Annotated in this window: 103 protein-coding genes (1 of these 103 only partly in view); 56 read left to right on the top strand and 47 right to left on the bottom strand. The window is 62.8% G+C overall.

Annotated elements, in window-relative coordinates; translation table 11 throughout:
- Together ACQZ2L_RS19050 and olsB are read right to left on the bottom strand one after the other, a co-directional pair.
- The coding region (locus ACQZ2L_RS19050) for a lysophospholipid acyltransferase family protein (protein ID WP_430327375.1) at nucleotides 1–553 on the bottom strand (553 nt) is incomplete at its 3' end.
- Entirely contained in the window at nucleotides 553–1,308 is a 756-nt protein-coding gene (gene olsB / locus ACQZ2L_RS19045) for an L-ornithine N(alpha)-acyltransferase (protein WP_430327374.1), read from the bottom strand. The genes olsB and ACQZ2L_RS19050, both read right to left, overlap by 1 nt.
- 211 nt (nucleotides 1,309–1,519) lie before the next feature.
- On the opposite strand from olsB, the gene ACQZ2L_RS19040 reads away from it, so the two are divergent.
- The 5 genes from ACQZ2L_RS19040 to ACQZ2L_RS19020 all read left to right on the top strand — a co-directional run bounded on the left by ACQZ2L_RS19040 (nucleotide 1,520) and on the right by ACQZ2L_RS19020 (nucleotide 6,437).
- Entirely contained in the window at nucleotides 1,520–2,101 is a 582-nt protein-coding gene (locus ACQZ2L_RS19040) for a YceI family protein (protein WP_430327373.1), read from the top strand.
- Between the two features lies 1 nt (nucleotide 2,102).
- Complete coding sequence (locus tag ACQZ2L_RS19035; protein WP_430327372.1) at nucleotides 2,103–3,260, top strand: phospholipase D-like domain-containing protein; 1,158 nt, start codon at nucleotides 2,103–2,105, stop codon at nucleotides 3,258–3,260.
- Between the two features lie 80 nt (nucleotides 3,261–3,340).
- Nucleotides 3,341–3,919, top strand: a complete 579-nt coding sequence (locus ACQZ2L_RS19030; protein WP_150572068.1) for a DJ-1/PfpI family protein — start codon at nucleotides 3,341–3,343, stop codon at nucleotides 3,917–3,919.
- 151 nt (nucleotides 3,920–4,070) lie between these two features.
- Entirely contained in the window at nucleotides 4,071–5,012 is a 942-nt protein-coding gene (locus tag ACQZ2L_RS19025; RefSeq protein ID WP_314878061.1) for an AEC family transporter, read from the top strand.
- Between the two features lie 63 nt (nucleotides 5,013–5,075).
- The gene (locus ACQZ2L_RS19020) at nucleotides 5,076–6,437 is read left to right on the top strand and encodes an amino acid permease (protein ID WP_430327371.1); all 1,362 of its coding nucleotides are present in this window, start codon (nucleotides 5,076–5,078) and stop codon (nucleotides 6,435–6,437) included.
- A gap of 42 nt (nucleotides 6,438–6,479) precedes the next feature.
- On the opposite strand, the gene ACQZ2L_RS19015 is transcribed toward ACQZ2L_RS19020, so the two are convergent.
- From ACQZ2L_RS19015 to gatC, 5 genes are all read right to left on the bottom strand, one after another.
- Nucleotides 6,480–7,523, bottom strand: a complete 1,044-nt coding sequence (locus ACQZ2L_RS19015) for a calcium/sodium antiporter (RefSeq protein ID WP_430327383.1) — start codon at nucleotides 7,521–7,523, stop codon at nucleotides 6,480–6,482.
- Between the two features lie 60 nt (nucleotides 7,524–7,583).
- Nucleotides 7,584–7,955 (bottom strand): septal ring lytic transglycosylase RlpA family protein, encoded by a 372-nt coding sequence (locus ACQZ2L_RS19010; protein WP_101316814.1) that lies wholly within the window; start codon nucleotides 7,953–7,955, stop codon nucleotides 7,584–7,586.
- A 211-nt stretch (nucleotides 7,956–8,166) separates the two neighbouring features.
- Nucleotides 8,167–9,612, bottom strand: coding sequence for an Asp-tRNA(Asn)/Glu-tRNA(Gln) amidotransferase subunit GatB (gatB, locus tag ACQZ2L_RS19005; protein WP_103436164.1), 1,446 nt, complete (start codon nucleotides 9,610–9,612; stop codon nucleotides 8,167–8,169).
- Nucleotides 9,613–9,623: 11 nt separating this feature from the next.
- Nucleotides 9,624–11,075: an Asp-tRNA(Asn)/Glu-tRNA(Gln) amidotransferase subunit GatA gene (gene gatA / locus ACQZ2L_RS19000; protein WP_430327370.1), complete on the bottom strand. Its 1,452-nt coding sequence runs from the start codon at nucleotides 11,073–11,075 to the stop codon at nucleotides 9,624–9,626.
- 15 nt (nucleotides 11,076–11,090) lie between these two features.
- The gene (gene gatC / locus ACQZ2L_RS18995) at nucleotides 11,091–11,378 is read right to left on the bottom strand and encodes an Asp-tRNA(Asn)/Glu-tRNA(Gln) amidotransferase subunit GatC (protein WP_101316820.1); all 288 of its coding nucleotides are present in this window, start codon (nucleotides 11,376–11,378) and stop codon (nucleotides 11,091–11,093) included.
- 202 nt (nucleotides 11,379–11,580) lie between these two features.
- Here gatC and mreB point away from each other — a divergent pair, with 202 nt between their 5' ends.
- The 8 genes from mreB to tldD all read left to right on the top strand — a co-directional run bounded on the left by mreB (nucleotide 11,581) and on the right by tldD (nucleotide 22,691).
- Nucleotides 11,581–12,618, top strand: a complete 1,038-nt coding sequence (gene mreB / locus ACQZ2L_RS18990) for a rod shape-determining protein MreB (RefSeq protein WP_003255163.1) — start codon at nucleotides 11,581–11,583, stop codon at nucleotides 12,616–12,618.
- A 207-nt stretch (nucleotides 12,619–12,825) separates the two neighbouring features.
- Entirely contained in the window at nucleotides 12,826–13,848 is a 1,023-nt protein-coding gene (gene mreC, locus ACQZ2L_RS18985) for a rod shape-determining protein MreC (RefSeq protein ID WP_430327382.1), read from the top strand.
- A complete protein-coding gene (gene mreD, locus ACQZ2L_RS18980) occupies nucleotides 13,848–14,336 on the top strand; it encodes a rod shape-determining protein MreD (protein ID WP_430327369.1) in 489 nt (162 codons plus the stop codon). Before mreC ends, mreD begins: the two co-directional genes overlap by 1 nt.
- Before the next feature lie 34 nt (nucleotides 14,337–14,370).
- Entirely contained in the window at nucleotides 14,371–14,970 is a 600-nt protein-coding gene (locus tag ACQZ2L_RS18975) for a Maf family protein (protein WP_430327368.1), read from the top strand.
- A 66-nt stretch (nucleotides 14,971–15,036) separates the two neighbouring features.
- Nucleotides 15,037–16,494 (top strand): ribonuclease G, encoded by a 1,458-nt coding sequence (gene rng / locus ACQZ2L_RS18970; protein ID WP_101316828.1) that lies wholly within the window; start codon nucleotides 15,037–15,039, stop codon nucleotides 16,492–16,494.
- Between the two features lie 73 nt (nucleotides 16,495–16,567).
- Nucleotides 16,568–20,389 carry a YhdP family protein gene (locus tag ACQZ2L_RS18965; protein ID WP_430327367.1) on the top strand — a complete coding sequence of 1,274 codons (3,822 nt, stop codon included), beginning with the start codon at nucleotides 16,568–16,570 and terminating at the stop codon, nucleotides 20,387–20,389.
- A gap of 8 nt (nucleotides 20,390–20,397) precedes the next feature.
- Entirely contained in the window at nucleotides 20,398–21,249 is an 852-nt protein-coding gene (locus ACQZ2L_RS18960) for a carbon-nitrogen hydrolase family protein (RefSeq protein WP_430327366.1), read from the top strand.
- Between the two features lie 2 nt (nucleotides 21,250–21,251).
- On the top strand, nucleotides 21,252–22,691 hold the full coding sequence (tldD, locus tag ACQZ2L_RS18955) for a metalloprotease TldD (protein ID WP_101316834.1): 1,440 nt from the start codon (nucleotides 21,252–21,254) through the stop codon (nucleotides 22,689–22,691).
- A gap of 65 nt (nucleotides 22,692–22,756) precedes the next feature.
- Here the strand turns inward: tldD and yjgA are convergent, their stop codons facing one another.
- Nucleotides 22,757–23,278, bottom strand: coding sequence for a ribosome biogenesis factor YjgA (gene yjgA / locus ACQZ2L_RS18950; protein WP_101316835.1), 522 nt, complete (start codon nucleotides 23,276–23,278; stop codon nucleotides 22,757–22,759).
- Between the two features lie 108 nt (nucleotides 23,279–23,386).
- Here yjgA and pmbA point away from each other — a divergent pair, with 108 nt between their 5' ends.
- The 6 genes from pmbA to ACQZ2L_RS18920 all read left to right on the top strand — a co-directional run bounded on the left by pmbA (nucleotide 23,387) and on the right by ACQZ2L_RS18920 (nucleotide 28,629).
- A complete protein-coding gene (gene pmbA, locus ACQZ2L_RS18945) occupies nucleotides 23,387–24,733 on the top strand; it encodes a metalloprotease PmbA (RefSeq protein WP_430327365.1) in 1,347 nt (448 codons plus the stop codon).
- Between the two features lie 127 nt (nucleotides 24,734–24,860).
- Nucleotides 24,861–25,262, top strand: a complete 402-nt coding sequence (locus ACQZ2L_RS18940) for a FagA protein (RefSeq protein WP_178080747.1) — start codon at nucleotides 24,861–24,863, stop codon at nucleotides 25,260–25,262.
- Complete coding sequence (locus ACQZ2L_RS18935) at nucleotides 25,255–26,631, top strand: class II fumarate hydratase (protein ID WP_430327364.1); 1,377 nt, start codon at nucleotides 25,255–25,257, stop codon at nucleotides 26,629–26,631. Before ACQZ2L_RS18940 ends, ACQZ2L_RS18935 begins: the two co-directional genes overlap by 8 nt.
- An 18-nt stretch (nucleotides 26,632–26,649) precedes the next feature.
- Nucleotides 26,650–27,111: a DUF2753 family protein gene (locus tag ACQZ2L_RS18930; protein WP_430327363.1), complete on the top strand. Its 462-nt coding sequence runs from the start codon at nucleotides 26,650–26,652 to the stop codon at nucleotides 27,109–27,111.
- A 1-nt stretch (nucleotide 27,112) separates the two neighbouring features.
- A complete protein-coding gene (locus tag ACQZ2L_RS18925; protein ID WP_430327362.1) occupies nucleotides 27,113–27,724 on the top strand; it encodes a superoxide dismutase in 612 nt (203 codons plus the stop codon).
- A gap of 11 nt (nucleotides 27,725–27,735) precedes the next feature.
- Nucleotides 27,736–28,629 carry a ZIP family metal transporter gene (locus ACQZ2L_RS18920; protein ID WP_430327381.1) on the top strand — a complete coding sequence of 298 codons (894 nt, stop codon included), beginning with the start codon at nucleotides 27,736–27,738 and terminating at the stop codon, nucleotides 28,627–28,629.
- Nucleotides 28,630–28,681: 52 nt separating this feature from the next.
- On the opposite strand, the gene ACQZ2L_RS18915 is transcribed toward ACQZ2L_RS18920, so the two are convergent.
- From ACQZ2L_RS18915 to ACQZ2L_RS18870, 10 genes are all read right to left on the bottom strand, one after another.
- Entirely contained in the window at nucleotides 28,682–28,954 is a 273-nt protein-coding gene (locus tag ACQZ2L_RS18915; RefSeq protein ID WP_430327361.1) for an HPr family phosphocarrier protein, read from the bottom strand.
- A 20-nt stretch (nucleotides 28,955–28,974) separates the two neighbouring features.
- Nucleotides 28,975–29,829, bottom strand: a complete 855-nt coding sequence (gene rapZ, locus ACQZ2L_RS18910; protein ID WP_430327360.1) for an RNase adapter RapZ — start codon at nucleotides 29,827–29,829, stop codon at nucleotides 28,975–28,977.
- 2 nt (nucleotides 29,830–29,831) lie between these two features.
- On the bottom strand, nucleotides 29,832–30,299 hold the full coding sequence (gene ptsN / locus ACQZ2L_RS18905; protein WP_430327359.1) for a PTS IIA-like nitrogen regulatory protein PtsN: 468 nt from the start codon (nucleotides 30,297–30,299) through the stop codon (nucleotides 29,832–29,834).
- Nucleotides 30,300–30,311: 12 nt separating this feature from the next.
- Nucleotides 30,312–30,620, bottom strand: a complete 309-nt coding sequence (hpf, locus tag ACQZ2L_RS18900) for a ribosome hibernation-promoting factor, HPF/YfiA family (RefSeq protein ID WP_101316856.1) — start codon at nucleotides 30,618–30,620, stop codon at nucleotides 30,312–30,314.
- 78 nt (nucleotides 30,621–30,698) lie between these two features.
- The gene (locus tag ACQZ2L_RS18895; protein ID WP_430327358.1) at nucleotides 30,699–32,222 is read right to left on the bottom strand and encodes an RNA polymerase factor sigma-54; all 1,524 of its coding nucleotides are present in this window, start codon (nucleotides 32,220–32,222) and stop codon (nucleotides 30,699–30,701) included.
- A gap of 171 nt (nucleotides 32,223–32,393) precedes the next feature.
- Entirely contained in the window at nucleotides 32,394–33,119 is a 726-nt protein-coding gene (gene lptB / locus ACQZ2L_RS18890; RefSeq protein WP_314878041.1) for an LPS export ABC transporter ATP-binding protein, read from the bottom strand.
- Nucleotides 33,120–33,647, bottom strand: coding sequence for a lipopolysaccharide transport periplasmic protein LptA (gene lptA, locus ACQZ2L_RS18885; RefSeq protein WP_101316862.1), 528 nt, complete (start codon nucleotides 33,645–33,647; stop codon nucleotides 33,120–33,122).
- Complete coding sequence (gene lptC, locus ACQZ2L_RS18880; protein ID WP_430327357.1) at nucleotides 33,634–34,206, bottom strand: LPS export ABC transporter periplasmic protein LptC; 573 nt, start codon at nucleotides 34,204–34,206, stop codon at nucleotides 33,634–33,636. Before lptC ends, lptA begins: the two co-directional genes overlap by 14 nt.
- A gap of 8 nt (nucleotides 34,207–34,214) precedes the next feature.
- Entirely contained in the window at nucleotides 34,215–34,739 is a 525-nt protein-coding gene (locus ACQZ2L_RS18875; protein WP_430327356.1) for a KdsC family phosphatase, read from the bottom strand.
- A gap of 14 nt (nucleotides 34,740–34,753) precedes the next feature.
- Nucleotides 34,754–35,728 (bottom strand): KpsF/GutQ family sugar-phosphate isomerase, encoded by a 975-nt coding sequence (locus ACQZ2L_RS18870; RefSeq protein ID WP_430327355.1) that lies wholly within the window; start codon nucleotides 35,726–35,728, stop codon nucleotides 34,754–34,756.
- 243 nt (nucleotides 35,729–35,971) lie between these two features.
- Between ACQZ2L_RS18870 and ACQZ2L_RS18865 the strand changes: the two genes are divergently transcribed.
- From ACQZ2L_RS18865 to ACQZ2L_RS18805, 13 genes are all read left to right on the top strand, one after another.
- A complete protein-coding gene (locus ACQZ2L_RS18865) occupies nucleotides 35,972–36,781 on the top strand; it encodes an ATP-binding cassette domain-containing protein (protein WP_101316869.1) in 810 nt (269 codons plus the stop codon).
- Nucleotides 36,781–37,578 carry a lipid asymmetry maintenance ABC transporter permease subunit MlaE gene (gene mlaE, locus ACQZ2L_RS18860; protein ID WP_314878035.1) on the top strand — a complete coding sequence of 266 codons (798 nt, stop codon included), beginning with the start codon at nucleotides 36,781–36,783 and terminating at the stop codon, nucleotides 37,576–37,578. Before ACQZ2L_RS18865 ends, mlaE begins: the two co-directional genes overlap by 1 nt.
- On the top strand, nucleotides 37,578–38,063 hold the full coding sequence (mlaD, locus tag ACQZ2L_RS18855) for an outer membrane lipid asymmetry maintenance protein MlaD (protein ID WP_101316874.1): 486 nt from the start codon (nucleotides 37,578–37,580) through the stop codon (nucleotides 38,061–38,063). The genes mlaE and mlaD overlap by 1 nt, the downstream gene beginning before the upstream one ends.
- Nucleotides 38,064–38,072: 9 nt before the next feature.
- Nucleotides 38,073–38,726, top strand: coding sequence for an MlaC/ttg2D family ABC transporter substrate-binding protein (locus ACQZ2L_RS18850; RefSeq protein WP_430327354.1), 654 nt, complete (start codon nucleotides 38,073–38,075; stop codon nucleotides 38,724–38,726).
- Nucleotides 38,723–39,025: an STAS domain-containing protein gene (locus tag ACQZ2L_RS18845; RefSeq protein WP_430327353.1), complete on the top strand. Its 303-nt coding sequence runs from the start codon at nucleotides 38,723–38,725 to the stop codon at nucleotides 39,023–39,025. Before ACQZ2L_RS18850 ends, ACQZ2L_RS18845 begins: the two co-directional genes overlap by 4 nt.
- 118 nt (nucleotides 39,026–39,143) lie before the next feature.
- Entirely contained in the window at nucleotides 39,144–39,383 is a 240-nt protein-coding gene (locus ACQZ2L_RS18840; RefSeq protein ID WP_101316880.1) for a BolA family protein, read from the top strand.
- A 23-nt stretch (nucleotides 39,384–39,406) separates the two neighbouring features.
- On the top strand, nucleotides 39,407–40,672 hold the full coding sequence (gene murA, locus ACQZ2L_RS18835) for a UDP-N-acetylglucosamine 1-carboxyvinyltransferase (protein ID WP_430327352.1): 1,266 nt from the start codon (nucleotides 39,407–39,409) through the stop codon (nucleotides 40,670–40,672).
- An 89-nt stretch (nucleotides 40,673–40,761) separates the two neighbouring features.
- Nucleotides 40,762–41,397, top strand: coding sequence for an ATP phosphoribosyltransferase (gene hisG, locus ACQZ2L_RS18830; protein ID WP_101316884.1), 636 nt, complete (start codon nucleotides 40,762–40,764; stop codon nucleotides 41,395–41,397).
- Between the two features lie 126 nt (nucleotides 41,398–41,523).
- Nucleotides 41,524–42,849, top strand: coding sequence for a histidinol dehydrogenase (gene hisD, locus ACQZ2L_RS18825; protein WP_430327351.1), 1,326 nt, complete (start codon nucleotides 41,524–41,526; stop codon nucleotides 42,847–42,849).
- Between the two features lie 2 nt (nucleotides 42,850–42,851).
- A complete protein-coding gene (gene hisC, locus ACQZ2L_RS18820) occupies nucleotides 42,852–43,898 on the top strand; it encodes a histidinol-phosphate transaminase (RefSeq protein WP_430327350.1) in 1,047 nt (348 codons plus the stop codon).
- Nucleotides 43,899–44,169: 271 nt separating this feature from the next.
- Nucleotides 44,170–44,820 carry a FadR/GntR family transcriptional regulator gene (locus ACQZ2L_RS18815; protein ID WP_430327349.1) on the top strand — a complete coding sequence of 217 codons (651 nt, stop codon included), beginning with the start codon at nucleotides 44,170–44,172 and terminating at the stop codon, nucleotides 44,818–44,820.
- A 13-nt stretch (nucleotides 44,821–44,833) separates the two neighbouring features.
- Nucleotides 44,834–46,120: a CynX/NimT family MFS transporter gene (locus tag ACQZ2L_RS18810; RefSeq protein WP_430327348.1), complete on the top strand. Its 1,287-nt coding sequence runs from the start codon at nucleotides 44,834–44,836 to the stop codon at nucleotides 46,118–46,120.
- A 93-nt stretch (nucleotides 46,121–46,213) separates the two neighbouring features.
- On the top strand, nucleotides 46,214–46,684 hold the full coding sequence (locus ACQZ2L_RS18805) for a nuclear transport factor 2 family protein (RefSeq protein WP_430327347.1): 471 nt from the start codon (nucleotides 46,214–46,216) through the stop codon (nucleotides 46,682–46,684).
- A 6-nt stretch (nucleotides 46,685–46,690) separates the two neighbouring features.
- On the opposite strand, the gene ACQZ2L_RS18800 is transcribed toward ACQZ2L_RS18805, so the two are convergent.
- The gene (locus tag ACQZ2L_RS18800; protein ID WP_430327346.1) at nucleotides 46,691–47,557 is read right to left on the bottom strand and encodes a hypothetical protein; all 867 of its coding nucleotides are present in this window, start codon (nucleotides 47,555–47,557) and stop codon (nucleotides 46,691–46,693) included.
- Between the two features lie 56 nt (nucleotides 47,558–47,613).
- On the opposite strand from ACQZ2L_RS18800, the gene ACQZ2L_RS18795 reads away from it, so the two are divergent.
- Complete coding sequence (locus tag ACQZ2L_RS18795) at nucleotides 47,614–47,913, top strand: GIY-YIG nuclease family protein (protein WP_430327345.1); 300 nt, start codon at nucleotides 47,614–47,616, stop codon at nucleotides 47,911–47,913.
- Here ACQZ2L_RS18795 and yejK read toward each other — a convergent pair.
- The gene (gene yejK / locus ACQZ2L_RS18790; RefSeq protein ID WP_430327344.1) at nucleotides 47,894–48,901 is read right to left on the bottom strand and encodes a nucleoid-associated protein YejK; all 1,008 of its coding nucleotides are present in this window, start codon (nucleotides 48,899–48,901) and stop codon (nucleotides 47,894–47,896) included. The genes ACQZ2L_RS18795 and yejK overlap by 20 nt on opposite strands.
- Before the next feature lie 406 nt (nucleotides 48,902–49,307).
- Here yejK and ACQZ2L_RS18785 point away from each other — a divergent pair, with 406 nt between their 5' ends.
- Nucleotides 49,308–49,589, top strand: a complete 282-nt coding sequence (locus tag ACQZ2L_RS18785; RefSeq protein ID WP_029613585.1) for an HU family DNA-binding protein — start codon at nucleotides 49,308–49,310, stop codon at nucleotides 49,587–49,589.
- 48 nt (nucleotides 49,590–49,637) lie between these two features.
- Here ACQZ2L_RS18785 and rlmF read toward each other — a convergent pair whose 3' ends face one another.
- From rlmF to ACQZ2L_RS18760, 5 genes are all read right to left on the bottom strand, one after another.
- Entirely contained in the window at nucleotides 49,638–50,594 is a 957-nt protein-coding gene (rlmF, locus tag ACQZ2L_RS18780) for a 23S rRNA (adenine(1618)-N(6))-methyltransferase RlmF (protein WP_430327343.1), read from the bottom strand.
- 167 nt (nucleotides 50,595–50,761) lie between these two features.
- On the bottom strand, nucleotides 50,762–53,608 hold the full coding sequence (locus ACQZ2L_RS18775) for a valine--tRNA ligase (protein WP_430327342.1): 2,847 nt from the start codon (nucleotides 53,606–53,608) through the stop codon (nucleotides 50,762–50,764).
- 149 nt (nucleotides 53,609–53,757) lie between these two features.
- On the bottom strand, nucleotides 53,758–54,126 hold the full coding sequence (locus ACQZ2L_RS18770; protein ID WP_430327341.1) for a DNA polymerase III subunit chi: 369 nt from the start codon (nucleotides 54,124–54,126) through the stop codon (nucleotides 53,758–53,760).
- A 5-nt stretch (nucleotides 54,127–54,131) separates the two neighbouring features.
- Complete coding sequence (locus ACQZ2L_RS18765; protein WP_430327340.1) at nucleotides 54,132–54,560, bottom strand: DNA polymerase III subunit chi; 429 nt, start codon at nucleotides 54,558–54,560, stop codon at nucleotides 54,132–54,134.
- Nucleotides 54,561–54,607: 47 nt separating this feature from the next.
- Complete coding sequence (locus tag ACQZ2L_RS18760; RefSeq protein ID WP_430327339.1) at nucleotides 54,608–56,098, bottom strand: leucyl aminopeptidase; 1,491 nt, start codon at nucleotides 56,096–56,098, stop codon at nucleotides 54,608–54,610.
- Between the two features lie 299 nt (nucleotides 56,099–56,397).
- Here ACQZ2L_RS18760 and lptF point away from each other — a divergent pair, with 299 nt between their 5' ends.
- Nucleotides 56,398–57,519, top strand: a complete 1,122-nt coding sequence (gene lptF, locus ACQZ2L_RS18755; protein WP_430327338.1) for an LPS export ABC transporter permease LptF — start codon at nucleotides 56,398–56,400, stop codon at nucleotides 57,517–57,519.
- Nucleotides 57,506–58,567: an LPS export ABC transporter permease LptG gene (lptG, locus tag ACQZ2L_RS18750; RefSeq protein WP_101316912.1), complete on the top strand. Its 1,062-nt coding sequence runs from the start codon at nucleotides 57,506–57,508 to the stop codon at nucleotides 58,565–58,567. The genes lptF and lptG overlap by 14 nt, the downstream gene beginning before the upstream one ends.
- A 604-nt stretch (nucleotides 58,568–59,171) precedes the next feature.
- Here the strand turns inward: lptG and ACQZ2L_RS18745 are convergent.
- The 7 genes from ACQZ2L_RS18745 to ACQZ2L_RS18715 form a co-directional block, all read right to left on the bottom strand.
- Nucleotides 59,172–59,660, bottom strand: coding sequence for an RDD family protein (locus ACQZ2L_RS18745; protein ID WP_430327337.1), 489 nt, complete (start codon nucleotides 59,658–59,660; stop codon nucleotides 59,172–59,174).
- A 94-nt stretch (nucleotides 59,661–59,754) separates the two neighbouring features.
- A complete protein-coding gene (locus ACQZ2L_RS18740) occupies nucleotides 59,755–59,967 on the bottom strand; it encodes a cold-shock protein (protein WP_101316916.1) in 213 nt (70 codons plus the stop codon).
- Nucleotides 59,968–60,304: 337 nt separating this feature from the next.
- Entirely contained in the window at nucleotides 60,305–61,429 is a 1,125-nt protein-coding gene (gene gcvT, locus ACQZ2L_RS18735) for a glycine cleavage system aminomethyltransferase GcvT (RefSeq protein ID WP_430327336.1), read from the bottom strand.
- A gap of 26 nt (nucleotides 61,430–61,455) precedes the next feature.
- Nucleotides 61,456–62,832, bottom strand: coding sequence for an L-serine ammonia-lyase (locus tag ACQZ2L_RS18730; RefSeq protein ID WP_430327335.1), 1,377 nt, complete (start codon nucleotides 62,830–62,832; stop codon nucleotides 61,456–61,458).
- Between the two features lie 69 nt (nucleotides 62,833–62,901).
- Nucleotides 62,902–65,757, bottom strand: a complete 2,856-nt coding sequence (gene gcvP / locus ACQZ2L_RS18725; RefSeq protein WP_430327334.1) for an aminomethyl-transferring glycine dehydrogenase — start codon at nucleotides 65,755–65,757, stop codon at nucleotides 62,902–62,904.
- 9 nt (nucleotides 65,758–65,766) lie between these two features.
- Nucleotides 65,767–66,150, bottom strand: coding sequence for a glycine cleavage system protein GcvH (gene gcvH, locus ACQZ2L_RS18720; protein WP_430327333.1), 384 nt, complete (start codon nucleotides 66,148–66,150; stop codon nucleotides 65,767–65,769).
- Between the two features lie 558 nt (nucleotides 66,151–66,708).
- The gene (locus tag ACQZ2L_RS18715; RefSeq protein WP_430327332.1) at nucleotides 66,709–68,052 is read right to left on the bottom strand and encodes an OprD family porin; all 1,344 of its coding nucleotides are present in this window, start codon (nucleotides 68,050–68,052) and stop codon (nucleotides 66,709–66,711) included.
- Nucleotides 68,053–68,401: 349 nt separating this feature from the next.
- Between ACQZ2L_RS18715 and ACQZ2L_RS18710 the strand changes: the two genes are divergently transcribed.
- The 3 genes from ACQZ2L_RS18710 to ACQZ2L_RS18700 all read left to right on the top strand — a co-directional run bounded on the left by ACQZ2L_RS18710 (nucleotide 68,402) and on the right by ACQZ2L_RS18700 (nucleotide 74,175).
- The gene (locus tag ACQZ2L_RS18710; protein ID WP_430327331.1) at nucleotides 68,402–69,673 is read left to right on the top strand and encodes a TolC family protein; all 1,272 of its coding nucleotides are present in this window, start codon (nucleotides 68,402–68,404) and stop codon (nucleotides 69,671–69,673) included.
- A 68-nt stretch (nucleotides 69,674–69,741) separates the two neighbouring features.
- Complete coding sequence (locus tag ACQZ2L_RS18705) at nucleotides 69,742–71,001, top strand: efflux RND transporter periplasmic adaptor subunit (protein ID WP_430327330.1); 1,260 nt, start codon at nucleotides 69,742–69,744, stop codon at nucleotides 70,999–71,001.
- Nucleotides 71,002–71,025: 24 nt separating this feature from the next.
- A complete protein-coding gene (locus tag ACQZ2L_RS18700; RefSeq protein WP_430327329.1) occupies nucleotides 71,026–74,175 on the top strand; it encodes an efflux RND transporter permease subunit in 3,150 nt (1,049 codons plus the stop codon).
- Between the two features lie 198 nt (nucleotides 74,176–74,373).
- Here the strand turns inward: ACQZ2L_RS18700 and ACQZ2L_RS18695 are convergent, their stop codons facing one another.
- Nucleotides 74,374–74,583, bottom strand: a complete 210-nt coding sequence (locus tag ACQZ2L_RS18695) for a hypothetical protein (protein WP_430327328.1) — start codon at nucleotides 74,581–74,583, stop codon at nucleotides 74,374–74,376.
- Between the two features lie 328 nt (nucleotides 74,584–74,911).
- Between ACQZ2L_RS18695 and ACQZ2L_RS18690 the strand changes: the two genes are divergently transcribed.
- The 4 genes from ACQZ2L_RS18690 to ACQZ2L_RS18675 are packed head-to-tail and all read left to right on the top strand — an operon-like array spanning nucleotide 74,912 to nucleotide 76,499.
- Entirely contained in the window at nucleotides 74,912–75,793 is an 882-nt protein-coding gene (locus ACQZ2L_RS18690; RefSeq protein WP_181109068.1) for a manganese catalase family protein, read from the top strand.
- A 13-nt stretch (nucleotides 75,794–75,806) separates the two neighbouring features.
- Nucleotides 75,807–76,034: a hypothetical protein gene (locus tag ACQZ2L_RS18685; RefSeq protein ID WP_430327327.1), complete on the top strand. Its 228-nt coding sequence runs from the start codon at nucleotides 75,807–75,809 to the stop codon at nucleotides 76,032–76,034.
- A 54-nt stretch (nucleotides 76,035–76,088) separates the two neighbouring features.
- Nucleotides 76,089–76,325 carry a PLD nuclease N-terminal domain-containing protein gene (locus ACQZ2L_RS18680; protein ID WP_430327326.1) on the top strand — a complete coding sequence of 79 codons (237 nt, stop codon included), beginning with the start codon at nucleotides 76,089–76,091 and terminating at the stop codon, nucleotides 76,323–76,325.
- A 9-nt stretch (nucleotides 76,326–76,334) separates the two neighbouring features.
- A complete protein-coding gene (locus ACQZ2L_RS18675) occupies nucleotides 76,335–76,499 on the top strand; it encodes a hypothetical protein (RefSeq protein ID WP_430327325.1) in 165 nt (54 codons plus the stop codon).
- A gap of 55 nt (nucleotides 76,500–76,554) precedes the next feature.
- Here ACQZ2L_RS18675 and ACQZ2L_RS18670 read toward each other — a convergent pair whose 3' ends face one another.
- From ACQZ2L_RS18670 to arcD (ACQZ2L_RS18640), 7 genes are all read right to left on the bottom strand, one after another.
- Nucleotides 76,555–77,412 carry an SDR family oxidoreductase gene (locus tag ACQZ2L_RS18670; RefSeq protein ID WP_430327324.1) on the bottom strand — a complete coding sequence of 286 codons (858 nt, stop codon included), beginning with the start codon at nucleotides 77,410–77,412 and terminating at the stop codon, nucleotides 76,555–76,557.
- Between the two features lie 100 nt (nucleotides 77,413–77,512).
- Nucleotides 77,513–79,021, bottom strand: a complete 1,509-nt coding sequence (locus tag ACQZ2L_RS18665; RefSeq protein WP_430327323.1) for a sigma-54-dependent transcriptional regulator — start codon at nucleotides 79,019–79,021, stop codon at nucleotides 77,513–77,515.
- A gap of 109 nt (nucleotides 79,022–79,130) precedes the next feature.
- Nucleotides 79,131–79,499, bottom strand: coding sequence for a DUF5064 family protein (locus ACQZ2L_RS18660; protein WP_430327322.1), 369 nt, complete (start codon nucleotides 79,497–79,499; stop codon nucleotides 79,131–79,133).
- A 56-nt stretch (nucleotides 79,500–79,555) separates the two neighbouring features.
- Entirely contained in the window at nucleotides 79,556–80,485 is a 930-nt protein-coding gene (gene arcC, locus ACQZ2L_RS18655; RefSeq protein ID WP_430327321.1) for a carbamate kinase, read from the bottom strand.
- 87 nt (nucleotides 80,486–80,572) lie between these two features.
- Entirely contained in the window at nucleotides 80,573–81,583 is a 1,011-nt protein-coding gene (locus ACQZ2L_RS18650; protein ID WP_101316942.1) for an ornithine carbamoyltransferase, read from the bottom strand.
- Between the two features lie 70 nt (nucleotides 81,584–81,653).
- On the bottom strand, nucleotides 81,654–82,910 hold the full coding sequence (gene arcA / locus ACQZ2L_RS18645) for an arginine deiminase (protein ID WP_430327320.1): 1,257 nt from the start codon (nucleotides 82,908–82,910) through the stop codon (nucleotides 81,654–81,656).
- Between the two features lie 31 nt (nucleotides 82,911–82,941).
- Entirely contained in the window at nucleotides 82,942–84,369 is a 1,428-nt protein-coding gene (gene arcD / locus ACQZ2L_RS18640; RefSeq protein WP_430327319.1) for an arginine-ornithine antiporter, read from the bottom strand.
- A gap of 427 nt (nucleotides 84,370–84,796) precedes the next feature.
- Here arcD (ACQZ2L_RS18640) and arcD (ACQZ2L_RS18635) point away from each other — a divergent pair, with 427 nt between their 5' ends.
- On the top strand, nucleotides 84,797–86,224 hold the full coding sequence (gene arcD / locus ACQZ2L_RS18635; RefSeq protein ID WP_430327318.1) for an arginine-ornithine antiporter: 1,428 nt from the start codon (nucleotides 84,797–84,799) through the stop codon (nucleotides 86,222–86,224).
- A gap of 1 nt (nucleotide 86,225) precedes the next feature.
- Here arcD (ACQZ2L_RS18635) and ACQZ2L_RS18630 read toward each other — a convergent pair whose 3' ends face one another.
- The 6 genes from ACQZ2L_RS18630 to gap form a co-directional block, all read right to left on the bottom strand.
- Nucleotides 86,226–86,639, bottom strand: coding sequence for a YbaN family protein (locus ACQZ2L_RS18630; RefSeq protein ID WP_430327317.1), 414 nt, complete (start codon nucleotides 86,637–86,639; stop codon nucleotides 86,226–86,228).
- Between the two features lie 52 nt (nucleotides 86,640–86,691).
- Complete coding sequence (locus ACQZ2L_RS18625; RefSeq protein WP_430327316.1) at nucleotides 86,692–87,300, bottom strand: biliverdin-producing heme oxygenase; 609 nt, start codon at nucleotides 87,298–87,300, stop codon at nucleotides 86,692–86,694.
- Nucleotides 87,301–87,552: 252 nt separating this feature from the next.
- Nucleotides 87,553–90,135: a TonB-dependent receptor gene (locus tag ACQZ2L_RS18620; protein ID WP_430327315.1), complete on the bottom strand. Its 2,583-nt coding sequence runs from the start codon at nucleotides 90,133–90,135 to the stop codon at nucleotides 87,553–87,555.
- 138 nt (nucleotides 90,136–90,273) lie between these two features.
- Entirely contained in the window at nucleotides 90,274–91,236 is a 963-nt protein-coding gene (locus tag ACQZ2L_RS18615) for a FecR family protein (RefSeq protein WP_430327314.1), read from the bottom strand.
- Nucleotides 91,237–91,329: 93 nt separating this feature from the next.
- Nucleotides 91,330–91,842: an RNA polymerase sigma factor gene (locus tag ACQZ2L_RS18610; RefSeq protein WP_430327313.1), complete on the bottom strand. Its 513-nt coding sequence runs from the start codon at nucleotides 91,840–91,842 to the stop codon at nucleotides 91,330–91,332.
- 144 nt (nucleotides 91,843–91,986) lie between these two features.
- The gene (gene gap / locus ACQZ2L_RS18605) at nucleotides 91,987–92,988 is read right to left on the bottom strand and encodes a type I glyceraldehyde-3-phosphate dehydrogenase (protein WP_430327312.1); all 1,002 of its coding nucleotides are present in this window, start codon (nucleotides 92,986–92,988) and stop codon (nucleotides 91,987–91,989) included.
- A 281-nt stretch (nucleotides 92,989–93,269) separates the two neighbouring features.
- On the opposite strand from gap, the gene edd reads away from it, so the two are divergent.
- The 11 genes from edd (at nucleotide 93,270) to ACQZ2L_RS18550 (ending at nucleotide 106,540) form a co-directional block, all read left to right on the top strand.
- Nucleotides 93,270–95,096: a phosphogluconate dehydratase gene (gene edd / locus ACQZ2L_RS18600; protein ID WP_430327311.1), complete on the top strand. Its 1,827-nt coding sequence runs from the start codon at nucleotides 93,270–93,272 to the stop codon at nucleotides 95,094–95,096.
- Nucleotides 95,093–96,058 carry a glucokinase gene (locus tag ACQZ2L_RS18595; protein WP_430327310.1) on the top strand — a complete coding sequence of 322 codons (966 nt, stop codon included), beginning with the start codon at nucleotides 95,093–95,095 and terminating at the stop codon, nucleotides 96,056–96,058. Before edd ends, ACQZ2L_RS18595 begins: the two co-directional genes overlap by 4 nt.
- A 73-nt stretch (nucleotides 96,059–96,131) precedes the next feature.
- Nucleotides 96,132–96,857 (top strand): response regulator, encoded by a 726-nt coding sequence (locus tag ACQZ2L_RS18590; RefSeq protein WP_430327309.1) that lies wholly within the window; start codon nucleotides 96,132–96,134, stop codon nucleotides 96,855–96,857.
- The gene (locus tag ACQZ2L_RS18585; protein ID WP_430327308.1) at nucleotides 96,838–98,292 is read left to right on the top strand and encodes an ATP-binding protein; all 1,455 of its coding nucleotides are present in this window, start codon (nucleotides 96,838–96,840) and stop codon (nucleotides 98,290–98,292) included. The genes ACQZ2L_RS18590 and ACQZ2L_RS18585 overlap by 20 nt, the downstream gene beginning before the upstream one ends.
- 127 nt (nucleotides 98,293–98,419) lie before the next feature.
- Nucleotides 98,420–99,649 carry an AGE family epimerase/isomerase gene (locus ACQZ2L_RS18580; protein ID WP_430327307.1) on the top strand — a complete coding sequence of 410 codons (1,230 nt, stop codon included), beginning with the start codon at nucleotides 98,420–98,422 and terminating at the stop codon, nucleotides 99,647–99,649.
- Between the two features lie 116 nt (nucleotides 99,650–99,765).
- Entirely contained in the window at nucleotides 99,766–101,052 is a 1,287-nt protein-coding gene (locus tag ACQZ2L_RS18575) for an ABC transporter substrate-binding protein (protein ID WP_430327306.1), read from the top strand.
- 79 nt (nucleotides 101,053–101,131) lie between these two features.
- Nucleotides 101,132–102,040, top strand: coding sequence for a carbohydrate ABC transporter permease (locus tag ACQZ2L_RS18570; RefSeq protein ID WP_430327305.1), 909 nt, complete (start codon nucleotides 101,132–101,134; stop codon nucleotides 102,038–102,040).
- Nucleotides 102,033–102,878 carry a carbohydrate ABC transporter permease gene (locus tag ACQZ2L_RS18565; RefSeq protein WP_101316975.1) on the top strand — a complete coding sequence of 282 codons (846 nt, stop codon included), beginning with the start codon at nucleotides 102,033–102,035 and terminating at the stop codon, nucleotides 102,876–102,878. The genes ACQZ2L_RS18570 and ACQZ2L_RS18565 overlap by 8 nt, the downstream gene beginning before the upstream one ends.
- A gap of 3 nt (nucleotides 102,879–102,881) precedes the next feature.
- Nucleotides 102,882–104,036 carry an ABC transporter ATP-binding protein gene (locus ACQZ2L_RS18560; RefSeq protein WP_430327304.1) on the top strand — a complete coding sequence of 385 codons (1,155 nt, stop codon included), beginning with the start codon at nucleotides 102,882–102,884 and terminating at the stop codon, nucleotides 104,034–104,036.
- Nucleotides 104,037–104,073: 37 nt separating this feature from the next.
- A complete protein-coding gene (locus ACQZ2L_RS18555; RefSeq protein ID WP_430327303.1) occupies nucleotides 104,074–105,417 on the top strand; it encodes a carbohydrate porin in 1,344 nt (447 codons plus the stop codon).
- Between the two features lie 268 nt (nucleotides 105,418–105,685).
- Complete coding sequence (locus ACQZ2L_RS18550) at nucleotides 105,686–106,540, top strand: D-hexose-6-phosphate mutarotase (RefSeq protein ID WP_430327302.1); 855 nt, start codon at nucleotides 105,686–105,688, stop codon at nucleotides 106,538–106,540.
- Here ACQZ2L_RS18550 and hexR read toward each other — a convergent pair.
- Nucleotides 106,533–107,396 (bottom strand): DNA-binding transcriptional regulator HexR, encoded by an 864-nt coding sequence (gene hexR / locus ACQZ2L_RS18545; RefSeq protein ID WP_430327380.1) that lies wholly within the window; start codon nucleotides 107,394–107,396, stop codon nucleotides 106,533–106,535. The two genes, ACQZ2L_RS18550 and hexR, sit on opposite strands and share 8 nt — an antisense overlap.
- Nucleotides 107,397–107,607: 211 nt before the next feature.
- Between hexR and zwf the strand changes: the two genes are divergently transcribed.
- Nucleotides 107,608–108,435: the 5' portion of a glucose-6-phosphate dehydrogenase gene (gene zwf, locus ACQZ2L_RS18540; protein WP_430327301.1), read on the top strand. It continues 642 nt past the right edge of the window; only the first 828 of its 1,470 coding nucleotides appear in the window; the start codon lies at nucleotides 107,608–107,610; the stop codon falls past the right edge of the window.

Genomic DNA, 108,435 nt, shown 5'->3' with positions numbered 1-108,435 from the left:
GGGGGGGGGGTGGGGGGGGGGGGGGGGGGCGCGGGCGGCCCCCCCCCCCCCCCCCGGCCAGCAGGCGGCCGTGGAAGGTGCGCAGGCCGCGGCCATCGGTGGTGGTGCCTTCCGGGAAGATCAACAGCGGCAGGGCATCGCCCAGTTGCTGGCTGATCTGCTCACGCAGGCCTTGGGCGTCACCGCCACCGCGGCGGATGAACAGCGTCCCGGCCTGCTCGGCAAGCCAGCCGGCCAGTGGCCAGTTGCGGACTTCGGCCTTGGACAGAAACGAAAGTGGCGTGAGCATGCCAAGCAGCGGAATGTCGGTCCATGACACGTGATTGCCGACCCACAGCATCGGCCGCTGCGGCAGCTCGCCGAGCACCTCGACCTGAAACGGCAGCGCGGCGACCAGGCGCTGCATGTACCAGCGGCTCCAGCGCTGGCGCAGAGCCAGTGACACCGGCATACGCAGGCGCTGGCCCAGCGCGGTGACACTGGCCATGGCCATGCCGATTAGCAGTACCCACAGCAAACGCGCCAGGCGGGCGGCGACCCGCAGCTGCAGCATCACACGGCTGCCTTGAAGTGGCGGGCGTAGCGCGGGCAGAGGTCGTCGCGTTTGAGCAGGATGAATACGTCGGCGACCTGAAAATCTTCGTCCCAGCACGGTTCGCCACAGATCTTCGCGCCCAGGCGCATGTAGGCCTTGAGCAGCGGCGGCATTTCGGCGATCACGTTGTTCGGCAGGGCCAGCGTCGGCAGTGGTTTTTTCGGTTCGGCGCGCAGGTTTTCGGTGCACAGGTAGCGCTCACGCAGGCGCTGCATGATGGCGTGGGCCTGCACGCCGCCATCCTGCATGGGGATGCTCGCGCAGCCCATCAGGTAGCTGTAGCTGCCTTCGTTGAGCACCTCGGCCAGCTCGCCCCAGAGCACGGCGATGGTGCCGCCGTTGCGATAGGCCGGGTCGACGCAGGTGCGGCCCAGTTCGAGGATCGGCCCCTGCAATTGCAGCAGGCCGTGCAGGCTGAATTCTTCTTCGCTGTAGAACCGCCCGAGGCTGCTGGCGGCCTGGTGGTCGAGCAAGCGGGTGGTGGCAACCAGGCGACCCGTGCTCAGGTCACGCACGCCGATGTGGCGGCAGTGGATATCGAAATCGTCCATGTCCAGGCCCTGTTCGGCGCCCTTGAGCTTGGCTTTGAGTTCACCGCTGAACACCTTGAAACGCAGGGCCTGGGCCTCCTGCAGGGCCGCGGCGCCTAGCAGGCGTTCGGCTTGCAGACGGCGTTCAGTGCGGGTGTCGCCTGAGCGAGCGATCCGGGTCATTGCGAGTCTCCATTGGCACAACCATGTGCAGGGCTGCCGGTCGGCTTTGTTGTGCAAGGTCAGCCTAGGTAGGGGGGGTGTCACCTCGGTGAATCTTTGGTGATGCTTGCGTGACAGCCATCGCCGGCCGTACCTGAGGGCCGCGAGACTGCTGCTTGCTGCACCGAAGGCGGGCGGGTAATGTTCACGGCTTTGTTTCACGGAATTTCCCATGCCCATGCTTGCTCGATTGCTTCCCGCCCTGTTCCTGGCGTTGTGCCTGCCCGCTCATGCCAACTGGCACCTGGACGGTGAGTCTTCGCGCTTGTCGTTCGTCACCGGCAAAAACGGCGAAACCACCGAAGTTCACCGTTTTCTGGTGCTGCACGGTAGCGTCGACCGCAAAGGTGCAGCCGGCCTGCGGATCGAGATGGATTCGGTCAGCAGTGGTATCCCGCTGCGTGACGAGCGCATGCGCGATGGCCTGTTCGAGGTCGAGCAGTTCCCCGAAGCGAAGGTCAAGGCGCAGATCGACCTGCGCCCGATCGACAACCTGGCCAACGGCGCGCAGATCGAATTGCGCCTGCCGCTCACCGTCACCCTGCACGGCCACTCGCACAGCTACAACGCGCTGCTGATGGCGACCCGGCTAGACGAACGGCGCTTTCAGGTAGTGACACTGGAACCGTTGATCCTGCGCGCCGCTGACTACGGCCTGTTGCCCGGGCTCGAGAGCCTGCGCAAGTTCGCCAAGCTGAAGTCCATCAACCCCTCGGTACCGGTCAATGCGGTGCTGATCTTCAACGCCCGCTGATATGCCGGGGCCGGTCTTTCCCTGGCGCGAAGGCAACCAGTTCGAGCTGCTGATCGACGGCCCCGAGTTCTTCCCGCGGATGCTGCAGCTGATTGCCGAGGCCGAGCGCCAGGTCGATCTGGAGCTGTATCTGGTCGAGGCCGGCTCGTGTGCCGAGGCAGTGGTCACTGTGCTGGAGCAGGCCGCCCGGCGCGGCGTGCAGGTGCGCTGCCTGTTCGATGACTACGGCTCGCTGGCCTTCACTACGGCGCTGCGCCAGCGCTTGCTCGGCGCCGGTGTGCAGTTGAGCTGGTACAACCGCCTGCATTGGCGGCGCGGCGTGCGCAACCTGTACCGCGACCACCGCAAGATTCTCCTGGTCGACAGCCGCTGGGCGGTGGTCGGCGGCACGGGTGTCACCGATGAGTTCTGGCAGCCGCAGGCCGAGCGCAGCGAATGGCATGAGGTGATGGTGCAGATTCAGGGGCCTGTAGTCAGCGACTGGCAGCTGTTGTTCGATCGCCAATGGCATGCCAATGACCGCCGCACCGCCTGGCGCCCGCCAGCAGGATTCGGTCTGCCGCGCCTGCCCAAGGTGCCGGCGCAAGGGCAGGGCATGGGCCGGGTGGCCTACGCCGATGCCCGGCAGAACCGTGACATACTCCGTTCGCTGGTGCGGGCGCTGAACAGTGGTCAGCAGCGTATCTGGCTGGCAACGCCGTATTTCTTGCCAACCTGGAGCGTGCGCCGCTCGTTGCGCCGGGCCGCTTCGCGTGGCATCGACGTGCGCCTGTTGCTGACCGGGCCGCGTACCGACCACCCCTCGGTGCGCTATGCCGGGCACCGTTACTACCCGCGCTTGTTGCGCGCCGGCGTACGCATCTTTGAATACCAGCCGTGCTTCCTGCACCTGAAGATGGTCGTGGTCGATGACTGGGTCAGCGTTGGCTCGTGCAACTTCGATCACTGGAACCTGCGCTTCAACCTGGAGGCCAACATCGAAGCGCTCGACCCCAGCCTGACCGCAGCCGTCAGCGCCAGCTTCGAGCGCGACTTTGCCCTCAGCCAGGAGGTCGATCTTCATCACTGGAACGCGCGGCCGCTGTGGCGGCGGGTCAAGCAGCGCATCTGGGGCTGGATGGACCGCCTGGTGGCCAACCTGCTGGATCGGCGCAATTGAGATGAACGGCGCGTATCGGTAAGCGCCGAAGCGGTCTATCGTGCTCTGATTGATCCCAGGCTAGGCAAGGAGCAGTGGCGATGACAGGCAAGAAGATTCTCATGCTGGTGGGCGACTACGTCGAAGATTACGAAGCGATGGTGCCGTTTCAGGCGCTGAGCATGGTCGGCCACACCGTGCATGCAGTGTGCCCGGAGAAAATCGCCGGGCAGACGGTGCGTACCGCCATTCACGACTTCGAGGGCGAGCAGACCTACAGCGAAAAGCCCGGGCATAACTTTGCCCTCAACTTCGACTTCGTCCAGGCCCGCGCCGAAAGCTACGACGCCTTGCTGATCCCAGGCGGTCGCGCACCTGAGTACCTGCGCCTGAACGAGCAGGTGCTGGCGCTGGTGCGGGCGTTCGACGAGGCGCGCAAGCCGATCGCGGCGGTGTGCCATGGCGCCCAGTTGCTGGCAGCGGCAGGCGTGCTGCGTGGCCGCGAGTGCAGCGCATACCCTGCCTGCGCGCCGGAAGTGCGCCTGGCCGGGGGCACCTTCATCGACATCGCGGTAGATCAGGCCCACGTCGAGGGCAACCTGATTACCGCACCGGCATGGCCGGCGCATCCCGCCTGGCTGGCTGCATTCCTGAAAGTGCTGGGCACTCGAATTTCCTGAATTGGCCGCTGTTGTAGGGGGCAAGGCTGACAGTAAAAAGCGCCAGTTGTGTAGGAAATATCCTTTTAGCAGTGGCTATTGTCCGCAAAACCCGGCGCCTGGCGTATCATTAGCCCCCTAACGGCAACCCCAAAATCAGGACCGCTCGCGCATGCTCGCCCTTCTTATCCAGACGCTGAACATCACTGCACCGGTGTTCGCCATGCTGTTCATGGGCGTATTGCTCAAACGTTTGCACCTGATCGACGACAACTTCACCAAAGTTGCCTCGACGCTGGTGTTCAACGTGTGCATGCCTGCGCTGCTGTTCCTTGGCATCTACCATGCCGATCTGGATGCAGCGATCAAACCCGGGGTGCTGTTCTATTTCATCGCCATTACCCTGATTGGCTTCGCCTTGTCCTGGGGCCTGGCGATCTGGCGCGCGCCGCTGGCCGAGCGCGGCATATACACCCAGGGGGCTTTTCGCGGCAACAACGGCGTCATCGGCCTGGCCCTGGCGGCCAGCCTGTACGGTGATTACGGCATCTCGCTCGGCGCGGTGCTCGCTGGCCTGGTGATCCTCCTGTACAACTCGCTGTCGGCGGTGGTGCTGGCGGTGTACAGCCCGGACCTCAAGTCCGACCCCTGGAGCATCTGCAAAAGCATTTTCAGCAACCCGCTGATCATCAGCGTGCTGCTCGCCACACCCATGGCCTACGCCCAGGTGCCGCTGCCGAACTGGCTGCTGACCTCCGGCGACTATCTGGCGCAGATGACCCTGCCCCTGGCGCTGATCTGCATTGGCGGCACCTTGTCGCTGGCGGCGCTGCGCGACAGCGGCAAGCTGGCGGTGGATGTCAGCCTGGTGAAGATGGTCTGGTTGCCGCTGATCGGCACCCTCGGCGCCTGGCTGTGTGGTTTCCGCGGTGCCGAGCTGGGCATCCTGTTCCTGTACATCGGCAGCCCTACCGCTGCCGCCAGCTATGTGATGGCCCGCGCGGCCAATGCCAATCATCAATTGGCGGCGGCGATCATCGTCATCACTACCCTGATGGCAGCAATTACCACCAATATCGGCATCTTCATCTTGCAGTGGGGCGGCTGGATCTAGATCCTTGCTGCCTGAACAGAACAATAACAGCAACAACGCTGCCACCTGACCTAAGGACACTCCATGCAAGACCAGAACTCGCCCGAGCGGTTACAGCGCGGCCTGAAAAATCGTCATATCCAGCTGATCGCGCTGGGCGGGGCCATCGGCACCGGGCTGTTCCTGGGCATTGCCCAGACCATCCAGATGGCCGGCCCGTCGGTGTTGCTGGGTTATGCGATTGCCGGCCTGATGGCCTTCCTGATCATGCGCCAGCTTGGTGAGATGGTGGTGGAAGAGCCGGTTGCCGGCAGCTTCAGCCACTTCGCCCATAAATACTGGAGCGAGTTCGCCGGCTTCGTCTCGGGCTGGAACTACTGGGTGGTCTATGTGCTGGTCGGCATGGCCGAGCTGACTGCAGTCGGCATCTACGTGCAGTACTGGTGGCCGGACTTCCCGACCTGGGCCACGGCAGCGATCTTCTTTGTGGTGATCAACCTGATCAACCTCACCCAGGTCAAAGTCTACGGCGAGATGGAGTTCTGGTTCGCCCTGGTCAAGATCGTGGCGATTGTCAGCATGATTGGCTTTGGCGCCTGGTTGCTCACCAGCGGCCAGGGTGGCGCGGATGCCAGCGTTGCCAACCTGTGGCAATACGGCGGCTTCTTCCCCAATGGCGTCGGCGGGCTGATCATGGCCCTGGCGGTGATCATGTTCTCGTTCGGCGGCCTGGAGCTGGTCGGTATCACTGCCGCCGAAGCGGAAAACCCGCGGGTGAGCATTCCCAAGGCGACCAATCAGGTGGTGTACCGCATCCTGATCTTCTACATCGGTGCGCTGGCGATCCTGCTGTCGCTGTACCCGTGGCAAAAGGTGGTGCAGGGTGGCAGCCCGTTCGTGATGATCTTCCATGAACTGGACAGCAACCTGGTTGCGACCATCCTCAACGTGGTGGTGCTGACGGCGGCATTGTCGGTTTACAACAGCTGCGTCTATGCCAACAGCCGCATGTTGTTCGGCCTGGCCAGCCAGGGCGATGCACCGCGTCAGTTGCTCAAGGTCAGCCGTCGCGGTGTGCCATTGACCGCGCTGGGTGTGTCAGCTGCAGCCACCGGACTGTGCGTGGTGATCAACTACCTGATGCCAGGTGAGGCCTTTGGCCTGTTAATGGCGCTGGCGGTGTCGGCCCTAGTAATCAACTGGGCAAGCATCAGCATCACCCACTTGAAGTTCCGCAAGGCCAAGATCGCTGCCGGCGAAACGCCGTTCTACCGCAGCTGGGGTCACCCGATCACCAACTACCTGTGCCTGGCATTCATCGTGCTGATTCTGGTGGTGATGTACCTGACTCCGCCGATCCGCATTTCGGTAATGCTGATCCCGCTGTGGATTGCCGCACTGGGCGTTGCGTTCAAGCTCAAGAAGCAGCGCCAGGCCAAGCGCTGAGGTGTTTGCTGCGAGGCCTGCGCGGCTAGACGTGCGCAGACCTCAATGCTGGCGCCGCCACGCACGCACGGTGGTGTAGAGCAGGGTCAGGGCGAGCAGCGGCAGCACGTAGAACAGCATCAGCTTCTCCAGCTTGCCCGCCAACGGCATGCCAGTGGTGAAGGTGACCACATGCAGGCCGTAGGCCAGATACAGGCAAAGAAACACCAGCCCTTCGGCGCGGGTGACGCGGTAGCCGGAGTAAAATACCGGCAGGCTCAGGCACGCGACGCCGAGCATTACCGGCAAGTCAAAGGCCAGCGCATTCGGTGAGATCGACAGCGGGGCAGGGGTGACCAGCGCGGTCGCACCCAGCACTGCCAGCAAGTTGAACAGGTTGCTGCCAATCACCGTACCCACCGCCACTTCGCGCTCCCCGCGCAGCGCGGCAACCAGCGCAGCAGCAAGCTCCGGCAACGAGGTGCAGACAGCGACCACGGTCAGGCCAATGATCCGTTCCGACAGGCCCAGGTCAGTGGCGACTTCCACGGCTGCCTCCAGCAGCAGATGACCGCCAGCGCTGAGCAATACCAGGCCCAACGCGATCTGCCCCACAGCACCGCTCCAAAAGCGCAGGCGGCTGACCTCCAGGGCATTCGGTGCCGGATAAGTACGCCCGTAATGGCGGGACTGATGCCAGAGGATCAACAGATAGCCGAGCAGCCCAAGCAACAGCAGCGCACCTTCGAAGCGGCCCAGCTGGCCGTTGGCCGCGAGCAGATAGACCAAGGCGCTGGCGGCGACCATCAACGGGATGTCCAGGCGCACCAGTTGGCGCGACACGCGCAGCGGGATGATCAGCGCGGTGAGGCCGAGAATCACCAGCACATTGAAGATGTTGCTGCCGATCACGCTGCCGACAGCGACGTCAGGCGCGCCTTGATAGGCCGCTTGCAGGCTGACGGTCAATTGCGGTGCGGTACTGCCGAAGGCAACCAGGCTCAAACCGATGATCAGCGGCCGCACATGCAGGCGCGTGGCCAGGCGCAGGGCGGCGCGCACCAGCAGTTCGGCGCCGAGCACCAGCAGGACAAGGCCCACAGCCAGTTGCAGCAGGCTGAAGGTGGGTAGGGTGGCGAGGTCGAAAATGGTCGGGCTCCCGTTGGCTCAGTCGCTCAGACCTTGTACCCGCACGCGCGCGGTTCCGCTACGGATCATGCCGATTTTTTCTGCGGCCGCGCGGGACAGATCGATCAAACGGCCACGGCTGTGCGGTCCGCGGTCATTGATGCGCACCACGACACTGCGCTGGTTGGCCAGATTGGTGACCAGCACCCGGCTGCCAAAGGCGAGGCTGCGGTGGGCGGCGGTAAGGCCGTGCTGGTTGAATGGCTCGCCACTGGCGGTGCGTTTGCCATGGTGGCGCGAACCGTAATAGGACGCGGTGCCGGTCTTGTCGTAACCGCTAGGGTCGATATCGTGACTGGCGCAGCCGGCCAGCAGGGAGAAAAGCGCAAGTGCGCCAAGGGTATGCCGCATCGCTGGCGGTGCTCCTTTGAGGGGATGGGCTTCAGACAGGTATCGACTGCGCTGGGGCCGCGCTGCGGCCTTCGCGGCGGTCCGGCGTCCCGGCAAGCCCGCTCCCACAAGGATCGCGCAGAACCCTGTGGGAGCGGGCTTGCCGGGACGCCGGACCGCCGCGAAGGCCGCAGCGCGGCCCAGATGCTCAGTCGCACCTTGGCAATCGGGCCTAGCCTTCGAGCTTGGCCTTGAGCAGTTGGTTCACCTGCCCCGGGTTGGCCTTGCCTTTCGAGGCTTTCATCGCCTGGCCGACAAAGAAGCCGAACATCTTACCGCGCTTGGCTTCATCGGCGGCGCGGTACTGTTCGACCTGCTCGGCATTGGCTGCCAGCATTTCGTCGAGCATGGTCTCGATTGCACCGCTGTCGGTGACCTGCTTGAGGCCCTTGCTGTCGATGATGCTGTCAGCGTCGCCTTCGCCTGCGGCCATTGCTTCGAACACGGTCTTGGCAATCTTGCCGCTGATGGTGTTGTCCCGAATGCGCAGGAGCATGCCGCCCAGTTGCTCGGCGCTGACCGGCGCCTGGTCGATCTCGACACCGAGCTTGTTGAGCAGGCTGCCCAGCTCGACCATGACCCAGTTGGCGGCGAGCTTGGCATCGCCACCAATGCGCACCACGGCCTCGAAGTAGTCGGCCTGTTCGCGGCTGGCGGCCAGCACGTTGGCGTCGTAGGCCGACAGGCCGTACTGGCTCTGGAAGCGTTCGACCTTTTGCGGTGGCAGCTCTGGCAGGCTGGCGCGGATGCTCTCGAGCAGGCTGCTCTCGATCACCACCGGCAGCAGGTCAGGGTCGGGGAAGTAACGGTAGTCGTTGGCTTCCTCCTTGCTGCGCATGGAGCGGGTCTCGTCCTTGTTCGGGTCGTACAGGCGAGTTTCCTGGATGACCCGGCCGCCGTCTTCGATCAGCTCGATCTGGCGCTGGATTTCGCTGTTGATGGCGCGCTCGATGAAGCGGAACGAGTTGACGTTCTTGATCTCACAGCGAGTGCCGAACTCGACCTGGCCCTTCGGCCGGATCGACACGTTGCAGTCGCAGCGCAGCGAACCTTCGGCCATGTTGCCGTCGCAGATGCCCAGGTAACGCACCAGCGCGTGGATCGCCTTGACGTAGGCCACGGCTTCCTTGGCGCTGCGCATGTCCGGTTCGGAGACGATCTCCAGCAGCGGCGTGCCGGCACGGTTGAGGTCGATGCCGCTGGCGCCGTTGAAGTCTTCGTGCAGGCTTTTGCCGGCGTCTTCTTCAAGGTGCGCACGGGTGATGCCGACGCGCTTGATGGTGCCGTCTTCGAGGGCGATGTCGAGGTGGCCCTTGCCGACGATCGGCAGGTCCATCTGGCTGATCTGATAGCCCTTGGGCAGGTCAGGGTAGAAGTAGTTCTTGCGCGCGAAGACGTTGCGCGGGCCGATCTCGGCTTCGATGGCCAGGCCGAACATGCACGCCATGCGCACGGCTTCCTGGTTGAGCACCGGCAGTACGCCAGGCATGCCCAGGTCGATCAGGCTGGCCTGGGTGTTCGGCTCGGAGCCGAAGGTGGTAGCGCTGCCGGAGAAAATCTTCGACTGGGTGGCGAGCTGGGTATGAATCTCCAGCCCGATCACAACTTCCCATTGCATGTGTGAATTCCTCAGAAGCCGGTAGGGGCGCGGGTGTGCCAGTCGGTGACTTGCTGGTAACGGTGCGCGACGTTGAGCAGGCGGCCTTCCTGGAAGTACGGCGCCAGCAGTTGCACGCCGACGGGCAGGCCGTCAACGAAACCAGCCGGCATCGACAGGCCAGGCAGGCCGGCCAGGTTGGCGGTAATCGTGTAGACGTCTTCGAGGTAGGCGGCGACCGGGTCGTTGCTCTTGGCGCCAAGCTTCCAGGCCGGGTTGGGCGTGGTTGGGCCGAGAATCAGGTCGACGTCTTCGAAGGCTGCCATGAAGTCGTTCTTGATCAGGCGGCGGATCTTCTGCGCCTGCAGGTAGTAGGCGTCGTAGTAACCAGCCGACAGCGCGTAGGCGCCAACCATGATCCGGCGCTGTACTTCAACGCCGAAACCTTCACCGCGCGAGCGCTTGTAGAGGTCGGTCAGATCCTTCGGATCTTCGCAGCGATAGCCAAAGCGCACGCCATCAAAGCGCGACAGGTTGGACGAGGCTTCGGCCGGCGCGATCACGTAGTACGCCGGGATGGCGTGCTGCATGTTCGGCAGGCTGATCTGCTTGACCACCGCGCCGAGCTGCTCCAGCTCCTTGACGCTGGCATGCACCAGGTCGGCGATGCGCGAATCGAGGCCGGCACCGAAGTATTCCTTGGGCAAGCCAATGCGCAGGCCTTGCAGCGGCGCGTTGAGGTTGGCGCTGTAATCAGGCACTGGCTCGTCGATGCAGGTCGAGTCCTTGGCGTCGAAGCCGGCCATGCCTTGTAGGAGCAGGGCGCAGTCTTCGGCAGTGCGGGCCATCGGGCCGCCCTGATCGAGGCTCGATGCATAGGCGATCATGCCCCAGCGCGAAACGCGACCGTAGGTCGGCTTCAGGCCAGTCAGGTTGGTCAGCGCCGCCGGCTGGCGGATCGAGCCGCCGGTATCGGTGCCGGTTGCCACCGGCAGCAGGCGTGCCGCCACGGCTGCCGCCGAACCACCGGACGAACCGCCCGGCACGTGCTCGAGGTTCCACGGGTTCTTCACCGGGCCGTAGTGGCTGGATTCGTTGGCCGAACCCATGGCAAATTCGTCCATGTTGGTCTTGCCCAGGGTGACCATGCCGGCCTCGGCCAGCTTGCTGACCACGGTGGCGTCATACGGCGCGGTGAAGTTGTCGAGCATCTTCGAGCCGCAGCTTGTGCGCACGCCCTGGGTGCAGAACAGATCCTTGTGGGCGATCGGCGCACCCAGCAGGGGGCCGGTCTCGCCAGCGGCGCGACGGGCGTCGGCAGCGCGTGCCTGGTCCAGCGCGCGTTCTTCGGTGACGCTGATGAAGCTGTTCAGTTGCGGGTCGAGTTGCTTGATCCGGCCCAGCAGGCTCTGGGTCAGCTCTTCGGATGAAAACGACTTGTCGGCGAGTCCGCGGGCGATCTCGGCCAGGGTCAATTGATGCATGGCAGGTGCTTTCCCTTACTCGATGACTTTTGGAACCAGGTACAGACCGTTCTCGGTCGACGGGGCGATGGCTTGATAGGCGTCGCGCTGGTTGCTTTCGGTAACCTGGTCAGGGCGCAGACGTTGGCTGGCCTCCAGGGGGTGGGCGAGCGGTTCGATACCGCTGGTGTCGACTGCTTGCATCTGGTCGACCAACCCGAGGATGCTGTTCAAGGCATCGGTGATGCGCGGCAGTTCGCCTTCATTCAGCCCCAGTCGGGCCAGATGAGCGATCTTTTCCACGTCGGAGCGTTGCAGCGCCATGGGGAATCTCCAGAAAAACCAAACGGAATTAGTTCCGCGATGAGGAACATGCCGGCATTTTGGCGGTCATACAGCCGCGATCATCTGCAGGCTTGCTCGGAAAAACTGCCAATTTAACATATTGGCTCCTTGCCCAAAATCCCTGCCATTGTTAGAGTTTGCCGCACTTTTTTACCCACGCTTTCCCCAGGGTCACTTTCCCATGTTCAAGAAACTGCGTGGCATGTTTTCCAGCGATCTGTCTATCGACCTGGGTACTGCCAACACCCTTATTTACGTGCGTGAGCGCGGTATCGTCCTGAATGAGCCCTCGGTTGTTGCCATCCGTACCCACGGCAACCAGAAAAGCGTCGTCGCCGTCGGGACTGAAGCCAAACGTATGCTGGGCCGTACGCCCGGCAACATTGCAGCCATTCGTCCGATGAAAGACGGCGTCATCGCCGACTTCAGCGTTTGTGAAAAAATGTTGCAGTACTTCATCAACAAGGTTCACGAAAACAGCTTCCTGCAGCCCAGCCCGCGTGTGCTGATCTGCGTGCCGTGCAAATCGACCCAGGTCGAGCGCCGCGCCATCCGTGAGTCGGCGCTGGGCGCCGGTGCTCGTGAAGTGTTTCTGATCGAAGAGCCAATGGCTGCGGCCATCGGTGCCGGCCTGCCGGTCGAAGAAGCGCGTGGCTCGATGGTCGTCGATATCGGTGGTGGTACCACTGAAATCGCGCTGATCTCGCTCAACGGTGTGGTCTATGCCGAATCGGTACGGGTTGGCGGCGATCGCTTCGACGAAGCCATCGTTACCTACGTGCGCCGCAACTACGGCAGCTTGATCGGTGAATCCACCGCCGAGCGCATCAAGCAGGAAATCGGCACCGCCTACCCAGGTGGTGAAGTACGTGAAGTCGACGTACGTGGCCGTAACCTGGCCGAAGGCGTGCCGCGTGCCTTCACCCTGAACTCCAACGAAGTGCTCGAAGCGCTGCAGGAGTCTCTGGCGACCATCGTCCAGGCGGTCAAGAGCGCCCTTGAGCAGTCGCCGCCTGAACTGGCCTCGGACATCGCCGAGCGCGGTCTGGTCCTGACCGGTGGTGGCGCGCTGCTGCGCGACCTCGACAAGCTGCTGGCACAGGAAACCGGCCTGCCGGTGATCGTCGCCGAAGACCCGCTGACCTGCGTGGCTCGTGGTGGTGGTCGTGCGCTGGAAATGATGGACAAACACGCCATGGACCTGCTCTCGAGCGAGTGATTCACGGCGCTGTTCAACGTCCGGTAATGATCGCCTGGTTTACAGGTAGCACCCGCAGTGCTACCTGTATGCGCTGGGTTGGCGTCCGTGGGGCGCTGTTTCCGTCAATTCGCAGCAGGCCGGTGCTCCGCTTCATGCCCAGTCACCCCCTGAATCGTCGTCCACGAGGAACGGCCCATTAAACCGCTTTTCTCCAAGGGCCCTTCGCTGGGCGTTCGTCTGCTGGTACTGGTAGTGCTCTCGGTTGCCCTGATGGTGGTCGACTCGCGCTTCGCCCTGCTCAAGCCAGTGCGTAGTCAGATGGGCCTGGTGCTGATGGAGTCGTATTGGCTCACAGACCTCCCGCAGCGCGTATTCCAGGGTGTCGCCAGCCAGTTCGGCAGCCGCACAGAGCTGGCCGCCGAGAACGAAAAACTCAAGACCGAAGCCCTGCTGTTGCAGGGGCGCCTGCAGAAGCTGGCGGCCCTGACCGAGCAGAACGTGCGCCTGCGCGAGTTGCTCAACTCGTCGGCGCTGGTCAACGAGAAGGTTGAAGTGGCCGAGCTGATCGGCGTCGACCCCAACCCGTTCACCCACCGTATCCTGATCAACAAGGGCGAGCGCGACGGCGTCTTCCTCGGCCAGCCGGTGCTCGATGCCCGCGGCCTGATGGGCCAGGTGGTCGAGCTGATGCCTTACACCTCACGGGTACTGCTGCTCACCGACTCCACCCACAGCATTCCGGTGCAGGTCAACCGCAACGGCTTGCGCGCCATCGCCAGCGGTACCGGTAACCCGGAGCGGCTTGAGCTGCGCCATGTCGCCGACACTGCCGATGTCAAAGAGGGCGACTTGCTGGTGAGTTCGGGCATGGGCCAGCGCTTCCCGGCCGGTTACCCGGTGGCCACGGTCAACGAAGTGATCCACGACTCCGGTCAGCCGTTTGCGATCGTGCGTGCCATTCCTACTGCTGCCCTCAATCGCAGCCGCTACATGCTGCTGGTGTTCAGCGACCGCCGCACCCCGGAGCAGCGTGCTACCGAGGCGGCCATGGCCCAGGAAGAAGCTGATCGGCAGGGCACGGCGCAGCCGCCAGCCGCAGCTGCTACCGAGCAAGCCACACCTGCTGCCAGCGCGCCGGCAGGCACTGCGCCCGCCACCCCGGCTACTGCCCCTGCGGCAACCCCAGCGGCACCCGTCAATCCGGCCGCGACGCCTGCTGCGTCGCCCAGCCATCCGCGGAGGCAATGATGGCCAGTTCGCGCAGTAGAAACGGTTGGGTCATCTGGCTCAGTTTCGTCATCGGCCTGTTGCTCAGCGTTTCGCCGATGCCGCAGTTCATGGAAGTGTTCCGGCCGATGTGGCTGGCCCTGCTGGTGTCATTCTGGGTACTCAACGTACCGAACAAGGTCGGCATGACCACCGCCTTCGTGCTGGGCCTGGCAGAGGATGTGCTGTACGGCACCTTGCTGGGGCAGAACGCGCTGATACTGACGCTGATCGCTTTCCTGGTGCTGTCGTTGCAGCAGCGCCTGCGCATGTTCCCGCTGTGGCAGCAGAGCCTGGTTATCCTGGTGATCTTCGGCATCGCCCAGTTGATCCAGTTGTGGCTCAGTGCCCTGACCGGCAATCGCCTGCCGACTCTCGCGCTGGTGTGGTCGGCAGTCATCAGTGCGCTGCTCTGGCCTTGGATCAGCTTTGCCCTGCGCGACCTGCGCCGCCGCCTGCACATCAACTGACCGGCATTGCCGCGCCTGACAGGGATATGTCCACATGAAGCCACTCTATCTCGCCTCTGGCTCGCCGCGTCGACGTGAACTGTTGACCCAGATTGGCGTGCCGTTCACCACCGTCAGCGCACCCATCGATGAAATCCCGCTGGCCGAGGAAAACGCCCAGGCGTATGTCGAGCGCCTGGCTCGCGCCAAGGCAGCTGCCGGACTGGCCCATATCACGGGTGCTGGTGTGGTACTTGGCGCCGATACTGCGGTGGTGCTTGATGGGCGCATCCTCGGCAAGCCGGAAGGCCGCGAGCACGGCCTGGCCATGCTCGCTGAGCTGGCCGGGCGCGAGCATCAGGTACTTACTGCAGTTGCTCTGAATGATGGCCAGCAGGTCCGCAGCCTGTGCGTCGCCAGCACCGTACGTTTTCGCTCGATCAGCCCTGACGAGGCCAGCCGCTACTGGGCCAGCGGCGAGCCGCTGGACAAAGCCGGCGGCTATGCCATCCAGGGTTTGGCCGCGATTTTTGTCACCGCACTGAGCGGCAGCTATTCGGCCGTGGTCGGGCTGCCGCTCAGCGAAACCGCCGACTTGCTCGGCCAGTTCGGCATCCCCTGCTGGCAACTGCCAGCAGCTCAGGCAGAGGGTTGAACGCAGCGCTAGCCAGGGATCGGTCAGCGATCCATCATTACCCCAGACCTTTGATGAGAACCTGCCATGAGTGAAGAGATCCTGATCAACATCACGCCGATGGAATCGCGCGTGGCAGTGGTTGAAAACGGTGTTCTGCAGGAGGTGCATGTCGAACGCACCCTGCGCCGCGGCATCGTCGGCAATATCTACAAAGGCAAGGTGGTGCGGGTTCTGCCGGGCATGCAGGCGGCCTTCGTCGATATCGGTTTGGACCGCGCGGCGTTCATTCATGCCTCGGAGATTTCCCAGCGCGAAGGCTCGGCGGTCGAGACCATCACTGCGCTGGTGCATGAAGGCCAGTCACTGGTGGTGCAGGTCACCAAGGATCCGATCGGCACCAAGGGCGCGCGACTGACTACTCAGCTGTCGATTCCGTCGCGCTACCTGGTGTACATGCCGCGCAGCAGTCACGTCGGGATTTCGCTGAAGATCGAGGACGAAGCCGAACGCGAGCGCCTCAAGCAGGTGGTCAACAGCTGCATTGAGCAGGAAAACGTCAAGGACGCTGGCGGCTTCATCCTGCGTACCGCTGCCGAAGGCGCGCGCCAGGACGACATTCTCCAGGACATCCGCTACCTGCGCCGGCTGTGGGAGCAGATCGCCAGCCAGATCCAGACCTGCGGCGCACCCACGGTCATCTACGAAGACCTCGGCCTGGCCCTGCGGACCTTGCGTGACCTAGTCAACCACAAGATCGAGAAAATCCGCATCGACTCGCGGGAAACCTTCCAGAAGACCACGCAGTTCGTCGGTGAACTGATGCCGGAGATTGCCGACCGCCTCGAGCATTATCCAGGCGAGCGGCCGATCTTCGACCTGTATGGTGTCGAAGACGAAATCCAGCGTGCGCTCGAGCGCAAGGTGCCACTCAAGTCCGGTGGCTACCTTGTGGTCGATCCAGCCGAGGCGATGACCACCATCGACGTCAATACCGGCGCCTTCGTCGGCCATCGCAACCTCGAAGAAACCATCTTCAAGACCAACCTTGAGGCGGCCACGGCGATCGCCCGCCAGCTGCGCCTGCGCAACATCGGCGGGATCATCATCATCGACTTCATCGACATGGAAGATCAGGAGCACCAGCGCCAGGTGCTGCGTACCCTGGAGAAGCAGCTCGAGCGCGATCACGCCAAGACCAACATCATCGGCATCACGGAGCTGGGCCTGGTGCAGATGACCCGCAAGCGCACCCGCGAGAGCCTTGAGCAAGTGTTGTGCGAGCCGTGCGCGGGCTGCCAGGGGCGGGGCAAGCTGAAAACCGCCGAAACCATCTGCTACGAAATCTTCCGCGAGATCCTCAGGGAGGCGCGGGCTTATCAGGCCGAAGGCTACCGTGTACTGGCCAACCAGAAGGTGGTCGATCGGCTGCTCGATGAAGAGTCCGGCAACGTTGCCGAGCTGGAAGCTTTCATCGGCCGCACCATCCGCTTCCAGGTCGAAACCATGTATTCCCAGGAACAATACGATGTGGTGCTCCTCTGACGCGTCCTGAAAACCATCGCCGGTTGGCGAAAGTCGCGCTTGCAGCCATAGTTAAGGCACGTTTTGGAGGGCCATGGCCATGGAACGTCTGACCCGCGTTCTGAGCGCCTTGACCCGTTGGGGGCTGGGCTTGTGTGCCTTGCTGGCGGTGCTGGTGGCGCTGTATGTGAGCATCGGCCGGCAACTGGTGCCGCTGGTGGCAGAGTATCGCGCCGACGTCGAGAGCAAGGCTGAGCAGGCGCTCGGCATGCCGGTACATATCGGCGCACTGGAAGGCCGCTGGAGCGGCCTGGCACCGGTGTTGCGTGTGCGTGATCTGCAGCTGGGCGAGGGCGCCGATGCGCTGCGCCTGGATGACGTCAAGGCCGTGCCTGATCTGTGGGCCAGCCTCAAGGCTCGCGAAGTGCGCCTGGCGCGCATCCAGCTAGGCGGCCTGCAGTTGATTCTGCGCGAGGACGAGCAGGGCGCCTGGGCGCTGGAAGGCCTGCCCAAGCAAGACGACACCCCGCTCGACCCGGCGCAATTGCTGCAGCGCTTGCAGCAGCTGGGGCGGATCGACGTATTCGACAGCCAGGTCACACTGCACCCCTGGCAGCGCGATCCACTGACCCTCACTTACGTTAGCGCTGGCTTGCAGGCCGGCGCCTCGCGCCAGGCGCTGGATGCACGGGCTACCCTGCCCGATGGCCAGCCACTGGCGCTCAATCTGCGTAGCCGTGCCACGGCTGATAACTGGCGCGATGGCTCCCTGGACGGCTACCTGAGCCTGCCGCAAAGCGACTGGTCGCGCTGGCTGCCACCCAAGCTGCTTGGCCAGTGGCGCGCCGAAGCGCTGCGCGCGGGCGGCGAATTCTGGGTAGGTGTGCGCAAGGGCCAGTTGCAGTACGCGAGCGTGCGCCTCAACGCGCCGCACCTGCGCGGCGCCTACAGCAGCCGCAAGCCCGTGAGCCTGGATGACCTTGCCTTGTCCGCCTGGCTGCAGCGTGGCGAGGACGGTTACCAACTGGTGCTCGACTCGCTGGCGGCCAGCATCGGCAAGCAGCGTTGGGAAACCCACCTGCAAGCCCGACAGCACAGCGCGCCGACGCCCGCCGAAGAGTCCTGGCAGGTTCAAGCCGACACCCTCGACCTGACCCCTCTGACCCCCTTGATCAATGCCCTGGCGCCGTTGCCGGACAACCTCATGGCGGTGGTCGACGGGCTCAAGGTGACCGGTGCGCTGCATAATGTGACGCTGGATATCCGGCCCAAGGGCGAAGGTGATCAGCGCCTGCAGTTTGCCGCCAACCTGGACCGCATCGGCTTCAACGCCTACCACGGTGCGCCAGCGGCGGGCAACGTCAGCGGCAGCATCAGCGGCGACCTCGGTCATGGCGAACTGCGCCTGAATACCGATGCGTTCATGCTGCATCTGTACCCGATCTTCGCCAAACCCTGGCATTACCAGAAAGCCAATGCCTTGCTCACCTGGCGCCTGGACCAGGAGGGCTTCACCCTGATCGCACCGTACCTCAAGGTACTTGGCGAAGAAGGCAAGATCGCCGGCGACTTCCTCATTCGCCTGTTGTTCGAAGAAGGCCGCGAAGACTACATGGACCTGCGCGTCGGCCTGACCGAAGGCGATGGTCGCTACACCGCCAAATACCTGCCCGAAGTCCTTAGCCCGGCCCTTGATGAATGGCTGCGCAGTGCCATCGTCAAGGGCACGGTGGATGAAGGCTACTTCCAGTATCAGGGCTCGCTGAACCACGACGCCACCCCCGAAGCGCGCAGCATCAGCCTGTTCTTCAAGGTGCGTGACGCGGCGCTGGACTTCCAGCCCGGCTGGCCCCAGGTGCAACAGGTGGCCGGCGATGTGCTGATCGAAGACAGCGGCGTGCGCATCAAGGCCCGGCATGGCCTGTTGCTCGACACCAAGGTCAGCGATGTCACGGTGAACATCCCGCACGTCGACGCGGGCCAGGACAGCCATCTGTACCTGACCGGCAACTTCGCCGGCCCGCTCAGCGATGGCCTGAAGATCCTTCAGGAGGCGCCGATCGGCACTGCTGATATTTTCGCTGGCTGGGAAGGTGAAGGCCCGCTCAAGGGCAAGCTCAACCTCGATATCCCCATGGCACACGGCAAGCTACCCAAGGTCAAGGTGGACTTCAGCACCGCTGATGCGCGCCTCAAGGTCGCGCCGCCGGAGCTGCAACTGAGCAAGCTCAAGGGCGATTTCACCTTTGACCTGGACAAGGGCCTGAGCGGCAACAACATCAGCCTGCAGGCCTTTGGCAAACCGGTCACTGCGCAAATCGTCGCCGAGGGCCAGCCCGGTCAGATGCAGACCCGCATCGAGGCCTCCGGCCAGGTCGCGTTGAAGACCTTGACCGACTGGCTGCAGGTCAAGCAGGCCTTGCCTGCCAGTGGCGAGATTCCTTACCAGTTGCAGCTCAGCCTCGGCAGCCGGGACAATCGCCTGACCGTCGATTCTTCGCTTAAAGGCCTCAGCATCGACTTGCCGGCGCCTTTTGCCAAGGCTGCCCAGGAGACCCGTGACAGCCGCTTCAGCATGACCCTGCAAGGTAACGAGCGACGCTTCGATGCTCGTTATGGTGACAGCACACGCTTCGCCTACGCGGCGCCCGGCGACAAGCTTGACCAGGGCCGCGGCGAGCTGCTGCTGGGCGCGGGCGAGCCGCAACTGCCAGGTGGCAAGGGCCTGCGTGTGCGTGGCCGGCTCGACACGCTCGATCTGGAAACGTGGCAGCAGCAGGCACAGCGCCTGGCTGGTGATGACCCCGGTGGCAGCGCTCGGCAGACCCTGCAAAGCGTCGATCTGAGCATCGGCCAGATACAAGCTTTTGGCACCCAGCTGAACCAGGCCGTGGTCCGCCTGGCTCGTGTCGCCAGCGCCTGGGACCTGCGCCTGGACAGCCGCGAGGTGATCGGCAACGCCCGCATTCCGGATGCCAAAGCGCAGCCCATGGTGGTCAAGCTGCAGAGCCTGCGGCTGCCGCCGGCCGATCCAGCGCAAGCACAGGACGACAATGCCCCCGACCCGCTGGCCAGTTTCGACCCGCGCAAGGTGCCTGCACTGGACCTGAACATCGACAAGCTGTATCGCGGTGATGACCTGTTCGGTTCGGTAGCGCTGAAATTGCGACCGACCGCGCGCGGCGTGTCTTTCAATGGCGTCGACCTGCTGATCAAAGGCCTGCGCATCAATGGCAATGGTGCCTGGGAAGGTCTGCCGGGCAGCACTGCGAGCTGGTACAAGGGCCGCCTGGATGGCAAGAACCTGGCCGATGTGCTGCAGGGCTTTGGCTTTGCGCCAACGGTAACCAGCCGCGACTTCCATCTGGATGTCGATGGCCGCTGGCCTGGCTCGCCGGCCTGGATCGACACCAAGCGCTTCTCCGGCAGCCTCGATGCGTCGTTGCGCAGTGGTCAGTTCGTCGAGGTCGAGGGCGGCGCCCAGGCGTTGCGCGTGTTCGGCCTGCTCAACTTCAACTCGATCGGCCGGCGCCTGCGTCTGGACTTCTCCGACCTGTTCGAGAAGGGCCTCGGCTATGACCGGGTCAAAGGCCTGCTGGTCGCCAGTCAAGGCGTTTACGTGACCCGTGAGCCGATCACCGTCACCGGGCCGTCCAGCAACTTCGAGCTCGATGGCACCATGGACATGGTGCGTGATCGCATCGCTGCCAACCTTCAGGTCACCCTGCCGGTCACCAACAACCTGCCGTTGGCGGCGTTGATCGTCGGCGCGCCGGCGATTGGTGGTGCGCTGTTCCTGGTCGATCAACTGATCGGCGATCGGATTTCGCGCTTTGCCAGCGTGCACTATCGCGTCGAGGGCTCGTGGAAAGAGCCTAAGATCACCTTTGTGAAACCTTTCGAAAAGTCTCGCTAGGAGTGCCGATGAAAGCAGCGGTGATTCAGATGGTCAGCCAGGATGATGTGCTGGCCAACCTGCAGCGGGCCGGTGCATTGCTCGAGCAGGCCGCTGCCGCCGGTGCGCGGCTGGCGGTGCTGCCGGAAAACTTCGCCGCCATGGGCCGGCGCGATGCCGCTGCGATCGGCCTGGCCGAGGCGCGTGGCGACGGGCCGATCCTGCCATGGTTGAAACGCACCGCGCGCGCCCTCAAGTTATGGATAGTTGCCGGCACCTTGCCGTTGCCGCCGCTCGGCCAGCCGGACGCCAAGGCGCATGCCTGTTCGCTGCTGATCGACGAGCACGGTGAGGTGGTCGCACGCTACGACAAGCTGCACTTGTTCGATGTCGATGTGGCCGACAACCGCGGTCGTTACCGTGAATCGGATGACTATGCCCACGGCAGCCAGGTGGTGGTGGCCGACACGCCGCTGGGTAAGTTGGGCCTGTCGGTCTGCTATGACCTGCGCTTCCCTGAGCTGTACAGTGCACTGAGGGCAGCCGGCGCAGAACTGATCACGGCCCCTGCAGCATTTACTGCGGTGACCGGGGCGGCGCATTGGGAGGTACTGATTCGCGCCCGGGCCATCGAAACCCAATGCTATCTGTTGGCGGCGGCCCAGGGCGGAACCCACCCCGGCCCCCGCGAAACCCACGGTCAGGCGGCGATCGTCGACCCCTGGGGGCGGATCATCGCCCAGCAGGCACGCGGTGAAGCGGTGCTGCTGGCCGAGCGCGACATTGATCAACAAGCGTCCATCCGGGCGCGGATGCCGGTGATCACGCACCGGCGCTTTTTCTCGCAGGACGCCTTGCGGCCTGCGCACACCTCGGAGTGACTATGAGCCAGATGTTAACCACCGTCAGCGACCAGCTGCTTGCCCCGGGCGGACTGACCCTGGACAGCCTGCAGGCTGTACTGGGCGAGTTGGCCGGGCCCGGCATCGATGCTGCCGATCTGTACTTCCAGGGCCAGATTTCTGAAACCTGGGCGCTGGAAGACGGCATCGTCAAAGAAGGCAGCTTCAACCTCGACCAAGGCGTTGGCGTACGTGCCCTGTCTGGCGAGAAAACCGGTTTCGCCTACAGCAATGCGATCAATCTTGAGGCCCTGACCTCGGCCGCGCGCGCCGCTCGCTCTATCTCGCGTGCCGGCCAGAACGGCACCGTGCAGGCGTTTCGCAGCCAGGATGTGACTCAGCTGTACACCCCGAACAACCCGCTGGATGTGCTCAGCCGTGCCGACAAGGTCGAGCTGCTCAAGCGCGTCGATGTCGCCACGCGGGCGCTTGACCCGCGCATCCAGCAGGTCAGCGTGAGCATGGCCGGGGTCTGGGAGCGGATTCTGGTGGCTGCGGCAGATGGCAGCCTGGCTGCCGATGTGCGTCCGCTGGTGCGCTTCAATGTCAGTGTGATCGTCGAGAAGGACGGCCGCCGTGAACGTGGCGGGCAGGGCGGTGGTGGGCGTACCGACTATCGCTTCTTCACCGAGGAGCGGGTCATGGGTTATGCCCGGGAAGCCCTGCGCCAGGCGCTGGTCAACCTCGAAGCAAAGCCGGCGCCGGCTGGCACCCTGCCGGTAGTACTCGGTCCGGGCTGGTCCGGCGTGCTCCTGCACGAGGCGGTGGGCCATGGCCTGGAAGGCGATTTCAACCGCAAGGGCAGCTCTGCCTACAGCGGGCAGATCGGCCAGAAGGTTGCCTCCAGCCTGTGCACCATCGTCGATGACGGTACGCTGCAGGATCGTCGCGGCTCGCTCAGCGTCGACGACGAAGGCACGCCAACCGAGTGCACCACGCTGATCGAGAACGGCATTCTCAAAGGCTACATGCAGGACAAGCTCAACGCGCGCCTGATGGGCATGGCAGTGACCGGCAACGGCCGCCGCGAATCCTACGCGCACCTGCCGATGCCGCGCATGACCAACACCTACATGCGCGCAGGCGAGAGCGACCCTGAAGAGATCATCGCGTCGGTCAAGAAGGGCATCTACTGCGCCAATCTGGGCGGTGGCCAGGTCGATATCACCAGCGGCAAGTTCGTCTTCTCCACCAGTGAGGCGTACCTGATCGAAGACGGCAAGATCACCGCGCCGGTCAAGGGTGCGACGTTGATTGGCAATGGGCCGGAGGCGATGAGCCGGGTGTCGATGGTCGGTAACGACCTCGCGCTGGACAGCGGCGTCGGTACCTGTGGCAAGGATGGTCAGTCGGTACCGGTAGGCGTTGGCCAACCGACCCTGAAGCTGGATGCGATCACCGTCGGCGGTACCGGCGGATGATCGTAGTGCGCAGCGAGCGCGCCTCCACTGCGGTGGGGGCGGGCTTGCCGCGCACGGGGCATTACCTAGCGCAGGCCGCGCTGAGCTTCGTCAAGTTCGCGGATGTACTTGAACACCTTGCGCGCAGCTGCCGGCGGCTTGTCCCGGGCTTTTTCGTGCTGGGCATGGCGGATCAACGAGCGCAGTTGCTGACGGTCGGTTTCAGGGTACTCCTGAACAAACCGCTCAAGGTCCTCGTCGTTGCCGTCGACCAGCCGATCGCGCCAGCGCTCAAGGCCGTGAAAGCGTTCGTTGTACTGGCGGGTAGAGCTGTCGAGCTGCTCGATCACCGCAAGAATGGCGTCGGTGTCCTGGTCGCGCATCAGCTTGCCGACAAACGACATATGGCGTTTGCGGGCGATGTGCGCGGTGTGCTTGCTGGCATCGGCCAAGGCCTTGCGCAATGGGTCGGTCAAGGGCAGGCGCGCCAGGGTGTCAGGCTTGAGCGTGGTCAGGCGCTCGCCGAGTTCAACCAGTGCATGTAGCTCGCGCTTGATCTGGGTTTTGCTTTTTTCGCCATCGAAGGCGTCGTCGTATGAATCAACCATGGTGGCCGTCCGCTAGAAATCGCCGCCATGATAACCAGTCGGGGGCCAATTGTCCGGCCCGGTCGTAGAATGACCCTAGCCGTAAGCAGAATTTGAGTGGAGAAGACCATGAGTGCAGTCCAGAGCATAGGCCCGAAGGACCTGCCGGCCTTGCAGGAGCAAGTCGAGGCGATCGTTGCCGAAGCGCGCCGCCAGGGTGCCAGCGCCTGTGAGGTGGCGGTGTCGCTGGAGCAGGGCTTGTCGACCACGGTGCGTCAGCGCGAGGTCGAAACGGTCGAGTTCAACCGTGACCAGGGCTTTGGCATCACCCTCTATGTCGGCCAGCGCAAGGGCTCGGCGAGTACCTCGGCCAGCGGCCCGGAGGCCATTCGCGAAACCGTTGCTGCAGCCCTGGCGATTGCCAAGCACACTTCGGAAGACGAATGCGCCGGGCTGGCCGATGCCGCCTTGATGGCCCGCGATATCCCCGAGCTGGACCTGTACCACGACTGGGACATCAGCCCCGAACAGGCCATCGAACAGGCGTTGGCCTGTGAGGCGGCTGCGTTTGATGCCGATCCGCGCATCAAGAATGCCGACGGCACCACCCTCAACACCCACCAGGGCTGCCGTGTATATGGCAACAGCCACGGCTTTATCGGCGGCTACGCCTCGACCCGGCACAGCCTCAGCTGCGTGATGATTGCCGAAGCCGACGGGCAGATGCAGCGCGACTACTGGTATGACGTCAACCGCCAGGGCGAACTGCTGGCCGACCCGCGCAGCATCGGCCTGCGTGCAGCACAACGTGCTGCGAGCCGCCTGGGTGCGCGCCCGGTGCCGACCTGCGAAGTGCCGGTGCTGTTCTCTGCCGAGCTTGCCGGTGGCCTGTTCGGCAGCTTCCTTGGGGCGATCTCGGGCGGCAACCTGTACCGCAAGTCGTCGTTCCTCGAAGGCGCGCTGGGGCAGCGTCTGTTCCCCAGCTGGCTGACCCTCGATGAGCGCCCGCACCTGCCGCGGGCACTGGGTAGCGCAGGGTTCGACGGCGATGGCCTGGCCACCTACGCCAAGCCGTTCGTCGAAAACGGCGAGTTGATGTCGTACCTGCTCGGTACCTATTCCGGGCGCAAGCTGGGCTTGCCAAGCACCGCCAACTCGGGCGGCGTGCATAACCTGTTCGTCACCCATGGCGTCGAAGATCAAGCTGCGTTGATTCGGCGCATGGGCCGTGGCCTGTTGGTCACCGAGCTGATGGGGCATGGTCTGAACATGGTCACGGGTGATTACTCGCGTGGCGCAGCGGGCTACTGGGTCGAGAACGGCGAGATTCAGTTCGCTGTGCAGGAAGTGACCATTGCCGGCAATATGAAGGACATGTTCCAGCAGATTGTGGCGATTGGCAGCGATCTGGAAACCCGCAGCAATATCCACAGCGGCTCTGTGCTGATCGAGCGTATGACGGTCGCGGGCAGCTAAAACCCCCATTGTCTCAGCTGCACACTCCGGACCCGGCCATCGCGCCGGGTCTTTTGTTTTTGCGTGCGGGGTTGAAGTGATTCTATTTATCACTTAATAATGAATATCATTACACCATCCAGCAGTGATGATATTCATGAATACTGTCCTCCATGAGTTGCCCTACCTGGAAAACTGGCGCTGGCTGAGCCGGCGCATTCGCTGCGCGCTCGACCCTGACGAGCCGCGCTTGATCGAACATTACCTGGCCGAAGGTCGCTACCTGGTGTGCTGCACCGCGACCTCGCCATGGACCGTCGCCCTGACTTCCCTGCGCCTGCTGCTGGATACCGCCAGCGACCGCATGTTGCCCTGGCACTGGCGCGCGCAATGCCTGGACCAGGCCTGGCGGCCGCTGCTGGACCTGCGCAGCCTCGACCGCCTCGAGCAGAACCAGCGCTGGCAGCCCTATGCCATGCAGCTCGCCAATTGCGTGCTGCTGCCTTCGATTTCCCCCGACGAACTGTTGCAAGGAATTGACCATGAGTAATACCCGTATCGAGCGTGACAGCATGGGTGAGCTGCAGGTGCCGGCCCAGGCCCTGTATGGCGCCCAGACCCAGCGCGCGGTCGATAACTTCCCGATCAGCGGCCAGCGCATGCCGGTGCAGTTCATCCGTGCACTGTTGCTGGCCAAGGCGGCAGCGGCCAAGGCCAACGTCGAACTCGAGCAGATCTCCCCGGCGCAGGGCCAGGCCATCGTCCAGGCGGTCGAGCAGTTGCTGGCCGAGGATTTCATCCAGCACTTCCCGGTCGACGTTTATCAGACCGGTTCTGGTACCAGCTCGAACATGAACGCCAACGAGGTGATTGCCACCTTGGCCAGCCGCGTTCGGGGCGAGCCAGTCAACGCTAATGACCACGTCAACTGTGGCCAGAGCAGCAACGACATCATCCCCACTACCATTCATGTCAGCGCTGCGCTGGCCATGCACGAGCAGTTGCTGCCGGCGCTGCGCCACCTGGTCCAGGTGATCGATACCAAGGCCGTCGAGGTGCATCAATACGTCAAGACCGGCCGCACCCACTTGATGGACGCCATGCCGGTGCGCATGAGCCAGGTATTGGCTGGCTGGGCGGCACAGATCCGCGCTGCCTTGAGCCATCTTGAAGCGACCCTGCCGAGCCTGCAGGCGCTGGCCCAGGGCGGCACTGCGGTGGGTACCGGGATCAACGCTCACCCGCAGTTCGCCGCCGGTTTCGCCCGCCAGCTGAGCGGCCTGACCGCGATCGAATTCACCCCCGGTGACAACCTGTTCGCCCTGATCGGTTCGCAGGACACTGCCGTGGCACTGTCCGGCCAGCTGAAAACCACCGCCGTGGCCCTGACCAAGATTGCCAACGACCTGCGCTGGATGAACTCCGGCCCGCTGGCCGGCCTTGGCGAGATCGAACTGGAGGCGCTGCAGCCTGGCTCTTCGATCATGCCGGGCAAGGTCAACCCGGTGATTCCCGAGGCGACCGCCATGGTGGCTGCTCAGGTCATCGGCAACGACGCCACGATTGCCGTGGCCGGTCAGTCGGGCAACTTCGAACTCAACGTGATGCTGCCGGTAATCGCCCGCAACCTGCTGGAGAGCATCGAGCTGATGGCCAACGCCAGCCGTTTGCTGGCCGACAAGGCCATCGCCACGTTCAAGGTCAATGAAAGCAAGCTCAAGGAAGCCTTGGCGCGTAACCCGATTCTGGTCACCGCGCTGAACCCGATCATCGGCTACCTGAAGGCCGCCGAGATCGCCAAGACCGCCTACAAGCAAGGCCGGCCGATCATCGACGTGGCGTTGGAGCACACCGACCTCTCGCGTGACCAGCTCGAAGCCTTGCTTGACCCGGAAAAACTCACCGCTGGCGGTATCTGACCGTCCAGGAGGCACGTCATGCAGCACTGGAAACGCACCACCGACCTCGCCAACCGGCTGTTTGCCCAAGGCGACTGGGTCGAAGCACGGGAGCATTACCTGCAAGCGCTGGCCCTGGCCCAGGTGCTGCTCGAGCGCTGGCATGACGTTGACGAGGCGGTTGCCGCACTGGTCATCGCCCATCACAACCTGGCCGATCTGCACCTGCGCCTGAACCAACCCCACGAAAGCGCGGATTACCTCTGCGCTGCGCACCAGCGCCTGCTGCAGGCCAGCCACGAGCCACGCCTGCGGCAGCCGCTACGCGAGGCGGCACTGCGCCACAGCGCACGTACCTACACCGAGCTGCTCAATTTCATTGCCGAGTACGGCCAGTACCCGCGCACCGCGCGCTTGCTCAACCGCCAGGCTGGCGCGGCGAGCGAGTTGATTGCTGCGCCGGACGTTGCACCTCACTCACATAATTACGGAATCCACTGACATGCCGCATACCTTGCCTGCACTGCCGTACGCCTACGATGCGCTGGAGCCGCACATCGACGCCCAGACCATGGAAATCCATCACAGCAAGCATCACCAGACCTACATCAACAACCTCAACGCGGCCATCGAGGGCACCGAGTGGGCTGAGTGGCCGGTGGAAAAACTGGTTGGCGCGGTCAAGCAGTTGCCTGAAAAGCTGCAGGCCGCAGTGATCAACCAGGGTGGCGGGCATGCCAACCACACCTTGTTCTGGACTGTCATGGCGCCAAATGGCGGCGGCGTCCCGCAAGGCGAGGTGGCCAAGGCCATCGAGCAGCAACTAGGTGGCTTTGATGCCTTCAAGGACGCCTTCACCAAGGCTGCGCTGAGCCGCTTCGGCAGTGGCTGGGCCTGGCTCAGCGTGACCCCGACCAAGCAGCTGGTGGTCGAGAGCAGCGGTAACCAGGACAGCCCGTTGATGCACGGCAACACGCCGATCCTCGGCCTGGACGTGTGGGAGCACGCCTATTACCTGAAGTACCAGAACCGCCGGCCTGAATACATCGGCGCGTTTTACAACGTGGTCGATTGGGCCGAAGTGGAACGCCGCTATCAGCAAGCCTTGAAGTGAGCCTAGCCGGTATGCGCTCGCAGGTGATGTCTGTCAGCAGTGTGCGCTTGTTTCGGCTGGCGCTGGGGACTGTGCTGTTGCTGGTCGGGACTGCGCTGCTGGTTGCGCGCGGGATCGATTGGCTGGGCCTGGAGCCGCGCATGCTGCGGGCTCTGGAGGGTGGTGCACTGTGCGCTCTGGGTACTGCGCTGGGCGCGGTGCCGGTGTTGGTGATCCGTAATATGCCGGTGGCGGTGGCTGACACCTTGCTCGGTTTCGGCGCCGGGGTGATGTTGGCAGCGACTGCGTTCTCGCTGATCATGCCGGGTCTGGCCGCTGCACAGTCGATCGGTTTCAGCCCCTGGGGCGCCGGTGGGTTGATCAGTTTCGGTCTGCTGTTCGGTGCGCTTTGCCTGTTTCTGGTCGACCTCAAGGTCTCGGGTGCTTCACCCGAAGCCTTGGTCGGTAACGGCAATCAGCCGGTTATCGCGGCGCGGATCTGGCTGTTCGTGATTGCCATCATTGCCCATAACATCCCTGAAGGGATGGCCATTGGCGTATCGGCCGGTGGCGGCATGCCGGACGCCGACAGCCTGGCCATGGGCATCGCCCTGCAGGATGTGCCGGAAGGTCTGGTGATCGCATTGGTGCTGGCTGGGGCGGGGATGTCGCGCTTCAAGGCTTTCTTGATCGGCGCGGCCTCGGGCCTGGTCGAGCCGCTGGCAGCAGTGATCTGCGCGTGGCTGGTGAATGTTGCCGAACTGCTTCTACCGCTGGGCCTGGCTTGCGCGGCGGGGGCGATGTTGCTGGTGGTGACGCAGGAGATCATTCCGGAATCACGCAGCAACGGCAACTATCGCCTGGCAAGCCTGGGGCTGTGCGTGGGCTTCTGCCTGATGATGGTGATGGACACGGCCATGTCGTGACCGCTTGCGGGTCCAGCGCTGCGGCAGCGCTGGGCCTGGCAGCGGCGGGGCGTTATTCGCCTTCGTCGAAGTAGTTGTTGATCAAATCCATCACGGCCTGGAGTGCCTCGTCTTCCTGCTCGCCCTCGGTGAACAGGTGCACCTGGGTACCCTTGCCCGCTGCGAGCATCATCACCGCCATGATGCTTTTGCCATCGACCAGCTTGTCTGGCGCCCGGCCGACCCTCACCTGGCAAGGAAAGCGCCCTGCCACGCCGACGAACTTGGCGGCCGCTCGGGCGTGCAGGCCCAGCTTGTTGATGATGGTGATTTCGCGGGCGGGCATGTTCGGGTAAATCCTGTGGGCTAGAGGTCGCGGTGGCGGACCTGGACGTTTTTCAAGGATTGCTGCAGAACCTGGCCGAGGCGCTCGGTCAGGTACACCGAGCGATGGTGGCCGCCGGTGCAGCCGATGGCGATGGTGACATAGGCACGGTTGCTGGCGGCGAAGCGCGGCAGCCATTTGAGCAGATAGCTGGAGATGTCCTGGAACATCTCTTCGACATCCGGCTGTGCAGCCAGGTAATCGATGACCGGCTGATCAAGGCCCGAGTGTTCGCGGATTTCCGGCTTCCAGTATGGATTGGGCAGGCAGCGCACATCGAACACCAGGTCGGCGTCGACCGGCATGCCCCGCTTGAAGCCAAACGATTCCACCAGAAACGCTGTGCCCGGCTCGGGTTGGTTGAGCAGGCGCAACTTGATCGAATCGCGTAGCTGGTAGAGATTGAGGTTGGTGGTATCGATCTTCAGGTCGGCAAGGTCCGCAATCGGCCCGAGCATCTCGCTCTCGACCCGAATGGCTTCGGCCAGCGAGCGATTGGCGTTGGTCAGCGGGTGACGCCGGCGCGTTTCGGAGAAGCGCTTGAGCAGGGTGTCTTCGTCAGCGTCCAGGTACAGCACATCGCACTGGATGTGCCGCGCGCGGGCATCTTCGAGCAGCTCGGGGAAGCGCGACAGATGGCCTGGCAGGTTGCGCGCATCGATCGACACGGCAACCTTGGGCTGCATCAGCTCGGTATTGATCAACGCGTTTTCAGCCAGCTGCGGCAGCAACCCGGCGGGCAGGTTGTCTATGCAGTAGAAGCCGTTGTCTTCCAGCACGGCAAGTGCAGTGCTCTTGCCGGAGCCAGAGCGGCCGCTGACGATGATCAGGCGCATGCTCAGCTCCCGTTTTGCACGTCCAGGACGACCTTGTACAAGGCCTCGTTGTCGCTCGCAGCGCGCAGACGCTTACGCACGTCTTCGCGATCGAGCATGCTGGCAATCTGGCGCAACAGCTCAAGGTGCGCATCGGTGGCGGCTTCGGGCACCAGCAGGACGAACAGCAGGTCCACCGGGGCGCCATCGATGGCGTCGAAATCGATTGGGTGATCCAGGTGGAGCAGGGCGCTGACCGGATTGGCGCAGCCCTTGAGGCGGCAGTGCGGAATGGCGATGCCATTGCCGAACCCGGTGGAGCCCAGTTTTTCGCGGGCGATCAGCTTCTCGAAGACTTCCTGCTGGTCGAGCTCGCTGACTTCGCTGGCTACGACTTTGGCGATTTCTTCGAGGGCGCGTTTCTTACTGCTGACGCCCGGCACGTTCACCAGGGAACGGCCGGGGGTCAGGATGGTTTCAAGTCGGATCATGGATGAGGGGGATCAGCGAGCAGCTGCACCTTGCAGGAGACTTTGCTGTTTTTCCTTGTGTTTTTTCAGTTGGCGGTCGAGCTTGTCAGCCAAATTGTCGATGGCTGCATACATGTCTAGGTCTTCGGCATTGGCAACCACTTCGCCGCCCGGAATCTGCAGAGTCGCTTCGATCTTCTGCTGCAGTTTCTCGACTTTCATGATCACCGTGACGTTGGTGATCTTGTCAAAGTGCCCTGCGAGTCTCTTCAGCTTCTGCTCGACGTAGTCGCGCAGTGGTGGAGTTACTTCTACATGGTGTCCACTGATGTTGACTTGCATACAGCTTCTCCTTTGTTGCCCGTGCATAAAGAGGCAGGTCTTGCACCTGCCACAAAAACGCTGTGGCACATCCCGGGGCTACATCAGTCGCTTGCGTTCACTCGACGGTGCTATGCCGAGCGACTCGCGGTACTTGGCGACGGTGCGACGGGCTACCTGGATGCCTTGTGCCTCCAGTAAACCAGCGATCTTGCTGTCACTCAATGGCTTTTTCTGATTTTCCGCTGCAACCAGTTTCTTGATGATCGCGCGGATCGCCGTGGACGAGCATTCACCGCCTTCGGAGGTGCTGACGTGGCTCGAGAAAAAGTATTTCAACTCAAAGATGCCACGCGGGGTGTGCATGTACTTCTGGGTGGTGACGCGAGAAATGGTCGACTCGTGCATGCCCACTGCTTCGGCGATGTCATGCAGCACCAACGGTTTCATCGCCTCGTCGCCGTACTCGAGAAAATCGCGCTGGTGCTCGACGATCTGCGTGGCAACCTTCATCAAGGTCTCGTTGCGGCTCTGCAGGCTCTTGATGAACCAGCGAGCTTCCTGCAACTGATTGCGCATGAAGGTGTTGTCGGCGCTGGTATCGGCGCGGCGGACAAAGCCTGCATATTGCGGGTTGACCCGCAGGCGCGGCATGGCTTCCTGATTCAGCTCGACCAGCCAGCGGTCGGTGTCCTTGCGCACGATCACATCAGGCACCACGTACTCCGGCTCACTCGACTCGATCTGCGAGCCAGGCCGCGGATTGAGACTCTGCACCAGCTCGATGACCTGACGCAGCTCGTCTTCCTTGAGCTTCATGCGGCGCATCAGCTGGCTGTAGTCGCGGCTGCCGAGCATGTCGATGAAGTCGCTGACCAGGCGCTTGGCCTCGCTCAGCCATGGCGTATTGGCCGGTAACTGACGCAGTTGCAGCAGCAGGCACTCGCCCAGGTTGCGTGCAGCAACGCCGGCGGGTTCGAACTGTTGAATACGGTGCAGCACGGCCTCGACCTCATCGAGCTCGATGTCGAGCTCCGGGTCAAAGCCTGCGCAGATTTCTTCAAGGGTGTCTTCCAGATAGCCTTGCTGGTTGATGCTGTCGATCAGCGTCACCGCGATCAGGCGATCGGTATCGGACATTGGCGCCAGGTTCAGCTGCCACAGCAGGTGGCTTTGCAGGCTCTCGCCAGCAGAGGTGCGGGTGGTGAAGTCCCACTCGTCATCGTCGTTGCTGGGCAGGCTGCTGGCGCTGGTCTGGTAGACATCTTCCCAGGCGGTGTCGACCGGCAGTTCGTTGGGAATGCGCTCGTTCCAGTCGCCTTCTTCAAGGTTCTGACTGGCGGCGCTGCCTTCCTGCAGGCTGCCATCCTGAAAGCCACTGTCCTGGAAGCTGTTGTCCAGGCTTTCGGCGCTTGGCTTGCTTTCGGCACTGTCGGCCAGCAGGTCGCTGTTGTCGAAGTCTTCGCCGTCTTCCTGGCGTTCGAGCATCGGGTTGGATTCCAGCGCCTCCTGGATTTCCTGTTGAAGGTCCAGAGTCGAGAGCTGAAGCAGACGAATGGCCTGTTGCAACTGCGGGGTCATCGTCAGTTGCTGGCCCATTTTTAGGACGAGCGATGGTTTCATAGCTTGGGCTTAATACCTTGTCCGCCGGCGCATCTGCGCCATCCACTACACGAAGGGCGCCGCGGCGCCAATTTCAAGCAAGTTATATGCCTTAATTTGTAGCGTTTGCCTAGAGCACTGTATCACTTAAGCTGTTTTAGCTTGCTGCTGCCAGTGCCCAGGCAAGGGGCCTCAGAGCCGGAACTCGTGGCCCAGGTAGACTTCCTTGACCAGCTCGTTGGCCAGAATTGTCTCTGCATCGCCTTCGGCGATCAGTTGACCATCGTTGACGATGTAGGCGGTTTCGCAGATATCCAGCGTCTCACGGACGTTGTGATCGGTGATCAATACGCCGATACCCTTGGCCTTGAGGTGATGAATGATCTGCTTGATGTCACCTACCGAGATCGGGTCGACGCCAGCGAACGGTTCATCCAGCAGGATGAACTTGGGTGCGGTGGCCAGGGCGCGGGCAATCTCGACGCGGCGGCGTTCGCCGCCGGAGAGGCTCATGCCGAGGTTGTCGCGGATGTGGCTGATGTGGAATTCCTGCAGCAGGCTTTCCAGCTCCTTGCGACGGCCGTCACGGTCGAGTTCCTTGCGCGTTTCGAGGATCGCCATGATGTTGTCGGCAACCGACAGCTTGCGGAAGATCGACGCTTCCTGCGGCAGGTAGCCAATCCCGGCACGGGCGCGGCCGTGCATGGGTTGGTGGCTGACGTCGTTGCTGTCGATCAGCACGCGGCCTTGATCGGCCTGAACCAGGCCGACGATCATGTAGAAGCAGGTGGTCTTGCCGGCACCGTTGGGGCCGAGCAAGCCGACGATCTGGCCGCTGTCGATCGACAGGCTGACGTCGCGAACCACCTGGCGGCCCTTGTAGCTCTTGGCCAGATGCTGGGCTTTGAGAGTTGCCATTTACTCGGCCTTCTTCTTCGGCTGGATCACCATGTCGATGCGCGGACGCTTGGTCGTGGCGGCGCCACCGGCATTGCCTGCGGTTGCGACCTGCGACTTGGTGTTGTAGACGATCTTCTCGCCTTCGGTGGTGTTGCTTTCATTCTCGACCTTGGCGCGGTCGGTCAGAATCACCGTGTCTTTTTGCGCCTGGTATTGAATGGTCACGGCCCAGCCTTTCATCTTGTCGGGCTTGGCGGCGTCCTGCTGTTGCTCGAAGTAGGCCAGGTTGCCCACCGAAGTCACCACGTCGATGTCGCCATTGGCGGCACGGGTCATGGTCACGGTGTTGCCTTTGATCATCATCGAACCTTGGGTGATGATCACGTCGCCGCGGTAGGTAGCTACGCCTTGCTTGTCATCCAGGTGAGCGTCGTCGGCCTGGATACGAATTGGCTGGTCACGATCGTTCGGCAGGGCCAAGGCGCTCGCGCTTCCCAGTGCTGCGCTCAGGCTGAGCAAAAAAGGGAGGGTTTTAACGAGCCTCATACTGTCCTCTTACGTTGGACAGCAGGTCCATCCTGCCGTCTTTCAAATACGCTTTCATGCCAACGCCGGTGGTGGTGCCGCCGGCGCCGTCGATTCTAACGGCTTGCTCGGTCTGCGCATATTGCTTCTGCGGGAACACTGTCATGCGCGTGCTGGTAATGATGGTTTCGCGTTTTTTTTCGTCGGTGCGAGCAACCCGCACCTTGTCGATCAGCTCGACCTCGGTGCCATCCGGGTTGACCTCGGCACGCACGCTCTGGACATGCCAGGGATACGCAGTGCCGCGATACATGTGCAGGTCTGGCGTGGTCAGCAGTGTGACTCCGCTGGCCTTGAGGTGCTCGACCTTGTCGGCGGTCATCTCATACTGCATCTTGCCGTCGGGCAGGAACTGCACGCTGTAGGCGTTGATCGCATAGTAGTCGATGGCGCTTTCGTCGGTCTGGGCCTGTGGCTTGTCGAGGAAACTCTCGGGGCTGACGTTCCAGTAGCCGACTGCTACCAGCAGGGCAGCGATCAGCCCCAGCAGCGCGATGTTTCTAGCTTTTTTGCTGAACATGTGCGGCCTTAAAGGTAGTTGGCGTTGGCAGCGTCCAGGGTGCCCTGGGCCTGCATGATCAGTTCACAGAACTCGCGGGCTGCGCCTTCGCCGCCGCGGGTCTGGGTTACTCCGTGGGCGTTCTGGCGGACGAACGGTGCTGCGTTGGCTACGGCCATGCCCAGGCCCACGCGGCGTATCACCGGCAGGTCCGGCAGGTCGTCGCCCAGGTAGGCGACCTGCTCATAGCTTAGGCCGAGTTCAGCAAGAAGGCCGTCCAGGACCACCAGTTTATCCTCGCGGCCCTGAAACAGGTGCGGGATGCCGAGGTTCTTCGCCCGACGCTCGACCACCGGGGTCTTGCGCCCGCTGATGATCGCCGTGGTCACGCCCGAGGCCATGAGCATCTTGATGCCCTGGCCGTCGAGGGTATTGAAGGTCTTGAATTCGCTGCCGTCTTCAAGGAAGTACAGGCGGCCGTCGGTGAGCACACCGTCGACGTCGAAAACGGCCAGCTTGATGGCTTTGCCGCGTTGCAGGATGTCTTCGCTCATGGCATCTCCGTTCATCACATGACTCCGGCGCGGAGCAGGTCGTGCATGTTCAGCGCGCCGGTCGCGCGGTCGTGCTGATCGACCACGACAAGGGCGCCGATCTTGTGGTCTTCCATGATCTTCAGGGCTTCGGCGGCGAGCATCTCGGCGCGGGCGGTCTTGCCGTGCATGGTCATCACCTCATCGATCAGGGTGTTGTGTACATCGATATTGCGGTCCAGGCTGCGGCGCAGGTCGCCGTCAGTGAACACACCGGCCAGGGTACCGTCGTTTTCCAGCACGACGGTCATGCCCAAACCTTTGCGGGACATTTCCAGCAGCGCTTCCTTGAGCAGGGTGCCACGTTGCACCTGCGGCAGTTCATCGCCCGAGTGCATGACGTTTTCGACCTTGAGCAGCAAACGTCGGCCGAGGGCGCCGCCGGGGTGCGAGAAGGCGAAATCCTCGGCCGAGAAGCCGCGGGCTTCAAGCAGGGCGATCGCAAGGGCGTCGCCGAGCACCAGCGCCGCGGTGGTGGAGGAAGTTGGCGCCAGGTTCAGCGGGCAGGCTTCCTGCGCTACGCGCGCATCGAGGTTGGCCTCGGCCGCTTGCGCCAGCTGTGAATCGGGGTTGCCGGTGAGGCTGATCAGCTGAATACCAAGGCGCTTGATCAATGGCAGCAGCGTGACGATCTCGGCAGTGCTGCCGGAGTTGGACAGCGCCAGGATCACGTCATCACGGGTGATCATGCCCATGTCACCGTGGCTGGCTTCGGCCGGATGGACAAAGAACGACGGCGTACCGGTACTGGCCAGGGTAGCCGCGATCTTGTTGCCGATATGCCCGGACTTGCCCATGCCAACCACGACCACGCGGCCTTTGCTGGCCAGAATCAGTTCGCAGGCCTTGACGAAATTGTCGTCGATACGCGGCAACAGGCCCTCAACAGCCTCGAGTTCCAGGCGCAAAGTGCGCTGGGCAGATTGGATCAGCTCGCTGGATTGGCTCATGTCGAAAAGCAATGCCTGATGAAAAGGCGCCGATTATAGCCGCAATGTGCGAAAGGCTCATCACTGGATTGTCATAAGGCTGCCAGTGCTGCCTGTCATTAGCCTGAATGACGCCGCGATGGCCTTGGGGCGGGCCCGCCTGCGGTGCTATAGTTCGCCGCTGATTCGGCCCGGGTGGGGCGTGTGTGCCTTCATGATGAGGGCAGGCGTCCATTGGACGAGGCTGTATTGCAAGGAGTCTAGATGAGTGTGGATAGCGCCTACGCGGTCGAGTTGAAGGGGGTTACCTTCAAGCGCGGTTCGCGCAGCATTTTCAGTAATGTCGACATCCGCATCCCGCGCGGAAAGGTCACTGGCATCATGGGGCCATCGGGGTGCGGCAAGACCACCCTGTTGCGCCTGATGGGCGCCCAGCTGCGCCCCGCCAGCGGCGAAGTGTGGGTGGCCGGGCAGAATTTGCCGACGCTGTCGCGCAGTGATCTGTTCGATGCACGCAAGCAGATGGGCGTGCTGTTCCAGAGCGGTGCACTGTTCACCGACCTCGACGTGTTCGAGAACGTTGCCTTCCCGCTGCGGGTGCACACCGAGCTGTCGGAAGAGATGATCCGCGACATCGTCCTGATGAAACTGCAGGCCGTTGGCCTGCGCGGCGCCATCGACCTGATGCCCGACGAGCTCTCCGGCGGCATGAAGCGGCGGGTGGCGTTGGCGCGGGCGATTGCCCTGGATCCGCAGATTCTCATGTACGACGAGCCATTCGTCGGCCAGGACCCTATCGCGATGGGTGTTCTGGTGCGTTTGATCCGTCTGCTCAACGATGCCCTGGGCATTACCAGTATTGTCGTGTCGCACGACCTGGCGGAAACCGCGAGCATCGCCGACTACATCTATGTAGTGGGTGATGGCCAGGTGCTGGGTCAGGGCACTCCGGACGAGCTGATGGGCTCGGACAACCCGCGCATTCGCCAATTCATGAAAGGCGATCCGGACGGACCGGTACCTTTCCATTTTCCTGCGCCTGACTACCGCGCCGATCTGCTGGGGACGCGTTGATGCGCCGAAGATCCTTACTTGAACGCGTACGCCTGCTCGGTCGCTCGGCCATCGATGTAGTGGCAGTACTGGGCCGTTCGTGCCTGTTCCTGTGCCATGCCCTGGTCGGTCGGGGCGGGCTTGGCGGTGGCTTCCAGCTGCTGGTCAAGCAGCTTTATTCGGTCGGCGTGCTGTCGCTGGCGATCATTGTCGTTTCCGGCATGTTCATCGGCATGGTGCTGGCCCTGCAGGGCTACAGCATCCTCACCAAATACGGCTCCGAGCAAGCGGTCGGGCAGATGGTTGCCCTGACGCTGTTGCGCGAACTCGGCCCGGTGGTCACTGCGCTGCTGTTTGCCGGCCGCGCGGGCTCTGCACTGACTGCCGAAATCGGCAACATGAAATCCACCGAGCAGTTGTCGAGCCTGGAAATGATCGGCGTCGACCCGCTCAAGTACATTGTTGCACCGCGCCTGTGGGCCGGCTTCATCTCGCTGCCGCTACTGGCGCTGATGTTCAGCGTGGTGGGCATCTGGGGTGGTTCGTGGGTGGCAGTCGACTGGCTGGGTGTCTACGAAGGCTCGTTCTGGGCCAACATGCAGAACAGTGTTTCATTCACCGATGACGTGCTCAACGGCCTGGTCAAAAGCCTGGTGTTTGCCTTCGTCGTGACCTGGATTGCCGTTTTCCAGGGGTATGACTGTGAGCCCACTTCAGAGGGGATCAGCCGTGCCACCACCAAGACCGTGGTCTATGCCTCGTTGGCAGTGCTGGGTCTGGACTTTATTCTGACCGCCTTGATGTTTGGAGATTTCTGATGCAAAACCGCACCCTGGAAATCGGTGTCGGCCTGTTCCTCCTGGCCGGGATCCTGGCGTTGCTGCTGCTGGCCCTGCGTGTCAGCGGGCTGTCGGCCAGCCCGACCAGCGATACCTATAAAGTTTACGCGTACTTCGACAATATCGCCGGTTTGACGGTCAGAGCTAAAGTGACCATGGCCGGTGTGACCATCGGCAAGGTCACGGCCATCGATCTGGATCGCGATTCCTACACCGGTCGGGTCACCCTGCAGCTGGACAAGAACGTCGATAATCTGCCGGTCGACTCCACTGCATCGATCCTGACCGCCGGGTTGCTCGGCGAGAAGTACATCGGTATCAGCGTGGGTGGTGAGGATCAGGTGCTCAAAGATGACAGCACCATCCATGACACCCAGTCGGCCCTGGTACTGGAAGATCTGATTGGCAAGTTCCTGCTCAATACTGTTGGCAAAGAACCGAAAGAAGCCAACCCAGCTAATTAAGGAGTTTCCATGATCTCGATCCTGCGACGCGGTTTGCTGGTCCTGCTGGCGGCTTTCCCCCTGCTGACCACCGCTGCACCTGGGCAAAGCGCCCGGGAAGTGATTCAGACCACTACCAATCAGTTGCTCAGCGACCTCAAGGCCAACAAACAGCAATACAAAGCTGACCCGCAGGCGTTCTACGATGCCCTCAACAGCAACCTCGGCCCGGTGGTCGATGCTGATGGCATCTCCAAGAGCATCATGACCGTCAAGTATTCGCGCAAGGCCACACCTGCGCAGATGCAGCGCTTCCAGGAAAACTTCAAGCGCAGCCTGATGCAGTTCTATGGCAATGCCTTGCTCGAGTACAACAACCAGGGCATCACCCTCGACCCTGCCAAGGGCGATGAAGGCGATCGCACCAGCGTGGGCATGAAGGTTACCGGCACCAACGGTGCGGTGTACCCAGTGCAATACACCATGGTCAAACTGGACGGCGAGTGGAAGGTACGTAACGTCATCGTCAATGGCATCAACATCGGCAAGCTGTTCCGTGACCAGTTCGCCGACGCCATGTCGCGCAATGGCAATGACCTGGACAAGACCATCGACGGCTGGGCAGGTGAAGTGGCCAAGGCCAAGCAAACCGCCGACAGCTCGCCGGAGAAGGCAGTCAAATGAGTGAAACCAGCGTAAGCATGGCCGAGCCGGGCGTGCTGCGTCTGGCCGGCGTGCTGGACTTTCGCACGGGCCCCGCCCTGCGCAAGCAGGGCAAGGCACTGATTGCCGCCTGCGGTGAGCAGCAGGTACTGCTGGACTGCTCGGCGGTGGTCAAGTCGAGCAGTGTCGGCTTGTCGCTGCTGCTGGCGTTCATGCGTGATGCGCAGGCCGCAGGCAAGTCCTGGGCACTGCGCGGCATGCCTGACGACATGCGTGAAATCGCCGAGGTCTATGACCTCGATGAAGTGTTGGCGGGCTGATTGCCCGGCAAGGTGAAAAGGCCCCTCGGTCAGCGTGTCCATTCATGGGCTTCGCAGGCGAGGGGCTTTTTTGTATGATGGCCGACCCGCGCGCACAGGGCGCCGATTGAGGTTGAGCATGCAGGCCGTAGAAGTTAAGAGCTTCCTTGAAGCGAAATTGCCCGGAACCCGGGTCGAAGTTGAAGGCGAAGGCTGCAACTTCCAGTTGAACGTGATCAGCGACGAGCTGGCGGGGCAGAGCCCGGTAAAGCGTCAACAGGCGATCTATGCTCACCTGAATCCGTGGATTGCCGATGGCAGTATCCACGCGGTAACCATGAAATTTTTCAGCAGCGCAGCCTGGGCTGAGCGCACCTGAGCCAACTTGGCGGCGAGATCCTTATGGACAAACTAATTATTACTGGCGGCCCTCGTCTCGATGGCGAGATCCGCATTTCCGGGGCAAAGAACGCTGCCCTGCCGATTCTTGCAGCAACGCTGCTGTGCGATGGTCCAGTGACCGTCGGCAACCTGCCGCATTTGCACGACATCACCACCATGATCGAGCTGTTCGGGCGCATGGGCATCGAGCCTGTGATCGACGAGAAGCTGGCAGTCGAAATCGATCCGCGTGCAATCAAGACACTGATCGCGCCGTACGAGCTGGTCAAGACCATGCGCGCCTCGATTCTGGTACTGGGGCCGATGGTTGCTCGCTTCGGCGAGGCTGAAGTTGCCCTGCCTGGCGGTTGCGCGATTGGTTCGCGTCCGGTTGACCTGCACATCCGCGGCCTGGAGGCCATGGGTGCAACCATCGAAGTCGAAGGCGGCTACATCAAGGCCAAGGCGCCTGAAGGCGGCCTGCGCGGCGCGCACTTCTTCTTCGACACGGTGAGCGTGACCGGCACCGAAAACATCATGATGGCTGCTGCTCTGGCTCGCGGGCGCAGCGTTCTGCAAAACGCCGCACGCGAACCCGAAGTGGTCGATCTGGCCAACTTCCTGATCGCCATGGGCGCCAACGTCCAGGGCGCGGGCACCGACACCATCACCATCGATGGCGTCGAGCGTCTGCATTCGGCTCACTACCGGGTCATGCCTGACCGTATCGAAACCGGCACCTACCTGGTGGCAGCTGCTGTCACTGGCGGCCGGGTCAAGGTCAAGGACACCGATCCGACCATCCTGGAAGCAGTCCTCGAGAAGCTCAAGGAAGCCGGCGCCGATATCACCACCGGTGAAGACTGGATCGAGCTGAACATGCACGGCAAGCGGCCCAAAGCCGTCAACCTGCGCACCGCTCCGTATCCGGCGTTCCCGACCGACATGCAGGCGCAGTTCATCTCGCTCAACGCCATTGCCGAAGGCACCGGTGCAGTGATCGAGACGATCTTCGAAAACCGCTTCATGCATGTTTACGAAATGCACCGCATGGGCGCGCACATCCAGGTCGAAGGCAACACTGCCATCGTTACCGGGGTCAAGGCCCTCAAGGGCGCGCCAGTGATGGCCACCGACCTGCGTGCGTCGGCCAGCCTGGTACTGTCGGCCCTGGTTGCCGAGGGCGACACCCTGATCGATCGCATCTACCACATCGACCGTGGTTACGAGTGCATCGAAGAGAAGCTGCAAATGCTCGGCGCGAAGATCCGCCGCGTACCGGGCTAACCTGCCCAGGCGCAAGGACGCGCCAACGAATTCAATGCCGCCGGGCTTTGCTCCCGGCTGCTGTAGCCGCTTAAGGACCGACGTTTGCCATGTTGACCATCGCGCTATCCAAAGGCCGCATTCTCGACGATACCCTGCCGTTGCTGGCCGAAGCCGGTATTGTGCCCACCGAGAACCCGGACAAGAGCCGCAAGCTGATCATCCCCACGACGCAGGATGACGTGCGCCTGCTGATCGTGCGCGCCACCGACGTGCCGACCTATGTCGAGCATGGGGCGGCTGACCTCGGTGTGGCTGGCAAGGACGTGCTCATGGAGTACGGCGGCCAGGGCCTGTATGAGCCGCTGGACCTGCAGATCGCCTGCTGCAAGCTGATGACCGCCGGTGTTGTCGGCGCCCCCGAGCCCAAGGGCCGTCTGCGCGTCGCCACCAAGTTCGTCAATGTTGCCAAGCGTTACTATGCCGAACAGGGCCGTCAGGTCGACATCATCAAGCTGTACGGCTCGATGGAGCTGGCGCCGCTGATCAACCTCGCCGACAAGATCATCGACGTGGTCGACACCGGCAATACCCTGCGTGCCAACGGCCTCGAGCCGCAAGAGCTGATCGCCATGGTCAGCTCGCGACTGGTGGTGAACAAGGCTTCGATGAAGATGCAGCATGCGCGCATCCAGAGCCTGATCGACACCCTGCGCCAAGCGGTCGAGTCGCGACACCGCGGTTGACTCCTGCGCACGACCTTCGCTGTCGTGCCCGTCTATCCGCGCCATAGCCAATTTTCTCAGGTGCCCGCGCGGATCGACTGGTAGCCTAGGGCGCCTGAGCATTCGCTATTATTCGAGGCCCTCGCCATGACCGTGTCCACTGCAATTGCCCGTCTCAACGCCGCTGATCCGGATTTCGCCCGACATCTGGATCATCTGCTGAGCTGGGAGAGTGTGTCCGATGACGCGGTCAACCAGCGCGTGCTCGACATCATCAAAGCCGTCCGTGAGCGCGGTGACGCCGCATTGGTCGAGTTCACCCAACGCTTCGACGGCGTACAGGCGACCTCCATCAATGATCTGATTCTTGACCGTGCCCGGCTGGAGCTTGCGCTTACGCGGATTACCGCGAGCCAGCGTGAAGCTCTGGAAAAAGCCGCCGAGCGGGTGCGCAGCTACCACGAGCGGCAGAAGCAGGACTCCTGGCAGTACACCGAAGCTGACGGCACCGTGCTTGGCCAGAAAGTCACGCCACTGGACCGCGCTGGCTTGTACGTCCCCGGCGGCAAGGCGTCCTATCCGTCGTCGGTATTGATGAACGCCATCCCGGCCAAGGTTGCCGGTGTCGGCGAAGTGGTCATGGTGGTGCCAACGCCGCGTGGCGAGCTAAACGAATTGGTGCTCGCGGCAGCCTGCATCGCCGGCGTCGACCGGGTGTTCACGGTCGGCGGCGCCCAGGCCGTGGCTGCGCTTGCCTACGGCACCGAGAGCGTGCCGCAGGTCGACAAGATCGTCGGCCCGGGCAACATCTATGTGGCTACTGCCAAGCGCCATGTGTTCGGTCAGGTCGGTATCGACATGATCGCCGGCCCGTCGGAAATTCTGGTGGTCTGCGACGGCCAGACCGATCCGGACTGGATCGCCATGGACCTGTTCTCCCAGGCCGAGCACGATGAAGATGCCCAGGCCATTCTGGTCAGCCCGGATGCGGAGTTTCTGGATCGGGTAGCGGCCAGCATCGACAAACTGATGCCGACCCTGGAGCGCGCCGAGATCATCGAGAAGTCGATCAATGGCCGTGGTGCACTGATCCACGTGCGTGACATGCAGCAGGCCATCGAAGTGGCCAACCGGATTGCCCCGGAGCACCTTGAACTGTCGGTTGCCGACCCGCAGGCCTGGCTGCCGCAGATCCGCCACGCCGGCGCGATCTTCATGGGCCGCCACACCAGCGAGGCGCTGGGCGATTACTGCGCAGGCCCTAACCACGTGCTGCCCACCTCCGGCACCGCGCGCTTCTCGTCGCCGCTGGGCGTGTATGACTTCCAGAAGCGCTCGTCGATCATCTTCTGCTCCGAGCAGGGTGCTTCCGAGCTCGGCCACACCGCGTCGGTGCTGGCCCGTGGCGAATCGCTGACGGCCCACGCCCGCAGCGCCGAATACCGTATCCGCACCACTGCCGAGGGCAACTGAACATGAGTCGATTCTGGAGCCCATTCGTCAAGGACCTGGTGCCTTACGTACCCGGCGAGCAGCCCAAGCTGGCCCGCCTGATCAAACTCAACACCAATGAAAACCCCTATGGCCCGTCGCCCAAGGCGCTGGAGGCCATGCGCGGCGAGTTGAACGACAACCTTCGGCTGTACCCGGACCCGAACAGTGACCGGCTCAAGCAGGCCGTGGCCGAGTACTACGGCGTGAGCAGCGGCCAGGTATTCGTCGGCAATGGCTCGGACGAGGTACTTGCGCACATTTTCCATGGCCTGTTCCAGCACGGCGCACCGCTGCTGTTCCCGGATGTCAGCTACAGCTTCTATCCGGTGTACTGCGGCCTGTACGGCATTCCGTTCGAGCAGATCGCCCTGGACGAGCAGTTCCAGATCCGCGTCGAAGATTATGCCAAGCCCAACGGCGGCATCATCTTCCCCAACCCGAACGCGCCGACGGGCTGCCTGTTGGCGCTGGAGGCGATCGAGCAGTTGCTGCAGGCCAACCCTGACTCGGTGGTGGTGGTCGACGAAGCCTACATCGACTTCGGCGGCCAGACGGCGATCAGCCTGGTCGACCGTTACGACAACCTGCTGGTCACCCAGACCTTGTCCAAGTCGCGCTCGCTGGCCGGCCTGCGGGTAGGCTTGGCGGTGGGCCACCCGGACCTGATCGATGCGCTGGAGCGGATCAAGAACAGCTTCAACTCGTACCCGCTCGACCGCATGGCGATCGTCGGCGCCGCTGTAGCGTTCGAAGACCGCGACTACTTCGACGAGACCTGTCGCCAGGTCATCGACAGCCGCGAGGCGCTGGTCGCGCAGCTGCAGGCCAAGGGTTTCGAGGTGCTGCCGTCAGCGGCCAACTTCATCTTTGCTCGCCACCCACGGCACGACGCCGCTGAACTGGCTGCGCGCCTGCGCGAGCAAGGGGTGATCGTGCGTCACTTCAAACAAGCGCGGATCGCCCAGTTCCTGCGCATCACCATCGGTACGCCGCAGATGAATCAGGCGTTGGTCGATGCCCTGGGCTAACTAGGCAATTCGGGCCGGCTCTCACTTGCGAGGGCCGGTTTTGTTCATCGGACTTGATGATAATTGTCAACAGCAACAGCGTCAGTACCACCAGCCCGATGACGATACCCATGGCTATGTGGTTACGCATTCACGTTCAGCCCTGTAAAAAGCGCTACAGCCTCCCAAAGCCGCACCGCAGCCGCAACTGACAAAAATGCCAGGTGGCGGCAGGCCAGCTTTAAGTTACAATCCGATAATTCGTAGGATGATTGGTTGAGTTGGCGGCGACATGGGAAATGAACTGATCAAGCGTTCGCTGGTAGAACTGGCAGTCGAGCAATTGCGCCGGCGTATCGTCGAGGGCAGTTGGACAGTAGGTGAGCGCCTGCCGACCGAGCCAGAGCTGGCCGCAGAACTAGGCATCAGTCGCAATACCGTGCGCGAGGCCATGCGCGTGCTTGCTTTCAGCGGCCTGGTCGAAGTCCGCCAGGGTGATGGCAGCTACCTGCGTACCGCGCAGGATCCGCTCCACGCGATGCAGGCCATGGCCCGCTGCACGCCCGAACAGGCGCGTGAGACCCGCCACATTCTCGAGGCTGAAGCGATTGGTCTGGCAGCCCTGCGGCGCACCGAGCAGGACCTGCTGGAGCTGCGCGCAGCCCTTGCCGGCAGCGCCGAGCACTACCACGCCGACCTCGATACCTATGTGCACTGCGATCTGCTGTTCCACCAGCGCCTGGTCGATGCCGCGCACAATCCTGCCTTGAGCGAGCTGTACCGATACTTCTCCGGTGTGGTGGCCGCTGCCCTGGAACGCAACATGAGCGCGCTGCCGCGCTGCCAGGCGGTGTTCGATCTGCACGGAGAGATTCTCGATGCGGTTGAACAACGCGATCCGGAACGGGCCAAGCGTCTGTGCCGGGCCCTTATCGAATCCTGACTGCGAGACCATCATGGCTGACCAACTGACCCGCTCTGCGCCTGTGCGCGAGACCGAACTGGATGAACTGCTGATCGATGCCGAGGCCGATGACGAGCAGGTGCAACAGCAGCCGCCAGCCATTCACCGGCCCTGGCTGTTGCTGTTGGGGTTGGTGCTGGTCGCGCTGAACCTGCGCCCGGCCTTGTCGAGCATGGCGCCGGTGCTCGGCCAGGTTGCCGAAAGCCTGGGCCTGAGTGCTGCGCAGTCGGGCCTGCTGACGACTTTACCGGTGCTGTGCCTGGGTTTGTTTGCGCCATTGGCGCCGTTGCTGGCACGCCGCTTCGGCAGTGAGCGGGTGGTATTGGGCATTCTGTTCACGTTGGCCCTGGGGATTGTCCTGCGCAGTACGTTCGGCGCGACCGGGGTGTTTCTCGGCAGCCTGCTGGCCGGGGCTAGCATCGGCGTCATTGGCGTGCTCTTGCCCGGCATCGTCAAACGCGACTTTCCCAAGCATGCCGGGACTTTGACCGGTGTCTATACCATGGCTCTGTGCTTGGGGGCAGCGCTGGCCGCTGGCGCCACCGTGCCGCTGAGCCACGCCATGGGCGACAGCTGGTCGCTCGGCCTGGGCTTCTGGATGCTGCCGGCGCTACTGGCGATGCTGGTGTGGTTGCCGCAGGCGAAGCAGCGCCATGCCGGGCACAAGGTCGCTTATCGCGTGCGTGGCCTGTGGCGTGACCCGCTGGCGTGGCAAGTGACGCTGTACATGGGCTTGCAGTCATCGCTGGCGTATATCGTGTTTGGCTGGCTGCCGTCGATTCTGATCGGCCGTGGCCTGAGCCCCACCGAAGCAGGGCTGGTGTTGTCCGGTTCGGTCATCGTGCAACTGATCAGCGCGCTGAGTGCGCCGTGGCTGGCGACCCGCGGCAAGGATCAGCGGCTGGCGATTGTGCTGGTCATGCTGGTAACACTGGCGGGTTTGTTTGGCTGCTTGTACGCGCCGTTGGGCGGCCTGTGGGGCTGGGCGGTGTTGCTCGGGCTGGGGCAGGGCGGCACTTTCGCCCTGGCGCTGACCCTGATCGTGCTGCGCTCCAAAGACGCCCACGTGGCCGCCAACCTGTCGAGCATGGCTCAAGGCGTCGGTTACACCCTGGCGTCAATGGGACCCTTTGCCGTTGGCGTGGTACATGACCTGACCGGTGGCTGGGCTGCGTTGGGCTGGATCTTTGTCGTGATCGGTGGCGGCGCCATTCTGTTTGGCCTCAAGGCCGGCCGGGCGCTGCATGTGCAGGTGACCTGCGAGCGAATCCAAGGCTGAGCAGGGCCTGCCATTCACCTGGCAAATGAGCGTGGCAATCCTTGGCGTCTGGCTTTATCGTGCCGCTGTTGACCCAGACCATGGATGCCACGCATGAGCGATACCTCGCAAGCCCTGATTACCCGTTTCTACCAGGCGTTCCAGCGCCTGGATGCCGAGGCCATGATCGCCTGTTACAGCGCGGACATCGTCTTCACTGACCCGGTCTTCGGTACCTTGCGCGGTCAGGAGGCGGGCGCCATGTGGCGCATGCTCACATCTCGCGCGCAAGACTTCAGCCTGACCTTCGATCAAGTGCGTGCCGAGCCAGGCGGAGCCAGCGCGCACTGGGTGGCCACCTACCTGTTCAGCCAGACCGGGCGTACCGTGGTCAACGAAATCCGCGCACGGTTCGTGATCGAAGACGGTCTGATCACCGAGCACCATGACAACTTCGACCTGTGGCGCTGGTCGCGCCAGGCATTGGGCATGCCTGGCGTGCTGCTGGGTTGGACGCCGCTGCTGCAGAACAAGGTGCGTCAGCAGGCGCGCAAGAGCTTGCAGGCGTTTACCGGAGCTCGTTGAGCGGGTTCAGTCTGCACCTACTGCCTGTTCCTCCGGGTGGTAGCTGAATCGAGCCGTGGCAGCGCTGGCGAGGTTCAGGCGAATGATTGGGATCACCGAGCCATTGGTGCGCTGCCAGTCGCTCTGGTCTTCTTGCGCCTGCTGCAGGGCGTTGTACTTGCCGTCGATGTAGAAGAAGGCCTTGATCGGCAGTCGGTGCGACTCTGCCTCATCCCATGCTGCGACGATCACCTCGTTCCACGGAAACGGCAGCTCCGCGGCGTAGTCGCGCTGGGTGACGATGGCCTGGTAAAAGGCATCGGCGCGCTCGGGAATGCGCTGGTCGCGCACATCGAAGGCGCACTGACGTTTGTAGTCATTGTTGCCGCGATAGTTCTCGATCCAGTCGGCGGCGGTGAGGATGCCGTGTTTGTGGCAGGCCATCTCGGCCTGCGCAGTCTGCGCGTTATCGCCGCAACCTTGCTCGTTACGCTCCCAGGAATCGCCATCGGTTGGCCAGGCGCAGAGCACCTGGTAGCGCAGTGACAGGCCCGGGCGATGCATCAATGGGAACAGGATCAGCCCGCTGCGGGCATCTTCGGCGAGGCTTGAGGTCGGAATGTCGGCGCGCAGGTACGAGAACGAAACGCCTCCCTTGGCCTTGCTGTTCTGGCTATGATCCCACGTGTGATAATCCGGCGAAGGCCGGGTCGAGCGCAGCAGTACGCCGGAGCAGGCGTGCGCAGGCACGGCGCTGCCACCGCAGTCAGTGACGATATTGTCGTAGTTGTCCTGCAGGCGTTGTGCGGTGTGCTGGCCGATATCAGCGTGAGCTAGCTTGGCGCTCAGGCCGAAGGCGCCGAGTAGCGCTGCGGCGAAGATTTTCTTGGACATGATGAAGCCCTGTGGGTGTGGGGCTCATCAAGCTAATGCCGGGCAGGAGCAAAGTCGTGAGTGAACAAGTTCCGCCTCGGGCGGAAAAACCCTGGTATGTGTACCTGGTGCGCGCGCTGAATGGCTCGTTGTACTGCGGTATCAGTGATGATCCGCAGCGCCGCTTCACCGTGCACCAGCAGGGGCGTGGTGCGCGCTATTTCAAGACCAGCCCGGCGCAGGCGCTGGTTTACGTCGAAGCCTGGCCAGACCGCTCCGAGGCGTTGCGCCAGGAGCGGCTGGTGAAGAAGCTGCGCAAGTCGGCCAAGGAAGCCTTGGTCGCTTCCTGGTCTGGTTTTACTCAGCCCGACGCTTGAGCTGATCGATCAGCTGGGTTGGCAGGCCTTTGATGATCAAGGTGCCGGCTTCTTCGTCATACTCCACTTTTGACCCAAGCAAGTGCGCCTCGAAGCTGATCGACAAGCCTTCGGCACGGCCGGTGAAGCGGCGGAACTGGTTCAGTGTGCGTTTATCCGCCGGGATCTCTGGCGAGAGGCCGTAGTCCTTGTTGCGGATGTGATCGTAGAACGCCTTGGGCCGCTCTTCGTCGATCAGGCTGGACAGCTCTTCAAGGCCGACCGGCTCGCCCATCTTGGTCTGGCTGGTGGCGTAGTCGACAAGCGTCTGGGTCTTCGCGCGCGCGGACTCTTCCGGCAAGTCTTCGCTCTCGACGAAATCACTGAAGGCCTTGAGCAGGGTGCGTGTTTCGCCGGGGCCGTCGACGCCTTCCTGGCAGCCGATGAAATCGCGGAAATACTCCGAGACCTTCTTGCCGTTCTTGCCCTTGATGAACGAGATGTACTGTTTGGAGTTGAGGTTGTTCTTCCACTCCGACAGGTTGATCCGTGCAGCCAGGTGCAACTGCCCCAGGTCCAGGTGGCGCGAAGGCGTTACGTCGAGTTCGGCGTTCACGGCCACGCCGTCGCTGTGGTGCAGCAGGGCAATCGCCAGGTACTCGGTCATGCCTTGCTGGTAATGGGCGAACAGCACATGGCCGCCGGTGGACAGGTTGGACTCCTCCATCAGCTTTTGCAGATGCTCGACGGCGGTGCGACTGAAGGCGGTGAAGCCTTGCTCGTCGTTCAGGTACTGCTTGAGCCAGCCACTGAACGGGTAGGCACCGGACTCACCATGAAAGAAACCCCAAGCCTTGCCCTGTTTGGCGTTGTAGTTGTCGTTGAGGTCGGCCAAGAGGTTTTCGATGGCATCCGATGCGGCCAGCTCGTTATCCCGTGCGTGGAGCACGGCGGGGCTGCCATCGGGCTTCTTGTCGATCAGGTGGACGATGCAATGACGGATAGGCATGGAAAATCTCGGCAATAGCTGGAGCGCGGTTTGCGAGTACTCGCGGGGCGCTGGGCAAAGTGGCTAAGTTTAACCCAGACCACCAGTGATGCAGTGGCCAGAAGTTGACGCAAATAGCGGTTGCTGGTTTTTTGCTCAATTTTTGCCGATTTATGTGAAAAGCCCCGAATTACCTGCATTAAATCGGCCTCGGCAGCGGATATTTATCCAGTCCTGTGGTACTTTTCGCGGTCTTGCGCTGCATCAATGGCGCATTGCTGGCAGATCACTTGCGTTATGTCGAACCAAACGCCGATTTGTGTATCTACATACGCAATTGGCGCGGCCCGCCGGAATTTCCGGGCTGGCCCGATACCGACGTAGCACGCTGCATAACCTCTGAATTTTTTAGGGAAGGAACACCACCATGGCATTGACCAAAGACCAACTGATTGCCGACATCGCCGAAGCAATCGACGCGCCAAAAACCACCGCTCGTAACGCCCTGGAGCAACTTGGCCAGATCGTTGCCGACCAACTGGAAAACGGCGCCGAAATCACTCTGCCAGGCATCGGCAAACTGAAAGTCTCGGAGCGTCCTGCCCGTACCGGCCGCAACCCTTCGACTGGCGCTGCCATCGAAATCGCTGCCAAGAAAGTCGTCAAGTTCGTACCTGCAAAAGTGCTGACCGACGCCGTCAACAAGTAATTGTCGACGCTTCGATAAACCGCGCCCGGCTTGCCGGGCGCGGTTTTTTTACGCCTGCGATTTGCCCTGACGCTGTGCATGCCAGGCTTTGCGCGCAGCTGCCTCGTGGAAGCTCCAGGCAACAACGCGGCTCTGTTTCTGCCCTTGGCCCATCGCCAGCGTCTGTACTGCTGCGGCGCCAGCCTTCTTCAGTGCGGCTTCGATCACCGGCAAGTTGCTCGCCTTGGACACCAGGCTGGTGAACCACAGCACCTGCGGCGCACAGGCGACGCTCTCGCTGATCAGCTGGCTGACGAAGCGGATCTCGCCGCCTTCACACCACAGCTCATTGTTTTGCCCGCCGAAGTTCAACACCGGTAGTTTGCGCTTGGGGTCTTGCTTGCCGAGGTTTTTCCACTTGCGCTGGCTGCCACGGGTAGCCTCGTCGCGTGAGCTGTGGAATGGCGGGTTGCTCAACGTCAGGTCGAAGCGCTCGTCCGCCTGCAGCAGGCCGTTGAGGATGTGCTTGCTGTTGCCTTGCTGGCGCAGGGCAATGGCCTTGTTCAGGCCGTTGGCCTGCACGATGGCCTTGGCCGACGCCAGCGCCACCGGGTCGATATCCGAGCCGAGGAAGCTCCAGCGGTAGTCGCTGTGGCCGAGCAGGGGGTAGATGCAGTTGGCCCCGACGCCGATGTCTAGCGCGCGCACCTGAGGGCCGCGGGGGATTTCACCGCCGTTGTCGGCAGCCAGCAGATCGGCGAGCACGTGCAGGTAGTCGGCGCGGCCAGGGATCGGTGGGCATAGGTAGTCGGCCGGAATATCCCAGTGCTGGATACCGTACTGAGCCTTGAGCAAGGCGCGGTTGAACACGCGCACGGCTTCGGGGTTGGCGAAGTCGATGCTGGGGTTGCCGTAGGGGTTGGTGATGGTGAAACGGCCGAGATCAGGGTGGGCCTTGATCAGGGCGGGGAAGTCGTAGCGGCCCTGGTGGCGGTTTCTCGGGTGCAAGGTGGGTTTTTCGGTCATGGTCGGATCCGGTGTTGCAAGGCTTGGGGCTGCTCTGCAGCCCTTTCGCGACACAAGGCCGCTCCTACAGACACCGCGTCAGCCTGGGTGAACGCGGTCGTTGTAGGAGCGGCCTTGTGTCGCGAAACGAGGGCAAAGCCCTCGCCGCTCAGGTCAGCAATGTCGAGTTACAGCGCTGCAATCCGCGCATGCTGCTCGGTAAAGTTGGCCAATGCCTGTTCAGCTTCGGCCAGCTTGGCGCGTTCCTTGTCGATCACCGCAGGCGGTGCCTTGTCGACAAAGGCAGCATTCGACAGCTTGCCGCCAACGCGCTGAACCTCACCCTGCAAGCGCTGGATTTCCTTGTTCAGGCGCGCCAGCTCGGCATCCTTGTCGATCAAACCAGCCATCGGCACCAGCACCTGCAGATCACCGACCAGTGCAGTCGCCGACAGCGGCGCTTCGTCGGCTTCACCGAGCACGGTGAACGACTCGACCTTGGCCAGCTTCTTCAGCAGCGGTTCGTTTTCCTGCAGGCGGCGCTGGTCTTCGGCACCGGCGTTCTTGAGGAACAGCGGCAGCGGTTTGCCCGGGCCGATGTTCATCTCGGCGCGGATATTGCGCAGGCCGTTCATCAGCTGTTGCAGCCATTCGATATCGCCTTCGGCAACGGTATCGATGCGGCTCTCGTTGGCCACCGGCCACGGTTGCAGCATGATCGTCTTGCCGCTGACGCCGGCCAGCGGCGCGATGCGCTGCCAGATCTCTTCGGTGATGAAGGGCATGAACGGATGCGCCAGGCGCAGTGCCACTTCAAGTACCCGCACCAGCGTGCGACGCGTGCCGCGGGCGCGCTCGACCGGGGCGTTTTCGTCCCACAGGACCGGCTTGGACAGCTCCAGGTACCAGTCGCAATACTGGTTCCAGATGAACTCGTAGAGTGCCTGGCTGGCCAGGTCGAAGCGGAACTGCTCGAGCTGACGGGTCACTTCGGCTTCGGTGCGCTGCAGCTGCGAGATGATCCAGCGATCAGCCAGCGACAGCTCGTAGGCTTCGCCGTTCTGGCCGCAGTCTTCGCCCTTGTCGAGCACGTAGCGCGCGGCGTTCCAGATCTTGTTGCAGAAATTGCGATAGCCTTCGACGCGGCCCATGTCGAACTTGATGTCGCGACCGGTCGACGCCAGCGAGCAGAAGGTGAAGCGCAGGGCATCGGTGCCGTAGCTGGCGATGCCTTCCGGGAACTCGGCTTTGGTCTGCTTGGCGATCTTCTCGGCCAGTTTTGGCTGCATCATGCCGCTGGTGCGTTTTTCCAGCAGGGCATCGAGGGTAATGCCGTCGACGATGTCCAGCGGGTCAAGCACGTTGCCCTTGGACTTGGACATCTTCTGGCCCTGGCCATCACGCACCAGGCCGTGCACATAGACGGTCTTGAACGGAACCTGCGGAGTACCGTCCTCGTTCTTCACCAGGTGCATGGTCAGCATGATCATCCGGGCAACCCAGAAGAAGATGATGTCGAAACCGGTGACCAGCACGTCGGTGGAGTGGAATTTCTTCAGGAACTCGGTTTGCTCTGGCCAGCCGAGGGTGGAGAAGGTCCACAGGCCCGAGCTGAACCAGGTGTCCAGCACGTCGTCGTCCTGACGCAGCACCACGTCGCTGCCCAGCTGATGCTTGGCGCGGACTTCGGCTTCGTTGCGGCCAACGTAGACCTGGCCGGCCTCGTCGTACCAGGCCGGGATGCGGTGGCCCCACCACAGCTGACGGCTGATGCACCAGTCCTGGATGTCGCGCATCCACGAGAAGTACATGTTCTCGTATTGCTTGGGCACGAACTGGATACGGCCGTCTTCAACGGCAGCAATCGCAGGCTCGGCCAGAGGCTTGGTCGACACGTACCACTGGTCGGTCAGCCACGGCTCGATGATGGTCCCGGAGCGGTCGCCCTTGGGCACCTTCAGGGCGTGGTCATCGACGCTGACCAGCAAGCCCTGGGCATCCAGGTCGGCAACGATCTGCTTGCGTGCGACAAAGCGGTCGAGGCCGGCGTACTGCGCGGGCAGGCTGGTGTCGAGCTGCTCGTTGAGGCTGCCGTCGAGGTTGAACGCCTGGGCATTGGCCAGCACCAGCGCGTTCTTGTCGAAGATGTTCAGCAGCGGCAGGTTGTGGCGCTTGCCGACTTCATAGTCGTTGAAGTCGTGAGCCGGGGTGATCTTCACGCAGCCGGTGCCGAACTCGGGATCGCAGTAGTCGTCGGCGATGATCGGGATGAGACGCCCGACCAGCGGCAGTTTGACGAACTTGCCGATCAGCGCCTGATAGCGCTCGTCATTCGGGTTGACCGCAACCGCCGCGTCACCCAGCAGGGTTTCCGGACGGGTGGTGGCGACTACCAGGTAATCCTTGCCATCAGCGGTGGTGGCGCCATCGGCCAGCGGGTAGCGCAAGTTCCACAGGTGGCCTTTCTCGTCATGGTTTTCCACTTCAAGGTCGGAGATCGCCGTGTGCAGCTTGGTGTCCCAGTTGACCAGGCGCTTGCCGCGGTAGATCAGGCCGTCTTCATGCAGGCGCACGAAGGCTTCCTTGACCGCATCGGACAAGCCGTCATCCATGGTGAAGCGCTCGCGGCTCCAGTCGACCGACGAGCCCAGACGGCGGATCTGCCGGCTGATGTTGCCGCCGGACTGTTCCTTCCATTCCCAGACCTTGTCGAGGAACTGTTCGCGGCCCAGATCATGGCGGCTCTGGCCTTTGGCCTCGAGCTGACGCTCTACCAGCATCTGCGTGGCGATACCGGCGTGGTCGGTGCCCGGCTGCCACAGGGTGTCGCGACCCTGCATGCGGCGGAAGCGGATCAGGGCATCCATGATCGCGTTGTTGAAACCATGGCCCATGTGCAGGCTGCCGGTCACGTTTGGCGGCGGGATCATGATGGTGTAGGACTCGCCTGCACCTTGTGGGGCGAAGTAGTTCTCGGACTCCCAGGTGTTGTACCAGGAAGTTTCAATGGCGTGCGGCTGGTAGGTCTTATCCATGCGCGGCGGGACCCTTAGGCATTAATTCGGGAAAGCCGAGCAGTATAACGGAGCGGCTGGGTGCACGCGACAGGCGCCTGAGTCGATCGCGGCGAGCGCTGCGTGCAGAATTCGCCAGCCGCCGCTACGCGGCACTGCGGGCTGTGCGGTTATTCGGGGCGCTTGAGCAGGCGCTCCATGCGGGCATCGAGGCGGCGTTTGATTTCGGTCTCGATGTGCGGGGTGTAGTCGTTGATGACGTCCTGCATGATCAACTGCGCGGCAGCGCGCAGCTCGGCGTCCAGCCGCAGCAGGGTGTCCTGGCGGCGCGCCTGGGCAGCGTCGTCATCCTCGGCTTCGATTTCGGCCACGGGCGCCGGCGCACGGTTGCCTTGCGGCTCGTCGAGCACCAGCGGGATTTGCTCGACGGTATCGGTCAGCAGCGGCGGTTGCAGGTTGTCGTCGCCCAGCAGCACCCGAATCGACTCGAGATCATCGAGCAGGTGGGCAGAGGTAGGCAGAGAAGAGGGCTTGTCCATCGTCGTTAAAGTCGCTGTAGGCGGTGATTGTGCAGAGCATAGCCCTGTTCCCGGTAGAAACGGAACCGTTCTCGAGCCGCCTCGCGAATCGCTGGCGCCTCGACGACGATTTCCGCTACACGCTGGAAGTTGCCGACGAAGCCTGGCACTTCGCCGCCAAGGTTGATCAGCAGGTCGGCATGGCTGCCGACATCGTTGCCCAGGCCCAGTACCACCACGGCGTTGGCATCGACCTCGGCCAGATCGTGGGGCACAAAGGCTTCGCCCTTGAACTGCCACAGGCGTTGATCGAGCTGAGCGCGCTGGTCGGCATCCTCGCAATGCAGGTACACCTGATGGCCCAGCCGCCAGGCTTTCTCGCACAGTTTGCAGGCAAAATCCAACCGCGCGTCGAGGGCGTCGGTGGGCAGCACATAGAAGTCTACTTGGCTCATGAGTCAGTCCGTTGGCGGCAGCCCCTGAGGGCTGCCGCCGTGCCCGGTCAGGCGTTGGCGCGGTCGAGCAGATACTGGGTCAGCATCGGCACTGGGCGGCCAGTGGCGCCCTTGTCCTTGCCGCCGCTGATCCAGGCGGTGCCGGCGATGTCCAGGTGGGCCCAGTTGTAGGCCTTGGCAAAGCGCGACAGGAAGCACGCAGCAGTGATAGTGCCGGCCTTTGGCCCGCCGATGTTGGCGATGTCGGCGAACGGGCTGTCGAGCTGCTCCTGATACTCATCGAACAGTGGCAGCTGCCAGGCGCGGTCGTCGGCGCGCTTGCCGGCGTCGAGCAACTGGCCGAGCAGTTCGTCGTTGTTGCCGAGCATGCCGGTGGTGTGGCTGCCCAGGGCGACGATGCAGGCGCCGGTGAGGGTGGCGATGTCGATCACCGCCTGCGGCTTGAAGCGCTCGGCGTAGGTCAAAGCGTCACACAGCACCAGACGGCCTTCGGCGTCGGTGTTGAGGATTTCGACGGTTTGCCCGCTCATGGTGGTGACGATGTCGCCCGGACGAGTAGCGTTGCCGCTAGGCATGTTCTCGGCACAGGCAAGGATGCACACCAGGTTGATCGGCAGCTTCAGTTCAAGCACGGCGCGCAGGGTGCCGAACACGCTGGCGGCGCCGCACATGTCGTACTTCATTTCATCCATGCCGGCGCCCGGCTTGAGGCTGATGCCGCCGGTGTCGAAGGTGATGCCTTTACCGACCAGCACGTAGGGCTTTTCGCTTTTTTTGCCGCCCTGGTACTGCATGACGATCAAGCGTGGCGGCTGCTCGCTGCCCTGGCCGACCGCATAAAAGGCACCCATGCCCAGTTCTTTGATCTTTTTCTCGTCGAACACTTCGACCTTGAGGCCCTTGTGCGCTTTGCCCAGCTCCTTGGCCTGCTCAGCCAGGAACACCGGGTGGCACAGGTTAGGCGGCAGGTTGCCGAGGTCGCGGGTGAAGGCCATGCCGCTGGCAATCGCGGTGGCGTGCTGCACGGCGCGTTCGACTTCGGCCAGGCCCGCCTTGTCGGCCAGCAGGGTGATTTTCTTCAGCGCGCGCGGCTCGGCTTTCTGGCTCTTGAAACGGTCGAACACGTATTCGCCATCGAGCAGGCTTTCAGCCAGCAGGCGGTATTTGCCGTAATGACCTTCGCGACCAGTGATGGCGATATCGTCCAGCGCGAGCACCGCGTCGCTGCCACCGAGGTTTTTCAGGACACCGGCGACGGCGCTGACCAGTTTGCGCCAGCTGCGATCGCCAAGGTCATCCTTGCCGCTGCCGACCAGCAGCACGCGCTCGGCCTTCAAGCCGGCTACACCGTGCAGGAGCAGGGTCTGGCCCGGCTTGCCGGCCAGGTCGCCGCGCTTGAGTACGGCACTGATGGCGCCGTTGCTGGCTTCGTCGACAGCCTTGGCGATTTCACCGAGCTTGCGGCCTTCGCCAACGGCCAGTACCAAAGTGGCGGTTTTCACCGATGCAGCAGCTACGCTCTTTACAACCAGTTCCATGTACGGGTCCCCGAATGGTCAGTCAGATAGCGCATGGGCTTTGGTCAGCCCTGGATACGCTCGATGCGAGCCTGGCCGCGTACTCGCGTGCCAGCAGGAAAGCTGCCAGTTTGAGCCTCGCGCAAGCGTGCTGACAACCCCGATCTTGGCCATGTTGCGCGGCCAAGTGACAGGCGAGGGCAATCACAGGATAATGCGCGCACTTTACATGGAGGTTCGCCCCTGGCGAACCGGCATTGGTCTTGGCTGTCTGAAGCCATTGTTTGGCGTCCGCCCCTGACAACCCAGGAGTGTCTGGTTTGATCGTCTTTCGTTATTTGTCCCGCGAGGTCCTGCTGACCTTGAGCGCCGTCAGCGCTGTGCTGCTGGTGATCATCATGAGCGGGCGTTTCATCAAATACCTGGCGCAGGCCGCACAGGGGGTTCTTGACCCGAGCGTACTGTTCCTGATCATGGGCTTCCGGCTGCCGGGTTTCCTGCAGTTGATCCTGCCATTGGGGCTGTTCCTGGGGATCTTGCTGGCTTATGGCCGGCTGTACCTGGAAAGCGAAATGACCGTCCTGTCTGCCACCGGCATGAGCCAGCAGCGTCTGCTCGCCATGACCCTGGCGCCGGCTGCGCTGGTGGCGCTGCTGGTAGCCTGGCTGAGCCTGAGCCTGGCCCCACAGGGCGTCGCGCAGGTGCAGCAGATCATCTCGCAGCAGGATGCCCTGACCGAGTTCGATACTTTGGTGCCTGGGCGTTTCCAGACCTTGCGTGACGGCTCGCGGGTGACCTACACCGAGCAGCTGTCGGACGACCGCGTCAATCTCAATGGCGTGTTCATCTCCGAGAAACGCTTCAACCAGGACAAGACCAAGGACCGCGCACCTTCGGTGCTGGTGGCTGAAAAGGGCCACCAGGAAGTTCAGGCCGACGGCAACCGCTATCTGGTGCTGGAAAACGGCTATCGCTACGACGGTAACCCCGGCCAGGCCAATTACCGTGTGATCAAGTACGACACCTATGGCGTCTTGCTGCCCAAGCCTGAAGTCAGCGAAGAAATCACCGAGCGCGAGGCCATCCCGACTTTCGAGCTGTTCGGCCAGACGGGCCTGCGGGAGCGCGCCGAGCTGCAATGGCGCTTGTCGCTGCCGCTGCTGGTATTCATCGTGACCTTGATGGCGGTGCCGCTATCGCGGGTCAACCCACGCCAGGGGCGCTTCCTCAAGCTGTTGCCGGCGATTCTTCTCTACATGGCTTACCTGACAATGCTGATTTCCGTACGCGGCGCCCTCGAGAAGGGCAAGCTGCCAATCGCCCTGGGCATGTGGTGGGTGCACGGCTTGTTCCTGCTCATCGGCCTTGGCCTGATGTACTGGGAACCGATGCGCCTGAAACAGGCTGCACGGCGCGCGGAGGTGACCCGTGGCCAAGCTTGATCGTTATATCGGCATGAGCGTGCTGGTGGCCATTCTGGCGGTCCTGGGCATCATTCTCGGGCTGGCTTCGCTGTTTGCCTTCATCGATGAGATGGGTGACCTGAGCGACACCTACAGCGTGCTCGACGCCAGTTACTTCGTGTTGCTGACCGCGCCACGGCGGCTGTACGAGATGCTGCCGATGGCGGCCTTGATCGGCTGCCTGATCGGTCTTGGTAGCCTGGCCAGCAGCAGCGAGCTGACCATCATGCGTGCGGCGGGGGTGTCCATCGGGCGCATCGTCTGGGCGGTGATGAAGCCGATGCTGGTCCTGATGCTGGTTGGCCTGTTGATCGGCGAGTACATCGCGCCGGTTACTGAAAACAAGGGCCAGGCCGAGCGTTCGCTGGCTCAGGGTGGCGGTGAGGCGCAGAGCTCCAAGCGCGGTATGTGGCACCGGCAGGGTGATGAGTACGTGCACATCAACTCGGTGCAGCCCAATGGCTTGTTGCTGGGTGTGACCCGTTATCGCTTCGATGCCGAGCGCAAGATCATTACCTCGAGTTTTGCTCGTCGTGCTACTTACAGCACTGATCATTGGCAGCTGAATGACGTCACTACCACGCATTTCCGCGGCGATCACACTGAGGTGATCAAGGCGCCGGAAGAGCGTTGGGATGTGTCGGTTACGCCGGAGCTGCTCAATACCGTGGTGTTGGCGCCTGAGTCGTTGTCGATTACCGGGTTGTGGGATTACATCCATTACCTGGCTGATCAGGGGCTGAACAATGCGCGGTACTGGTTGGCGTTCTGGGGCAAGGTGCTGCAACCGGTGGTTACGGCGGCGCTGGTGTTGATGGCGATCTCGTTTATCTTTGGGCCGTTGCGCTCGGTGACCTTGGGGCAGCGGGTGTTTACCGGTGTGCTGGTTGGGTTCACCTTCAAGATTGCCCAGGATTTGCTGGGGCCTTCCAGTCAGGTGTTTGGCTTCCCGCCGTTGTTGGCGGTGCTGTTGCCGGCGGGGATTTGTGCGTTGGCTGGGGTTTGGTTGCTGCGTCGGGCGGGGTGACCGCTCGCTCCTTGCACTATCGACATGCGCGATCCCCGTAGGAGCGGCCTTGCGTCGCGAAAGGGTCGCGCAGCGGCCCCGGCGATCTCAGGCTTGTTCACAATTGCTGTGGGCTTATCCGTTTCCGATGGTGGTTATACGGGCCCCTTTCGCCCTTACGGCGAGTTACTTTTTTGGCAAACGCCCCAAAAAGTAACCAAAAAAGGGCTTGGCTCCACATCCGGCCCCTTCGCTGCGCTGCGGGGTTCCCTCGCTCCGGTCTTGCTCCCGGGAGGACCGCGCTGTACGGGCCTCCTGGCCCGCAGCGCTTGCCGGCCATCCATGGCCGTCACCTCCCTTCGCAAGACCTGCGCTCGGCCTCCTGAGTCGCCGGTGGATCAAGATCAAGAGCACGCCTCGCTGCGCTGGCGCAGAGCGGGATTGGTGTGGTTGCCTGATTTTTGTTTGGCTTGTGATTGCCGGGGCTGCTGCGCAGCCCTTTCGCGACACAAGGCCGCTCCTACGGTAGACCGCGTGTTATCGACAAACGCGGTTCCTGTAGGAGCGGCCTTGTGTCGCGAATGGGTCGCATAGCGACCCCAAAATCTTTAATTCCCCACAAAAATCACTTCTTCTTCTTCGGCACCCGCACCAATTCTGTCTGCGAATAGATGTCGTGCCAGCCGCGTTTGCGTTTGTCGAACAGTGCCCAGACGAAGCCCAGGCCCAGGCACAGCCAAGACGCAATCGACACCACAAAACGCAACAGCGCCTGCCACAGGCTGATGGCGCTGCCGTCGGGGTTTTGCACTCGTACGCCCCATACTTGCATGCCCAGGGTCTGGCCGCCGTGGGTCCAGAATTTGGCGAAGAAGCCGAACAGCGCGAACAGCAATACCGTCGACAGCAGCGGGTCGCCGTCCAGCGCGCCGGCATCGGTGAGGGTGCGCATGCGGTCCTGGCCGATGATCGACATCTGGATCAGCTTGTACGCCCCGGCGGTGACGATCAGCAGTGCGGTGCACAGCAGGAAGTCATAGAACATCGCCGCCAGTCGGCGCCCGAGGCCGGCGGGTGGGAATTCACCTTGGGGGTGCAGGGTGTGCTTGGGCATGCAGACAACTCGTCAGGGCAAAAACGCATTCTATGAAATTGCAGGCATAAAAAAGCCCCCGCAGGTCAATGCGGGGGCTTTTTTATATCGGTTGTCAGGCGATTACTTGCACTTCATCAGCCTGCAGGCCTTTTTGACCCTGAGTTGCCACGAAGCTGACCTTCTGGCCTTCTTTCAGGGTCTTGAAGCCGTCGCCCTGGATTGCACGAAAGTGCACGAACAAGTCCGCGCCGCTTTCCGGGGTGATGAAGCCGTAGCCTTTTTCATCGTTGAACCATTTGACGGTACCGTTCTGACGCTGAGCCATTGTCTTGTTTCCCATGAATCTTCTAGAGGGTGATAGCCGCGCACTGCTGCTGCAGGCAGTCGGCAAAACATTACGCTGTAGTGCAGGAAACCAAGCGTCGTCGAACGGGTTGTAGCGGACCGCGGCTACTGGCCCAAGTCACGATCAATTGCGACCCATGCAAACACAGTGGGCTGAATGTACGCCAACTTTTGCGACCGTGACAAGCCCCCGCAAATGACTCATTCAGACGGTCGTCAGCACGCTGTTTAATGGCGCTCCAGATACCATGGCGCCTGGGCTGGCGCCATTTTAAAAAAGTTATCGAACAGGTTCGAAATCGAATAAGCAGGCAGGCTCAGCCGCGGTAGTAACGTGGCGCAACGAAAGGCATCTTGCTGACTTTCAACGGCACGTTCTTGCCTCGGACTACCGCATTCAGCGCAGTGTCCAGTGCGGTATGGGCGAGGTCGACGTAACCCATCGCAAGCGGTGCTCCCAGGGTCGGACCGAAGCCGCCGCTGCAGACCTTTCCCACTACCTTGCCGGATGCATCGACGATCTCCGCACCTTCCCGCACCGGGGTCCGTTCCTGCGGCAGCAAACCGACTCGCTTGCGCGCCACGCCCTGTTGCTGCTGGGCGAAGATCTGCTCGGCGCCAGGGAAGCCACCGGCACGTTCGCCGTCGGCGCGGCGCACTTTGGAGATGGCCCAGAGCAGGCTGGCCTCGATCGGAGTGGTCGCGCTGTCCATGTCATGCCCGTACAGGCACAGGCCGGCTTCCAGACGCAGCGAGTCGCGTGCGCCAAGGCCGATGGCCTGCACTTCAGGCTCTTGCAGCAGGCGCCGGGCCAGCAGCTCTGCGCCTTCGGCCGGTACCGAAATCTCGTAACCATCTTCGCCGGTGTAACCCGAGCGGCTGACATAGCAGTCCATGCCGAGCAACTTGACTGCACGGAACTGCATGAAGGTCATGCTCGCCACCTCTGGCGCCAGGCGCGCCAGCACCGTTACCGCGGCCGGGCCTTGCAGGGCGAGCAGGGCACGTTCGGTAAACAGCGGCTGGATCTCGCACTGGCCTTCGAGGTGTTGGCGCAAGTGCGCTAGGTCCTGCTCCTTGCAGGCAGCATTGACCACCAGCAACAACTCATCGTTGCCCAGGTTGGCCACCATCAGGTCATCCAGGATGCCGCCAGCGTCGTTGGTGAACATCGCATAGCGCTGCATGCCGACCGGCAGGTCGATGATGTCGACGGGTACCAGGGTTTCCAGCGCCTGCGCCGCAGCGCTGCCGCTGAGGCGGATCTGGCCCATGTGCGAGACATCGAACAAACCGGCCTGGGCGCGAGTGTGCTGGTGTTCCTTGAGCACGCCGAGCGGGTACTGCACCGGCATGTCATAACCGGCAAACGGCACCATGCGAGCACCCAGTTCCAGGTGCAGCGCGTGCAGCGGGGTCTTGTGCAGCAGTACTTCGGACATCGGTGACTCCTTGAGAGTGGTTCAGATCAACATTCGATGATGTTGACGGCCAGACCGCCGCGGGCGGTCTCCTTGTATTTGCTTTTCATGTCGGCGCCGGTCTGGCGCATGGTGCGGATCACCTTGTCGAGCGAGACGAAGTGCTGGCCATCGCCGCGCAAGGCCATGCGCACGGCATTGATTGCCTTGACCGAACCCATCGCGTTGCGCTCGATGCACGGCACCTGGACCAGCCCGCCAATCGGGTCGCAGGTCAGCCCGAGGTTGTGCTCCATGCCGATTTCGGCGGCGTTCTCGACTTGCTGGGCAGTGCCGCCCATGACCTCGCACAGCGCCCCGGCAGCCATCGAACAGGCCACCCCGACCTCGCCCTGGCAGCCGACTTCGGCGCCGGAAATCGAGGCGTTTTCCTTGTACAGAATGCCGATCGCTGCAGCGGTCAGCAGGAATCGCACCACGCCGTCCTCGTTGGCACCGGGCACAAAGCGCATGTAGTAGTGCAGCACTGCCGGGATGATCCCGGCGGCGCCGTTGGTGGGCGCTGTGACCACGCGCCCTCCGTTGGCGTTTTCTTCGTTGACCGCCAGTGCGTAAAGGTTGACCCAGTCGAGTACCGACAAGGCATCACGCAGGCTGGCTTCCGGGTGCTGGCTGAGCTGGCGGTACAGCGCCGGCGCGCGGCGTTTGACTTTGAGCCCACCAGGCAGGATGCCCTCGTGCTGGCAGCCGGCAGTGACGCAATCCTGCATGACCTGCCAGATCCGCAGCAGGCCGTCACGGGTGTCCTGTTCGGGCCGCCAGGCCGCTTCGTTGGCCAGCATCACCTGGCTGAACGAAAGCTGCTGCGCGCTGCAATGGGCGAGCAGCTGTTTGCCGGTGGTGAACGGGTAGGCCAGCACCGTGCGGTCTTCGACGATGCGGTCGTGCCCGGCCGCTTCTTCATCGACCACGAAGCCCCCGCCGACCGAGTAATACTCGCGGCTGCGCAACTGCAAACCGGCCTGGTCGAAGGCGCGAAAGATCATGCCATTGGGGTGATAGTCGAGCGGCTTGCGGATCATCGCCAGGTGCTGCTTTTCGTTGAAGGCGATTTCCTGCTCACCGAGCAGGCACAGCCGGCCACTGCTGCGAATAGCCTGCAGGCGCGGGGCGATGGTGTCGGTATCGACGCTGTCGGGCTGGGCGCCTTCAAGGCCGAGCAGCACCGCCTTGTCGCTGCCGTGGCCCTTGCCAGTGGCACCGAGTGAGCCATACAGCTCGGCCTTGACGCTCGCCGTCTGGCTCAGCAGGCCGTCGCGGCGCAGGCCTTCGGCGAAGCGCGCGGCCGCGCGCATCGGCCCAACCGTATGCGAGCTGGAGGGGCCGATACCAATCTTGAACAGGTCGAACACGCTCAGGGACATGGATTGCTCCTCGGCACAGGCCTGGCTATCGGCTGCGCCCGCCTCCAGTGGAGGCGGGCGAGGCGGCTATCAGACGTCCTGATAGCTCTCGATCGACGGGCAGGCGCAGATCAGGTTGCGATCACCAAACACGTTGTCGACCCGACCCACTGGTGGCCAGTACTTGGCTTCTACCAGGCTTGGCAGCGGGTACACCGCCTGCTCGCGGCTGTAGCCGTGGGCCCATTCACCGACCAGCTCGGCGGCGGTGTGCGGGGCGTTCTTCAGCGGGTTGTCGTCCTTGTCCAGGTAGCCGTTTTCGACGGCGCGGATCTCTTCGCGAATCTTGATCATGGCATCGCAGAAGCGGTCCAGTTCTTCGCGCGATTCACTCTCGGTCGGCTCGATCATCAACGTGCCGGCCACCGGGAACGACATGGTCGGGGCGTGGAAGCCGTAGTCGATCAGGCGCTTGGCCACGTCATCGACGCTGATGCCGCTGCTGTCCTTGAGCGGGCGCAGGTCAAGAATGCATTCGTGTGCCACCAGGCCATTGCTGCCGGTGTACAGCACAGGATAGTGCTCTTCCAGGCGGCGGGCGATGTAGTTGGCGTTGAGGATGGCCATCTGCGAGGCGCGGGTCAGGCCAGCGCCACCCATCATGCGGATGTACATCCAGGTGATCGGCAGGATGCTGGCGCTGCCGAACGGCGCGGCGCAGACCGCACCGGTGGTGTTTTCCAGCGCGGCGTGGCCGGGCAGGAACGGCGCCAGGTGCGACTTGACGCCGATCGGGCCGACGCCCGGGCCGCCACCGCCATGGGGGATGCAGAAGGTCTTGTGCAGGTTCAGGTGCGAGACGTCGCCGCCGAACTTGCCCGGCGCGCACAGGCCGACCATGGCGTTCATGTTGGCGCCGTCGATGTACACCTGGCCGCCGTTGTCATGGATGATCGCGCAGATCTCGCCGATGGCTTCCTCGAACACGCCATGGGTGGACGGGTAGGTGATCATGATCGCCGCCAACTGCTCGCGGTGCTCGACGGCCTTGGCGCGCAGGTCGGCGATGTCGACGTTGCCGCGCGCATCGCAGGCGGTCACTACCACACGCATACCGGCCATGTGTGCGGTAGCCGGGTTGGTGCCGTGCGCGGACGACGGGATCAAGCAGATATTGCGGTGCGCGTCACCACGGCTGCGGTGGTAGGCACGGATCGCCAGCAGCCCGGCATACTCGCCTTGCGAGCCGGCGTTGGGTTGCAGCGACACTGCGTCATAACCGGTGGCCGCGCAGAGCATAGCCTCCAGCTCGTTGGTCATCTGCAGGTAGCCCTGGCTTTGTTCGGCGGGGGCGAATGGGTGCAGATTGCCGAATTCGGCCCAGGTTACCGGGATCATCTCGCTGGCAGCGTTGAGCTTCATGGTGCACGAACCCAGCGGGATCATGCTGCGGTCCAGTGCCAGGTCCTTGTCGGCCAGCTTGCGCAGGTAGCGCATCAGCTCGGTTTCGCTGTGATAGCGGTTGAATACCGGGTGTTCGAGGATCGCCGATTGCCGGCGCAGCGCTGCGGGCAGGCGCGACTCATTGGCCGCAGCCAGGGCGGCGAAGTCAGGCAGCGACTGCTCGCCGGCAAACAGCTGCCAGAGCGCTTCGACGTCAGCCTGGGTACTGGTTTCATCAAGCGACAGTCCCAGGTGCTCGGCGTCGATCTGGCGCAGGTTGATGCGCTGCTCGCGGGCCTTTTGGTGCAGGGCGGCGGTGGTTGCGCCTGTGGCCAGGGTCAGCGTGTCGAAATACGCCTGGGTCTGCAGGGTGACGCCCAGTTGCTGTAGGCCAGCGGCGAGAATAGCGGTCAGCGCGTGAGTACGCTCGGCGATGCGCTTGAGGCCGGCCGGGCCGTGGTAAACGGCATACATCCCGGCGATGTTGGCCAGCAGGACCTGGGCGGTGCAGATGTTGCTGGTGGCCTTCTCGCGGCGGATGTGTTGCTCGCGGGTTTGCATGGCCAGGCGCAGGGCGGTCTTGCCGAAGCGGTCGATCGATACGCCGACCAGACGGCCCGGCATATCGCGTTTGAACGCATCGCGGGTAGCGAAGTAGGCCGCATGCGGGCCGCCGAAGCCCAGCGGCACGCCGAAGCGCTGCGCGCTGCCGATGGCCACGTCGGCCTCGAATTCACCGGGTGGGGTCAACAAGGTCAGTGCCAGCAGGTCAGCGGCCACCGCGACCAGGGCGTTACCGTCGTGCAGGCGCTGGACCAGTTCGCGGTAGTCGAACACATCGCCATTGCTGGCCGGGTATTGCAGCAGCGCGCCGAAGAAGCGGCTGGTGTCATCCAGGCTGCGCTCGTCACCGATCACCACTTCGATGCCCAGCGGCTCGGCACGGGTGCGCAGCACGTCGAGGGTCTGCGGGTGGCAATGCTGCGAGGCGAAGAAACTGTGGCTGGCCTTGTTTTTCGACAGACGCTTGCAGAAGGTCATGGCTTCGGCGGCGGCGGTGGCTTCGTCGAGCAGCGAGGCGTTGGCGATCGGCAGGCCGGTCAGGTCGCTGATCATGGTCTGGAAGTTCAGCAAGGCTTCCAGGCGGCCTTGGGAAATCTCTGGCTGGTACGGCGTGTAGGCGGTGTACCAGGCTGGGTTTTCCAGCAGGTTGCGCAGGATCGGGGCAGGCGTGTGGGTGTTGTAGTAGCCCTGGCCGATCAGGCTCTTGAACAGCTGGTTCTTGCCGGCGATGGCTTTCAGCGCAGCAAGCGCTTCGGCTTCACTCTGACCGTCGCTGCTGCCGAGCACGCTGGTGCCCTTGATGCTGTCGGGGATCACTGCGGCGCTCATGGCGTCGAGGCTGTCAAAACCCAACTTGGCGAGCATGCTCTGCTCGTCAGCGGTGCGCGGGCCGATATGGCGGGCGATGAATTCGTTGGCAGTGCCGAGGTTACTGGTCATGGTCGGTCCTCAAGCGTCAGCATTGGCTTTGATCAGGCGGTCGTAGGCATCCTGGTCAAGCAGTTTAGCCACGGCGTCGGCATCGGCCGGCTGGAAGCGGAAAAACCAGCCTTGGCCCAATGGGTCTTCGTTGACCAGCTCTGGGTTGTCAGCCAGTTGCTGATTGACCTCGAGTACCTCACCGGTCAGCGGCATATACACACCACTGGCGGCTTTCACTGATTCCACGGTGGAGGCTTCGGCGCCTTGTTCGTAGTGCTGCAGCTCAGGTAGCTGCACGTACACCACGTCACCCAAGGCGTTCTGGGCAAAGGCGGTGATGCCTACGGTGACGCTGCCGTCGGCTTCGCTGCGCAGCCATTCGTGATCTTCAGTGAAACGCAATTCGCTCATGGGGATTCCTCAAGGAAACAGGGCGTTGGCGCGGTCGTCCGCGCTCTTGGGTTGAGGATTGGTTAGCAATAACGTTGCCATTTATTAAATATTCAATAAATTCAATTACTTATGTTTATTTCGCAACAGCGAGTGATAAAAAGTGTAATGATTTCGATACAGGTGATGTGGTGTAGAAATGCTCAGGTGTATCAAACCCTTGGATAGGGAGTGCTTTCGCGGTCCGTAATGAATTCGATACGGTGTAATGAAATCGATACGTGCGCATCCGGAGAGGGGCCGCTGTGCTGCCCTTCGCGGGCAAGCCCGCTCCCACAGGAACAGCATGGGATCAGACCATGCGCCAGCCCTGTGGGAGCGGGCTTGCCCGCGAAGGGTCGCAACGCGGCCCCAAAATCACCTGCGGTTGGGCGAGATTAGTGGCAGATACAGTCCGGTGTTTATAGGTAGAGCATGCCTATAAAAAAAGGCGCCCCATCAGGGCGCCAAAAGATCCACCTTTACCAAAGGAGCGCTTGGCTACTCAAGGTGAATGGGTACAACTTGCAGTGCTGCTGATTACAGGATCGACAACGGGTATTCGACGATCAGGCGAACTTCATCCAGGTCCGATTCAAACGCAGTAGCGCGGGTGTTGGCCTGGCGCACGCGCACTGACAAGTCCTTGGCCGGGCCGGCCTGCACCACGTACTTGACCTCGATGTTGCGCTCCCAGCGTTTCTGCTCGGTGAGCGGGTCGCCGTTGGCGTCGGTGCGCAGGTAGAGGCGGTTGGCGTTGCTGTAATCGGCGCCGCTGCCACGGGCATAGCGGGTCATGAACGACAGCCCGGGGATCCCATAGCTGGCCATGTCCAGGTCGTAGCGCAGCATCCATGAGCGCTCTTTCGGCGAGTTGAAATCGCTGTACTGGATCGAGTTGTCGACAAAGATCGAATCCGACTGGCGCAGGTAATCGAAATCGTCGTCGCCATTGTTGCGCTGGTGCGACAGGGCCAACGTATGCGCGCCAAATTGAACGCCTACTTTGGCGCTCCAGATGTTGTTGTTGAATTCGCCCAGGCGCTGTTTGCCTTGATCGACCGCCTTGTAGTAATTGGCGCCGCCGATCAACGCCAATTGATCGCTCAGTGGATAACTCAGGCTGATACCGGTGTAGTACTGATTCCACACATCTTTCAACTGGCTGGCATAGGCGCTGACGCTGATGTTGTCGTTGACCTGGTAATCACCGCCGCCGTATCCGATCCACGGTGAGTCCACTGCGCCGCCGTAGAACGTGACGAAGCTGTCATTGAGGTCGCTGGAGACCGGCTGGCTCATTGCATGCAGGCGGCCACCTTGCACGGTCAGGCCGTCGATGCTGGTGTTCTCGACGGTAACGCCGCGAAAACTCTCTGGCAGCAGCCGCGAGTCGCCGGCAGCCACCACGGGCGTCGACGGGAATACGTCACCGACCCTGACCGTGGTGTCGAACAGGCGCACCTTGGCCGCAGCGCCGAGTTTGCTGTACTCATCGCGGGCCTCGCCATTGCTGGCGACGGGCAGTATGTCGAAAGAGCTACGGCCGCCGTTGCGCCCGTCGCCGGTGTCGAGTTTCAGCCCGAGCATGGCGAAGGCGTCGATACCGAAGCCGACCGTACCTTGGGTGAAGCCGGAACTGAAACGGCTGATGATCGCGTGGGCCCAGGCCTCGGAGTAACCGTTGGTGTTGCCCTTGCCGCTGTTGTAAGTGGGTGCTGCCGCGCTGCGGTCATCCCGATTGAAATAGAAGTTGCGGTTGAGCACGGTCAGGCTACTGCCTTCGATAAAGCCTTCGGCTTGGTCCGCAGCGTTAGCCGAAACTGCGTAAGTTGCCGATAACTCGGAACTTGCCGCTACACACAGCGCTAGTTTGACATTCATCCAGAGCTCCCCTGATACGGCAGTTTTTTATTAGTGTGCCAAAGGCTGTTTTTATGAAATCTGCCTCGGCGGCGCAGGGATGTTTGCGCTGGAGATATCGTTGCAGTCAGAAGATAACGGCAGGGTAATCCGATCATTACAATTTGGTCATTTGCTTGTTGCCCGACCCAGTCAATGGGACGCGCCGGAAAGTCACGCCGCATTTACTACCTTGCAAAATTGTAATGTTGCCGCCACCGCGCTGATAGCTGTCGCTCATTAGCGTGCCTGCACTTGATTCAACAGGGCTTGGCAGCGGCCGCAGGGTGCTTGCCAGGTTTCAGTGAAATGTGTGCAGAGGACCCTCACCGTGCCCCGGTTCAACCGTTCCACCTCAATCAGCAGGCCAGCCTGGGCGTGCCGGCTGCTTGCTGTCTGCGCGCTGCTCGGCGCCGGCCTGCCCGCGCCGGCGGTGGCCCAAGGCCTGAGTTTGACCCAGGTCCTGGCCCAGGCCATGGCCGCCAACCCGCAGCTGGCGGCTGCCCGCCAGGAAATCGGGATCGCCCAAGGTGCGCGGGACCAGGCTGGGGTCATGCCCAACCCGGAGCTGTCGTACGAGGTGGAAGACACTGACCGCAACAGCAGCACGACCACCGTCACGCTCAGCCAGGCGCTGGAGCTGGGTGGCAAGCGCAGTGCGCGCATCGAAGCTGCCAGCTACGGCCAGAACGTCGCCCAGCTGGAGCTGGCCCGCCAGGTCAACAGCCTGCGCGCCGATGTCGTGCAGGCATTTCATGCCGCGCTGCGCGCGCAGGTCGGGGTCGATCTGGCGCGCCAGTCGCAGCAGCTCGGCGAGCGCGGCCTGCGGGTTGTCGATGGCCGGGTGCGAGCGGGCAAGTCGTCGCCGGTCGAGGCGACCCGCGCGCAGGTCGAGTTGGCCGAAGCGCGCCTGCAGCTGCGCCGTGCCGAAACCGAACAAGCCATGGCTTACCAGAACCTGGCCCTGATCAGCGGCAGCGCCATTGGCGATGTTCAGCGGCTGGATGCGCCAAGCCTGTCGCCTGGCTTGCCGCCAGCCTCCGCCGACCTGCTGGCGCGGCTCGAGCAGACCGCCGAGATGCGCCACGCGCTTGCCGTAATCGACCAGAGCGATGCCGCGCTTGGCTCGGAAAAGGCCCTGCGCGTGCCAAACCTCACCGTCAGTGTCGGCAGCCAATACGACCGCGCCGTGCGCGAGCGGGTCAACGTGGTCGGCCTATCGATGCCGTTGCCGCTGTTTGATCGCAACCAGGGCAACGTGCTCTCGGCGGCGCGCCGCGCCGATCAGGCGCGCGACCAACGCAACGCGGTCGAGCAGCGGCTGCGCAGTGAAACCCAGACCGCGCTGCTGCAATGGAGCCGCGCGATGCACGAGGTCGAGACCTACGAGCAGACCATTCTGCCAGCAGCCCAGCAGGCGCTGGACAGCGCCACCCGCGGTTTCGAGATGGGCAAGTTCGGCTTTATCGAAGTGCTCGACGCCCAGCGCACCTTGATCACCGCACGCGGCCAGTACCTCGACTCGCTGGGCGCCGCCAGTGCTGCCCGCGCGCAAGTGGAACGGGTCTACGGCGACCTTGATGGTGCCGTTGCCGCGCGTTGAGCGGCCAGACGCTTTATTCGGTAACTGGCGGCTGAGCCCGTCATTGCCCACGATCAGCAGGAGTAGCAATGAACAACACACGCAAGATCGCCCTCGCGGTTGCCGCCATGGCTGCGCTCGGCCTGGGCAGCCTGCTCTGGAGCTCGAATGCCGAGCAGCACGCCGGTGCCCATGGCGAGGATGACGGTCATGGCCATGCCGAGACGCAGGCGACGCCAGCGAAAAACTCAGGCGAGGAGGACCACGATCACCAGGAGGGCGCTGAAGACGACCACGCCGAAGCAGGCCATGGAGAAGAGGAGGGCAAGCTGACCCTCAGTGCCGAGCAGATCAAGGCGGCAGGTATCGTCCTCGCCCCAGCAGGGCCACGCCAGCTCGGCACCGTGGTGAGCTTCCCGGGTGAAATCCGCTTCGACGAAGACCGCACCGCGCACGTGGTGCCGCGCGTGCCAGGCGTGGTCGAGAGCGTGCAGGCCAACCTCGGCCAGGCGGTGCGCAAGGGCCAGGTGCTGGCGGTGATCGCCAGCCAGCAGATCTCCGACCTGCGCAGCGAGCAACAGGCCGCCCAGCGCCGACTGGAGCTTGCCCGGCTGATCTTCACCCGCGAGCAGCAGTTGTGGCAGGACAAGATTTCAGCCGAGCAGGACTACCTGCAGGCGCGCCAGGCGCTGCAAGAGGCCGAGATTGCCCAGGCCAATGCCCGCCAGAAAATCGCCGCAATCGGCTCTGCCATCGGCGCCGCCGGCGGCAACCGCTATGAACTGCGAGCCCCGTTCGATGCAGTGGTGGTGGAGAAACACCTGAGCGTCGGCGAAGTGGTCAGCGAGGCCACCAACGCGTTCATCCTGTCGGACCTCAGCCAGGTCTGGGCGACGTTTGCGGTGCCGCCCAGTGACTTGAACAAGGTCACCACCGGCCGCGCGGTCAAGGTGTCCTCGCCAGACATGAATGCCGAAGTCGACGGCAAGATCGGCTACGTCGGCAGCCTGCTCGGCGAGCAGAACCGCGCGGCAACCGTGCGCGTCACCCTGACCAACCCCGAGGGTGCCTGGCGCCCGGGCCTGTTCGTGAATATCGCGGTCACGGCGCAGTCTGCCCAGGTCGCCGTGGCCGTGCCGGAGTCTGCCGTGCAAACCCTCGAAGCACAGCCTGCGGTGTTCGTGCGCAGCGCCGACGGCTTCGAGGCGCACCCGGTCAGCCTTGGTCGGCGTGACGGCGGCTATGTGGAAATAACCACGGGCCTGCGAGCCGGTGTCGAGGTCGCTGCCAGTGGCAGTTTCACGCTCAAGTCGGAGCTGGGCAAGGCCACTGCCGAGCACAGCCACTGATGCGCCGCGAAAGGAAGGTTGCCCATGTTTGAACGTCTTATCAGATTCGCCATCGAGCAGCGCATCGTGGTCATGATCGCAGTGCTGATCATGGCTGCGGTCGGGGTCTACAGCTACCAGAAGCTGCCCATCGATGCGGTCCCGGATATCACCAACGTCCAGGTCCAGATCAACACCGCCGCACCCGGTTATTCACCGCTGGAAACCGAGCAGCGCATCACCTTTGCCGTGGAAACGGCCATGGCCGGTCTGCCGGGGCTGCTGCAGACCCGCTCGCTGTCGCGCTCGGGCCTGTCGCAGGTCACGGTGATTTTCAAGGACGGCACCGACATCTTCTTCGCCCGGCAGTTGGTCAACGAGCGCCTGCAGGTGGCCAAGGCGCAATTGCCGCAAGGCGTCGAGGCGATCATGGGGCCGGTATCGACGGGGCTTGGCGAGATCTTCCTGTGGACCGTCGAAACCGAGCCAGGCGCGTTGAAGGAAGACGGCACGCCCTACACCCCGACCGACCTGCGGGTGATCCAGGACTGGATCATCAAGCCGCAGTTGCGCAACGTGCCCGGTGTTGCCGAAATCAACACCATTGGTGGCTACGCCAAGCAGTACCAGATTGCGCCCGATCCCAAGCGCCTGGCTGCCTACAAGCTGACCCTGAACGACTTGCTGACTGCCCTGGAAAGCAACAACGGCAACGTTGGCGCCGGTTACATCGAGCGCAGTGGCGAGCAATTGCTGATCCGCGCGCCTGGCCAGGTGGGCACAGTCGATGACATCGCCAACATCATCATCAGCAGCGTTGGCGGCGCGCCGATCCGCGTCAGCAACGTCGCCGAAGTCAGCATCGGCAAGGAACTGCGCTCCGGCGCTGCGACCGAGAATGGCCGTGAGGTGGTGCTTGGCACCGTGTTCATGCTGATCAACGAGAACAGCCGCAGCGTGTCGCAAGCGGTTGCCAGCAAGCTTGCCGAGATCAACCGCACCCTGCCCAAGGGCGTGGTGGCGGTCACCGTCTATGACCGCACCAACCTGGTCGAAAAGGCCATCGCCACGGTCAAGAAGAACCTGATCGAAGGCGCGATCCTGGTCATCGTGATTCTGTTCCTGTTCCTCGGCAATATCCGCGCAGCGCTGATCACGGCGATGGTGATTCCGCTGTCGATGCTGTTCACCTTCACCGGCATGTTCAACAACAAGGTCAGTGCCAACCTGATGAGCCTGGGCGCGCTGGACTTCGGCATCATTGTCGACGGCGCGGTGGTGATCGTGGAAAACGCCATCCGGCGTCTGGCCCATGCCCAGCACAAGCACGGGCGCATGCTGAGCAAGGCCGAGCGTTTCCATGAGGTGTTCGCGGCGGCCCGCGAGGCGCGCCGGCCGTTGATCTTCGGTCAGTTGATCATCATGGTGGTGTACCTGCCGATCTTTGCCCTCACCGGGGTCGAGGGCAAGATGTTCCACCCGATGGCCTTCACCGTGGTGCTGGCGCTGCTCGGCGCGATGATCCTGTCGGTGACGTTCGTGCCTGCCGCAATTGCCATGTTCGTCACCGGCAAGGTCAAGGAAGAAGAAGGCGTGGTCATGCGCACCGCGCGCCAGGGTTACCAGCCGGTGCTGCGCTGGGTGCTGGAGCATCGCCGGTTCGCCTTCGCCGGGGCGTTCATCGTGGTGCTGCTCAGCGGCGTGCTGGCGACGCGCATGGGCAGCGAGTTCATCCCAAGCCTCAGCGAGGGCGACTTGGCCTTGCAGGCCTTGCGCGTGCCCGGCACCAGCCTGACCCAGTCGGTCGACATGCAGCAGCGTCTGGAAAAAGCAATCATCGAGCAGGTCCCGGAGGTGGAACGGATATTTGCCCGTACCGGCACCGCCGAGATCGCCTCCGACCCGATGCCGCCGAACATCTCCGATGCCTACATCATGCTCAAGCCGCAAAGTCAGTGGCCTGACCCGAGCCTGTCGCGGGAGGCATTGATCGCCCAGGTGCAGAAGGCAGCCGCCAGCGTGCCGGGCAGCAACTACGAGCTGTCGCAGCCGATTCAATTGCGCTTCAACGAACTAATCTCCGGTGTGCGCAGTGATGTTGCAGTAAAGGTCTTCGGCGATGACATGGAGGTGCTCAACCGCACTGCGGCCAAGATCGCCACGGCGTTGCAGGGCGTGCCGGGTGCGTCCGAGGTGAAGGTGGAACAAACCACCGGCTTGCCGGTGCTTACCATCAATATCGACCGGGACAAGGCCGCACGTTACGGCCTGAGCATGGGCGCTGTACAGGACGCCATCGCCATCGCGGTAGGTGGCCGTGAGGCTGGCACCTTGTATGAAGGCGACCGCCGGTTCGATATGGTGGTGCGCCTCTCGGAAACCTTGCGCACCGACGTTGCCGGGCTGTCCAGCCTGTTGATCCCGGTGCCGGCAAGCGCCGCCAGCGGCGCCCAGCAGATTGGCTTTATCGCTCTGTCGCAGGTGGCCAGCCTGGACCTGCAGTTGGGGCCCAACCAGATCAGCCGCGAGAACGGCAAGCGACTGGTGGTGGTCAGCGCCAACGTGCGTGGGCGTGACCTTGGCTCGTTCGTCGCGCAGGCCAGCGAGACCCTGGCCAGCTCGGTCGCAATCCCGGCAGGTTACTGGACCACTTGGGGCGGCCAGTTCGAACAGTTGCAGTCGGCGGCCAAGCGCTTGCAGATCGTGGTGCCGGTGGCGTTGCTGCTGGTCATGACCTTGTTGTTCTTGATGTTCAACAACCTCAAGGACGGCTTGCTGGTGTTCACCGGGATTCCCTTTGCCCTTACCGGCGGCGTGGTAGCGCTGTGGTTACGGGATATTCCGCTGTCGATTTCGGCTGGGGTCGGCTTCATTGCCTTGTCCGGGGTCGCGGTGCTCAACGGGCTGGTGATGATCGCGTTCATCCGTGGGCTGCGTGAGGAGGGTCGCAGTGTCAGGCTGGCCGTCGATGAAGGTGCGCTGACCCGGCTGCGACCGGTGTTGATGACGGCCTTGGTGGCGTCGCTCGGCTTCATCCCGATGGCTTTGGCCACCGGCACCGGCGCTGAGGTGCAACGGCCGCTGGCGACCGTGGTGATTGGCGGGATCCTGTCGTCAACGGCGCTGACCTTGCTGGTGTTGCCGGCGCTGTATCACTGGGTGCATTGGCGTGATGATGAGGTAGAGCAGGTTTGAGGTAGTTACCCACAACAAAAAACCCACAACGCATGTTGTGGGTTTTTTTTGTTGGGGATATAGAAGAGCGGGGCCGCTGCGCAGCCCTTTCCGACCGGTCCGGCGCCCGGCAAGGCCGCTCCTACAAATCACGCATCTGTAGGAGCGGCCTTGTGTCGCGAAAGGGCCGCGCAGCGGCCCCGTTATTTCTATGACAACTTACTTACTTTCAGTACGCGACTCTTTCTGCTGTTGCGCAACTTGCTGTTTGTCACCCTGCTGCATCGACTTGCTGTCCCAAAGCCGTGCCTGTTCAGTCCGAAAATCCTGATTGAATTGTTTAACACGCTCATGCCCACCTTCAGCATAGGCGGCACCGCTCATTCCAATCAGCAGGCTGGCCATGGCCATGCACTTCAGCAGTTTCATAATTAACCTCGCTATCGTCAACCTGCCGGGAACGGCGGTTTCTCTCGCCATGCAGATTAACCAGTCGAAGTTAACGCGAGGGTGAGCGGGCCATTACAGTTTAGTTAGGTTGGAAGGCCCGTTAGTACTCCCGGTAATCGGCGCGCTAACGATTAGCGCGGCGTTAGTTGTATTCATTTTTTGAACTTTGATTGCCTGACCATTCGTCTTGCTTTGATAAAAATACGGGCACGATCTTTAACCGGTTTTCTCCCAATAGGTAGATGACGCTGTGCTGCGGTATCGCCCGGCGCCTGATAAAGCCTGACCCAAGCCTGAGGAAAACTTTATGTTCATTCATAACAAACGTCTGCAATACACCGTGCGCGTTGCTCAGCCCAACCCTGGCCTGGCCAACCTCTTGCTGGAACAGTTTGGTGGCGCGCAAGGCGAACTCGCCGCCGCTGGTCGCTACTTCACCCAGGCCTTGGCTGAAGATGATCCAGGCCGCAAGGACCTGCTGCTGGATATCGCCACCGAAGAGTTGAGCCATCTTGAGGTGGTCGGCTCGATCATCGTCATGCTCAACAAAGGCGCCAAGGGCCGCCTGGCCGAAGGCGTGGAAGAAGAAGGCGAGCTGTACCGGGCAATCAATGGCGCCGGCAACGACTCGCATATCACCAGCCTGCTGTACGGCGCCGGTGCACCTCTGACCAACTCTGCCGGTGTGCCGTGGACAGCCGCTTACATCGATACCATCGGCGAACCCACCGCAGATTTCCGTTCCAACATCGCCGCCGAAGCGCGGGCCAAGATTGTCTACGAACGGCTGATGAACGTTACCGATGACCCTGGCGTGAAAGAAGCGCTGGGCTTTTTGATGACGCGCGAAATCGCTCACCAGTTGTCGTTTGAAAAAGCCCTGCATGCGATCCAGCCCAACTTCCCACAAGGCAAGTTGCCGGGCATGCCCGAGTTCACCAACAAGTACTTCAACATGTCCGGTGAGCCCAACGTGCGTGGCCCATGGAACGAGGGCAGTGAATGGGAGTACGTGGAAAGCCCAAGCCCGGCGGTGGACGGTGGTGACGGCAGTGCGTCGGTGTCGTTGTCCGAGGCCGAGTTCGATGTGGTCGAGGCGATGAAGCTGCGCACAGCGTCTGATCCTGCCAGCAACCCGATTACCGGTGCCGACCTGGGTTCGGGGCTGGTGCAGGGTTCGGATAAATAACAGGAGGTGGGTGATGTCCAGCATCAGCAGAAAAGTCAAAACGCAACGCAGCAAAGGCGCGCAGCCATTTCTCGACGATGCCCTGGCCGGGTTCGAGATGGAATCGCGCATGGCCTGCCGGGCAATGCGCGTCAGATTGGCGATGACTGTGTTCGGCGTGGGCAGCTTGCTGCCTAATGACCTGCCGCGCAGTCAGCCGTTGCCAACCGCAGATGTCGCGGTAGGGCAAACCGTCCACTGATACACAACGCACTGAGCGCAATCACTCAATCCATTGCAACGGGAGTCGAAGCTTATGTCCGCTGACCTACTCACGTACTTCTGGATTGCCGTAGCGGCAATCATCCTGCTGCTTGACCTGTGGGCCATCGTCAGTGTGTTTCGCAGCGACAAGACAGACGCCACCAAGATCATGTGGGCGTTGCTGCTGGTAGTCCTGCCGGTAATTGGCCTGGCCATCTGGGGCATTGCCGGGCCACGTGGGATCAAGCGCGGCACGGGCCCGTCATCACCCGATCACAGCAAAGGCTAGGAGGAACGTATGCATAACGCTGGCGACAAGCAGGGCAAGCAACCCATGCCGAGCAAACCTGCCGGGGAGGCCGAGCGCGACAACGATGCGCGCCGACCAGATGGCTCGACGGGCACCAAGCATGACTCAACCGCGCAGAAAACCGCACGGCACGAAACCCGACAGAGCAAGTGAGAAAGAAAAAGCGGCGCGCATCTCTCGGGATGCGCGCCGCTTTTTTTTACAGGGTTTACAGGATGGGCTTGCCGCCGGTTACGCCGTAGCGCGAGCCGGAAATGTAGCTGGCCTCGTCCGAGCCCAGCAGCACATAGATCGGCGCTACTTCGACCGGCTGGCCAGGGCGGCCCATCGGCGTTTGTGTGCCGAATTCGCTGACCTCTTCGGCCGGCATGGTCGCCGGGATCAACGGCGTCCAGATCGGGCCAGGCGCAACGCTGTTGACGCGAATGCCTTTGCTGCCAAGCATTTGCGCCAGGCCTGCAGTGAAGTTGGCAATTGCGCCTTTGGTGGTCGCGTAGGGCAGCAGGGTAGGCTTGGGTGAGTCGGAATTGATCGAGCTGGTGTTGATGATCGAACTGCCCTTGGCCATCGATGGCAGCGCGCGCTGGCAGATACGGAACATGGCCGTGATGTTCACATCGAAGGTCATCACCCACTCGTCATCGGTGATGTCTTCGAGGTTTTCGTGGGACATCTGGAACGCGGCATTGTTGATCAGGATGTCGATGCGGCCGAACTTTTCCACCGTTTTGTCGACGATTTCGTAGCAGACCGCCTTGTGCGCCAGATCGCCCGGCAACAGCAGGCACTGGCGGCCGGCCTGTTCGACCCAGCGGGCGGTTTCCTGGGCGTCTTCGTGTTCGTTCAGATAAGCGATGGCAACATCGGCACCTTCACGGGCATAGGCAATCGCCACGGCGCGGCCGATGCCGCTGTCACCGCCGGTGATCAGGGCGACTTTGCCCTGCAGGCGGCCACTGCCTTTGTAGCTGTGCTCGCCGCAATCGGGAACGGGTTGCATCTTCTGCTGCTCGCCGGGGACGTCCTGCGGTTGTGCCGGGAACGTCGGCGTTGGGTAATCGCGCATGGTCAGTACTCCTGTTGAGATTGAAGACTCCTGATATTGGAAGGAGCTCATCCGCAGGAGTTGGAGTGCATGCGCGATCAACGCGACCAATGGTCGAACGCTAAGGTTTGGCTGAAATCCCGTACTTGCGCAGGCGCTGGGCAATCGCGGTGTGCGAGGTGTTCAGGCGTGCCGCCAGTTGCCGGGTCGAGGGGTAGCTGGGGTACAGGCGCTGCAGCAGCTCGCGCTCGAAGTCGCCGACTGCCTGCTCAAGGCTGGCCACCTCGGTTTCCTGGCCGCGGCGCACGGCAGTGCCAGCGATGTCCAGGTCGCCAATGTCGACCAGGTCGCTGTCGCAGATGGCCGCAGCGCGGAAGATCACGTTCTGCAGCTGGCGCACGTTGCCCGGCCACGGATTGGCCAGTAATGCCGCGTGGGTGCCTGGGGCGAGCTGGCAGGTCGGGCGCTGGATCTGTGTGCAGGCCTGCTGCATGAAGTAGTGCGCCAGCAGCAGAATGTCCTGTCCGCGCTCGCGCAGCGGCGGCACTTGCAGGTTGAGCACGTTGAGGCGGTAGAACAGGTCCTCGCGAAAGCTGCCCTCGCTGACCATGCGTTCGAGGTCGCGGTGGGTTGCGCTGATGATGCGCACATCGACCTTGACCTCGCGATCGCCACCGACCCGGCGAAAGCTGCCGTCGTTGAGAAAGCGCAGCAGCTTGGCCTGCAGGTACGGCGACATCTCGCCGATCTCGTCGAGAAACACCGTGCCCTGGTTGGCCAGCTCCATCAGCCCGGGTTTGCCACCGCGTTGCGCGCCGGTGAACGCACCCGGGGCGTAGCCGAACAGTTCGCTCTCGGCCAGGCTCTCGGGCAACGCGGCGCAGTTCAGGGCCAGAAACGGCGCGCCCTGGCGGCTGCTCAGGGCATGGCTGGCGCGGGCCACCAGCTCCTTGCCGGTGCCGGTTTCGCCATGCACCAGCAATGGCGCATCCAGCGCCGCCACGCGCAGGGCACGGGCCTTGAGGGTGCGAATGGCCGGTGAGTCACCGAGCAGCGCGTCGAAGCCTTCGGCGTGATCATGGTGCAGCGCCGACAAGCGCTCACCCATACGCTTGGGCGGGTACAGCGTCAGCAGGCCACCGGCATGGGTGATTGGCGTGGCATCCAGCAGCAGGCTGTGGCCGTCGAACTGCATCTCGCGCATCGGCAGGTGGAAGTTGTTGTCCAGCAGCGCCTGCAGCAGGGCCGGGTCCTTGAACAGCTCACCGACCGAGCGCCCAGCCGACTCGCGCCCGCACAGGGCGATCAGCGCCGGGTTGGCCAGCAGCACCTTGCCGGCGCTGTCGACGGCCAGTACCGGGTCGCTCATGGCCGCCAGCAGGGCATCCAGCTGCAGGTGGCGGCGCTGGCCGGGGAGGATGTCGACCACTTCCACCGACTGCACGCCGTGCACTTCCAGCAGGGCATCGTGCAGTTCTTCGAGCACGGCCGGGCTTAAGGTCGGGGCGTCTATGTAGACGTTGGGCGGGACCATCTCCACGGCGTCCAGGTTGAGATGGCGGGCACCGAGCAGGGCCAGGACTTCCTGGGTGATGCCGACGCGGTCGATGAAGCTGACGTGAATGCGCATGGGGAGCGTATAAGGCTGTGGCCGCAGAGGCGCTCAGTATGCCGCGCCCGCTTCAGGCTTCAAGCCTTGTGCATCAACAAAACTGCCTGCGATGCTGTTGCCGCAAGGGCTATTCCAGATGCTCCGGCTTGACGCAGTCGCCGGATTTGACTGCGAGCTTCTCGCGAATGTCTTCGAACATCAGGTCATAGATCTTGTGTGACGAGCCCATGCTCTCGAACTTCTTCGGCGCTGGCATGTAGCTTTGCGCCTTGCGCGTGGCGATGCTGAGAAAGCTCGGCAGGACCTGATCCTTGGCCAGAAAGAACGTTTCCTCGACCGGCTTGCCTTCGATGTTGCCGTGCATACGAAACTGGATGCCGGCGCCGTCCCTGGGGTCCGTGGCCACTTCGTAGTTGATGTTGAGGTCGTAGCTGTGGTCCTGGTTGTTCAGCGCCATGCGCTCGATATGCACGTGACCTGGCTCGAACTTGGCCATGATAGCTCCTCGCAAAGGTGTGAAAACGGCGGGCGACCGGCACCCGCCAACTGCATTCAACGGTAGCTTATTCCAGGCTCGGCGGTGGATACCCGGGTGCCGGCGCTGCCTTTGACGATTTCTTCGATGTCCGCCAGCGAGCCAATCACCGCGACCTTGCCGGTGTTGCGGGCGAAGTCGCAGGCAGCCTGCACCTTGGGTCCCATCGAGCCTGCGGCAAAGCCAAGCCGCTCCAGTTCATCCGGGTGAGCCTGGGCAATCGCCTTCTGCGTGGGCTTGTTGAAGTCGACATAGGCGGCATTGACGTCGGTGGCGATGACCAGCAGATCAGCGTCCAGCTGTTCAGCCAGCAGGGCCGAACACAGGTCCTTGTCGATCACCGCTTCGATGCCTTTGAGCTTGCGGTTTTCATCGTACATGGTGGGGATGCCGCCGCCACCGGCGCAGATCACGATGCTGCTTTTTTCCAGTAGCCATTTGATCGGGCGGATTTCGAAGATGCGCTTGGGTTTGGGGCTAGCGACCACCCGGCGGTATTTGTCGCCGTCAGCCTTGACCACCCAGCCCTTGTCCTTGGCCAGGCGCTCGGCGTCTTCCTTGCTGTAGACCGGGCCGATGAATTTGGTCGGGTCCTTGAAGGCCGGGTCGTTGGCGTCGACTTCGACCTGGGTGAGCAGGGTGGCGAACGGCACCTCGAAGTCGAGCAGGTTGCCCAGCTCCTGCTCGATCATGTAGCCGATCATGCCTTCGGTTTCAGCGCCGAGCACGTCCAGCGGGTAGGCTTCGTCCGGCTTGTAGGCCTGGGCCTGCAGCGACAGCAAACCTACCTGCGGGCCGTTGCCGTGGGCGATGACCAGTTCATTGCCAGGGTGGATCTTGGCGATCTGTTCGGTGGCGGTGCGGATGTTGCTTCGCTGATTGTCAGCGGTCAGAGGCTCGCCACGGCGGAGCAGGGCGTTGCCGCCCAGTGCAACAACGATACGCATGGTGAAGTGTCCTTTGGCAGAGGGGAGCAGGCGGTGTGGCCGCTGCGGGCGCTAGTGCCCGCAGCGGCTAAGAGCCCACCAGGTCGGTCAGAGATCAGCCAGGGTCGAGACCAGGATCGCTTTGATCGTGTGCATGCGGTTCTCCGCCTGCTCGAAGGCAATGCAGGCCGGCGACTCGAACACGTCGTCGGTCACTTCGATACCGTTGGCCAGGTGCGGGTACTGCTCGGCGATCTGCTTGCCGACCTTGGTGTCGGAGTTGTGGAACGCCGGCAGGCAGTGCATGAACTTGGCCCGTGGGTTGCCGGTAGCTTTCATCAACTCGGCGTTGACCTGATACGGCAGCAGTTGCTGAATGCGTTCGCCCCAGGCTTCGACTGGCTCGCCCATCGATACCCAAACGTCGGTATGGACGAAGTCGACGCCTTTGACCGCCGCTTTCGGATCTTCGGTGAGGGTGATGCGGGCGCCGCTTTCTTCGGCGTATTTGTGGCAGCGCTCGACCAGATCATCGTGCGGCCACAGCGCTTTGGGCGCAGCAATGCGCACGTCCATGCCGAGCTTGGCGCCGATCAGCAGCAGCGAGTTGCCCATGTTATTGCGGGCGTCGCCCAGGTAGGCGTAGCTGATGTCGTGGATCGGCTTGTCGCTGTTTTCGCGCATGGTCAGCACGTCGGCGATCATCTGGGTGGGGTGGTATTCATCGGTCAGGCCGTTGAACACCGGCACCCCGGCAAACTTGGCCAGCTCTTCGACGATCTCCTGCTTGAAGCCGCGGTACTCGATGGCGTCGTACATGCGCCCGAGCACCCGTGCGGTGTCCTTCATGCTTTCCTTGTGGCCGATCTGCGAAGAGTTGGGGTCGATGTAGGTGACGTTGGCGCCTTGGTCGTAGGCGGCTACTTCGAACGCGCAGCGGGTGCGGGTCGAGGTCTTTTCGAAGATCAGGGCAATGTTGTTGCCCTTCAGGTGCTGCTGCTCGGTGCCAGTGTACTTGGCGCGCTTGAGGTCGCGGGACAGGTCGAGCAGATAGCGCAGCTCGCGCGTGGTGTGGTGTTCCAGGCTGAGCAGGTTGCGGTTGTGGATGTTGAACGCCATGACAGTTCTCCTTGGATTCGGTGAGGTACCCGGCCGATGCCTGATGGGCATGGCCGGGGTGCTGGCTGTTTCAGTAATCGATAGGGTCGCGGATGATCGGGCAGGTCATGCAGTGGCCGCCGCCACGGCCACGGCCGAGTTCGCCGGCACTGATGGTGATGACCTCGACCCCGGCCTTGCGCAGCAGGGTATTGGTGTAGGTATTGCGGTCGTAGCCGATGACCACGCCAGGCTCCAGCGCGACCACGTTGTTGCCGTCATCCCACTGCTCGCGCTCGGCGGCAAAGGCGTTGCCGCCGGTTTCCACCACACGCAGCTCTTTCAGGTTGAGCGACTCGGCGACCACTTCGATGAAGCTCTTGTGCTCGCGACGCACGTCCAGGCCATACGGCTTGCTGCTGTCCTGACGGATCACGAACGGCACGATCTCTTTGACCACTTCCGGGAAGACCGTGACCAGGTCGCGGTCGCAGAAGCTGAACACGGTGTCCAGGTGCATCGCCGCGCGCGATTTGGGCAGGCCGGCGACCACTACTTTTTCTACCGCGCCCTTGGCGAACAGCGACTGCGCCAGTTGGCCGATGGCCTGGCGCGAGGTGCGCTCACCCATGCCGATCAACACCACGCCATTGCCGATCGGCATGACGTCGCCGCCTTCCAGGGTGGACTTGCCGTGGTCCTGGTCAGGGTCGCCGTACCAGATTTCGAAGTCGGCGTTGGTGAACTGTGGGTGGAACTTGTAGATGGCGGTGGTCAGCAGGGTTTCCTGACGGCGCGCTGGCCAGTACATCGGGTTCAACGTGACGCCGCCGTAGATCCAGCAGGTGGTGTCACGGGTGAACTGGGTGTTGGGCAGCGGGTCGAGGAGGAAGCTGGAGTGACCGAGGTAGTCGCGGTACATCTTGATCACACTGGCGCCGTCGCTTTCAGGCAGGTCTTCGCCGGCCACGCCGCCAATCAGAAACTCGGCCAGACGGCGCGGCTCCATGCCTTCGAGCCAGCTGCGCACTTCGTTGGTCAGGCCCAGGCCGACGGTGTCGGCGGTGATCTTGCGGTCGAGGATCCACTTCAGGGCTTCAGGGATCTGCACGGTCTCGGTCAGCAGGTTGTGCATTTCCAGCACTTCGATGCCGCGCTCGCGCATCTTGGTGACAAAGTCGAAGTGGTCGCGCTTGGCCTGGTTGACCCAGATCACATCGTCGAACAGCAGCTCGTCGCAGTTGCTTGGGGTCAGGCGCTGATGCGCCAGGCCTGGTGAGCAGACCATCACTTTGCGCAGTTTGCCGGCTTCGGAATGGACGCCGTACTTGAGGTTTTCGGTGGACATGGTGATTGCCTCCATGATGCAGATTCGGTGATTAAAGGGTCAGGAAACCGTCATACAGGCCGTAGGCCGCTACCAGCGCACCGACGACTACCGCAGCGAAGATCAGCTTCTCCATGCTGGTGAAGATCGGTTGCCCCAGTTCACGCTTGGCCTTGGCGAACAGGATCGCCCCAGGCGCATACAACAGCGCCGACAGCAGCAGGTACTTCATGCCACCGGCATACAGCAGCCAGATCGCGTAGAGCAGGGCGATGGCACCGATCAGCAGATCCTTGCGCCGCTCGCCGGGTGCTTGTTCGTAGGTCTCGCCGCGCAGTGCCATGAGAAAGCCGTAGGCCGCCGACCACAGGTAGGGCACCAGGATCATCGAGGTGGCGAGGTAGATCAGCGACAGGTAGGTACTGGCCGAGAACAGGGTGATGACCAGAAACACCTGGACCATGGCGTTGGTCAGCCACAGCGCATTGCTCGGCACATGGTTGGCGTTCTCGCGGCGCAGAAACTCCGGCATGGTGTGGTCCTTGGCCGCCGCGAACATGATCTCGGCGCACAGCAGTACCCACGATAGCAACGCCCCCAACAGCGAGATGATCAGGCCGACGCTGATCAGTACCGCGCCCCAGTGGCCGACTACATGCTCAAGCACAGCGGCCATCGACGGGTTCTGCAGTTTGGCCAGCTCTGGTTGGGTCATCACGCCCATCGACAGCACGTTGATCAGCACCAGGAACAGCAGCACGGTGATAAAGCCGATCACCGTGGCCTTGCCGACGTCGGCGCGTTTTTCTGCACGCGAGGAGAAGATGCTCGCGCCCTCGATGCCGATGAACACCCACACGGTGACCAGCATCATGTTGCGCACCTGGTTCATCACGCTGCCCAAGTCAGGCGAGCCGACCGCCCAGATGTCTGCGGTGATCACGTCGAGCTTGAACGCGAACAGGCAGATCAGCGCGAACAGGGCCAGCGGCACAACCTTGGCAATGGTCGTCACCAGGTTGATGAAGGCGGCTTCCTTGATCCCGCGCAGCACCAGAAAATGCACGGCCCAGAGCAGGATCGAGGCGCCGATCACCGCCGCCGGCGTATTGCCTTCGCCAAAGACCGGGAAGAAATAACCGAGGGTGCTGAACAGCAGCACGAAGTAACCGACGTTGCCCAGCCAGGCACTGATCCAGTAACCCCAGGCTGAGGAAAAACCCATGTAGTCACCAAATCCAGCCTTGGCGTAGGCATACACGCCACCGTCCAGATCGGGTTTGCGATTGGCCAGGGTCTGGAATACAAAGGCCAGGGTCAACATGCCCACGGCGGTAATAGCCCAACCAATCAATACCGCGCCAACACCGGCACTGGCGGCCATGTTCTGCGGCAGGGAAAATATCCCGCCACCAATCATCGAGCCGACCACAAGTGCCACCAGTGCACCGAGTTTAAGTTTTTCGGGAGAATCAGACATTTAACGACTCCGTACCAGGAGAAAGTTGACGTCATGGTAAACCTGACGCCGCCGGCATTCGCTGATGTAGATCAGTTCATGGCAACGTAAGGCCAAGGCCCGACGTGTCTCCTGGAGTGTGCCGACCGCTCTGCCGCAGGCCTTTGCACCGGCAACTCCATGTCAATGTAGAGTAAACACTCTGTTCTGCCTGCGATCTTTCAAACTAGTCGCTTTTACTGGATAGGCAAATTTTCAGCGTAAATAAAAATTATTACTGCGGCAGGCTATAGTTGCCCGGCGGCACCCCATTGGCGTACCGGATCGCCTATAGACAGTGTTGCTATTAGTGCTATAGCTTTTAATGGCGGCTGCGCATATGCAGCGCTCTTTATATGGACTCAAAAGTGTTGCGTGCAGATGACATAAACCAACGGTGGGCGCCCAAATGAGCGAGCCTGAAAATAAACTGCGGCTGGGGGCATTGATTGCTCTGGTGGTGGGTTCGATGATTGGCGGCGGGATTTTTTCGCTGCCACAGAACATGGCCGCCCGCGCCGACGCCGGCGCTGTGTTGATCGGCTGGGGCATCACCGCCGTAGGCATGCTGGCGCTGGCCTTCGTGTTCCAGACCCTGGCCAACCGCAAGCCCGAACTCGACTCGGGGGTGTATGCCTACGCCAAGGCCGGCTTTGGCGACTACATGGGCTTTTCTTCCGCTTGGGGCTACTGGATCAGCGCCTGGCTGGGCAACGTCGGCTACTTCGTACTGCTGTTCAGCACCCTGGGGTTTTATTTCCCGATGTTTGGCGAGGGCAATACGCCGGTGGCGATCGGTTGCGCGTCGGTGTTGCTCTGGTGCGTGCACTTTGTGGTGCTGCGAGGAATCAGGGAAGCCGCGTTCATCAACCTGATCACCACCGTGGCCAAGGTAGTGCCACTGCTGATTTTTATCGTGATTGCCGCCGTGGCGTTTCGCGCCGACGTGTTTACCCGCGATATCTGGGGCGCGAGCAACCCGCAGTTCGGCAGCGTCATGGAGCAGGTGCGCAACATGATGCTGGTGACCGTGTTCGTGTTCATCGGCATCGAGGGCGCGAGCGTCTACTCGGCGCGGGCCCAGCGCCGTTCGGATGTGGGCAAGGCGACCGTGATCGGCTTTCTCGGCGTGCTCGCCTTGCTGGTGCTGGTCAACGTGCTGTCGCTTGGGGTGATGACCCAGCCGGAGCTGGCGGGGTTGCAGAACCCGTCGCTGGCAGCGGTGCTGGAGCATATCGTCGGCCCGTGGGGGGCGCTGCTGATCAGCCTTGGCCTGGCGGTGTCACTGCTGGGCGCGCTGCTGTCGTGGGCGCTGTTGTGTGCGGAGATCCTCTACGCCACGGCCAAGGACAAGACCATGCCGCGCTTTCTCACTGTCGAGAACGCCAATCACGTGCCGGCCAACGCGCTGTGGCTGACCAACTGCATGATCCAGGGCTTTTTGCTGATCACGCTGTTCTCGGCAGGCACCTACACCAGCCTGATTTACCTGGCGTCGTCGATGATCCTGGTGCCGTACCTGTGGTCGGCGGCATACGCCGTGCTGCTGGCACTGCGCGGTGAAGGCTATGCCGAGCAAGCCGGCCTGCGCCGCAAGGACCTGATGGTGGCGGGGCTGGCGCTGGTGTATGCGGTGTGGCTGTTGTACGCCGGCGGGCTCAAGTACCTGCTGCTGTCTGCGTTGCTCTATGCACCCGGGGTGATTCTGTTTGCCAGGGCCAGGCACGAGCAGGGCCAGGCGCTGTTCACCGGCTGGGAAAAGCTTATTTTCGCTGCAGTACTGGCAGGTGCAGGCGTGGCCGCGTATGCGTTGTATGCGGGGTTGCTGACGCTCTAGCTCAGCCGGCGTTGCAGCTGGAGGCTGCCGGCTGAACGCGCTCCGGGCGTGACCAGATCCACAGGTTGCCCAGGCTCATGCCGGCGATGGCCAGAAACACCGGCCAACGGTGCTCGAGAAACGTCAGCATCAGGCATGCGCAAATCAGCATGCTCACAGTGGCGCTGATTTTCGCCCGGCGCTGGATCACTCGGCCGTTGCGCCAGTTGTGCAGGATCGGCCCGAACAACCGATGGTTCTCCAGCCAGGCGCTAAGCCGTGGCGAGCTGCGCGTCGCGGCCCAGGCTGCAAGCAGGATGAACTCGGTAGTCGGCAGGCCCGGAATGACAATCGCCACCAAGCCGATCCCCAGGCTCACATAAGCCAGGATCGCATACAGCAGGCGGGTCAGTTTCAAGCGGGCAAGTTGGGTCATGGTCTCACTGCAAAAACGGCCGGCCACCACCGTGGTGACCGGGTAAAGCGTATCAGGCCGGCGCGACTTCTGCCGCGTAGGCATGCTTGAGCAACTCGGTGAAGCGCTCGAAGGCGGCGACTGCAGCACGCTCGGCGGCGGCGTCTTCTTCGGCGGACAGCTCAAGGCCGTCGAGAATCCGCGTGAACTGCTTCCAGCCCTCTGCGCGGCCACCGGCCGGCTCCCCCAGGTGACGTGCGCCAAAGCTGTCGGACAGCTCCAGTGCCACTGCACGCTTGATCAAAAAAGCGGCGCCCAGTTTGGAGCCTTCGGAGACGAAGATCCAGCCCAGTGCCTCGCCCAGGCTCGGCGCTTGCAACGCGCCTGGCACGGGTGCCGGCACTGCGGTATCGAGATCGGCCAGGTCCAGGCGAGCCTGATCGGCGCGGCAGCGGGCGGCCAGGTCGGGCACGATGGCGATCAGTTGCGGGTCGCTGTACAGCGCCTGCAGCTCGGACTGGAACAGGTACTGGGCGACTACGAAGCGGGCAAAGTTGTCACGGTTGGCAAACGGCGCGTGGGCTTTGACCAGTGCGTCGAGCTCGGTGTGCGGGGCGTTGGTCACCTGATTCAGGCGTTGCGAGCGCAGCTGCGGGCGCTCGGCGGTGGCGGCGTTGGTCATGGTGGTCCTTCAAAAGTGGGCGGTCTAGTTACGAGACGAACAAGCGGGCTGAACACAGTAAAAATTCACTCTATGTACCAAGCTACGCGGCCCGTGTAGGAGCGGCCTTGCCGGGGCGCCGGACCGGTCGGAAAGGGTCACGTAGCGGCCCCACGATTTGTGCAGCACCGCAAATCGCCGGGCCCGCTGCGCGGGCCTTTCGCGACACAAGGCCGCTCCTACAGGGGACCGCGTAAGCAGGTAATGCGTTAGTCAGATGTCCCAGATGACATTGACGGCGAAATTGCGCCCGGGCATGGTCAGGCGGTCGAGGTTGGCTGGCTGGGTCACCGCCGCTTCGCCCTGGCCGTCGTAGCCGCGCACCGAGTCCCACTGCCAGTATTTCTTGTTGGTCAGGTTGTACAGGCCGGCGTTGACGGTGACGTCGTCGGTGACTTTGTAGAAACCGCTCAAGTCGAGCACGCCGTAGCCCGGGCTGCGGAACTGGGTGCTGGCGCCGTCCGGGGCGAAGAAGGCGCTGTCGTCGACGCGGGTCTTGCGTTTGACCAGAGTCCAGCTGAGCAGGGCGCCATAGTCAGCCTGGTCATAACCGAGGCCGAACACGCCGGTCAGCGGGTTGACGCTGTTGATCGGCTGGCCATTGTCGTCGTTGCGACCGTTGGCATAGGCAATCGAGGTCTGGCCATACAGGCCCTGCGGCGCGCCGAAGTGGTCGAGGTTCAGGCGGCCCTTGAACTCGGCGCCCTTGATGGTGGCGTGCTTGATGTTGCTGGCCTGGAAGGTGGTGCCCAGGTTTGCCGACTGCACGGCGTCTTCGTTGATGAAATCCCGGTACTTGTTGTAGAACACCGCGACATCGAAGTTACCTGCAGCAAAGTTGCCGCGCAGGCCGGTTTCATAGCTCTTGCTCTTCTCCGGCTCCAGGCCCGGATTGCCCTCCACCCGATAGCCCACGATCGGGTTGTCGAAGCGCCCGTACATCGACTTGGCCGTCGGCGTGCGGAAGCCCTCGGCGTACTGGCCGTACCAGGTGTAGTGGTCGTCAAAGGCGTAGGTCACGCCAAGCTTGGGCGACAAGCGATGCCACTTCTTGTCCGAGTCGTCGACCGCAGTTGGAGCCACGCCGGTGCCCTGAATGCCACGCAGGAAGGCGTCGGTCATCTCCGGTCGCATGCGCGTGTAGTCGTAGCGAGCACCGGGCAGGAAGGTCCAGCTGTTCCAGCGGATCTCGTCCTGGGCGAACAGGCTGTAGGTGTCGACGGTCGGGTCGGGGAAGTCGCTGACCAGCGCCTGGCCATCGCGGGCGCTGTCCTGGCCTACTGCGGTGCAGCTGCCGCCGACGTTCACGCACGTGCCGCTGCCGCTGCGCGTACCGGTAACTTCTTCATGCTTGAGGGTGGTGCCGTAGGTCAGCAGGTGGTCGGTCTGGCCGATGCTGAAGGACTTGTCCAACTGCCCGTCGAACACCCACTGACGGTCTTTGTAGGTGGTCTTGCGGTCACGTGCTACCTGGCGACCCGAAGCGACATACAGCTCGTCGGTGCGCTGATCGGTCTTGGCAATCTGGTAGTTCAGGCTCCACTTGGCGCGGTCGGCGAACAGGCTGTCGAGGCCGAACTCGTGGTTGATGCCAAAGCGCTCGCGGGTGACCGTGTCGTTGCCCTGGCGCGCGCGGTATGAATTCATCGCGCCAAAGCCCGGGATGAACGGCCCGCCCACGGCGCTGAGGATGTTCTGATCGCGATCATCCTTGTAGTTTTCGTAGGTAAAGCCCAGCCGCGCATCGTCGGCGTAGTTCCAGCCGGCCTTGGCCAGCACATTGGTGGTGCGCACGTCTTCCGGGTTGGCCGCGGTGCGATCCAGGCCGGTACCGTTGTGCTCGCCGTACGACTCGGTCTCATGGCCGTTGCGCTGGCTCAGGTGCAGCAGGCCATCGACGTCGCCCTGGCGGCCGGCGACGGTGGCCGAGGTCAGCCAGCTTTCGTCAGCCGAGCTGTAGCCGGTCTTCAAGCGCGCGCCGACGTCCTTGCCGGTTTTGATGATGTCGTCCGGGTCGAGGGTGAAGTAGCTGACCGCGCCGCCAATGGCGTTGCTGCCGTACAGCACCGAAGCCGGGCCGCGCAGAATTTCAACGCGCTTGACGATTTCCGGGTCGACATAATTGCGCTGGGTCTGCGCGTAGGGGCCGTAGAAGAAACTGTCGGGGATCGACACGCCGTCGATCTGGGTCAAAATCCGTTCACCGTCGATGCCGCGGATGTTGTAGCCGTTGAGGCCGCTGCGCTGGCCGGTGCCGCCAACCGAGACGCCCGGCTCGTAACGCACCAGTTGCTGGATATCGTTGACGTTCTGTCGATCCAGCTGCTCGCGGGTCTGCACAGTGACGGTGCTCGGCACCTGGCTGACATCCTGGGCGCTGCGGGTGGCGCTGACGGTCAGTTGCTGCAGGGCGATGACGCTGCTGGCCGACTGGCGCTCGAGCACCACGTTGCCGTTGCCGATCTTGCGGTAGCTCAGCCCGGTGCCTTGGAGCAAACGCTGCAGCGCAGGCTCGGCTGGCAGTGAGCCCTGTACACCGGGCGAAGAGACACCCTCGGCAACCTCGGCGCTGAAGCCGACCTGCCAGCCGGTGACTTGGCTGAAGGCGTTGATGGCGGCAACCAGCGGCTGCTGACCGATGCTGAAGCGATAGTCGCCCATGCGCGGACTGTTGGCCTGGGCCGGCTCTGCGGCCAGAGCCGGCAGGCTGCAGGCCCCACTGGCGATCAGGGCCAAGGTCAGCAGGGACAGCTGCCCCAGACGGCGGGGTGACGGGCGGAGTTGAGCTGTGGACATCGAAAGCGCTCCCAGACGCGCGAACTGTTATAGGTGATGCTTGTTCTTGTTTAAAAACAAGAATCAGTTGCATTGGCTATAACGAGACGTGTTGTGGGTAGCGATCGCGTAAAAATAATTGATGCAGCTGTCAGTGGCTCAGTTGAGGATCACCAGCGCCGGGTATTCATGCAGCCTGGCCGAGGTGATCTGGGCCAGCGCGCGCAGGGTTTCCAGCGGTTGATCGAGGCGGTAGTTACCGGTCACCGCAACCTGCTCGAGCGCGCTGTTGCGGCTGATGATCCAGCCCGGATAGTAACGCCGCACCTCGGCCAGCACGTCGCTCAGCGGGCAGTTCTCGAACACCAGGCGGCCGTCGATCCAGGCCAGGTCCTGGCGCATGTCGGGGCGGCTGGGCTGGCCAAAACCCTGCGGGCCAACGCTGATGCTGTCGCCGGCACGCAGGCGAATGTGCTGATCACTGGCGGCGTGCAGGTCGACATCGCCGCGCTGCACCCTGACCTGCGCCTGGCCATCCAGGTAGCGCACGGCAAAGTCGGTGTCGCGGACCTGCGCACGCATCGGCCCGGCCTGCACCTCAAGCGCCTGCTCACCGGCACGGCTTACCTGAAAATAGGCCTCGCCTTGTAGCAGGCGAGCCACTGGCTGGCCTTCGCGTTCATCGCTGGCAAAAGCCGAGTCGGTGTTGAGCAGGACCTTGGTGCCGTCGTCCAACTGCAGCCGCTGGCGCTCGCCGACCACGGTCAGGTGATCGGCCTGCAGGCGCACCGGCAGGTTGCCGAAGGTGAACAGGCCGACCAGCAGCACGGCTGCGCTGGCCAGCGGCTTCCAGTGCCGGCGCAGGCGAGCCGCTGGAGCTGTGCGCTGGGCCTGGTGGATCTTGCCGGCGGCCTGGCGCAGGGGCGCGCCGTTCCAGACTGCTTCGGCCTCGACATAGGCCTCGGCGTTTTCTGGCGCAGCGCTCAACCAGGCTTCGAAGGCTGCGGTGTCTGCTGCGCTGGCGCATTGCAGGCGCAGCAGCCAGTCCAGTGCCTCGTCCATGGCACGCGCGCGGGCATCGGGCCCGGCAGGTGTCGGGCGGGGGCTGGGGCTGTCGGTCACGAAGGGTCCTTGCTTGGGGGATTTTGCCGAATGATCGGGGCTGCAACGGGCCAAGGCAAGCGCTTTACCGATCCTGGCGGGCCAGCGGTCGGCTCACTTGAGCCGCTCGGCCACACCCATGCAGATGGCCATGATCAGTTTCAATTCCTTTTGCACGGTGCTCGCCGAAACCTGCAACTGCTCGGCAATCTCCAGGTAGCTGGCGCCGTGCAGGCGGCTGAGGATGAAGATGCGCTGCTGGCGCGTGCTCAGTTGGCCGAGGCTGATACTCAGGTGCTTGAGCAACTGCTCGGCGTGGGCGGCGTCCTCGCTGCTGCTGGTGGGGGCGGCGACGTTGTGCAGGACCTGCTCGGGCACATCCTCGACCAGCGTGCGCGCTTGTACGCGGCGGGCGCGCAGGTGATCCAGGGCCAGGTTGCGGGCGGTCTGGAACACAAATGGCTCAAGGTGCTCGATCGGTCGTTCACCCAGCGCGCGAGTGACCCGCAGGTAGGTTTCCTGGAGCAGGTCTTCGGCAGTGCTGGGGTTGCCCACCATGCCTTGCAGCGTGCGCAGCAGGCTGAGGCGTTGGGTTAGGAAGACGGTAGTGAAGCGTGACTGACTCACGGGGCGACCTGGCCGATACGGAGGTTAATGATAATGCTTATCATCACATGTATTGGTCAAGCGTTAAAACTGATCGTTTGCATGGCGTATGTCTGGCCCGAGCAGGGCAGCGCACCGTCTGCGCTGCCTGCTGGGCGGGCCACCTTACTGCGCGTTGTGCAGCGCCAGGCAGTTGTCGAGCATGCGGTTGGAAAAACCCCACTCGTTGTCATACCAGGCCAGCACCTTGAGCATGCGGCCGTTGCTGCGGGTGTGGTTGGCATCGAAGATCGACGACAGCGGGTTGTGGTTGAAGTCGCACGACACCAGCGGCAGGGCGTTGTAACCCAGTACCCGCGAGTGGCGGCTGGCTTCGAGGAACAGCTGGTTGACCTGCTCGGCGCTGGCTTCGCGCTTGAGGTTGACGGTCAGGTCCACCAGCGACACATTGATCACCGGTACGCGCACGGCCATGCCGGTCAGCTTGCCCGCCAGCTCCGGCAGCACCAGGCCGACCGCTTCGGCGGCGCCGGTCTTGCTCGGGATCATCGACTGGGTGGCCGAACGGGCCCGGTACGGATCGCTGTGGTACACGTCGGTCAGCACCTGATCGTTGGTGTAGGCGTGAATGGTAGTCATCAAGCCCTGCTCGATACCGAACTCGCGGTGCAGCACCTGGGCGATCGGCGCCAGGCAATTGGTGGTGCAGGAGGCGCTGGAGATGATCTGGTGCGAGGCACGCAGCACATCATGGTTGACCCCGTAGACGATGGTGGCGTCAACGCCCTTGCCCGGCGCCGAAATGATCACCTTGCCGGCGCCAGCACTCAAATGAGCGGCAGCCTTGGCGCGGTCGGTGAACAGCCCGGTGCATTCGAATACGACGTCGATGGCCTCGGCCTTCCACGGCAGCTCGGCCGGATTACGGATAGCGCTGACCGCGATGCGGTCGCCGTTGACGGTCAGGCTTTCATGATCGGCCTCGACCTGTGCATCGAAAGTGCCGTGGACGCTGTCGTACTTGAGCAGGTGGGCGTTCATCGCGCTGTCGCCCAGATCGTTGATGGCGACGACCTGCAGGTCCTGGCGGTAGCCTTGGGTATACAGTGCGCGCAGGACGTTGCGCCCGATACGGCCGAATCCGTTGATGGCGATGCGTAGGGTCATGGTAATACCTCTGGCAGTCGGGTGAAGGCTGTGGCACAAGGTCTGTTGCCGTGGAGCACGCATTCACTGAAACGATTTTGTTATTGGAATTACAAGATTATGCGTTATGGGATAGAAAACAAGCCCTTTTGATGGCAGTATTTTGTGTAAACATACAACGAGTGGTCGGGCGAGCTGCTTCCACGGTGCACCAGGCACGTTTCACTTGAGCCTAGGTTGCAATCGAGGGAAGGGGAAATAGCGCTTCAGACCACCCTTACCGTCAGCCTGGAGTTCAGTACATGCACCCGCGCATCCTAGAGGTCACCCAACGGCTGATCGAACGCAGCCGTCCTACCCGTGAACGTTATCTGCAACTGATTCTCGGTGCGGCCAGTGACGGCCCGATGCGCGCCAGCCTGCAATGCGCCAACTTCGCCCATGGCGTGGCCGGCTGCGGTAGCGAAGACAAGCACAGCCTGCGCATGATGAATGCGGCCAACGTGGCAATTGTTTCGGCGTATAACGACATGCTTTCGGCGCACCAGCCGTATCAGCATTTTCCCGAACAGATTAAACAGGCGCTTCGCGAGATCGGCTCGGTCGGCCAGTTTGCCGGCGGTGTGCCGGCCATGTGCGACGGCGTCACCCAGGGCGAGCCGGGCATGGAGCTGGCCATCGCCAGCCGCGAAGTGATCGCGATGTCCACCGCGATTGCCCTGTCACACAACATGTTCGACGCCGCCTTGATGCTCGGCATCTGCGACAAGATCGTCCCCGGGCTGATGATGGGCGCATTGCGCTTCGGCCATCTGCCGACCATCTTCGTCCCCGGTGGGCCGATGCCGTCGGGCATTTCCAACAAGCAAAAGGCCGATGTGCGCCAGCGCTATGCCGAAGGCAAGGCCAGCCGCGAAGAGCTGCTCGAGTCGGAGATGAAGTCCTACCACAGCCCCGGCACCTGCACCTTCTATGGCACCGCCAACACCAACCAGCTGGTGATGGAAGTGATGGGCCTGCACCTGCCCGGCGCCTCGTTCGTCAATCCCTACACGCCATTGCGCGATGCCCTTACCGCCGAGGCCGCGCAGCAGGTCACGCGCATGACCAAAGCCAGCGGCAGCTTCATGCCGCTGGGCGAAATCGTCGATGAAAAGGCCCTGGTCAACTCAATCGTCGCGCTGCATGCAACCGGCGGCTCGACCAACCACACCCTGCACATTCCGGCGATTGCCCAGGCCGCCGGGATCCAGCTGACCTGGCAGGACATGGCCGACCTGTCCGAGGTCGTGCCAACCCTGTCCAACGTCTATCCGAACGGCAAAGCCGACATCAACCACTTCCAGGCCGCCGGCGGTATGTCGTTCCTGATTCGCGAGCTGCTCGACGCCGGGCTGCTGCACGACGACGTCAACACCGTGGCCGGCCACGGCCTGCGCCGCTACACCCAGGAGCCGTTCCTTGAGGATGGTCGGCTGGTCTGGCGCGAAGGCCCGCTGCAAAGCCTCGACGAAAACATCCTGCGCCCGGCCTCGCGGCCGTTCTCCAGCGAGGGTGGCCTGCGGGTGATGGAGGGCAACCTCGGTCGCGGTGTGATGAAAGTCTCCGCCGTGGCGCCCGAGCACCGCGTGGTCGAAGCACCAGCACGGGTGTTCGAAGATCAGCAGGCGCTGGCCGATGCGTTCAAGGCCGGTGAGCTGGAGCGCGATTTCGTTGCGGTGATGCGCTTCCAAGGCCCGCGCTGCAACGGCATGCCCGAGCTGCACAAGATGACGCCGTTCCTCGGCGTGCTGCAGGACCGCGGCTTCAAGGTTGCGCTGGTGACTGACGGGCGTATGTCTGGCGCCTCGGGCAAGATCCCGGCGGCGATTCACGTCTGCCCGGAAGCGTTCGACGGCGGCCCGCTGGCACGTGTGCGCGATGGTGATATTGTGCGCGTCGATGGTGTCGAAGGCACCTTGCGGGTAATGGTCTCGGCCGAAGAGCTGGCCAGCCGCGATCTGCCGCCTGCACCCCAGGGCAATGACCTGGGCTGCGGGCGCGAACTGTTTGGCTTCATGCGCATGGCGTTCAGTTCAGCGGAACAGGGCGCCAGCGCCTTTACCTCTGGCCTGGAGAATCTCAAGTGAATGAGTTGCTGGTTGGCGACATCGGTGGCACCAACGCACGTTTTGCCCTTTGGCGCGACAACCAGCTGCACGCCGTGCGGGTGTTGCCGACGGCTGACTACACCAGCCTTGAGCAGGCGATCCAGGCGTATCTGCTCGAGCAGGGCATCGCTCGCGGTGAGCTCGCGGCGGTATGCCTGGCGGTTGCCGGGCCGGTGGATGGCGATGAGTTTCAGTTCACCAACAACCACTGGCGGCTGAGCCGACGGGCGTTCTGCGACATGCTCCAGGTCAAGCAGCTGCTGTTGCTCAATGACTTCTCGGCGATGGCGCTGGGCATGACCCGTTTGCAGCCAGGGGAATTCCAGGCGGTATGCGCCGGTGACGCCGACCCAGCCCGCCCGGCGCTGGTGATCGGCCCTGGTACCGGGCTGGGTGTCGGCAGCTTGCTCCACCTCAACCAGCAGTGGATGGCGCTGCCGGGCGAGGGCGGTCATGTCGACCTGCCCGTCGGTAACGTGCGTGAAGCGGCGATCCATCAGCAGATCCAGAGCCAGATTGGACATGTCAGTGCCGAAACCATACTCAGCGGCGGCGGCCTGGTGCGCTTGTATCAGGCGATGTGCGCGCTCGATGCTATCAAGCCAGTTCACCTGAGCCCGGCTGAAGTCACCGAGGCGGCGCTGGCCGGAGAGCCACAGGCGTTGGCCGTGATCGAGCAGTTCTGCTGCTTCCTTGGCCGGGTTGCCGGCAACAACGTACTCACCCTCGGCGCGCGCGGCGGGGTGTATATCGTCGGTGGCGTGATTCCGCGGTTTGCCGAGCTGTTCCTGCGCAGCGGCTTTGCTGCCAGCTTTGCCGACAAGGGCTGCATGAGCGGCTATTTTGCCGGGATCCCGGTATGGTTGGTCACCGCCGAGTTTTCCGGCTTGCTGGGTGCCGGTGTCGCGCTGCAGCAGGCAATGGGTTTGCCCCGCAACTGACCACCGCCCCAGGCAAGACGACCTCAACAACAGCGGGCAGCTAGACCCGCGTGCACCAGAGGAAGGTATTTTAGTGAGCACTGCCGCCCGATCGATCCTGATGGTCGATGACGACCATGACATCCGCGAACTGCTGCAGACCTACCTGAGCCGCTCGGGGTTTCAGGTGCGCGCCGAGGCCGACGGCCAGGGTTTTCGCCAGGCGCTGGACAGCACGCCGTGTGACCTGGTGATTCTCGACGTGATGCTGCCCGACGAAGACGGCTTCAGCCTGTGCCGTTGGGTGCGCCAGCACCCGCGCCAGTCGCGGGTGCCGATCATCATGCTCACCGCCAGTTCCGACGAGGCCGATCGGGTCATCGGCCTGGAGCTGGGCGCCGATGACTACCTCGGCAAACCGTTCAGCCCACGTGAGCTGCAAGCACGGATCAAAGCCTTGCTGCGCCGTGCCGAGTTTGGCCAGGCAGCGCCCGCCAGCGCCGTGCTGGCGTTTGACGAATGGCAGCTGGATACCGTCAGTCATCGCTTGTTCCACCGCGACGGTGAAGAGGTGATTCTGTCCGGTGCTGACTTCGCTCTGCTCAAGCTGTTTCTCGACCACCCGCAGCAGATCCTCGACCGCGACACCATTGGCAATGCCACCCGCGGGCGCGAGCCGATGCCGCTCGACCGCATCGTCGACATGGCCGTCAGCCGCCTGCGCTCACGCCTGCGCGATACCGACAAACCACCACGGCTGATCCGCACCGTGCGCGGCAGTGGCTACATGCTGGCGGCGAATGTCAACCGCAGCCACTGAGCGCCGCTGGCGCCTGCTGCCGCGCTCGCTGTTGGGCCGCATGCTGCTGTTGACCCTGCTGGTGGTATTGCTGGCGCAGGGCCTGTCGAGCCTGATCTGGGTCGCGCAGTTGCGCGCCAGCCAGTTGCAGGGGCTGCGTGCCAGCGCGCAGAGCCTGGCCCACTCGATGAGCGCCAGTGTCAGTTACTTCCGCTCGTTGCCGGTGGCCTATCGGCCCATGGTCCTCGACCAGTTGCGCAGCATGGGCGGCACGCGCTTTTTCGTATCGCTCAACGACAAGCCGCTGGACATGGCCACGCTGCCGATCACCCCGCGCAAGCAGGCGGTCATCGACGTGTTCCAGCAAGTGCTGCACGAGCGCCTCGGCCAGCAGGTGGAAGTCTCGGTCGAGTTCGTCAGCCCCGATCAGTTACGCATCTTCAACAGCGGCCTCAAGCTGGATGAGCTGCCGCGCTCGTGGGCGCATTATTCGCTGACCCTGGAACCGCTTAATCCGCCGGTGCTGGTCAACCAGATCCGCCTGGCTGAAGGCGAGTGGCTGTACATCGCCTCACTGCTGCCGGAACCCTACACCAGCCTTGAGGCCGAGCGCCTGCCGCGCCAGCAGATCGGCTTCATTGCCCTGACCACGGCCATGTTGCTGCTGTTCATCGGCCTGTTGGTGCACTGGCAAAGTCGCCCGTTGAAGCGCCTGGCCCGCGCTGCCCGCGAACTGTCGCTGGGCGCGGATGTGGTGCCGGTGACCGAGGGCGGCGGCAGTGAGGTGGTCGAGGTGGGCCGTGCTTTCAACAGCATGCGCGAGCGCATCAGCCGTTACCTGACCGAACGCAGCCAGCTGTTCAGCGCGATCTCGCACGACCTGCGCACGCCGATCACGCGGCTGCGTCTGCGTGTCGAGCTGCTCGAAGACGAACGCCTGCAAGCGCAGTTCAGCCGTGATCTGGACGAGTTGGAACTGTTGGTCAAAGGCGCGCTGCAGTGCGTCAAAGACACGGATATCCACGAGAACATCGAGCCGATCGACCTCAACCAGCTGCTGGAAATTCTCGCCGAACCTTATCTGCGTGACGGTCGTATCACCGTCGAGGGACGGGCGCTGGCGCCGTATCCGGGCAAGGCGCTGGCCCTGCGCCGCTGCATCGGCAACCTGGTCGACAACGCGATCAAGTACGGCGAGCGCGCCCACCTGCGCATCATCGATGGCCCGGAGGGCTTTGTGCTGCAGGTCGATGACCACGGCCCGGGTGTGCCGCAGCAGCAGATGGAGCAGGTGTTTGAGCCACATTTTCGCCTGGCCGGGCAGCAGCAAGGCTATGGCCTGGGCCTGGGCATCGCGCGCAATATTGCCCACAGCCATGGCGGCGAGGTCAGCTTGCTCAACTTGCGTGAAGGCGGCCTGCGCGTGACCTTGTGCCTGCCGCGCAGCGCCGAGTGAGCAACGCTTGGTCACCAGCCAGTGACATCAATGGCGGCCTTTGTGACACCCCAGCAACGGGTCACTGGCTAGACTTGGCCGCCACGACAGGCGCCGTGCCTGTTCTCGACAAGGACGCAGCAGGCCGATGAATCATGTTCAATCGCCGTTGATCGACGGGCCGCACAGCGCCTGGCTGGATGCCGAAGGGCAGCGTTTGCTGGCCTTCGCCAGAGCCTCGCAATTGCAACTCGGCTTCGGCAATCTCGACAGCTACGGCCACCTCGCCGCCAACGCGATTGCCGACACCATCACCACCGCGCGGATGACCCACAGCTTCGCCCTGGCTCATCTGCAAGGCAGGGCTGGTTGTCTGGAGCTGGTTGAGCACGGCATCGCCGCCTTGGCCGGCCCGCTGCGTGATGCCGAGCACGGCGGCTGGTACGCCAGCGCCGCTCCCGCTGGCGACCGTACCAAAGCCGCCTACCTGCATGCCTTTGTTGCCCTCGCTGCCAGTTCTGCGCAGGTGGCCGGCAGCGCTGCTGCGCCGGCCTTGCTGACGCAGGCCATCGACATCATCGAACAGCATTTCTGGAGCGAACCCGAGGGCGCCCTGCGCGAAAGCTTCACTCGCGACTGGCAGCAGCAGGAGGCCTATCGCGGGGCCAACAGCAACATGCATGGCACCGAAGCGTTTCTGGCCCTTGCCGACGTAACTGGCGAGCCGATCTGGTTGCAGCGTGCGCTGCGCATCGTCGAGCGGGTGATCCACGACCATGCGCGCGCCAATGGCTTCAGCGTGATCGAACACTTCGACCTGCACTGGCAGCCGCTCACCGATTACAACAGCGACAACCGCGCCGATGGCTATCGGCCCTATGGCGTTACTCCCGGCCACGGCTTCGAGTGGGCACGGCTGATGCTGCACCTTGAAGCTGCGCTGCAATTGGCCGACCTGCCTGCGCCCGACTGGCTGCTGGCCGACGCGCGCGGGCTGTTTGCCAGTGCCTGTGAGCACGCCTGGCACGCCGACGGCGCACCCGGGATCGTCTACACCCTCGACTGGCAACAACGGCCGGTAGTACGCCAGCGCCTGCACTGGGTGCATGCCGAGGCCAGCGCCGCTGCCGCTGCGTTGTGGCAGCGCACGGGCGCGGCGCAGTACCAGTGCTGGTACGGGCGCTTCTGGGCATTCATTCAAACCCACCTGATCGACACCGACGCCGGCAGCTGGCACCACGAACTGAGCCCGGACAACCTCCCCAGTGCGACCATCTGGGCGGGCAAGCCAGACCTCTATCACGCTTATCAGGCCGTGCTGTTGCCCACTCTGGCACTGGCGCCAAGCCTTGCCACGGGCCTCGCCCGGCGAATGTAACCAACTGATGACAATCGCGCAGCGCTTCGTTACCTGAGGCGCCTTGCCGGGTTATTACACTCCTGTGCAATGCAAGCGACAGTCTTGCCCTGCATAACAACAAGAAAGGTATTGCGATGAACTCCACTCTGCGTCTCGCCGCCGCGATTTCTCTAGCCTCCCTGCTGCCCCTGAGCGCGTCTGCCGCCGATGCCAAAGGCACGGTCGAAGTGGTGCACTGGTGGACCTCTGGCGGCGAAAAGGCTGCTGTCGATGTACTCAAGGCTCAGGTCGAAAAAGACGGCTTCATCTGGAAAGACGGCGCTGTTGCCGGCGGCGGTGGTGCCACCGCAATGACCGTGCTGAAGAGCCGCGCCGTCGCTGGCAACCCGCCAGGCGTGGCCCAGATCAAAGGCCCGGACATCCAGGAATGGGCCTCCACCGGCCTGCTCGACACTGACGTGCTCAAGGACGTGGCCAAAGAACAGAACTGGGACGGCCTGCTGGAGAAAAAGGTCGCCGACACCGTCAAGTACGAAGGCGACTATGTCGCGGTACCGGTCAACATCCACCGCGTCAACTGGCTGTGGATCAACCCCGAAGTATTCAAGAAGGCCGGCATCGACAAGGCGCCGTCCACCCTCGACGAGTTCTACGCCGCAGCCGACAAGCTCAAGGCAGCCGGCTTCATCCCGCTCGCCCACGGCGGCCAGCCATGGCAGGACAGCACCGTGTTCGAGGCGGTGGTGCTGTCGGTAATGGGTGCGGACGGTTACAAGCAGGCGCTGGTTGATCTTGACCAGAAGGTCCTGACAGGGCCGGGCATGGTCAAGGCGCTGACCGAACTCAAGCGCGTCGCTACCTACATGGACGCTGACGGCAAAGGCCAGGACTGGAACCTGGAAGCCGCCAAGGTCATCAACGGCAAGGCCGGCATGCAGGTCATGGGCGACTGGGCCAAGAGCGAGTGGACCCTGGCCAACAAGGTCGCCGGCAAGGATTACCAGTGCGTGCCGTTCCCGGGTACCGACAAAGCCTTTACCTACAACATCGACTCGCTGGTGGTGTTCAAGCAGAAGGACGCCGGCACCTCGGCCGGCCAGCAGGACATCGCCAAAGTGGTGATGAGCCAGGACTTCCAGAAACTGTTCAGCACCAACAAGGGCTCGATCCCGGTGCGCAAGGACATGCTCGCCGACATGGGCAAGCGTGGCTTCGATGCCTGCGCGCAGACCTCGGCCAAGGACTTCCTTGCCGACGCCCAGACCGGCGGCCTGCAACCGAGCATGGCGCACAACATGGCGACCAACCTGGCAGTGCAGGGCGCGTTCTTCGATGTGGTCACCAACTACATCAACGACCCCAAGGCCGACCCGGCCGATGCCGCGAAAAAGCTCGGCGCGGCGATCAAGTCCGCCCAGTAACGGCGGGTCCGGCGCAGCCGCCCTCGCGGCGGCTGCAGCCACCCTCAGTTAACGTTCTGTACTGACAGGTATCGCTGCCATGACTACTGCGACCGCGCAACTGCGGGCCTCACCCCTGGACGCCGTGCAGCGCTGGTTACCTAAACTGGTACTGGCGCCAACCATGGTCATCATCCTGGTGGGCTTCTACGGTTACATCTTGTGGACCTTCGTTCTCTCGTTCACCACCTCGACCTTTTTGCCCAATTACAAATGGGCAGGGCTGGCGCAATACGCACGCCTGCTCGACAACGACCGCTGGTGGGTGGCGAGCAAAAACCTGCTGGTGTTCGGCAGCCTGTTCATCGGAATCAGCCTGGTCATCGGCGTGCTGCTGGCGATCCTGCTGGACCAGCGCATCCGCCGCGAAGGCTTTATCCGCACCATCTACCTTTACCCAATGGCACTGTCGATGATCGTCACCGGCACCGCCTGGAAGTGGCTGCTCAATCCGGGCATGGGCCTGGACAAACTGATGCGCGACTGGGGCTGGGAAGGCTTTCGCCTGGACTGGCTGATCGACCCGGACCGGGTGGTGTACTGCCTGGTGATTGCCGCCGTGTGGCAGGCCTCGGGGTTCATCATGGCGATGTTTCTGGCCGGCCTGCGCGGGGTCGATCAGTCGATCATCCGTGCGGCGCAGATCGACGGCGCGAGCTTGCCGCGGATTTACTGGCAAGTCGTCCTGCCGAGCCTGCGCCCGGTGTTTTTCAGTGCAGTGATGATCCTCTCGCACATCGCCATCAAGAGCTTTGACCTGGTGGCGGCGATGACCGCTGGCGGCCCGGGTTACTCCTCCGACTTGCCGGCCATGTTCATGTACTCGTTCACCTTCAGCCGCGGCCAGATGGGCATGGGCTCGGCCAGTGCGATCCTCATGCTGGGCGCGATCCTGGCGATTCTGGTGCCTTACCTGTACTCGGAACTGAGGACCAAACGCCATGACTAGCCGCCTCGACAAACCGGCCATCAGCCTCAGTCGGCTGGCCATTCACGCCGTGCTGCTGTTTGCCGTGCTGCTGTACCTGGTGCCACTGGTGGTGATGCTGCTGACCAGCTTCAAGACCCCGGAAGACATCGGCAGCGGCAACCTGCTCAGCTGGCCGGCCGTTGTCACCAGCATCGGCTGGGCCAAGGCCTGGGCCACGGTCAGTGGCTATTTCTGGAACTCAATCATGATCACCGTGCCGGCGGTGCTGATCTCTACCGCGCTCGGCGCACTCAATGGCTACGTGCTGGCGATGTGGCGTTTTCGCGGCTCGCAGGTGTTCTTCGGCCTGCTGCTGTTTGGCTGCTTCCTGCCGTTCCAGACGGTGCTGCTGCCAGCCTCGTTCACCCTCGGCAAGCTCGGCCTGGCCAACACCACCGCCGGCCTGGTGCTGGTGCATGTGGTGTATGGCCTGGCGTTCACCACCCTGTTTTTCCGCAACTACTACGTGACCATTCCCGATGCGTTGGTAAAGGCTGCGCGGCTGGATGGCGCCGGGTTCTTCACCATCTTCGGGCGGATCATCCTGCCGATGTCGACGCCGATCATCATGGTCTGCCTGATCTGGCAGTTCACCCAGATCTGGAACGATTTTCTGTTCGGCGTGGTGTTCTCCAGCGGCGATTCGCAACCGATCACCGTGGCCCTCAACAACCTGGTCAACACCAGCACCGGGGCCAAGGAATACAACGTCGACATGGCGGCGGCAATGATCGCCGGCCTGCCAACCCTGCTGGTCTATGTGGTCGCAGGCAAGTATTTCGTGCGCGGCCTGAGCGCCGGCGCAGTCAAGGGGTAAGTCATGGCCACACTCGAACTTCGCAACGTCAACAAGACCTACGGCACAGGTGTGCCAGACACCCTCAAGGACATTCAGCTGGCGATCAAGGACGGTGAGTTCCTGATCCTGGTCGGCCCTTCCGGCTGCGGCAAGTCGACCTTGATGAACTGCATCGCTGGTCTTGAGAGCATCAGCGGCGGCGCGATCCTGATCGATGGCGACGACGTCAGCGGCATGAGCCCGAAGGATCGCGACATCGCCATGGTGTTCCAGTCGTATGCGCTGTACCCGACCATGAGCGTGCGCGACAACATTGCCTTTGGCCTGAAGATTCGCAAGCTGTCCCAGGCGGCCATCGACGAAGAAGTGGCGCGGGTGGCCAAGCTGCTGCAGATCGAACACCTGCTCGCGCGCAAACCGGGCCAGCTCTCCGGCGGCCAACAGCAGCGCGTGGCGATGGGCCGGGCGCTGGCACGGCGGCCGAAGATCTACCTGTTCGACGAGCCGTTGTCCAACCTCGACGCCAAGCTGCGGGTCGAGATGCGTACCGAAATCAAGCTGATGCACCAGCGCCTGAAAACCACCACGGTGTATGTCACCCATGACCAGATCGAGGCGATGACCCTGGGCGATAAGGTGGCGGTAATGAAGGACGGCATCATCCAGCAGTTCGGCACCCCGCAGCAGATCTACAACGACCCGGCCAACCAGTTTGTCGCCAGCTTCATCGGCTCGCCGCCGATGAACTTCGTGCCGGTGCGCCTGCGCGAGCAGGGCGGCCGTGTGCTGGCGCTGCTCGACAGTGGTCAGGCCCGCTGCGAGCTGGCGCTGGGTGCTGCCAGCCAGGGCTTGGATGGTCGTGAAGTGATTCTCGGCATTCGTCCCGAGCAGATCAGCCTCGCTGCAGGGGAGGGCGACGGCCTGTCGCTGTTGCGCGCTGAAGTGCAGATCACCGAGCCGACCGGGCCGGACCTGCTGGTCTTCGTCACGGTCAACCAGACCAAGCTGTGCTGCCGGCTGGCGCCGGATGTCAGCTGCCAGGTCGGCGACACCCTCAACCTGCAGCTGGACCCGGCACGGGTGCTGCTGTTCGACGCGCAAACCGGTGAGCGCCTGCACCTCGCCCGCCACGCTGCACCCTTGCAAGACAACGTTGCCCACATCGCGGGCCGTTGATTGGACCCTTCATAACAAGAAAAGAGGACGCACAGGGATGGAACATCGCAATCGCATCAGCACGTTGGGTTCGCTGGCCTTGCTGGCCTTGGTCGGCAGCAACAGCGTACAGGCCGCCGAGGCCTTCTCCAGCGAATCGAAATGGATGAGTGGCGACTGGGGCGGCACCCGCACCGAGCTGCTCGACAAGGGCTACGACTTCACCCTCGACTACGTCGGTGAGGTCGCCGGCAACCTCAATGGCGGCTACAACGACGACAAGACGGCGCGCTACAGCGACCAGTTCGCCCTCGGCATGCACCTGGACCTGGAGAAGATCCTCGGTTGGCATAACACCGAGTTCAAGCTGGCAGTCACCGAGCGCAGCGGCCGCAACCTGTCCAACGACCGCATCAGCGACCCACGCGCCGGTCAGTTCAGTTCGGTGCAGGAAGTCTGGGGTCGCGGCCAGACCTGGCGGCTGACCCAGATGTGGATCAAGCAGAAGTATTTCGATGGCGCGCTGGACGTCAAATTCGGCCGCTACGGGCCGGGAGAGGATTTCAACAGCTTCCCTTGCGACTTCCAGAACCTGGCGTTCTGCGGCTCGCAGGTGGGTAACTGGGTCGGCGGCATCTGGTACAACTGGCCGGTCAGCCAGTGGGCGCTGCGGGTCAAGTACAACATCACCCCGGAAGTCTTCGTGCAGGTCGGCGCGTTCGAGCAGAACCCGTCCAACCTCGAAACCGGCAACGGCTTCAAGCTCAGCGGCAGTGGCACCAAGGGTGCAATTATTCCGGTCGAGGCGGTCTGGCAGCCCAAGGTCAATGGCCTGCCGGGTGAATATCGCCTCGGTTACTACTACAGCACGGCTTCCGCTGAGGACGTGTACAAGGACGTCAACGGCAACGCCCAGGGCGTCAGCGGTGTCGGCTTCAAGTCGCACTCGAGCAAGCATGGCTGGTGGGTGGTGGCCCAGCAGCAAGTCACCGCACATGCCGGTGACGTCAATCGCGGCCTGAGCCTGTTCGCCAACTTCACCGTGCACGACAAGGCCACCAACGTGGTCGACAACTACCAGCAAGTCGGCATGGTCTACAAAGGCGCCTTCGATTCGCGGCCCAAGGATGACATCGGTTTTGGCATCGCCCGGATCCACGTCAACGATGACGTGAAAAAGCGCGCCGAGCAGCTCAACGCACAGAGTGGCATCAGTGATTACAACGACATGGGCTTCGTGCCGCTGCAGCGCACTGAGTACAACGCCGAGCTGTACTACGGCTTCCATGTCACCAACTGGCTGACCGTGCGGCCCAACCTGCAGTACATCAAAAGCCCGGGTGGGGTGGACGAGGTGGACAATGCGCTGGTCGCGGGTTTGAAGATTCAGTCGTCATTCTGAGGGTAAATGTTGTAAATTTACGCCATTGAAGCGAGCGCAACATTTTTGAGGGTTGCGGCTGGTTCGAGAATGTCGGGGGCTGCTTTGCAGCCCTATCGCGACACAAGGCCGCTCCTACAGGGACCGCGCGATCCCTTGTAGGAGCGGCCTTGCCGGGGCGCCGGACCGGTCGGAAAGGGGCGCAAAGCGCCCCCCAGCCTTACCAGCCACGATCAAATCAAGTCGCCTTCAACCCGATGGCCCTAATGACAACAAGAGTTACCACGCCATGCCCGAACATCCGCTCCACTGCTTGTTCACCCCGCAGCGGCCCAGGCCCGTCTTCGAGTGGGAGCGTCATCAACAGCGCGATGTCCTTGTCATCGACCACCCGCACTGCCAGGCCGTGTTCAGCCGTCAAGGCGCGCAGCTGCTGCATTTTCAGCCAAGTGGCGAACGGCCATGGTTGTGGTGCGCCGAGCAATGGCCGCAAGTCGGCGCGATCCGCGGCGGAGTACCGGTGTGCTGGCCCTGGTACGGTCGTCATCCCAGCGAAGACCTGTGGCCTACCCATGGCTGGGCCCGGCTGCTCGATTGGAAGCTGCTGAGCAGCACGTCCGACGATGACGGGGTGACGCTGGTGTGGCAGTTGCAGCTGTGTGAGTGGCAGGTCGACCTGCACGCGCGGCTCGGCAAGAACATGGAGCTCAAGCTCAGCACCGTGCACCAGGACAGCGAAACTTGCCAATTGAGTCATGCTCTGCTGGCTTACTGGCGTATCAGTGATGTTGCCAAGATAGCGCTGTCTGGGCTCGAAAACATTGAAGGTTATGATCAGCTGAGTCGGCAGAGCTGCCGGCAGAAGGGCGCCTTGAAGGTCGGTGGCGGGTGCCAGCGGGTGTATCCAGGCACCTCATCGGTGCAGTTGCACGACCCGACCTGGGAGCGCGAACTGTGCATCGATACCGGCGACAGCGACGATACCGTGGTCTGGCACCCCGGCACTCGCCCGCTGATGGGCGTCAGTGGCCGCGAGAGTCAGCGCTTCGTATGTGTCGAAGCCGCCAGCGGCAGTACCGCCGGCCTGAGCCTGGCGCCGGGCGAGCAGGCGCACCTGAGCCTGCAGGCGCATCGGCTCAACTGAGTTCGTCGTCCTCGATCGGGTAGCGGCTGGCGTTGAGGCTCTCTTTGATCTTGCGCAGGTGCGGCTGGAAGTCGACGCCGCGGCGCAGGGTCATGCCGGTGGCCAGGACGTCGAGCACGGTCAGCTGGATGATCCGCGACGTCATCGGCATGTAGATGTCGGTGTCTTCCGGCAGCGGGATATGCAGGCTCATGCTGCAGGCGTTGGCCAGTGGCGAACCGGCGGCGGTCAGGCCGAGCACCGAGGCGCCGTTCTCGCGAGCGACGCGGGCAACCTCGACCAGCTCACGGGTGCGCCCGGTGTAGGAGATGATCACGAACAGGTCGCCGGTGTGCGCCACCGAGGCCAGCATGCGCTGCATCAGCACGTCGGCGTGGGCCGACACGGCAAGGTTGAAGCGGAAGAACTTGTGCTGCGCGTCGAGTGCCACCGGTGCCGAGGCGCCGAGGCCGAAGAAGTGGATTTGGCGCGCCTGGATCATCATGTCGACGGCGCGGCTGACCTGCTGCGGGTCGAGCTGCTGGCAGGCGCTGTCGAGCGAAGCGATGGCGCTGCCGAAGATCTTCTGGGTGTAGGCGGCCGGATCATCGTCCGCCTCGACCGCACGGCTGACGTAGGCAGCGCCGCTGGCCAGGCTCTGGGCCAGCTGCAGCTTGAGCTCAGGGTAGCCGCTGACGCCGAACGAGCGGCAGAAGCGGTTGACGGTCGGCTCGCTGACCTTGGCCGCCTGAGCCAGCGCGGCGATGCTGAAACGGGTGGCCTGTTGCGGGTTGAGCAGGATGACTTCGGCGACTTTGCGTTCGGCCTTGTTCAGCTCATCGAGGCGTCCCTGGATCTGTTCCAGGAGGTTGCGCACGCGGTCCATGGTATGTCCTTGGGTCGAGAAGACAGCCGGCTGGCGTTACAGCAGGCTTTTTGCAGGGTTGTCTATCGTACTGTCGGTAGGGGTTGATCTACCACTTGTCTGTAACACTTGTCGGTAATGTTGTGGTTTTTACTACATTACCTCTTGAAAAGTGCGGTTGAAAACGATATTCCTAGGTCAACTTTAGGAAAGAACCAACATCATGGCTGCGATCAGTGTTGAACCTTGCACCTTTGCCTTGTTTGGCGCCCTCGGCGACCTGGCACTGCGCAAGCTGTTCCCCGCGCTTTATCAGCTCGACCGTGCCGGCCTCCTGCACGCCGATTCGCGCTTGCTGGCGCTGGCCCGCGAGGCCGGTGACAGCAAGCAGCACCTGGGCAACATCGAAGCGCACCTGCGCCGGTTTGTGCCCGACGCCGATATAGAAGCAGCTACGCTTGGGCGCTTTCTGGCCCGGCTGAGCTACCTGCATCTGGATTTCCTCCAGCCCGAGGGTTATCAGACTCTGGCTGAACAGGCCGCCCCAGGCGTGCCGCTGATCGCCTACTTTGCCACGCCCGCGGCGGTGTACGGCGCGATTTGCGAGAACCTCGACAAGGCCGGCCTGGTCGAGCGCACCCGGGTGGTGCTGGAAAAGCCCATCGGGCACGATCTTGAGTCATCGCGGCGGGTCAACGATGCAGTGGCGCGGTTCTTCCCCGAGAGCCGGGTTTATCGCATCGACCACTACTTGGGCAAGGAGACGGTGCAGAACCTGATCGCTCTGCGCTTTGCCAACAGCCTGTTCGAAACCCAGTGGAACCAGAATTCGATCTCTCATGTGGAGATCACCGTGGCTGAAAAGGTCGGTATCGAAGGCCGTTGGGGCTACTTCGACAAGGCCGGCCAACTGCGCGACATGATCCAGAACCACTTGCTGCAGCTGCTCTGCCTGATTGCCATGGACCCGCCCAGCGATCTCTCGGCGGACAGTATCCGCGACGAGAAGGTCAAGGTGCTCAAGGCGCTGGCGCCGATCACTGGCGAGGCC

The organism is Pseudomonas shirazensis, assembly GCF_050496565.1.
GTDB classification, from domain to species: Bacteria; Pseudomonadota; Gammaproteobacteria; order Pseudomonadales; family Pseudomonadaceae; genus Aquipseudomonas; species Aquipseudomonas shirazensis_A.
The sequence above is the reverse complement of the archived record's forward strand: the minus strand, read 5'-3'. Positions and strand labels throughout refer to the sequence as shown.

What these genes read in the sequence shown, in the direction of transcription:
- ACQZ2L_RS18665 (WP_430327323.1), bottom strand. Translation starts at nt 79,021, where the DNA reads ATGCGCATTCACGTCAGCTTCATCGACCGCGTCGGCATCACCCAGGAA.
- ACQZ2L_RS18550 (WP_430327302.1), top strand. Translation starts at nt 105,686, where the DNA reads ATGCCCGAACATCCGCTCCACTGCTTGTTCACCCCGCAGCGGCCCAGG.
- gatA (WP_430327370.1), bottom strand. Translation starts at nt 11,075, where the DNA reads ATGCATCAATTGACCCTGGCCGAGATCGCCCGCGGACTCGCCGACAAG.
- ACQZ2L_RS18770 (WP_430327341.1), bottom strand. Translation starts at nt 54,126, where the DNA reads ATGGACAAGCCCTCTTCTCTGCCTACCTCTGCCCACCTGCTCGATGAT.
- ACQZ2L_RS18670 (WP_430327324.1), bottom strand. Translation starts at nt 77,412, where the DNA reads ATGCGCGATTACCCAACGCCGACGTTCCCGGCACAACCGCAGGACGTC.
- ACQZ2L_RS19040 (WP_430327373.1), top strand. Translation starts at nt 1,520, where the DNA reads ATGCCCATGCTTGCTCGATTGCTTCCCGCCCTGTTCCTGGCGTTGTGC.
- ACQZ2L_RS18630 (WP_430327317.1), bottom strand. Translation starts at nt 86,639, where the DNA reads ATGACCCAACTTGCCCGCTTGAAACTGACCCGCCTGCTGTATGCGATC.
- ACQZ2L_RS18625 (WP_430327316.1), bottom strand. Translation starts at nt 87,300, where the DNA reads ATGACCAACGCCGCCACCGCCGAGCGCCCGCAGCTGCGCTCGCAACGC.
- ACQZ2L_RS18585 (WP_430327308.1), top strand. Translation starts at nt 96,838, where the DNA reads ATGTCAACCGCAGCCACTGAGCGCCGCTGGCGCCTGCTGCCGCGCTCG.
- ACQZ2L_RS18895 (WP_430327358.1), bottom strand. Translation starts at nt 32,222, where the DNA reads ATGAAACCATCGCTCGTCCTAAAAATGGGCCAGCAACTGACGATGACC.
- ACQZ2L_RS19030 (WP_150572068.1), top strand. Translation starts at nt 3,341, where the DNA reads ATGACAGGCAAGAAGATTCTCATGCTGGTGGGCGACTACGTCGAAGAT.
- ACQZ2L_RS19025 (WP_314878061.1), top strand. Translation starts at nt 4,071, where the DNA reads ATGCTCGCCCTTCTTATCCAGACGCTGAACATCACTGCACCGGTGTTC.
- ACQZ2L_RS18685 (WP_430327327.1), top strand. Translation starts at nt 75,807, where the DNA reads ATGTCCAGCATCAGCAGAAAAGTCAAAACGCAACGCAGCAAAGGCGCG.
- mlaD (WP_101316874.1), top strand. Translation starts at nt 37,578, where the DNA reads ATGCAAAACCGCACCCTGGAAATCGGTGTCGGCCTGTTCCTCCTGGCC.
- yejK (WP_430327344.1), bottom strand. Translation starts at nt 48,901, where the DNA reads ATGCCTATCCGTCATTGCATCGTCCACCTGATCGACAAGAAGCCCGAT.
- gcvT (WP_430327336.1), bottom strand. Translation starts at nt 61,429, where the DNA reads ATGTCCGAAGTACTGCTGCACAAGACCCCGCTGCACGCGCTGCACCTG.
- ACQZ2L_RS18925 (WP_430327362.1), top strand. Translation starts at nt 27,113, where the DNA reads ATGCCGCATACCTTGCCTGCACTGCCGTACGCCTACGATGCGCTGGAG.
- ACQZ2L_RS18930 (WP_430327363.1), top strand. Translation starts at nt 26,650, where the DNA reads ATGCAGCACTGGAAACGCACCACCGACCTCGCCAACCGGCTGTTTGCC.
- ACQZ2L_RS18810 (WP_430327348.1), top strand. Translation starts at nt 44,834, where the DNA reads ATGGCTGACCAACTGACCCGCTCTGCGCCTGTGCGCGAGACCGAACTG.
- ACQZ2L_RS18580 (WP_430327307.1), top strand. Translation starts at nt 98,420, where the DNA reads ATGAATCATGTTCAATCGCCGTTGATCGACGGGCCGCACAGCGCCTGG.
- ACQZ2L_RS18745 (WP_430327337.1), bottom strand. Translation starts at nt 59,660, where the DNA reads ATGCCCAAGCACACCCTGCACCCCCAAGGTGAATTCCCACCCGCCGGC.
- olsB (WP_430327374.1), bottom strand. Translation starts at nt 1,308, where the DNA reads ATGACCCGGATCGCTCGCTCAGGCGACACCCGCACTGAACGCCGTCTG.
- ACQZ2L_RS18620 (WP_430327315.1), bottom strand. Translation starts at nt 90,135, where the DNA reads ATGTCCACAGCTCAACTCCGCCCGTCACCCCGCCGTCTGGGGCAGCTG.
- ACQZ2L_RS18850 (WP_430327354.1), top strand. Translation starts at nt 38,073, where the DNA reads ATGATCTCGATCCTGCGACGCGGTTTGCTGGTCCTGCTGGCGGCTTTC.
- mreB (WP_003255163.1), top strand. Translation starts at nt 11,581, where the DNA reads ATGTTCAAGAAACTGCGTGGCATGTTTTCCAGCGATCTGTCTATCGAC.
- ACQZ2L_RS18660 (WP_430327322.1), bottom strand. Translation starts at nt 79,499, where the DNA reads ATGGCCAAGTTCGAGCCAGGTCACGTGCATATCGAGCGCATGGCGCTG.
- mreD (WP_430327369.1), top strand. Translation starts at nt 13,848, where the DNA reads ATGGCCAGTTCGCGCAGTAGAAACGGTTGGGTCATCTGGCTCAGTTTC.
- yjgA (WP_101316835.1), bottom strand. Translation starts at nt 23,278, where the DNA reads ATGGTTGATTCATACGACGACGCCTTCGATGGCGAAAAAAGCAAAACC.
- ACQZ2L_RS18740 (WP_101316916.1), bottom strand. Translation starts at nt 59,967, where the DNA reads ATGGCTCAGCGTCAGAACGGTACCGTCAAATGGTTCAACGATGAAAAA.
- ACQZ2L_RS18805 (WP_430327347.1), top strand. Translation starts at nt 46,214, where the DNA reads ATGAGCGATACCTCGCAAGCCCTGATTACCCGTTTCTACCAGGCGTTC.
- ACQZ2L_RS18840 (WP_101316880.1), top strand. Translation starts at nt 39,144, where the DNA reads ATGCAGGCCGTAGAAGTTAAGAGCTTCCTTGAAGCGAAATTGCCCGGA.
- gatC (WP_101316820.1), bottom strand. Translation starts at nt 11,378, where the DNA reads ATGGCGCTGCAACGCTCCGACGTGGAAAAGATCGCTCATCTGGCCCGA.
- ACQZ2L_RS18675 (WP_430327325.1), top strand. Translation starts at nt 76,335, where the DNA reads ATGCATAACGCTGGCGACAAGCAGGGCAAGCAACCCATGCCGAGCAAA.
- ACQZ2L_RS19010 (WP_101316814.1), bottom strand. Translation starts at nt 7,955, where the DNA reads ATGCGGCATACCCTTGGCGCACTTGCGCTTTTCTCCCTGCTGGCCGGC.
- lptB (WP_314878041.1), bottom strand. Translation starts at nt 33,119, where the DNA reads ATGGCAACTCTCAAAGCCCAGCATCTGGCCAAGAGCTACAAGGGCCGC.
- mlaE (WP_314878035.1), top strand. Translation starts at nt 36,781, where the DNA reads ATGCGCCGAAGATCCTTACTTGAACGCGTACGCCTGCTCGGTCGCTCG.
- ACQZ2L_RS18765 (WP_430327340.1), bottom strand. Translation starts at nt 54,560, where the DNA reads ATGAGCCAAGTAGACTTCTATGTGCTGCCCACCGACGCCCTCGACGCG.
- ACQZ2L_RS18680 (WP_430327326.1), top strand. Translation starts at nt 76,089, where the DNA reads ATGTCCGCTGACCTACTCACGTACTTCTGGATTGCCGTAGCGGCAATC.
- ACQZ2L_RS18815 (WP_430327349.1), top strand. Translation starts at nt 44,170, where the DNA reads ATGGGAAATGAACTGATCAAGCGTTCGCTGGTAGAACTGGCAGTCGAG.
- ACQZ2L_RS18690 (WP_181109068.1), top strand. Translation starts at nt 74,912, where the DNA reads ATGTTCATTCATAACAAACGTCTGCAATACACCGTGCGCGTTGCTCAG.
- ACQZ2L_RS18570 (WP_430327305.1), top strand. Translation starts at nt 101,132, where the DNA reads ATGACTACTGCGACCGCGCAACTGCGGGCCTCACCCCTGGACGCCGTG.
- ACQZ2L_RS18565 (WP_101316975.1), top strand. Translation starts at nt 102,033, where the DNA reads ATGACTAGCCGCCTCGACAAACCGGCCATCAGCCTCAGTCGGCTGGCC.
- ACQZ2L_RS19035 (WP_430327372.1), top strand. Translation starts at nt 2,103, where the DNA reads ATGCCGGGGCCGGTCTTTCCCTGGCGCGAAGGCAACCAGTTCGAGCTG.
- ACQZ2L_RS18800 (WP_430327346.1), bottom strand. Translation starts at nt 47,557, where the DNA reads ATGTCCAAGAAAATCTTCGCCGCAGCGCTACTCGGCGCCTTCGGCCTG.
- gcvH (WP_430327333.1), bottom strand. Translation starts at nt 66,150, where the DNA reads ATGAGCGAATTGCGTTTCACTGAAGATCACGAATGGCTGCGCAGCGAA.
- ACQZ2L_RS18700 (WP_430327329.1), top strand. Translation starts at nt 71,026, where the DNA reads ATGTTTGAACGTCTTATCAGATTCGCCATCGAGCAGCGCATCGTGGTC.
- ACQZ2L_RS18775 (WP_430327342.1), bottom strand. Translation starts at nt 53,608, where the DNA reads ATGGATAAGACCTACCAGCCGCACGCCATTGAAACTTCCTGGTACAAC.
- arcD (WP_430327319.1), bottom strand. Translation starts at nt 84,369, where the DNA reads ATGTCTGATTCTCCCGAAAAACTTAAACTCGGTGCACTGGTGGCACTT.
- ACQZ2L_RS18960 (WP_430327366.1), top strand. Translation starts at nt 20,398, where the DNA reads ATGAAAGCAGCGGTGATTCAGATGGTCAGCCAGGATGATGTGCTGGCC.
- ACQZ2L_RS18940 (WP_178080747.1), top strand. Translation starts at nt 24,861, where the DNA reads ATGATATTCATGAATACTGTCCTCCATGAGTTGCCCTACCTGGAAAAC.
- hisC (WP_430327350.1), top strand. Translation starts at nt 42,852, where the DNA reads ATGAGTCGATTCTGGAGCCCATTCGTCAAGGACCTGGTGCCTTACGTA.
- rapZ (WP_430327360.1), bottom strand. Translation starts at nt 29,829, where the DNA reads ATGCGCCTGATCATCGTCAGCGGCCGCTCTGGCTCCGGCAAGAGCACT.
- arcC (WP_430327321.1), bottom strand. Translation starts at nt 80,485, where the DNA reads ATGCGTATCGTTGTTGCACTGGGCGGCAACGCCCTGCTCCGCCGTGGC.
- ACQZ2L_RS18920 (WP_430327381.1), top strand. Translation starts at nt 27,736, where the DNA reads ATGCGCTCGCAGGTGATGTCTGTCAGCAGTGTGCGCTTGTTTCGGCTG.
- ACQZ2L_RS18650 (WP_101316942.1), bottom strand. Translation starts at nt 81,583, where the DNA reads ATGGCGTTCAACATCCACAACCGCAACCTGCTCAGCCTGGAACACCAC.
- ACQZ2L_RS18870 (WP_430327355.1), bottom strand. Translation starts at nt 35,728, where the DNA reads ATGAGCCAATCCAGCGAGCTGATCCAATCTGCCCAGCGCACTTTGCGC.
- rlmF (WP_430327343.1), bottom strand. Translation starts at nt 50,594, where the DNA reads ATGACCGAAAAACCCACCTTGCACCCGAGAAACCGCCACCAGGGCCGC.
- murA (WP_430327352.1), top strand. Translation starts at nt 39,407, where the DNA reads ATGGACAAACTAATTATTACTGGCGGCCCTCGTCTCGATGGCGAGATC.
- ACQZ2L_RS18760 (WP_430327339.1), bottom strand. Translation starts at nt 56,098, where the DNA reads ATGGAACTGGTTGTAAAGAGCGTAGCTGCTGCATCGGTGAAAACCGCC.
- ACQZ2L_RS19020 (WP_430327371.1), top strand. Translation starts at nt 5,076, where the DNA reads ATGCAAGACCAGAACTCGCCCGAGCGGTTACAGCGCGGCCTGAAAAAT.
- ACQZ2L_RS18560 (WP_430327304.1), top strand. Translation starts at nt 102,882, where the DNA reads ATGGCCACACTCGAACTTCGCAACGTCAACAAGACCTACGGCACAGGT.
- gcvP (WP_430327334.1), bottom strand. Translation starts at nt 65,757, where the DNA reads ATGACCAGTAACCTCGGCACTGCCAACGAATTCATCGCCCGCCATATC.
- edd (WP_430327311.1), top strand. Translation starts at nt 93,270, where the DNA reads ATGCACCCGCGCATCCTAGAGGTCACCCAACGGCTGATCGAACGCAGC.
- ACQZ2L_RS18575 (WP_430327306.1), top strand. Translation starts at nt 99,766, where the DNA reads ATGAACTCCACTCTGCGTCTCGCCGCCGCGATTTCTCTAGCCTCCCTG.
- arcD (WP_430327318.1), top strand. Translation starts at nt 84,797, where the DNA reads ATGAGCGAGCCTGAAAATAAACTGCGGCTGGGGGCATTGATTGCTCTG.
- ACQZ2L_RS18865 (WP_101316869.1), top strand. Translation starts at nt 35,972, where the DNA reads ATGAGTGTGGATAGCGCCTACGCGGTCGAGTTGAAGGGGGTTACCTTC.
- ACQZ2L_RS18715 (WP_430327332.1), bottom strand. Translation starts at nt 68,052, where the DNA reads ATGAATGTCAAACTAGCGCTGTGTGTAGCGGCAAGTTCCGAGTTATCG.
- ACQZ2L_RS18935 (WP_430327364.1), top strand. Translation starts at nt 25,255, where the DNA reads ATGAGTAATACCCGTATCGAGCGTGACAGCATGGGTGAGCTGCAGGTG.
- pmbA (WP_430327365.1), top strand. Translation starts at nt 23,387, where the DNA reads ATGAGTGCAGTCCAGAGCATAGGCCCGAAGGACCTGCCGGCCTTGCAG.
- ACQZ2L_RS18695 (WP_430327328.1), bottom strand. Translation starts at nt 74,583, where the DNA reads ATGAAACTGCTGAAGTGCATGGCCATGGCCAGCCTGCTGATTGGAATG.
- ACQZ2L_RS18730 (WP_430327335.1), bottom strand. Translation starts at nt 62,832, where the DNA reads ATGTCCCTGAGCGTGTTCGACCTGTTCAAGATTGGTATCGGCCCCTCC.
- gatB (WP_103436164.1), bottom strand. Translation starts at nt 9,612, where the DNA reads ATGCAATGGGAAGTTGTGATCGGGCTGGAGATTCATACCCAGCTCGCC.
- hpf (WP_101316856.1), bottom strand. Translation starts at nt 30,620, where the DNA reads ATGCAAGTCAACATCAGTGGACACCATGTAGAAGTAACTCCACCACTG.
- ACQZ2L_RS18975 (WP_430327368.1), top strand. Translation starts at nt 14,371, where the DNA reads ATGAAGCCACTCTATCTCGCCTCTGGCTCGCCGCGTCGACGTGAACTG.
- ACQZ2L_RS18785 (WP_029613585.1), top strand. Translation starts at nt 49,308, where the DNA reads ATGGCATTGACCAAAGACCAACTGATTGCCGACATCGCCGAAGCAATC.
- arcA (WP_430327320.1), bottom strand. Translation starts at nt 82,910, where the DNA reads ATGTCCACCGAAAACCTCAAGTACGGCGTCCATTCCGAAGCCGGCAAA.
- ACQZ2L_RS18845 (WP_430327353.1), top strand. Translation starts at nt 38,723, where the DNA reads ATGAGTGAAACCAGCGTAAGCATGGCCGAGCCGGGCGTGCTGCGTCTG.
- ACQZ2L_RS18915 (WP_430327361.1), bottom strand. Translation starts at nt 28,954, where the DNA reads ATGCCCGCCCGCGAAATCACCATCATCAACAAGCTGGGCCTGCACGCC.
- ACQZ2L_RS18705 (WP_430327330.1), top strand. Translation starts at nt 69,742, where the DNA reads ATGAACAACACACGCAAGATCGCCCTCGCGGTTGCCGCCATGGCTGCG.
- lptC (WP_430327357.1), bottom strand. Translation starts at nt 34,206, where the DNA reads ATGTTCAGCAAAAAAGCTAGAAACATCGCGCTGCTGGGGCTGATCGCT.
- ACQZ2L_RS18875 (WP_430327356.1), bottom strand. Translation starts at nt 34,739, where the DNA reads ATGAGCGAAGACATCCTGCAACGCGGCAAAGCCATCAAGCTGGCCGTT.
- ACQZ2L_RS18965 (WP_430327367.1), top strand. Translation starts at nt 16,568, where the DNA reads ATGGCCATGGAACGTCTGACCCGCGTTCTGAGCGCCTTGACCCGTTGG.
- lptA (WP_101316862.1), bottom strand. Translation starts at nt 33,647, where the DNA reads ATGAGGCTCGTTAAAACCCTCCCTTTTTTGCTCAGCCTGAGCGCAGCA.
- ACQZ2L_RS18555 (WP_430327303.1), top strand. Translation starts at nt 104,074, where the DNA reads ATGGAACATCGCAATCGCATCAGCACGTTGGGTTCGCTGGCCTTGCTG.
- gap (WP_430327312.1), bottom strand. Translation starts at nt 92,988, where the DNA reads ATGACCCTACGCATCGCCATCAACGGATTCGGCCGTATCGGGCGCAAC.
- tldD (WP_101316834.1), top strand. Translation starts at nt 21,252, where the DNA reads ATGAGCCAGATGTTAACCACCGTCAGCGACCAGCTGCTTGCCCCGGGC.
- hisD (WP_430327351.1), top strand. Translation starts at nt 41,524, where the DNA reads ATGACCGTGTCCACTGCAATTGCCCGTCTCAACGCCGCTGATCCGGAT.
- hisG (WP_101316884.1), top strand. Translation starts at nt 40,762, where the DNA reads ATGTTGACCATCGCGCTATCCAAAGGCCGCATTCTCGACGATACCCTG.
- rng (WP_101316828.1), top strand. Translation starts at nt 15,037, where the DNA reads ATGAGTGAAGAGATCCTGATCAACATCACGCCGATGGAATCGCGCGTG.
- ptsN (WP_430327359.1), bottom strand. Translation starts at nt 30,299, where the DNA reads ATGATCCGACTTGAAACCATCCTGACCCCCGGCCGTTCCCTGGTGAAC.